Source organism: Bacillus sp. AFS098217 (assembly GCF_002551815.1).
Lineage (GTDB): Bacteria > Bacillota > Bacilli > Bacillales > Bacillaceae_G > Bacillus_A.
The window spans coordinates 1-101,270 of record NZ_NVPR01000029.1 but is presented as its reverse complement, the minus strand read 5'-3'; the positions used below and the strand labels follow the sequence as shown (position 1 = coordinate 101,270).

The following is a 101,270-nucleotide window of genomic DNA, read 5'->3' as shown; positions in this document are numbered from 1 at the left end:
ACTTTTTATTCTGCATCGCAAGGATCTAGATGTCGAAAAATGAAAATGGATTTATATAATTCATATTAGCGACCAACTCTCTTTATCTACCTGAATTCCAAAAAGTTACAACTGCATATTGGCTATTTTGTTCATTTTTGTTAAATAATTATCTATTTCTCAATTTCGGCACACCTTTTATTGCATACATTCATATAATTTGCATTAAGGAAACATTTGTGTTCAAATAAAAATATCTAAATGTATTGAAATAACTAGTAAGAATACATACAATAATTGCAGCAAGCTAAGAAACTAAAGGGGAATACTACTATGAATAAAGATATAGCAAACGATGCGCAAGTCCCTCCTCAAAGTACAACGGTTCAATCTGCCCACCTCGCTTTAAGTGGTGAAACAAAAGGACTAAAAAGATTATTACCCTTTTTAGGACCTGCTTTTATTGCTTCCGTTGCTTATATTGATCCTGGGAACTTTGCTACAAATATTGCAGCTGGATCACAATACGGTTATTTATTACTTTGGGTGATTCTCGCTTCCAATTTAATGGCTGTTTTAATTCAGTCTCTATCAGCGAAATTAGGGATTGCTACTGGTAAAAACCTTCCCGAAGTCGCTCGCGAGCATTTTCCAAAACCCGTTTCAATTGGTTTATGGATACAAGGTGAACTCGTTATAATGGCTACTGATTTGGCTGAATTTATCGGAGCCGCTTTAGGGCTATATTTACTTTTCGGCATTCCAATGTTGCCCGCTGCTTTAATTACGGCAGTTGGATCATTCATTATACTTGAATTTCAGCGCAGAGGCTTCCGTCCATTAGAAGCTATTATTACAGGGATGATTTTTATTGTTGTTATAGCATTTGGTGTACAAGTATTTTATGCAAAACCAGAGCTAAGCCCTCTTCTTGCAGGACTATTTATTCCTAAATTCCAAGGTATAGATAGCATTTTACTTGCCGCTGGAATTTTAGGTGCAACTGTAATGCCACATGCGATTTATTTACATTCTGCTTTGACGCAGCGCCGCGTGGTAGGAACAACAGAGGAACAACGCAAAAAAATCTTCCGCTTTGAATTCATTGATATCATTATAGCAATGGTGATTGCTGGAGCAATTAATGCAAGTATGTTAATTGTAGCCGCTGCCTTGTTCTTCAAAAACGGATTACATGTTGAAGATTTAGATGTTGCCTTTAGAGAATTTGGCACTTTAGTTGGTCCTGTATCTGCCAGCCTTTTCGGAGTTGGGTTGTTAGCTGCTGGTTTATCTAGTTCTTCTGTCGGAACAATGTCTGGTGATATTATCATGCAAGGTTTTATTCGAATGCATATACCTTTATACTTACGACGATTCGTTACAATGATTCCCCCCCTTGTTATTATCGCTTTAGGGGTGAATCCAACTTATGCTCTTGTCATGAGTCAAGTTGTATTATCATTTGGTATCGCTTTTGCATTAGTACCACTTATTATGTTTACAAGTAGTGAAAAAATTATGGGCTCACTAGCTAATCACCCTATTACAAACGTAATTGCCTGGTTAATTGCTGCGCTAGTTATCGCTTTAAATATTTTCTTACTGTATCAAACATTTGTTGGTTAATGAAAATTCCCCTCTGCTTGAAATGCAGAGGGGAATTTTCATTATAAAGGTGAAATCACATCTCCTACCGGTACCTCATTTCCATTCTCCATACGAACGCCACCTGTTGGCATAGCTGCTCCATCAATATCCCGAAAATATAATGGCAAACCTTCCGAAAGAAACATGCTCGTCTCGGATGGATTTTGCCGCTGATGATGAATATGCAAGTGTGGCTCACTGGAACTTCCTGAATTTCCAACTTGGGCAAGGCTTTCTCCTTCTGTTACATGTTTTCCTGCCTTCACTCGTACCGATCCTTTCTTCAAATGTGCAAGAATAAGATATGTTCCTGTTTCATCTAAGCGTAAGTATATGTGATTGCCAGCCATAGAATCAAAGTCATCCGTTCCTGGTTTCAAGTCAGGTTCATCATTATTGATGGATACAACCGTTCCAGAAGCCGGAGCAACTACCTCCACTCCATATATACCGTAGTCTTCTAGCCTTGAGCTTTTGATCCCAGCCGGAGGAACAAGAAGATCATATGCCCAGCGTTCATTGGGCACCATGGCGTGAGCATAGTTTGTTTCGATTCGATCGCCTCCCCATCCGACTAACGCGGCTTGATTCAACGGAAGACGAACCATTGCTTTCGGGGTTGCCGAATGAACATCTGCTGGATAAGCAATTTGCCCTATCCCGGCAAACCAACATGCTGGCCAAGCTCCAACTATGGATAAAACAAAAATAAAAATAATTGTTTTATGTAAACGTCTTCTAGAAAATAAATTTCGTGTAATTGCAATAACCGAAATGGTTAGGATAATGATCGAAAAAACACTAAAAACTTGTACTCCCCACCAAGCGATGATTGATATAATGCCCCTAGCGAAATAAATTGAACCCCAACTTATAAACAAAACGATAAATAAAATTGTAAGTATTATTTTCTCCCACATGCTGTATCCTCCGTTTCTATATCTTCATTCGTTATGATACAAAACAAATTTTAAGACATATGAAAGAAATACTTACGACTTTCTTACAATTCTTCTTTATATTCTGGTAAAAGGATCGCGAATGTTGTTTCTTCATTGCTACTACATACCGTTATATCCCCTTTATGAAGCTGAGCAATACTTTTAGCAATAGCCAGCCCCATTCCTTTTCCACCAGTATGAGCATTCCTTGATTTTTCTCCACGATAAAATTTTTCAAATATATATGGAAGATCTTCTTTTGAGATACATTGTCCATAGTTTTTAATTTTTATTTCGACATTCATTTTTTTCTGTTGAATCTGAATGGTAATTTTCTTTCCGGGTTTTCCATACAAAATACTATTACTAATTACATTTTGCATTAATCTCACTATTAGGCTTATGTCCGCTTCAATTTGCAAATTTTGTTTACACTCAATCTCAAAGTGCAGCTTTGCTTTATCTAATTGTGGTACAAAATCAATCATAATTTGTTCTATTAATGCTTTAACTCCTATTATCTCTTTATGTAACTGAATTTCCTTGTAGTTTATATGACAATATTCCAATAAATCATCTATTTGATCCTTTAACTCATAACTTTTCCGCTTTAATACTGCTACATATTGATTACATTCCTCTACATTTGAATGAAGCTTACTTTCTACTAAATCAACATAGCCTATTAAAGATGTTACAGGTGTTCGTAAATCATGGGAGATATTATGAATCATTTCATTTTTCATTTCTTGTGATCGTTTTTCTTTCTCAATCGATTCCTTTAAACTTTCAGCCATTCCATATTACTCTTATAATTATTTTCAGCACGTTTTTATCTTGTTTTACTTACATTGAACTACCCCCACCTTCACTGCGTTTAGAGGAAGGGGTCTTCTCGGTTAAAATGATCAAAATAAAAATATATGTCAACATACAATAGAACCACTTATACAAAGATCGATTAAAAAACGTCTTGATGTTTTTTAATCGATCTAAGTCATTTTTTAAAATTTGATATTTTCTAATTTTCATATAAACTAATAAATGTCTAAACTAAAAGGAGTGAGAGAATGTTCCCTATATTAGAAACAGAACGGCTAATTTTGAGAGAACTTACAGAATCCGATGCACAAAGTCTATTAAATTGCTTTTCTAATCCAGATGTATTACGTTACTATGGTCAAAGCCCATTAAAAAGTATAGATCAGGTAAAACAAATCATTAAAAATTTTGCAGAAAGTTACAATGAAAAACATGGCGTGAAATGGGGAATTGAATTAAAAGGTAAGAAAGGTACTAGTATTATTGGAACAATTGGTTTTCACGATTGGTCTTCAGAACATAGAAGAGCTAACATAAGTTATGCACTTTTCCCTGAGCAATGGGGAAATGGCTATGCTACTGAAGCAGTTTCTACAGTTATATCATATGGTTTTAATAATCTTAATTTAACACGTATCGGAGCAGTTGTTTTTCTTGAAAATGAATCATCAAATCACTTGTTAACAAAACTAGGATTTAAAAAAGAGGGAGTTCTGAAAAATTATATGTATCAAAATGATGTTCCACATGATACAAATGTTTATTCTTTACTAAAATCTATTTAATAGAAGGCATACACAATTCCTTTCATTAACAATATAATTTTCAAACTTAAATGCAACCTCTCCTATCAAAAGCTTTTCTAGATTTGTTTTAAAATAATTCTAAAATCCATAAAAAAAGAGCTAATGCCGCAAGCAATTCGCTCTTTTTCTATAGATTATTATTTTTTGCTTATAAAAGCATGTTTATACGTAAATATGCCACCAAATTGGTGCTTCTCAATTCCTTTTACATACTCTTTTTGTATATATGCTGAACCAGTGTGATAAAGCGGGACAACTGCAGCATCTTCTAAGACTAATCGCTCGGCCTTTTGTAAGGCCTTCCATCTTTTCTGTTGATCTAGTACAATATCATATTTTGCTTTCTTTATAAGATCATCATAATCAGAGTTTGAGTACCCCATCTTATTATTCGGATTATCTGTCGTAAATAATTCTAAGTAATTTATCGGATCTTTATAATCTGGCCCCCATACTACCATAGAAATATCATATTGCCCTGTTTGTTCTAACTGTAATTTTTGCTTGAATGGTTGCTGTTTGATCTGTAATGTTAAACCTTGTAACTGCTTTTCTAAATCTCCTTTTATATACTCAGCCATACGTTTTGCGTTATCTTGTTCAAATGTCAGGAACTCTATTGTAATATTTTCTTTGCCAAGCTCTTTTTTAGCTTCTTCCCAAAGTTTTTTTGCTTTTTGCAAATCATATACAGCAATACTTCCATTTTCCTTTCGAAAATCTTTCCCGGTTACTTCATTCTTATATCCTGTTGGAATCAGGCCTTCCGCAGGAGTTGCACCATTGTTTATAAAGTGATTTACAAATTCCTTTTTATTCAGTGCTAAAGAAATAGCTTGACGAATTTTTTTATTTGCTAGTGAAACATTGCTTTCATTAAATCGCAGCATGGCTATAGCAGGATCACTTGACACATGGAATTCTTTACTGTTTTTATATTGGTCTACAAATGTAGAATTAATGGGCACACGATCAAGGCTACCGGATTCATATAGATTAACACCTGTCATTGTATCCTTTACAACATAAAAGTTTATTTCATCTAGCTTCACTTTCTCTTTATCCCAATATGTATCATTTTTCTTTAATTGAAATTCTTGTTCATGCTTCCATTTGTCTAACAAAAACGGTCCATTGTATATAAGATGATCTGGCTCTAACCCATAACGATTTCCTTGTTGCTTCACAAATGATTCATGCTGTGGTAAATAAATGGGCAGTGCTAATAATTGCAGGAAATATGGAACAGGCTGCTCTAACTGTACTTCAAGTGTATAATCATCTAATGCTTTTACTCCTAGTTGGTCACTAGCCACTGCACCTTTATTGATTTCTTTTGCATTTTTTATATAAAATAGCATGTACGCATATTGAGATGCTGTTTCAGGAGCCAATGTCCGTTTCCAAGAAAAAGTAAAATCATGTGCTGTTACCGATTCTCCATTTGACCATTTTGCATCTTTACGCAAATGGAATGTATATTTTTTCCCATCCTCACTTCTCTCAAATGACTTCGCCACACCAGGGATGGGATTATCTTGATTATCCAGTACATATAATCCCTCAAATATATTTTGCATCACATGTGATGATGTACCGTCCATCGCTTTCGCTGTATCAAGAGAAGGAATTTCTTCTGATATTGTTACGTTTAACGCTTGTTTTTGACCTTCTTTATCACTTTTATTCGCTTTACTACTACAGGCCGATAAAATCAAAGATATAACAAGTGTACTTACTAATACGCGGTACTTTTTCTGCTTCATGAATTTTTCTCCTTAAATTCAAATAGTATTATGAAACGCTATTTATTATAGCAGAAAGGGGGGGATAAAGTCGTGACATTCTATGGAATATTTATTCATTTCAATTGAACTACCCCCACCTTTACTTCGTTTAGAGGAAGGGGGCTTCTCGATTAAAATGATTAAAAAAAACGCTCCCCCTCTTATAGTTACTAAAAAGGATAGCGTTCTTTATCAGTTTCTCTATTTTAACTACATCTTCAGTCCTCGTTTATAACGACTCGCCTCAAAAATAATTCGTTCTTCATCTAATGTTTTACATTCACCGTTCCACACGATTTGCTTCCCGTTAATCACAACATCAGATACATCTTTTCCACTCGCTGCATACACAAGATGTGATAATACTTCTTCGGCTGGCTGTAAATGTGGCTTATCCGATGGATCAATCGTAATAAAGTCGGCACACTTTCCTACCTCAATGGAACCCGTTTGTTTCATTCCAATGACTTCTGCTGCTCCTTTTGTCGCGAGCGGAAGAGCTGTTTCAACAGGTAATGCAGTTGCATCTTTATGGATACCTTTTTGTAGTAACGTTGCAACGCGTAGCTCTTCAAACATATCTAAGTTATTGTTAGATGCAACACTGTCTGTGGCAATACCGACTTTGATTCCCGCTTCTAACATTGCCTTAACATCCGCTATACCAGATCCCAATTTCAAATTACTATTAGGATTATGAGCAACACGAACATCATGTTCCGCTAAGAAGGCGCGTTCATTTTCATTTAACACAACGCCATGAGCAATAACAGTCGGTCTCTTAAATAAACCACAGCTCGCTACATACGCTACTGGACGTTTGCCATATTGCGTTTCAATATCACGTACTTCACGCTCTGTTTCTGAAAGATGAATGTGAACCATTGTATGGTTCTCTACTGCGATTCTCGCGCACTCTTCTAACATTTCTGTAGAGCATGCATATGGGCTATGAGGAGCAACCATCGTTGTTAGCATGCCACTTTCACTGTAATATCGTTTTACATATTTCTCTGCATCTTGAATTGCTTTTTTTTCGTCCTCTTTCGTTCCAAAGCTGAATAAAGTTCTTGAAACCGCTGCGCGCATTCCACTATTACGAACCGCTTCCATAATCGCATCCTGATCGATACCAATTGGATTAAACATATCAGAAAATGTTGTCGTTCCACTTTTCACCATTTCTAATAAACCAAGCTCTGTACTAGCAACCGCCAGTTCTGAAGTAAATTGACTTTCAAGCGGCCAAATTTTCGTTTCAAGCCATGGCTGTAATAGCATATCATCGCCAATGCCACGCAACAAACTCATCACAACATGTGTATGTGTATTCACAAGACCTGGCAATAGCCACTTTCCTTTCAAATTTATAACTTCATCCACTTGATCTTGATTAGAAAATTCACCATTGCCCACTTCTATAATCTTATCATCTTCTACAATGATATATCCGTTTTCAATCACTTCATTCTTTTCATTTAGCGTTACAATCGTAGCGCTTACATAAGCTGTTTTCAAAAGTATTTCCCCTCTCGACTCTATGAAGTATATTTCTTCCTAATAAGTTACTACCACTATAGTAACTTATTAGATGTAAAGAGTCAAAAGATAATTATATAAATACAAGTTGAAAAAACGACATAAAAACCCTTTTCTTTTCAGGTGGACGAGAGCATCTAGCCATGCATCGCAGCGACTTATATGCTAAAAAATTAAAATGGATTTATATAGATTCTACTGTGAAAATATATACGTTTTGTTTTAAAGCACTATATTGCCTTTCATTCGTGTCTGCAAATGCTTCTTCTCTACTAGAAGGAATATCCATATAGATTATCTCAGTCAAAAATTGTGATGCTGTAAAATCATATCGCTTACCGTTTATCATATTGTAAAAGTGCCAAGCCTCATTAACTTGCGTCTTCTTTATTTCCCCACCAAATAAATCATATATAACAAGTGCTGTTACACCACATTGTCCTTTTGCTGGATTTTCTTTCGTCCACTTTGAGCTTGTTTCAAGTGACCAAGATTTCGTTAAAATCTTATGTATCTGTTCAATTTCTAAATTATCCATCTTAGCATCCCCTATATATCAAACGTTTTATACATCATACTGTAAAAGTGGTAAAGTCCGATTGTTAAAAACAGTCGAAGGTGTCTCCCCAATTAACTTTGCTCCCATTTTCATATAATACCCTTTTGCATTTGGATCACTATCTATTGTAAAACGCTTAATCCCTAATTGAGCCGCTTTTTCTACAACGCCTTCCCATAAAACTTTTCCATAACCTTTCCCCTTATAATTCGGATGTAAGTATAGAAAATCAAGAGCATCCTCTTCTTTGCGTAGAAATGAGAAAAAACCAATTGTTACTCCTTCATTTTCTAAAACGAATACGTAGTTGTTTTTCATATACGCTTCTGTAATTGTTAAATCTTCCTTGCATGCTTGAATAAATTCTTCGCTGTAATCCCAAGTTGCTTTTGAACTGAGTGCTAGTTCACTGAGTTCATTTGTTTCTTTTAATAAGGCTTCTCTAATTATCATCAACTATCCCCTCTCAAACTTGTATTTACATTTAAACTACTCATTTATAATAATTAGCCAAAATCCCAGCACCTCCTGTAGAAATCAAAAAATTATGATCCCCTTCATTTGAATAAAATTCTTTTAATTGAAATTAGTCTTCTCAATTACCGGTTATGAAATAACACTTCTCTAATTTCTAAAAAAGAAACCTCACTTCAACAAAAGTGAGGTTTCTTCTTATTCAGTATGTTCATTTAACCAAAAGATCAAATCTTGGAATACTTCATCCCTATTCACTTCATGGAACATTTCATGCCTTCCATTTTCATATAAACGAAGTGTTACATCTTTCACACCGCACTTTTTATACATATCATGTACTTCTTTTACACCTTTTCCCATATCTCCAACTGGATCACGATCTCCGGAAAAAATATGTATTGGCAAGTCTTTTGGTGTTTTCTTATATTCCTCTAATTTATTTACCTCAAGCACCCCATGAAATAATTCACGGTAAAAGCTTGTTGAACAAATAAAACCACATAATGGATCTTCTATATATCTATCAACTTGATTTGTATCTGAAGATAACCAATCAAACTTTGTCCGATTTGGTTTGAAATGCGAGTTGAAATTCCCAAATGATAAAAAGTTTAACATCGGACTTTTCGTTTTTGCCCCGCGGATTTTCATCTCAATCGTTGCCACTTTATGACCAATAATCCCTAAAAAACCTGGGTTTCCACCTGTTCCAGAAATAAGAAATCCATCATATAATTCACCGCGAAGTTGTACAGCACGTCTTGATAAGAATGAACCCATACTATGCCCTAATAAAAAAAGTGGACAAGTATGCTCTTGTCTTATAAATTCTGACACAAAAATCACATCAGAAACAGCCTGATTCCAACCAATATCTGGATCAAAATGCCCATAGTCTTCTTCCCTTTTTACTGTTTTTCCATGTCCCTTATGATCATGAGCATAAACACCATATCCCGCTTGCAATAAGGTATGAACACATTCTGTATAAGCACCCGTGTGTTCTGCCATGCCATGTGCAATCTGTACAATCCCCCGAGGCTCACCTTCTGGCAGCCACTTACGTAAATAAAATTCCGATCCATCCAGCGCCGTAACGAAGCTTTCCTGTATATCCATTTTGATAGCCCCCAAACTCCTTATATATACCATTACAAAATGAATGAGTATTCATTATTCTTACTATGTATTATATGCAATTGTTTCCATTATGACAAACACTGCATTTTCGATTTATCCTGCTATTCGCAGGCAGTAATACTCCCACCTCAAAATCCCTTGAAAACAAAGAAGCTATGTGGGAAATAAACTGCCGTTAAAGCCCGATTGGTGAGGACTAATAATTAGTGAGGGATGAAGACCTCCACTGATTAAAGTTTCACTTTATCAAACGATTCCCTTGACGAATAAAATAAACAATTATATAGTTACTTACATAAAGTAATTATTATTCATTTTAGGAGGTTTCATATATGATGCCATCATTATTTTTAGCACATGGTTCACCAATGCTTGCCATTCAAGATACAGATTATACACGTTTTTTAAAAACACTTGGCGAAACATATAAACCAAAAGCAATTGTCATTTTTACAGCACACTGGGAAAGTGAAATATTAACTATTTCATCTTTAGATGATGAATATGAAACAATTTATGATTTTGGCGGATTCCCTCCCGAACTATATGAAATAAAATATAAAGCAAAAGGTTCTTCAGCCATTGCAGCAATACTAGAAACAAAATTTAAGAATAACGAAATTTCAGTTCGCAAAGATGCAACTAGAGGATTAGATCACGGTTCATGGACACTATTACACCGTATGTATCCAAAAGCTGATATACCTGTCGTTCAAATCTCAGTACATCCTTTCCTTCCTGTAAAAGAGCAATATGAAATTGGAAAAGCGATTCAGGGCATTGGACAAGAAGATATTTTAGTAATCGGTAGCGGTGTTACTGTGCATAATTTACGCGCATTAAAGTGGAATCAAACAACACCAGAAAAATGGGCTGTCGAATTTGATGACTGGATTATAAATCATATGCAAAACAACGATAAAGATTCGTTGTTTAATTGGGAAACTGCCCCTCACGCACAATTAGCCGTTCCAAGAGCAGAGCATTTTGTCCCTCTTTTCATCGCTATGGGAAGTGGTAATACTGAGGGTAAAGTCATTCATCGTAGCTATGAGCTTGGAACATTAAGTTATCTTTGCTTTCAGTTTTAATTGATTTTAACCAAAAAGGATGAAGCGCCATTCGCTTCATCCTTTTTGGTTTATGCTTATTCAATATTTACACTCTATATAATTCACCTCATTAACTAACTTCCAAATGCTCTTTTTCTATCATCTCTGCGCTTTTATTATTAAAATATACCCAAATACAAGCTATAAATAAAAGCGATGCTGTGGAAAAGAATACATATTGAAATCCGGCATGTGCGGCAATCTGTCCACCGAGTACTGGACCGATCATATTCCCTAAAAATTGAAAAGATTGATTGTATCCGAAAATGCGTCCAGTTACATGATTTGGTGTATGTTTTTTTAATAGAGTTTGTACGGAAGGTAATAATCCAGCTTGTGCGATTCCTAATAAAAAACGAAGAATTAATAATTGCCATACAGAGGTCACAAATGCTTGTGGGATAAAAATAATTCCTGCAACAAACAATGCTACAATTAAAGTTTTTTGAGGACCAATGCGATCCGATAACCGCCCCAGTCTAGGAGCTGCTAAGATGACCGCTAAACCTGTCGCTGACATTACGGCACCTGCAATCGTTTCAATATGAGGTGTATGTGCGCCTGCTAAATGCTTTACATACAATGTAATAATAGGCTGAATTGACATATTCGCAAGTTGAATCATAAACGTTGCGACAAATAAGCTCATAATAAAATGTTTTGCTGGAACCATCGTCCATACTTTCTTCGGTTGTGCTTTTTTCTTCTGAACAGAATGATTCGATTCATGTAAGAAGAAAAAGACGATTATAAATGAAAGAAATAAAAAAGCTCCTGTCACTAAAAATACATGACGCATTCCAATTAGCTCAGACAAATATCCTCCGAGCATTGGCCCAAGCAGTGAGCCACTGACCCCTCCAGTTGATATTGTCGAAATTGCCCAACCAGAATGTTCTTTTGGTGTTTCTGCTGCAATAAATGTCATCGCTGTAGAAAGAAAACCAGCTACCGCTCCCATTAGAAAACGAAGCGCGACTAGTTGATACACATTCGTGACAAATCCCATAAGCGTCATGATAATCGCCATGCCGAGACTAGCTCGAATGAGCATCAACTTCCGTCCATGTATATCACCAAGTCTCCCCCATAAAGGTGACACAATCGCACCCATTAGAAAGGTTACACCGAATGCAATTCCTGACCACTGTGCGATATTAGACGTACCCGTTACTCCTAAATCCTCAATATAAAAGGATAAGAAAGGAATCACTAAACTCATACCAGCTGCAGTGGTAAAACAACCAAGCCAACAAATCATTAAATTTCTTTTCCAGCTGGCCATTTTCACACCTTCTTTCTTAGATACCCATTCTACACCTTTTTATTTAAAAAGTTTAGCAATACGATTTAGGAACTATACTTCATTTACATCCTTTACTATATATACATCAATTCAAAAAACGACATAAACCCCTCTTTTTAGGTGGGAGAGAACATCTGGCCATGCATAGAAGCGGTTAGGGCCTTTTTCTGCCACATGCGAAGTAAAAACAGAAAGAGCANNGTTACTTTTTATCCTACATAGCAGGGATGTAGATGTCGAAAAATGAAAATGGATTTATATATGTGCAAGTGATCTTTGGCAGTAAAAGCATCAGATATAAATGATATTCCTCTAAAAAAAATTTAAACAAAAATAAAAATTGCTAACAAAGATATACACCTTTACTAGCAATTTAAAATCGCTCATCCTTTTATTTATATATACATCAATTCAAAAAACCGACATAAAACCCCTCTTTTTAGGTGGGAGAGAGCATCTATTCATGCATAGAANNGTGTAGGTTACTTTTTATTCTGCATCGCAGGGATGTAGATGTCGAAAAATGAAAATGGATTTATCTAGAATGTACTACATCTTCTACCATGAAAGACTGAAGTGTAAGTAGCATTTGTAATAACTCATCAATTGCTTGATCCATACGTTCACCGTGAGATATCCCTTTTGACATATACGACAAAAACTCTTCCGTACGATATACCCCATTTAGTATAGCTTCTTGTATTTGAATATCTTTTGGAATACTGGATTCTACTTGTTCATGACATAAACTAATTGCAAGTAAATACGCAATCGGAGGCAACACATGGTCTCCAAATTCAAAAATAAATGAAGTTTTCAAAAGTGGATTTAAATAGGAGTATTTTTCATTTTTAAATTGGATCCCTTCAAAAAAAGGATGTTGATCATACTCTTCTCGGATTCTTAAAAAATCTGCTACTGAAACTTCTCCATAATCCTGTATACATTTTATTAAACTCGTTTCAAATAAATGAACCCCATATGTAGATAAGACAACTTGATGTATTCTTTTTACATACTGACTTGCAATTTCCCGCTTTATCTCTAAACTTATATCCTCATTTTGGAACATTGCTTGCACACAGATTATTTCAAAATAATATGCCATAATTTCGTTTACTAATTGCGTACTATCATCAAAGAACGTATGGCTATAACTTTGATTAAAATACGCATGTCCTAATTCATGACATAATATAAATAAACTATCTACGTCATCATGATAGTTAAACAGAATTCTACTCTCTTTAGTATTTGGAAAATAATATGTTTTATTCACTTCAATTTCATTGTACACTTGCACAAAATCATATTGAAACATCTTTTCAATATGATTGATCCAACGATCTTGTCCGTATTTCTCCAAGCTTGTTAATATGATTTCTTTCGCCTCATCAATTAAAATTGTGCTTCGTTCCTCTTCATTATACGCTAAAAAGTCCGCACTAATTTCCCCCGATGAATTTGGAAATATAAGTGATAGACTTTTCGTAATAAGAGCATGAAATCTCTTCTGCAATTTCTCTTCAAACGTATGTAACGTTCCTTCCCTCACTCCAAAAACTTCCATATAGTAATCAGATGTTTCCAAAGATAAATAGCTTTTCTTACTGTTTGTAAAAAATTGAAGGATTTCATCTCCGTTGCTTTGCAATACCTCATAGACACTTCTCTGCATTGATTTCTTCTCTTCATAATCCTTTGCATCACGCATCATTTCAAAGATTTCAGAAATAGCATATGTCTCACCTTGATAGACAATTTTCATGTTTCGAATTATCTGTAAGTACCGCTCATACTCCTCTTCGTTCCCATCCTGTTCTTCTATATCATGCATAAGTTTAACAAATTCGTTATACTCCTCTTCCAATTGTAAAATAGACAACTGATCCATATGTAGTAAAATATCAAAAACTTGATGCATAGATAAAATATCAATTTCAATTACTTTTGGAAGAATAGTTCCTTTTACATACGCAATATTAGAAATCTCTTCTATTTTCCGCTTCAATTTTTCTTGATGAAGAGGCATAATTTTTTGCAAGGATTGGGTAAATGGCTCCCAAGGTATTGATTCATGATTTGCTGAAGTACGGAATTTAATAAAATCAAAACTATATCCATTTTGTTGCATATGCTCATCATTTATTATATCTCCAAATATAATCCGGCTAATAATAAGTGAAACAGCTAAACTTTGAATAATTGTTCCTCTATTTTCGCGAATTACATATTCTGTATAATAATTTTGGAAACTATCCTCAAGTATTAGAGCACCATTATTACTATTACTTACATGCAATACTTTTACAAAATCATTATGATACCCCATCAAAAAATACTTGATTTTTTCTTCATCACAATAGTCCATTATATCTTTTTGCAATTGTAGTGAAGAGTCATCAAAACATCCAAAAATATAGCTGATCTCATTTAAATTTAATTGCAATAAATCCTTAAGTGTTTCTATTTTCATATCAAATACTTGAATTTTGATATACGGATCCATCTTACCCAGTTTCTCTTGGATTACATGTATTTTTTTCTTGTTAATATCTTCTGTTTGAAATATCGTTTGTGCTCTAATATTTTTAGGATGAACTGTATCAAAATCGATTACAATAATCTCTCCAACACCAAGTTTTGATAACGTCATGCATAATGTTGCACCAATCGTACCGGCTCCGATAACAACTGCCTTTATCTTCTTCATCTTCTGAACGATTGTATCTGCATGTAAAGTAGAATCATGTGTACTGAAATAGTTGAAATTTCTACGATTAAACAACTGTTCTTCCTTATCTTCATCACAACGTTTTTCATATAAAAGTCGATTCTCATTTATAAATTGAATAATGTTTTGTAATTCTTCATCATCCATTCCATTCTTATTCTTCCATTCATGTATATCTTCCCGAATATCACCTATAGGATTTTCTAAAATCTTTAACAATGACCATAGTTTTTCAAATTCATTCACTTCAATAATCCGTTCTTCTCCATCGTAATAGACAATTTCATTTTTATTCGGATACCCTCTAAAATTTAAACTTGTTTTTAATCTCATATTCTTTCTCTCCATTCCATTGAAAAAGAAGGTGTTTGCACACCTTCTTCTTTTCAAAACTAGCATAATAATAAACAAACACATTGATTCTCTCGTTGCGTAGCTTTTTTAATTTTGACTGTTAGTTTCATTTGAAGACCCCCTTTTTCAACATATTGGTAATACAAGGATATATTAACAATTATCCCCTTTTAACTTCAACTCAATTTCATATATTCAGAATTTTCAGAGGTTGATAAAACGTTTTCTAATTCCTGCCACATTTCCTATTCGACATTTTATTTCCTAGCCACAATCCATTGGAGCAATAGAGATCTATATTTTATCAAGTAAAATATTACACTGGAAAAATATAATATTTCCTAACCATTTTATCTACTAACTTTTCAAAAAATAAAAATTTAATCAGTGGGTTTCCTCCATCCCACTGATTACTCCTCCAGCAATACCTATCATGTTATTTCAATCGGTATTAATTGAGCATGACAACTTCTCTCATAAAACTCAATCGGGCCTGCTTGACCAATAATTGCATATTCATAACCAATTTGCTTCATATCAGACAAGCATCGATGTACTAGTTCTCTCCCCACACCTTTTACACGATTATTTTTAGCTGTTCCCATCGGTCCAAATAGTCCCTTCTTTTCTCTTACAACATCATAACAAGCAAAACCAATAACCTTTTCATTTTGCTTTGCAATGTAAATTGGTGGTTCTTTATATTCTCGAAAACCTTTATTCACCGCTTCAATCCATCTTTCACCGAATTCATAGATAACAAATTGGAGAAGTTCTTCTACATCAGATTGAGTTGCTCGGCTAACATTACAAATTGAATGATTCATAGTTGTTGCTATTTCACAATTTTTCAAGTTCACGGTCATATCTCTCGGTACTGAAACAATTTGTAAAATTCCTTGTTGAATATCTTCATCTATTACATTTTGAATCTCCTCATTTTGCTGAAGAATAACACTTAAAATATGTCCTTCATTTACATACACTTGATTAAACCGTTCCATCTTACGCTTAGCTAGCTGAAAGATTTCCATTGTTTTATAAGAAACTTTGTATCCTTCTATTTCCATATATCTTTTATCTTTAAAATATGTATGTTGTAAGTGCGATAACCTTGTTAAAAAATCTATACCAACATAGCGAAACAAATACATATGTAACTCAGCACAAACTCCAGTTCCTTCCTTGCAAGCTCCTATAAATAAATCTAAAGGTTGAATGATGTATTCGTTACATTCAGCCTCCTTACTTGCAATTTGAAAGATTCTATTTACACGCTTTGTGAATTGAAACTCTCCCATGTATTATTCTCCCTTCTACACTAACTTTTTAAATAGAAACGTCGCTCCTGTATCATCAGATTCTATACGCCATTCGATATCCATTTCTTTCGCCATAACAGCGATGATGGATAATCCAATTCCCGCGCCCTTATTTGACGAATGAGCATTTTGAAAACCTGACCCATGGTCAACGACTGCAATCGTTCCTTCTTCATGGTTCATATATACTCCTATAAAATTCCCATCACTCGCATGTCGAACTACATTTTGAATTACATTATCTATGATTCTTTGAAACCAATTTTCATCAATATTCCAAAATAACTGCTGTTCTGGAATCATAATATCAACTTCAAAACCTTGCTCATCTAATATGTCATACCATGATGCAACAAGTTTTCTCATTAAACGTGTCATATCCGTTCGTTCTGGGTGATACGGATATTTTTTTGCTGTTATTAACGAATAGGATAGTAAGTTCTCAATTAATTCGGCTAGGTAATTAATTTTTTCATCCATTAGCGTAATTGTTTTGTATCCCTTTTCCGAGATAACCTCTTCTTTCAAAGAGTCCATTTGTGCACGCATTGTCGTTAATGGTGTTCGCAAATCATGAGATAGATCAGCAATTAATTTTCTACGAAATTGTTCCTCTTCCTTCTCCTTCATCCGACTTTGCTGTAAAGCTCCTACCATTCGATTAAATGACTCTTCTAACAAACCAATCTCATCTTGTTTTGATATTTGAACTGGTGATGGAAGAGAATGATCCTGGGGTAGTTCCATTGCCTTTTGTAACTTTAACAATCGTTTTCTAATCTTTAGAAAGAATACAATAGAAGAAACAATAAATATTGCAAAAAAAGAAATAATCACAGCTTCAAATACAACTTCAAATTTTTCTCGAACTTGATGCATTGGTGGTTTAAAATACTTTCTTGGAATTTGAAATACCATGAATGCTCCTCGCTCATTTTCTCCTATATAAGAAACGATCGTATATGGATCACCGTCAAAGCTTTTTTTCATAAACCCCACTGAATCACTAGCAGACCATTGTTTCGGAATATGCTGCTGTTCTGGAATTTGAAAACTCGTTTCACCACGACTATTTACCCAAAATAACGAGCTTTCTGGATACTTCTCGTGAAAACTTTGAAAAACTTGTTGAATTTCTGCTGGATTTTCTTCATGTAAAATCCTCGCTTTACTTTGCCATTCTTCTTCAATTTTTCCACTTGAATAATATACACCTAGCCCTCTGATCCACTCCACGTAATTCATAAAGAGCATCGAAGTCAAAGGAACAATTAATGGTAACAAAATCATCGCTATAAATATGATAAGTAAATACTTTCTCAATAACGAAGTTTTTTTCATCATGCCTTACACCGATAACCAATTCCACGTATTGTTTCTATTATTTTAGGGCTACTTGGATTTCTCTCTATTTTTTCACGTAAATGGCGGATATGAACCATTAATGATTTATCCCCTTCTATGTAGGCTTCATTCCATACTGCCTCAAAAATTTGTTCCTTTGTTAATGTACGATTCATATTCTTCATCAAATAGAAAAAGATTTGATGCTGTTTTCCTGATAGAACAATTTCATCATCTGTGTCTGCATCAACAATCCGGTAATCTTTCATAAATACTTTTAGATGTTTCACATGTTGCACTTCTGCCCCATCTTTGTTGTACCGCCTTAATAAAACTTCAATACGTGCCATTAACTCTTTGGGATGGAATGGCTTTGTTATATAATCATCAGCAAATGTTAATCCATATATTTTATCTTCTAGTGTTGTTCTTGCAGTCAGCATAATGATTGGAATATCTGGATATTCACTTTTAAAACGTTGGGCTAATGTAAAGCCATCAAGCCCGGGTAACATAACATCTAAAACAATTACATCGGCTGTTTCACACGCTTCATTAGTACCTTTCTCTGAAGTAAACCATGAAACTTCATACTCTTGTTTCTCCAGTTCTCTTTTTACCCATTCCCCAATCTCAAGATCATCCTCAACATATAAAATGTGTGTCATTTTTTCACCTTCATATATAAATTTAACCGTTCTCTTCCATCATAAGGAATACAACACAATTTGAAAACTAGCATACTCCAAAATTAGGTAATAATGTATAAATTTAAACAAATCTTAAACTCTTCTAACCTTATCATTAACCTTTATTTCCTATACTTGATTTGAGGTGATAGGAATATGAATTATATTGTAGAAACGGCAGGGTTAACAAAAAAATATCGAAATGATTATGTGGTACATAACGTAGATTTAAAAATTCCAAAAGGAGAGATTTACGGATTCCTCGGACCTAACGGAGCTGGTAAAACAACTAGCATTCGCATGTTATTAGGTCTTATTAAACCGTCGCAAGGGAATGTCACAATATTTCAACAAGATTTAGCAAAAGAACGTTTATCCATATTATCTAAAATTGGAGCTCTTGTTGAAAATCCATCTTATTATGCTCACTTAAATGCTATTGAAAATTTAGAAGTCTATCGTATATTACGTAATGTTCCGAAAGAAAAGATTGCAGAGGTTTTGCAAATCGTTGGTCTACAACATGCTGCAAAACAGAAAGTAAAAGAATATTCATTAGGAATGAAACAACGGTTAGGAATTGCAATTGCCTTACTTGGTGATCCACAGCTATTAATTTTAGATGAGCCGACAAATGGACTTGATCCAGAGGGGATTCATGAAATTCGCACTTTAATTAAACAATTAGCGAAAGAAAGAGGTATTACCATTCTTATATCTAGTCACTTATTAAGTGAAATTGATCAAATGGCAACTTATGTTGGAATCATCGCAAAAGGAAAGCTTATTTTTCAAGATAAAATAGAAATATTACGCCATCATGCTCAGCATTCTATTTCACTTATGACTGACAAACCAGATGCTGCTTGGAAAATCATTCTTGCTAAAGGGATTCCTTCCGTGCAAGAGAAGCAACGAATTATTCTATCAAATGTATCAAACGAAACTGTTGGAGAGATTGTAAAAACACTTGTAACACATAACATTTCTATATTTAGAATTGAAGAAAATAAAAAATCACTCGAAGAGATATTCTTACAGCTTGTAAAGGAGGAGGAGACACATGTACAAACGCCTCTTTCAATCTGAGCTTTTAAAAATAAAGAGGACATGGATTTGGTTTTTAATTTTTTTAGGACCAGTAGGTGTCATTTCGCTTCAAGCATGTAATTTTTTTCTTCGTTATGATTGGTTGACAGAGAAATATGCAAAAGACTTATGGGGCGGCCTTATTTCTGAGACACAACCGCTTGCTCTAGTAACCCTTATATTAGGTACTACCATTATTACTTCTTTAATCGCTCATATAGAGCATCATTCTAGTTCATGGAAACACCTTCTATCCTTACCTATTAAGAAGAGACATATTTTTTTAGTAAAATTTATATTGGTGTTTTGCCTGCTCACTGTATCTTGTTCTTTATTATTGATTGGTACAGTTGGGTTAGGTTTAGCATTACAATTCGATACTGCAATCCCATGGTTTTCTATATTTAAAATGAGTTTCTATCCTTATTGGTCAGCACTACCAATTGTAGCTTTACAATTATGGGTCGCTGTCACATTTCAAAACCAAAGTATCACATTTACAATCGGACTGTTAGGAACTATTTTCACAATGTTCTCAGCAGCTCTTCCAAATTGGTTCATATGGCGATGGCCAAGTTTACGGATTGACTGTGGACCTCCACTTTTATGTGTAGCAATGGGTCTAATCGTTAGTATATGTATGCTGTTTGTCGAAACAGCAGATTTTACTAGAAGGGATGTGCACAAATAATGATTTGGCTTAGAACAATGCAAGCTGAATTTTATAAAATGAAAAAAACAAAAATATGGATATTATTATTTTTGAGTCCTATTTTAGCTGGAGGAATCGCCTATGCAAGTGGTTCAAGCTACCCTGAATATAAACATTGGGAATTAGTTTATAATATTATGATAACGATACACGGCATGCTACTTTTACCATTGTTAACAGGCATTTTCACTGCATTTATTTGCCGATATGAACATTCAAACGGGGGATGGAAACAACTGTTGGTACAACCGATAACAAGGTATCACACCTATATAATGAAATTTTTATTTGTTCTCTTATTTGTAGGTACAATGCAAGTTCTCTTCATTATAAGCTATGTTAGTGTTGGACAACTTTTGCATTTATCCGGTCCGTTTCCGCTCATTCCTACAATTAAAAGTGTTACGGGGGGCTGGATTGCTACTCTACCTTTAATCGCCTTACAATTATGGGCGTCAACTATCTGGTCCAGCTTTGCGGCACCGATTGCTTTAAATGTTATAGCTTCCATACCCGCTCTAATGATTGCAAATTCCGAAAGGTTTGGTCCTTTTTATCCATGGGCTCAACCATTTCTCGCCATGCTTTCTAAAGAAGATTCACAACTATTTTATATTTCTTTTCACACACTAATATTTGTCGTAATTGGTAGCTTTGTTATTTTATTTATAGGTGGTTTTGTTCATTTTATGAAAAAAGCATATTAATTCCTTATATACAATATAAATAGCCCAGAACTGTTCAAAAAAAAGTTCTGGGTTATCAAAACTAGACATACGAGTTGTATCCATATATAGTAGAAACAATTACTCCAACTACCAATATCCCTGGCAATAAATTTGCTACTTTAATTTTAATAAAACCAAGTAGGTTTAATCCAATCGCAAGAATCATAATGCCACCTGTCGCAGTCATCTCAGTTATAAATTGATTCATCAATTTCTCCGGTACAAAATTATCGATTTGCGTCGCAAATATAGCAATTACACCTTCATATAAGATAACTGGTACTGCTGAAAACAATACTCCAATCCCAAGCGTTGTTGTTAAAATAAGAGAAATAAACCCATCAATAATCGCTTTTGTAAAGAGTACATCATGATTTCCACGAATACCACTATCTAATGCTCCTAGTATCCCCATCGCTCCAATTGCGAAGATTAACGTCGCTGTTACAAACCCTACAGATATACTTCCTTCTCCTTTGGAACCAACTTTATTTTCTAACCAATCTCCTAGACTTTTTAATTTCTCTTCTAATTGTAGCCATTCCCCTATTACCGCTCCTATTACAAGACTTAAAATGACAACAAGAAAGTTCTCACTCTTCAATCCCATTTGTAATCCCAGTACTGTAACAGCTAGACCAATCGTATGCATAACCGTTCCCTTCATACTTTCCGGAATGCTACTCAACACTTTACCCAATAACGTACCTATAATGATACATACTCCATTTACAACTGCTCCTAATATAACCATTCCATATTCTCCATCCTCATTGACTGCAAGACTTTGAGTATTACAATAAAGCCCCAGTAGCTTATTCATTAGGAAATTTCCTGTTCCCAAACTATGTAAAAAGAAAAAGTGTCAAAACCGGTATACTAGCTCTTACATTTAAAGGAAAGGATGTCCAAATGTCATTCAATCCTTATATCATCCGTAACGATCAAATTTCTCTTGTTACCCCTGAAGAAAAGAAAACAGCCTTACAATATTTACAGACTGTTTCAGGTGACATAGAAATTGATGAAAATGGAAAAACAATTGACAAACGCAAATAGATAGAAAGAGAGCTTATCATTTTTTAGCTCTCTTTCTTGTTTGTATATTAAATTAGCAAATCAAACAAAACAGGGTTTTTATTTAACTCTACAAATTGAATATGATTCTCTTGAAAGCGAGTAATTAACGGCTCATAATCTTCTTTATGTTTTAACTCCACGCCAACAAGCGCAGGACCATTTTCCTTATTGTGTTTCTTAATATACTCAAAGCGGGTAATATCGTCCTCTGGCCCTAAGCCTTTATCTAGAAACTCTCGCAATGCCCCTGAGCGCTGCGGAAATTCAATGATAAAATAATGTTTTAATCCTTCGTAAATGAGCGAGCGTTCTTTCATTTCTTGCATTCTATCAATATCATTATTCCCACCACTTAACGTACAAACAACGCTTTTCCCTTTTATTTCATCTTTATAAAAGTCGAGCGCCGCAATGGAAAGAGCACCAGCTGGTTCCGCAACGATTGCATTTTTCTTATATAATTCTAAAATTGTTGTACAAATTTTCCCCTCCGGAACTAATACAATATCATCGAGTACATCTTTACAAGTTTCAAAGGTTAATTTCCCTACCTTCTTGACCGCTGCTCCATCCACAAAACTATCAATGCTCTCTAGCGTCACATTTTTGTTTTGTAAAAAAGCTTCTTTCATCGATGCTGCTCCCTTTGGTTCCACACCGATTACTTTTGTAGTAGGACTCACACCTTTTACATATGTACCGATACCAGAGGCTAGACCGCCACCGCCGATTGCTGTGAACACGTAATCAACGGGTTGCTCCATATCATGTAAAATTTCAACTGCAACCGTCCCTTGACCGGCAATCACATATGGATCATCAAATGGATGCACAAACGTCATACGATTTTCTTCACAATAGCGCTGTGCTTCCTGAAAAGAACTATCAAATGTATCACCGACTAATACAATTTCCGCATAATCACCGCCAAAGAACTGGACTTGTGATACTTTCTGCTTTGGTGTTGTTGTTGGCATGAAAATTTTTGACGGAATCTTCAATAAATTACATGTGTACGCAACACCTTGCGCGTGGTTACCAGCACTCGCACATACGACACCGTTTTGTAATTGTTCTTTCGATAAACTTTGAATTAAATTGTAAGCACCACGAATTTTAAATGAACGAATGACTTGCAAGTCTTCTCTTTTCACATACACGTCGCATTCATACTTCTCAGATAAAACTGAATCTCGCTGAAGCGGTGTTTTATTGACGATATCCTTCATATGATTATGAGCCATAAGGATATCTTCAATTTTCACTCTCTCCTTTACATTTTGCACCATTTCGTATCATTCCTTATCTCTTTTTTTTATATCATTTCAATCAAAATTTTGCATTTTCAATACTGCGCCTGTATTTGCTGATGTCACCATTTGTGCGTAGCGCCCAAGCCATCCCGTTTTTACTTTTAATTCTGGTCTTTTCCACTCTGTCCGGCGTTTTTCTAACTCTTCTTCACTTACTCTCACTTCAAGTAAACGCTCATCTACATCAATACATACGATATCTCCTTGCTCAAGAAGTGCAATTTCCCCGCCGGCAGCCGCTTCTGGTGAGATATGTCCTACAGAAATACCACGTGATGCCCCTGAGAAACGTCCATCTGTTAAGAGAGCAACATCTGCCCCTAACCCCATACCAGCAATTGCTGATGTTGGAGCTAACATTTCTGGCATACCAGGACCACCTCTTGGCCCTTCATAACGAATAACAACAACATCTCCTTTTTTTACTTTTCCAAGCATAATTCCTGCAAGTGCTTCGTCCTGTGAATTAAAAATAACACACGGGCCCTCAAATCGTTTTACTTCTGTTGCACCACTTTTAATAACAGCACCATCTTTTGCAAGGTTTCCTTTTAATATACGCAGGCCACCTTCTTCACTATGAGGATTTTCAAGAGAGTGAATTACTTCTTTATCTTGAATATTTGCATGAGCGATATTTTCTCTTAATGTCTGACCGGTAGCAGTAATTCGATCGAGATGAAGTACGCCCTCTTTTCTACTTAATTCTTTTAAAATAGCACTAATGCCACCCGCGCGATCAATATCTTCCATATGCCAATTTGAAGCTGGACTTACTTTGCATAGGTGAGGGACACGTCTCGAAACTGCATCAATACGGCTCATATCATAATCAAGTCCCGCTTCTTGTGCGATTGCTAGCGTATGTAATACCGTATTCGTTGATCCTCCCATCGCCATATCAAGCGCAAATGCATCATCAATCGCTTCTTCTGTCACGATGTCGCGTGGTTTAATATCACGTTCAATTAATACTTTTAATTTTTCAGCTGCTTGTTTAATTAATTCCTCACGCCTTGGATCTGTCGCTAAAATACTTCCATTCCCAGGAAGCGCAAGTCCCAATACTTCACATAAGCAGTTCATCGAATTTGCAGTGAACATACCTGAACAAGAACCACAAGATGGGCAGCCATGATCTTCAATATCTTTTAATTCTTCTTCTGAAATTTTCCCAGATTGATAAGCTCCTACTCCTTCAAAAACAGAGCTTAAATCGACTACATCACCTTTAGATGTTTTCCCAGCCGCCATTGGTCCACCTGAAACAAACACGGTTGGAATGTTAACACGCAATGCTGCCATCATCATACCAGGTGTAATTTTGTCACAGTTCGGAATACAAATCATCCCATCAAACCAGTGCGCATTTACTACTGTTTCAACCGAATCAGCAATAATCTCACGGCTTGGGAGTGAATAACGCATACCAATATGCCCCATTGCAATCCCATCATCTACTCCAATTGTATTGAATTCAAACGGAACCATTCCTGCAGCGCGCACCGCTTCTTTTACAAGGCGGCCAAATTCATTTAAGTGTTTATGTCCTGGAATAATTTCAATAAAAGAATTACAAATTGCTACAAACGGCTTGTCAAAATCCTCATCTTTCAAACCTGTTGCTTTTAATAAACTACGATGTGGTGCTTTATCAAAGCCCTTTTTAATCATGTCACTTCTCATTTTTTTAAGTCCCTCCTACACATTTTTCTTTACAAACTGCATGGTGTTCCTCTATTTTGCTAACCATCTGCTCCTTAAGCTAAACTCTCTGCTAGGCCCGGAACGCGTACGCCTCGCTCTCTAGTTAACTTTTTAAATTCTTCCGTTAACTGCTTGGTCACTTCTCCTGGCTTTCCATTCCCGATTTCTCTGGAATCAACTTTTACAACTGGAATTAATTCAGCAGCAGTTCCTGTTAAAAACACTTCGTCTGCTACATATACATCATGACGAGTAAATGGTCTTTCTTCACATGAGATACCTAATCGTTCACACAGTTCAATCACACTATTTCGTGTGATACCTTCTAATGCTCCTAAATAGACAGGAGGTGTTAACACTTTTCCATCTTTCACAACAAAAACGTTATCTCCTGATCCTTCACAAACATATCCTTGTTGATTTAACATAAGTGCTTCTAGTACACCAGCTTGTGCTGCTTCAATCTTTACTAATACATTGTTTAAATAATTCATTGACTTAATGCGTGGATCAAGCGCATCCGGCATATTCCGGCGAGATGCAACAGATACAACGCTAAGGCCGTTATCATAAAATTCTTGTGGAAACAACTTTAACTGTTCTGCGATAATAATGACACTCGGCTTTTCACAACCTCTTGGATCGAGTCCTAAATTCCCTTTTCCTCTTGAAACAATTAACCTGATATATGCATCGGCATATTCATTTTTTTGTAGTGTCTGTAAAACTGCTTCTTCCATTTCTTCTACTGTCATTGGAATAGTGAGTAAAATTGATTTCGCGGATTCATATAAACGCTTCAAATGCTCTTTTAAACAAAATACATTTCCGCCGTAACTACGAATCCCCTCAAATACGCCGTCTCCATATAAAAATCCGTGATCATATACTGAAACAACCGCTTTTTCCTTCTCTACTAATTCCCCATTCATATAGATATACTGGTTTCCCATCTTACATCGCTCCTTTTTATGCAATCCATTTCTATATCGATTGCTGAGAAGAATACATTTAGACAGAAGATTCTGTATATTAAACCTAAAAATATACTCACCTCAACAATCGATTTTCTACAAACGTGTAGCAACCTAGTACTGAGACGAGGGAATCGTGGTACCACTCAGCTTCCTTATACTTCTCACAAAATATAAGCTCTGTAAGTCCAAATTAGACTTCTGTTCTTCTACCGGGAACAACTCCGTTACTCCCTACTTGTTTCCTTTCGTGAGTAATGCTCCGAGGTGATTTTCAATCGATATAATTGTTACTACCCTCACAGCCACGGGGCAGCTCTCTGAAACAATTTATATCGTTTACTCTCCTCTTCTTCACATTCTTCTATTCTATTTTCTAAAATAAAAACTCTCGCTTCAGCAATCAATTACTACACCATAGTAGCTTTGATTGCTGAGGCGAGAGTTTCGCGTTACCACTCAGCTTCCTTATACTTCTCACGAAATATAAGCTCTGTAGGTCCTATCAGACCCCCGTCCATTTACCGGAGACGATACCGCCGCCCTCTACTCAGTTTCCCTTTCGCAAGCGATGCTCCGAGGTGATCTTCAATGATTCGATCGTTACCACCCTTCCAGCCACGGGGCAGCTCTCTAAAACTTTCATAATCATCTACTTTCCTCTTCTTTGCATATACAGTTTATTAAAGTCAGAAAATTCTTAATTGATTTTAAGTTATTACACGTATTATAGGACTTTGTTCTTTTCATTGTCAATATATTTTCGGAAATTTATATTTTAAATTATAATCAAAACATTTAGATCTAGATATTTTTATCAAAACAAAACGGAATAAAAAAACATATATTTTCAAATCCTTTTTATTGCGTAACAAAACAATTTGTATAATACTAGATACAACATATCCATTCAGGAGGATTATAGTAATGGCAGAAAAAACATATGAACTTGCAACCTTTGCTGGTGGCTGCTTTTGGTGCATGGTAAAACCATTTGATGAACTTCCTGGTATTCAAAAAGTGGTTTCAGGCTATGCTGGTGGTCATATCGAAAATCCAACATACGAACAAGTAAAATCTGGAACATCTGGACACCTAGAAGTCGTTCAAATTACATTCGATCCTTCTGTTTTCCCTTATCAAAAATTATTAGATTTATATTGGCCGCAAATTGATCCAACTGATGATGGCGGGCAATTTTTTGACCGTGGTCCGTCCTATCGTGCTGCAATTTTTTATCATAATGAAACACAAAAAGAACTAGCTGAACACTCGAAGCAAGCGCTAGCAGAAAACGGCATGTTTAAAGACCCAATTGTAACAGAAATTCGTTCAGCTGCTCCTTTTTATGAAGCGGAAGAATATCATCAACATTTCTACAAAAAAAATCCAGAGAAATATGCCAGGGAACGTAAAGAATCTGGTCGTGAAGACTTTATCAAGGGAAATTGGCAGAAAAAATAATAAATGGACGTTTTTTAAGACCGATGAAAAGTTGTTTCATCGGTCTTTTTATATTTCAATATACTAATTGTTCTCTTACTTATTCACTTCATTTTTCATCTGTAAAGCAATTAAGCTAGCAAAATCATGCACAAGCGTCGCTGCTAAAAGAGAAGTAATTTGGGTCTGGTCATATGGCGGTAATACTTCTACTAAGTCGAAACCAATATAATTAAATCCACTTAATGAACGCACCATATTTAGTGTCTCGCGACTGTTAAACCCCCCCACTTCTAACGTACCTGTACCAGGTGCACAAGATGGATCTACAAAATCAATATCAAACGTTAAGAAACATGGTGTATCGCCAATCGTTGCTCGCATTTGCTCGAGAACGCTTTCAAAACCACGATCACATAATTCAGCTGTTGTAATGACGTTATACCCTAAATCATTACTAGCTTCTATATCACCAGGATGATTTAATGTTCCCCGGATACCAATTTGGAATACTTTTTCAGGTTGTAGTAATCCTTCTTCATGTGCACGAATAAATGGGGAACCATGCCAATATTTCTCTTCATAATATGTATCCCATGTGTCTGTGTGGGAGTCGAAGTGAATCATTGCGACAGGTCCATGAACTTTCGCTGCTGCACGAAGACTTGCCAATGTAACTGAATGATCCCCTCCAAGACCTATCGGGATAATTCCTTGTTGCATTAATCCAAAAACAGTTTCTTCAATTAGATCATAGCTACGATGAATATTGTGCGGAATCACAGACACATCACCAATATCAATTGCATTTGTATCATCAAACGGATAAACATGGTGGATCGGATGATATGGGAACAAAGTCATAGATGCTTGACGAATTGCTTGCGGAGCAAAACGCGCACCAACGCGAAAAGAAGCAGCCGTATCAAACGGCATTCCTAGAATTGCAATCTTTGCTTGCTCATTACTTGATGGTAATCTCATAAATGAACCCGTCGTACAAAACTCAGGTTTTACATCTGGCGTTAGTGGATATTTCATACGTCATTTCCCCTTTATCAGCATAATTTTCATATTCAAAAAACTTTCCTGAATCTTTTTTATTAAAATGCAAAAATCATACCATATAAAAAATGATCCTTTCCCTACTGTTCATCTTTTTTCATCTATGCAAATTTGAATAACCCATGCCTTACAGCATAAAAAGGGTGATAAAAGCTCACCCTTTTCTATACTTATTTTTTACTATAAGTTATTTTCTCAATCTCTCAATAAAATCATATAACTTATCCAGTGAAGTCATATTCTGATTACATGCTACACTATCTTGGCAAATATAGTTTCCTTTTTTAACAAAAGTACCTGGTACATCTCCTTTTATTTCGACTAGAAACATACCTACTTCTTCATGACCATGGCACAATGCACAAATGCCTTTTTTGTTTATACTTTGGAATGTGCCTTGTAAACCAACAAACTTATTTTTATTCTTTGCTATAATAAACTTTCTACTTGTGCCTTTATCAATCCAGCCTAGATAAGACATCTCTTTCATATTTATTCCTTCCGTTTCAGGAAACTTCAATTTTTTAGCTTTAGGAAATAATTTTTTTAACGTTTGCGGCGTAACTTCCTGAAACGGAATGACATATGGATTTAACTTGAATAAAAAAGCTTCTGCGTTCTCTCTATTCTCAACCGTCAAAATCGTATCTATTAATTCTTTTTGTTCATCAGTAAGATTTTCAAAAACATGTAACACTTTTTCTATCGCAAGAGACTTTAAAGCAGCAATAACGCCTCTATCATTTGCTGTTGCATGCCCATTCACTAGAATATGAGCTTGTGATTTTATAAAATTATATTGATCACTTCTAATAAAAGCTTCCATTTTTATCACTCCATACCAAATTGTTGATCTCTTCTCATTGTATACAATGTACTTACTTTATAAAATGTCGAAAACAATTACTAAACAAACTATACACAAAAAGCACTGATTATTTCTTATCGAATAATCAGTGCTTTGCATTATTATTTTGAATACACGATTTTTTTTATCGTTTCTGTAGAAAGAAAGTATTCCTCTGCTAATTGATGAATTGAAGTTCCATTTTTAAAAGCATGTTTAATATCTCTATTCCGCGCGTCAAGTTGCTTTCTTCCTCCAGATTGTGTACCCCATTTATAATGTGCATTTTCCTGTTTTGGAATATAGATCGTTTCCCCTTGCACATACTTTTGAATTTCTATAATTAATTTTTCCGGTAAAACAGTCGCTGCTTTTACGTATTTCATTTCTGCTCGCCCCTTATTTTTTTATGGTTCATTTCAATAAGGTGCAAAGCCAAATATAAAAGAAATGATACGAGCTCATTTTGGCGATTGTATATTACTTGTCTACCTCACGCAAAGTATCGCCGTTTCCATACTTGGCTTTGCATGAGACGCTGCAGTGTCTGGCAACTGTATTGTAATTGCCATATCAACACCTCCCAATATACCGTTTGCTTCTTATTATATGACAACTTTTTCTTTCTTGCATCCTAATGCTCTTTAACAAGAAACAATTCATTGATTTTGATAAAATACATACAAATTAAAACTAAAGATAATGTGAGGTCGCTTCATGATGAAAAGAATCATTACATCAATTACAATACACGAATTGCAGAAAAGATAATTCTAAAACAAAAAAGGCTCCAGCATACGCTATAAACGATATGTTAGAGCCTTTTTGTTTTAAATAACCCCAATTACATTTAAAAATACAATAACAATCGCAATTGGTGCTATATAGCGAAGTAAGAATAACCATAATACAAATAATTTATATCCTTTGCTTTTACTTACTCCCAGTTCTTTCATTAATACATCTTTCTTCATCTTCAGTGGAACGAAGATCGCAACTAGTAATACACCAAGCGGCATAAGAACGTTACTTACTGTAAAGTCTGCTAAATCAAAAACTGTTTTCCCAAAGAGCTTCACATCGCTTAATACACCATATGATAGCGCTGATGGAATCCCAACAACAAAGATTAACAGTCCAACAATCAATGCCATTTTTTCGCGTTTTCCTTTACCTTTTGTTGTTAAAGAAGCAACGCTAATTTCAAGCATAGAGATTGCTGATGTTACAGTCGCAAAGAAGAATAGTAATAAGAAAACAATAAAGAATAATTTTCCGAATGCCATTTTACTAAAAATAGCTGGTAATACAATAAATAGTAGTCCTGGTCCTTGAGACGGCTCCATGCCAAACGCAAATACAACCGGGAAAATTGCCAGTCCAGCAAGCAATGTAATAACAAGTGTTAAACCAACAATTGAAAATGCTGAACGTGGTAAACTTTCTTCTTTCGGTAAGTACGAGCTGTATGTCACCATTACTGCTACACCGACAGATAACGAGAAGAACGATTGTCCCATCGCATATAAAATAATTTCAGACGTTACATGTGAGAAATCAGGCTGTAAGAAGAAGCGTACCCCTTCTCCCGCTCCATCTAATGTAAGAGCACGAACAATTAATACAAAGAATAAAACAAATAGTGCTGGCATAAAGTATTTATTTACTTTTTCAACACCGTTTTGTACACCTTTACTTACAATAAAAATAGTAATAAGAATAAATAATAGCTGTGCTCCGACTGCTAAATATGGATTGGAAATGATTTCACCAAATGTTGCTTCGTACGTACCATTCCCTTCCCATAGTCTACCTGTAATTGCATTCCATAAATATAATAAAATCCAACCTCCCACAACACTGTAGAAAGAAAGTAATATGAAACATGTTACAATCCCTAACTTACCAACCCACGGCCATAATGTATGAGGAGCGATATCTCTATACGCATCAACAGCCTCTTTTTGTGTGCTTCTTCCTATCACAAATTCTGCTAATAATAAAGGTAAACCAATCAGTAAAGTAAAACCGATGAAAATAAGGAAGAACGCACCGCCTCCTCCAATACCAGCCATGTATGGAAACTTCCAAATTGCGCCAAGACCAATTGCTGAACCTGCTGCAGCTAAAACGAAGCCTAATTTCGATGTCCATTGCTGTGAATTCATTTTTCTATCTCCTCTCTTTTTTTATTTTTTCTTTTTATTACATTTCAACCTTACTCGTATTGTTCTATCCACCTCCTTTCGAAAATAAAAAATCGCCCCTACAAAATCGTAGGGACGATAAAAATATCGCGGTACCACCCTAGTTGTGAAGAATACTAAGAAGCCAACGAAATACAAATAGTCCCTACAGAAAACGTAGGGACGACAAAATATCGCGGTACCACCCTAGTTATGAAGCTACAACGAGAATAATCCCAAAATAAAAAACGCCCCTACGTAAAAACGTAGGGACGATATATATCGCGGTACCACCCTAGTTGTGAAAAAATTCTTCACCACTTTATTTGATAACGGCATACACTACCGTCTTTCATTTCCTCACAATGTAAGATTTATGAAAGATGCTCCAGGACGAACTTCATGAATAACCTATATACTGATTCACACCAACCATCAGCTCTCTGAGATAGGGAGATTTTCACTACTTTACCCTTTCATTGCTCAAATATTATTTTTTAAATTAATTACTACCATTTTTATCACACATTAAAAATAGTGTCAATTATTTTTTGAATTTTCATGTATTATATCTCTAGTTTTCGCCACTAAAATTCAAAATATGACTTTTCTATGAATAGTATTACATTACTTATGGTTTATACTTTATTAAATACACCGACAGGTTTATAGTAGTATAGGATGATTGTAATGCAGCACGAGTAGGAGGAAAAACGTTGTCTACTTCAAAAGTTTTAAAAGGGACTGCTTTACTAAGCGGTGCCACAATGATTTCGCGTATTTTAGGTTTTATATACTTTTTCCCTTTTCAATTATTAGTTGGGGAACAAGGGGTTGCTTTATATGCGTATGCATATTCTTGGTATGGTATCTTACTTAGCTTTTCAACGGCTGGTATTCCAATTGCCGTATCTAAATTTGTTGCGAAATATAATGCATTAGGTGACTACAGCACAAGTAAAAAACTGTATAACTCCAGTGTAAAACTAATGATGATCATGGGGTTCGCTGGATTTTTAATTTTATTTATCGGGGCACCTTACGTATCACAATTTATTATTCGGTCGAAAACACCTGATCCACAATTTATCGCTGACGTCACACTGACAATGCGAGCATTAAGCTTCGCGCTCATCATTGTACCGGCGATGAGTGTCACACGTGGATACTTCCAAGGTTTCCAACATATGAAACCAAGTGCTGTTTCTCAAGTTGTGGAACAAATTGCCCGTGTTGTTTTCATTTTAGTTGGTAGTTTTATCGTTTCAAAGTTACTAGGTGGTTCTGTAGCTTCTTCCGTTGCAGTCGCTACATTTGGCGCTGTCATTGGAGCGATTGCCAGCGTTTCGATTTTAATCATGTATTGGAAGAAGTATGATCATTTAAAACCACCTGAAGGTGAACTGAAGTCAAGGTCATCAAATATTCCTTTAAAAAATCTCTATATGGAATTACTTCGTTACGCGATTCCAATTGTATTTGTAGGGATTGCCATTCCACTGTATACATTAGTGGATCAATATACAGTTGCAGATGCACTAAGGGCAATTGGAACACCACTTGAAACTGCGAATGCGATTTTCGCTTATATAACGAACTATGCTCAAAAATTAATCATGATTCCTGCTTCACTCGCAACTGGATTTTCACTTACCATTATTCCAGCGATAACAAAATCATTTACAAGCGGGAAACTAGAAGAATTACAAGAACAAATCACAAAGATTTTCCAAGTGCTACTATTCTTTACCATACCTGCTGCATTCGGGCTTGCTAGCATCGCGTATGATGCATTCCGCATGGTATATATGAGTCCTGATACAGCTTTAGGTGGATCGCAATATTTAATTTCTTATGCGCCATCAGCAGTACTAAGTGCAATTTTCACTGTTTCAGCAGCTATCCTACAAGGTATTGATTATCAACGAAAAACAATGATCGCCTTCTCAGTTGGTATTCTCGTAAAAATCGTTGTAAATACACCACTTCTACACTTATTAGGTGGACATGGTGCAGTGCTTGGAACAATTCTTGGATATCTTGTTTCTGATATCATTATGTTATATTGCATCGTTAAATTTGCGAAATTTAAAATTGCAGAAACAGCTAAAACAGTATTTCTTATTACAATTTACTCCGCAGCAATGTCTGCTGTCGTAATAGGATTAAAAGCGATGATTGGATGGTTAATTCCTGGACAACCTTATATCGAATCCTTACTCATCGTTATCATATGCGGTGCAGTTGGAGGTTTTGTCTACCTTATTTTCGTATTAACAAGCGGACTTGCGTCACATATTATTGGTGATCGTATTAACCGTTTACCTGTACTAAAAAAATTCGTAAATTAACATAAAAAAGGTGTAGCTTACAAATAGCTACACCTTTTTCTAGTCTAAAAAAATTATTCAAACAATTCCATACTTAAATAACGTTCTCCTGAGGTGCAATACATAACACTTTCTTACCAGTATCTAATCGTTTGGCTATCATAGTACATCCCCTATTCTATAGTGGTTTTCGATCGCTTGGCAGTAACCATGACGTAAGTCCAATTAATGGTAAACAACTACACAATACCATAATAAATTGCAAACTATAAACATCTGCTAGTTTTCCAAGAACAACAGCACCTAATGCTCCCAGACCAAATGCAAGACCAACAATTAAACCTGATACCATTCCAACTTTTCCTGGGACAAGTTCTTGTGCATACACAACAATAACACTAAAACTACTAGAACTAATAAAACCGATACAGATAAATAACGGTACGACCCACGTAAGAGAAACATGTGGTAATAAAAGCGCAAGTGGTGCAGAGCCAAGCATTGAAAATACGATAATATTTTTCTTACCAAATCGGTCTGCTAACGGTCCACCAAAGAATGTTCCAAGTACTCCAGCAATCATAAAGGCAAATACGAAGTACTGTGCATTTTTAATAGACAAACCGTAATGTTCAATTAAATAAAACTGATAGAAATTCCCAATACCAGCTCCATACCAAGAACGTACAAAGGTCAAGAACACAAGAAGGACAATTACAAATTTAATATGCGTACTAACAATCGCATTTTCAGCCTCAAGTGCAGCTCTTTTCTTTCTGCGCACAGCGCCATTGATTAATTCATTTTTGTACCAGCTTGAAACGAAAATTAACAATGCAATACCAACTGCCGCAAATCCTGTGAAACCAAGTGCTCCTATTTGACCAAGCGGAACAAAAATTAGCGCTGTAAAAATTGGTGCAAGGGAGTTCCCTGTATTTCCTCCTACTTGGTAAATAGACTGCGCTAAACCACGCTTTGCACCCGCTGCCATATAAGCAACACGTGCTCCTTCAGGATGAAAGACCGCTGATCCTAACCCAATAAATAAAACAGAAATAATAACAATAATAAAGTTTGGTGCAAACGCAAGTCCAATCATCCCAAGCATACTAGAAAACATACCGAGCGGTAATAAAAATGGTGATGGCTTCTTATCTGAATACATTCCAAATACCGGCTGCATAATCGATGACGTCATATTTAATGCAAACGCAATCCATCCTACCTGCATATAAGACAAATTCATCGTTTTTTCCAAAATAGGAAACAGAGCCGGTACAACAGCTTGCATGGAATCATTTAAAAAATGACCGAAACTAATCGCAAATAAAATACGATAAATCGTAGGTGAGGCTACTGTATTTTCTTTTGAAACTGCCTGCATATTTCACTCTCTCCTTTCCTAAAAACAGAAAATACAACTTATTAAAAGTACACTTACTTTAATAATTTCTGATTTTTGAAATATTCCCTATTCTATAATGGTTTTATCTCTTTTTCCAGTAACACAACTTCGATTTTGTATAAATCATTTACCTCATTATATTCATATAATAATTATCAACTTTAATTATAGTGATTTTCTTTTTCTTCTTTTATACTTAGACAGAAATGAAGAGAAAGCATAACAACTATGAAGAAAAGACAAAAGGAATTGTTGCACTCTCACTCACATTATCAGTATTCTTATCTGCATGTGGGCAAAAACAAGAGACAACATCTAGCTTAGAAAAGAAAAAAGTACATCACTCCATTAATCGTAATGTACTTTTTATTTTCTAATAAAATTTAATTATAATTCTCTTTTTTCTTTTAAAAGTTTTTGAAATTCTATTTCTAATTCTTCAGACGGTTCGATACTTAAGCGACTTAGCACTTCCGATATTTTTGTTTCAAGTAAAAGAAGCTTATCTTCTTTCATATCTCGCGTCTTTTCCACTTGATTGAGTTTATATTGCTGATACGTTCCATCAAATAACTTAATCTCTTGATCATGAATTGCTAAAATTCGTGTAGCAATATTTTCAATAAACCGGCGATCATGTGAGACAAAAATTACACTTCCTTCATACTCTTTTAGAAGAGACTCTAATGCTTCAACAGCGTCCATATCGAGAAAGTTCGTCGGTTCATCTAACACTAAAGTATTAATATCACTTAAAAATAACTTTGTCAGTGCTACTTTCACTCGTTCCCCGCCACTTAAAACCCCTACAGGCTTATAAACATCATCTCTGAAAAAATGCATTCTCGCAAGAACCGTTCGAATCAGTGTTTCATCCTGTTTTGAAGAGGACTGGACATTTTCGATAATTGATTTCTCCGTATCTAATATGTTTAAGTTTTGACTAAAATAGCCGATTTTCACAGCTGGTGAAAACTTAATACCATATTCTTGGTTCATGATTTTTTTTACAAATGTCGTTTTCCCACTCCCATTTGAACCGATAATCGCTAATTTATCACCGCCTCGAATGTGAAAACTTGTTTTGCTCCAAAGCACACGTTCCCCAACTTTACCTGTTACACCATCTACACGAAGAATAATCCGGTTTTTAAACGTTTCTGCATTCGGCAAATTCATCTTAATTGGTGAGAGCTCTTTTACTTTTTCTACCTTTTCAAGCTTTTCTAATCTCGTTTCAATGGCTGTTGCTGTTTTTTGTAGCTTCTTTTGCTTTTTGGCAAAGTATGGCTTTGCTCCTGTAATTCTCGCTTCGGATTTACTTACCTTTTTTGGTGTCTTTGTTGCTCTTTCAGCTTTTTTCTCTTTTAATTTTAATGCTTCTTCTAGCTGCTTTTTCTTTTTTTCATATATTTCATAAGCTAATTGTTCCTGTTGCCTCTCTACTTCTTTTTGTTTTACATAATCGCTATAGTTACCTGTATACTCTTTTATTTCCCCTTCATTCAACTCCCATATGGTCGTACAAAGAGTATCTAAAAATGCCCGGTCATGTGAAATAACAATAAATGCCCCCTGCCACTTCCTTAGTTTCTTCTCCAACCATTCGATATGCTCTGTATCAAGATTTGTTGTCGGTTCGTCTGCTAGTAAAAGTTCCGGGTCTTTCACAAGAGCTTTTTGAATATATTCTTGCGTCACTTCACCACCACTTTTTGTTGTATCTGTTCGTTTAAGTTGCGGTAAAAGTTCACACCTAGTATGTTGAATCACTTTCCCTTCTTCTGGGGAAATCTTTTCAGCTAAAATTTGAAGTAACGTCGTTTTCCCACTTCCATTTCTACCAACTAATCCAATTCGAGCATTTTTATGGATTTGCAATTGATCCACATCTAGTAATAAACGATCCTGTACATAGTACTTTATATGATTGGCTTCTAATAAAAACATAGTAACATCTCCTTTTATCAAATGTAGGAGACAAAAAAATGCCCCCTATATCCATTCAGAATAGGAGGCATAAATCATATATAGGTGTACACCAAAAGAGACTATCCCTTTTAGATCCAACTATAAAAAGCCAATCCTATTCTGAAAAACGAAAATTGAAGGCATCACAAATAACAGCGTGATCATCTGTTAAAAATAACCTTCAATTGTTTGCTTTCGTAAATAGGATTAGTACTTCATGTAATTGGGTCACCCTTCCGTTCTTTTCATTTCATTCATGCTATTTTTAGTATAACTAAAAATTCCAAATAAAATCAATGTCTTTTCATTTCAAATGACAAAACGCTTATACTTCTCAAAATCACTCGTCTTACATTCGAGTGAAATTTTCGTACCTTCATTTTCATAACTTGTAGATACAACATGTGCATGATCATTGAAATAAGAAACAACTTGCCCTTGATCATAAGGAATTAACATCTCACACTTTGTATACTCTTTGTAAATGTGTGAACGAATCATTTCTACAAGTTCTTCTATCCCAACGTGTTGCTTTGCAGATAGGTACACACGATTATCCTGAACTTTCGGGATTTCAACATCCATCATATCTGATTTGTTATACGCATAAATCGTCGGGATATTTTCAACACCAATTTGTTTTAGTGTTTGATTTGTAATCTCAATCAATTGTTCATAATTTGGATTTGCATAATCCACAACATGAATGAGTAAATCTGCCTCAGCCACTTCTTCTAATGTAGAACGGAATGCTTTCACAAGATGGTGCGGTAATTTACTTACAAAACCAACTGTATCTGTTAATAAGAATGATTTATTATCAGGAAGCTGAATATTTCGCACCGATGTTTCTAGTGTCGCAAATAACATATCTTTTTCAAATACTTGTTTTTCTACGGATCCGTTAAAGATCTCGAGCATCGTATTCATCATCGTTGACTTACCCGCATTTGTATACCCTACTAATGAAACAACCGGAATTTCATTTTTCTTACGCTGTTTACGCTGCGTTTGGCGCTGCGCAACAAGGGCTTCTAATTCTTTATTTAACACTGCAATTTGCTCTTCAATCTTACGACGATCTAGCTCTAATTTCTTCTCACCGACACCTTTATTTTTCGTACCAACACCACCGCTCTGTCTTCCTAACGATTCACGAAGACCGATTAAACGTGGCATCATATATTGTAAATGTGCTACTTCAACTTGTAACTGCGCTTCTTTCGTCTTAGCACGCTGCGCGAAAATATCTAGAATTAAAATGGTACGATCAATGACTTTACAATCTAAGTCGGCTTCCAAATTTCGGATTTGCGAAGGTGATAACTCATCATTAAAAATAACCATATTCGCATCTGCTTCCTTCACAAAAGCGGAAACTTCGTCAATTTTCCCTGTTCCAATATAATGTGATGGATTTACGCGATGTAAATTTTGCGTAACTTGCCCTAGAACTTCCACATCACATGCTTCCGCAAGATTTGCTAACTCCTCCATCGAATATTCAAAATCACTTTCATTATTTAAATTAACACCAACTAATATCGCTTTTTGTACTAGTTCTTCCATATATTTATTCCTCCATTTCGATTACGTAAAATAAAAAACACAGGTCACTGCCTGTGTTTTTCGTAAACGGATGAGAGTACACCAAAGAAATAGGAGAAAGCGACGCTTCCGTCCTATTACAAGGTCAATAAGTCCCCAATGGTATACGTATCAAACAAGTATACACCTATACCATCTCATTCTATTTATAAAGGCAAAACAAAAAGAGGGCGTATTCGTCCCTCCCTCTTTTCACATATAAGTTCAATAAAGGGTTCCTTTAAAATAGGCAGACCAATCCCGTTTACTCTGTACACAGACAGAGCCTTTGAGCGCTATTCAATTATCGGCACAAAGTATTGAGACGTAATCTGATTAAGATCAAAGGAGACCCCTCCGTTCATTAAAAGTTACATAAATTTTAGCATAATTATGTAGTTTTCACAACAATAACCTTCACTTTTGGGCATAAAGAAAATCATTATTTTTCTAGCGTATTCTTCATTTTTTGCACATACATCTTATTATAAATTTAACGCCCCACATCGTGCACGTGTTCGATCTCTTCTTGCATTTCTTCTTTCATTTCATGATAGTATGCTGGCAGTTCTATTTCATGTTCTAAGAAATAGTCCTCAATTAATGAAATTATCACTTTCAATGTTTTCACACGCGCATATAATTTATCGTTACTAGCAATAATATTCCATCTTGCATTTGGTTTATCTGTTTCTTCAAACATTTCTTCCATTGCCCGGGCATATTCATCCCACTTTTCACGATTGCGCCAATCTTCATCTGTAATTTTCCATCTCTTAAGAGGATTTTTCTCTCGATCTTTAAATCGTGCTAACTGTTCATCTTTACTAATATGATAGAAGAACTTTGCTACTATGTAATGATCATCTGTTAATAGTTTTTCAAAATCATTGATTTCATCATATGCTCTAGTCCACTCTTCTTTTGTAGCGAAACCTTCTACACGTTCAACCAATACACGACCGTACCAAGAGCGATCGAAAATAGTGATTTGACCATATTGTGGAATTTTCCGCCAGAACCTTTGCATATAATGATAACGTTTTTCATGGGGAGCAGGTGCACCAATTGGATTTACTTGAAATCCACGCGGATCAAGATGCTCGGTAATTCGTTTAATTGCTCCTCCCTTTCCTGCTGCATCCCAACCTTCCATAGCCATAATAACGGCTATTTTTTCTTTTTTTAAAATCTGCTGTAGTGCCAATAAGCGCCTTTGATATTTTTCAAGCTTCTTATTGTACTTAGATTTTGATTCAATTCTTTTCGTTAAATCTATTTGAGCAAGACGATCTTTTTTCATGTAAATAATCCCCCTTTTTACTTAATCAACACTATTTTAACATAATTTTCAGTATTTTGCGCATATATCTTTCTTCAAAAAACACCAATATACATATTACAACAAAGAAAATCTATATTTTCTCTATTCATCATTTTTTGCGCATATGTCTTATTAGAAACATACTCAAAACAATTATAAGTAAAGATGCCCCTATACTAGAAACCATAACCACGCTATTTATGTTTGAACGATGAAATTACAGACTATTGACATTTTTATAACCTAGTACTAATATCAAGTTATAAATCCAAAAGACGGGAGATGTTGGAATGAACTCCACAGCTCGTATTACAGCAATTGGAACTTATGTTCCAGAACAAAAGTTGTCAAATGATGATTTAGAAAAACTGGTTGATACTAGCGATGAATGGATTGTACAAAGAACGGGAATGAAGGAAAGAAGAATTGCCGGTGAACAAGAATTCGCATCACATTTAGCTTTCAAAGCCATTAAAAATTTAACTGACACATATAAGAAAACTTTAGAAGACGTTGATTGTATCATCGTATCCACAACTACTCCTGACTATGTGTTTCCAAGTGTAGCATGTCAAATCCAAAATCATTTTCACATTCCTCATACACTTGCTTTTGATTTAAACGCTACCTGCGCTGGCTTTACTTATGGATTACATGTGGCTAATAATTTAATTACTGCCGGATCTCATCATAAAGTTTTAGTCGTAGCTACAGAAACATTATCAAAAGTAACTGACTATACAGACCGCACCACCTGTATTTTATTTGGTGACGGAGCTGGAGCCTTTTTATTGGAAAGAGATGAGGAAAAACCAAGTTTTATCGCTTCTCACATGGGAACAAACGGGGAAGGCGGTATCCATCTATATAGAACAAACCTTTCTACTATCATGGATGAAAAACCTCTACAAACAAACGGAAAAATGGTACAAAACGGAAGAGAAGTTTATAAATGGGCTGTACGTACTGTACCACTAGGTATGAAAAACTTATTGCATGCAGCAAACCTACAAATGGATGATATAAATTGGTTTGTACCACACAGTGCTAATTTACGAATGATTGAATCTATATGTGATAAATCCGGATTTACATTAGATAAAACTTTAACTAGTGTGGAATTCATGGGAAATACCTCATCTGTTTCTATTCCATTAGCCTTAGATTTAGCTAGAAAAAAAGGAAAATTAAACAATGGCGATACGATTTTACTATATGGATTTGGCGGAGGACTTACACATTTAGGACTAATTATAAAGTGGGATTTACATTAGGAACTTTAGAATATACAGCTTAAAAATACAGGAGGTTGCCCAAAAGTAGCTGAATAACTACTTTTGGGCAACCTCTTTCAATACATCATTTTTTAGCTCTTCTATTTGACGTTATCGGTCATGAGGAGAGCACAATTCTCGTTATTTTAAATGGTTTGCGACTATTAAAAGTAGATAATTAGATGGCTTCCTATTTGGAACCCATCTTTTTGTACTTGCGGGTACCACCACATGCCCATCAAGCTAAGATTTTGAGACACCCCAAAACGAAATTTTTACCTTCTACAGTTATTTATGAGAATTCAGCTCATTTTTTTCGTTTTGGGAAACAATCAATTTCTTAAGTTAATGGCGATGGGGCGGGACCCCTTCTACTAAATATCTTTTGATTTTTGTAGGCTCTCTAATAAGGAAATCCCTATATTTTCATCATCATTTCTACCTAATTGATAATTGGCCAAAACTACGGAAGCAACTTTCTTTTCTTTATCTATCCCTAAAAACGAGCTAAAGCATCCTGTTCCACCACCATGCAAAATAACATTATTGTTTTTCTTTAAAAGCATCCATCCAAGACCCATATCATACTTCTTTGTTCCATTTCCATGTTTTTTATGACAAAGAGACAAATATGGTTTATCTTCGTAAATATTTATTTTGGCATATTTAAGTAAATCATCAGCAGTTGAACTTATTGCACCCGCGGGTGATATAAGATTTTCTTTGTTCCATTTCCAGTTGCCGCAATCATTATTTTTTCTGTTATAACCATGTAAATTATTATTTGATGTGCCTAAATATGTTTCGCTTAGCCCGAGCTCATTATAAAGAAAGTCGTTCATAATGTCCCAATATCCCCTGCCTGATACAATTCCCAATCCATACCCAATAAGTGATATACCAAAATTTGAATATTCACATGAATAATCAACTTCTTTCAATTTATTTCTTTCAATTAGCATTTTCATTTTGTTAAAGTCCATATTTAAAGGATTATTCCTATTAAAATCATCACCGCCAGTAATCAAATTTAAAATTAGGTTGAAATATTCCCGTTTATTTAATGGCAGTCTTTCTGAAAATCCAGAAGAGTGAGTAGCAAGACGGAGCAACGTTGGATAATACCCGTTTTCCTTAAGTTCTTCTATATATTTATGTATTGAATCGTTTATTGACATCTTGTTCTCAAATATGTATTTTGATAGCAAAGATACAGTAAAAGTCTTTGTAATAGATCCAATTTCATAATGATATTTTTTTGATGAATTAAGTTCACCGTTTTCCTTATAAATTTTTATTACAGAATTATCGTCTATTAAATAGCCAATAGTTAATCGTAAATGTTTTTTTCCTCTACATGTCTTTTTAATTAATCGTAATGTTTTATCACTGATTTCAAACATAATAATTGCTCTCCCTTATCTTTCATTTTGAAAACATTTCAAAAGATTGATATATATTCTTCAAGGTAAAATTACCAACCCGATTTATTTTTCATATTTTATTTCCCCTATTAATTGTTTGAATTCTTCGTCTCTCAAGTTCCTTCATTACTCTCAATTGTAATTAACTGTTTTGCACTCTGTTTTGTGATACCTAATTTTCTAGCAATATTATTCAAAGTCATTTCATCTTCAGGTAAATGAGCAATCTTTTTAAAAATAATCGAACTTTGTTTTAAAAGATCAATCTTTCTTATAAAACTACAGTATATTGCCCCATATTAATAACACTTGAATGTTACAGGGAAAGTATTCAAGTTTTCAGTCTACAACTATTTTTTAATAGTCTAGAACATTTTTTAATGGAACATTTCACAAAAAGAAAAATCTCACGTGAAATTAAATTTATATAAGCTTAGCTTGATGGGCATGGGGTACCAACACATCGCCATCAAATTAAGGTGAATTCGTGTTCCACCATAATATTGTATAAGAATTTAACGTAGTTTTTTCTTTTGTTGTCTCATACCGTTCATAGGAGACTTATCCTGCGTGTTTCGGATTTTGAATCATACGAGATACAACTGAAAATAGTATCAAAGGCATTACCAATTGAGTCCCTCTCAAGCTTCCTATGTTGTCTGTTAACAAGTACATATGTTTCATGACAAAAGTAATCTTATTTATACTCACCTATCTTCTTTCTTTTGCATAAAATTTAATCACACATCATATTTTTATACTAGGCTAAAAAAGTTGGTTTAGGTAAAATTTAAAAGTGTAACACCATATTTTTGCCACAAAGAAAAAATAAAACCCTATTTTAGGTTTTTAAAAATAAAAAAATACTACACCATCTTTCATTTCACCTTCAGTGAACAAAATGAAAACAAGTTAAAAGGGGAGGATACGTTATGGATGAATTAGAAACAGCCAAAAGGCAAGATGCGGTTGCTGTATCACATCAAGAAGGTTGGCGGCAACACAACAACGATCCTAGCTTACGAGAAGTGTATAAAAGTATGAAGGTACCGAAGAAGGGAAATTCCCTTCGAAAGCTCCTTGCATTTATGGGACCAGGTTATCTTGTTGCAGTAGGATACATGGATCCTGGAAACTGGGCTACATCGATAGCTGGAGGATCTGCTTATAACTATACGTTACTATCCGTCATTTTGATTTCTAACTTTATGGCTATTATTTTGCAGGCACTATCTGCAAAGTTAGGGATTGTAACAGGAAGAGACTTAGCACAAGCATGTCGGGATCATTACAGTAAGCCTGTGTCATTTGTTTTATGGATACTATGTGAATTAGCTATTGCAGCTTGTGATTTAGCGGAAGTGATAGGTTCCGCTATCGCGTTAAACCTTTTATTTCATATTCCTCTTGTATGGGGCGTATGCATTACTTCATTTGATATCTTATTAGTACTTTTATTACAAAATAAAGGATTTCGTTATATTGAAGCCATTGTCATTAGTTTAATTGCAACCATTTCCGTTTGTTTTGGTGTGGAACTCTTTATGTCGCAGCCACAACTGAGTGAGATTGCAAAAGGATTTGTTCCAAGTAAAGAGATTATTCAAAATCCTGAAATGCTATTTATTGCACTTGGAATTTTAGGAGCTACGGTTATGCCACATAATTTGTATTTACATTCTTCTATTGTGCAAACGAGAAATTATGAAGAAACGCCCAAAGGAAAACGAGAAGCGATTAAGTTTTCAGTGATTGACTCCACGATCGCATTAATGTTGGCTTTATTTATTAATGCAGCAATTTTAATATTAGCAGCGTCTGCTTTTCATACAACAGGGCATACCGACGTAGCAGAAATCCAAGATGCCTATCAATTGTTAAATCCGATTCTTGGAAGTGGGGTTGCGAGCGTATTATTTGCCGTTGCTTTATTAGCCTCAGGACAAAATTCTACGTTAACAGGAACGTTAGCTGGGCAAATTGTAATGGAAGGTTTTTTAAATATTCGCTTACGACCATGGATTCGTCGCTTAATTACGCGTTTAATCGCAATTATACCTGCGGTCATTGTAACACTAATATATGGAGAAAAAGGAACCACGGATCTTTTAGTATTAAGCCAAGTTATCCTATCTCTTCAACTTTCATTTGCAGTTATTCCACTTGTTATGTTTACTAGTGACAAAAAGAAAATGGGTGAATTCACAAACTCACTTTGGACCAAAATGATCGCTTGGTTCATTGCTATTATTATCGCTATTTTAAATGCCTATCTACTCTTTACTACATTTTCAGGATGAAAATATTCTAAATATAAAGTATTTGTATTACTTCCATTAATCTAGACTATAAAAATAGAAGAATTCCCTTCAACCTTTATGTTTGAAGGGAATTCTTCTATTCTCACTCTTCTTTATTAGAATGAAACAAAAAAACTAATCAACATAATAGAAAACCTCCTGTTTCACCAGAAGGTTTTCTATCTTTCTTCTTTTTTAAAAGTTCTATATATATCCATTTTAATTTTCCAGCATATAAATCGCGGCTATGAAGAACAAAAAGTGACCTGCACTCGTTTTCTCTCTTTAGTTTCACTTGGCATGGGGCAGAAAAAGGATCTGACCGCTTCTATGCATGGCCGGATTCTCTCTCCCACCTAAAAAGAAAGGCTTTATGGCAATTTTTCAATTTGTACTTATATATATCAACTTGTTACATAAATCCGGTTATCGGGCTTTTTCTTTAAAACAATATATTTATTTTGCCTTTAATTGTTTCAATAAGTCTTTAATTTCCGTTAATTCACTCTCTATATGGTGCAACCGACTTTGCATGTCATCAATTTCTTGCTCTGCTTTATAATTAATCGCAAAGTCAATAACAGATTCATGTTTATCACGCGCAGCTTGACGGTTTTGACTCATCATAATAACAGGTGCTTGAAATGCCGCTATAAAAGATAAGCATAAGTTCAATAAAATGAATGGCGGAGCATCAAAGTGTGCTCCTTTTGTGATAGACAGGCTATTCCACATAATCCAGAAACCAAGAAAACATGCAAACCAGGTGATGAATCGCCAGCTACCTCCAAACTGCGCAATTTTATCAGCTAGTCGGTCTGCCCACTTTGTTCGTTGTGTATATGCACTATCAAGTTGGTGAAGGATTTCTGACTCGTAACGATCTACAAGTCGGTCAATACGTGATAAGCTTTCTTGGTTTAAATCAATATCAAAACCTTGAATTTTCGTAGCTTCTTTTTTTTGTCCTTTAATTTGATTCCAGATTTTTTGTACCATTGTACAAACCTCCTCACTTATAGAGGAAGCCATCTTTCCAAAATTCACATAAAGCGGTAACCATTTCTACAAAGTAATCCGCTTCGAATATTCAGTTGTATGACTGCCTCTGATGTCGATTCTATATCCGACTCTCCTATACTCGGATTACCCATAAAACAGTTCCACCTCACCTTTTTTTGAAATTCTTTCTCATTATATGTTATCTTCTCTCTTCTGACTATGTAATTATTGAAAACTATACTTTCATTATCTTACATTTCATATAGAGAAAATGCATTTAAACAACGGTTTATAAATTTATCCTAAATTATATATTTCCATCATGCTTTACGTTCTCTTGTTGTTTAATAAATGAAACATACGTTGATGGTGATCTGTTATTAGTCTATTTAACGTTTCTACATGATTGTGGTTTAGATGTTTCCCTAATCTCCAAGGTACTTTTTCTTTATATTGTTGATTTTTTGTAAAGTCTTCGCTCATTATTTACTCTCCTTTATACTTAAAATGGACAAATATTTACAAGGCATTCATATCATTCCTTTTTATAAGTTATTACATTCTCATTCGAGATATGATTTGAACTATAGTTTGAATGCCAGTTGAAATAAGAGGTGCATTTATATTTCTTGCATCTATTTTGATACTATTTTCTTTATAAAAATTTGATAAATAATTTTTATAAATCGGCTTCATTAGCACATGTTCAGCACGTAAACGTTGAATCAATTCGGTTGCATTCATATTTTTATTTGTCTCTGTATAGTCGAAAGTGTTCTTATAATAACGTACTACTTTACATTCAAACAGAAACACTGGCATAGTAGGTCACCCAAAAACACATACTGATTATTTTTCATAAAAAAACAAAAGAGATTCCTGTTGGAGTCTCTTTTGTTATAATTGCTAATTTACATATCCCTCAAAATAATATGTATCATGATACATTACGTCTATCTTTTTTCAAGCGAAAATATAGAAGAACCAAACACGCAATAATCAGTGATAGAATCAAAAGAACAAACCCATAACGGTGAACATAATGTCCTACCTGACGCCATTTTTCTCCTAACTCAAATCCTAGCTTGATAAAAGTAAAACTCCATAATAATGCTCCTGAATACGCATAAAAGCAAAATGTCGAAAATCGATAACCAGAAATCCCAGCTAAATAAGCAGTAACATGTCGAACTCCTGGAATAAAATAACCAATAAACAATAAGGCAGGACCAATTTTTTGAAACAAAGTCCGTGTCCGATTTATTTTATTTTCTGTAATATGTATTTTTGGACCAAATTTCTTTAAGAACGGAATTCCAAGTTTTACTCCTAAAAAGTAACTAATCGTAATACCAATTGACGAACCAATGCACGCAGTTAATAATGCAAGGAGAAAATTCATTTCCCCTTTATGTACATAGTATCCTACAAACGTTAATATTGTTTCATCAGGTATTGGTAACCCGATAATCCCACCAACTAAAGCAACAATAATTCCGAAATACCCAAAATGCGAAATGAGATAATGTAATTGTTGTTCTATTTGTAATCACCATCCAGCCATACCAATTGCGAATTAATATCTCAATCATTGAGACACCTTTGTAAACAAAAAATTATACATCTCCTAGTATTATCCCAACAAATCCCATTAAAATTCCAGGCGTATATCTCTAAATATAAAGTGAAACTTTAATCAGCGGGGGTTTTCTTCATCCCCCACTGATTATTAGCCCTCACCAATCGGGCTTTTGCGGGATAAACCGAGGATAAATGTGCATCTTTTCACAAGAAAAACAGCTCCTGCATTTCTCCTTCTATAAAAATGTTATTGGTATGAACAATTTTACTACATTCTATTTCAAAGTGGTATTCTAAGTGGAGAGAACTAATATAACACTTTAATACATTTTCCGAAATATGGTATACAGCTTTTCTTTCATTAATCCAATCACAATGATTACTTATTTACTTCACTACACCTCACTTGTTTCCCTCTTTCTTCTCCTACTTACTCGAAACTTCCCTTCATAAAACACCAAACTAACCAAGCCACAAATCAAAATTATTGGTGCACTCACTCTATATAAATCTGTAAAACTCATCGCCATCTTGTTTTCTGCATAGTGACTAACATCACTTGAGAATGCAAGAATCTCTTCCCCTACTTTCTTTTCTTTTTCTTCAATTTCTTTTGTTACTTGTCTTGTAATTTCTTCTCTTTTTACTTCTCTATATTCTATTGGAACGCTGCTTAAAGCTTCATTCACTTTTTCATGAATTAACTTATCTTTTTGTTCCTTGCTCAGACCAAAATTATCTTCACTTTGTTTCTTTTCCGCATTTGATTCAAAGTTTTTATTTTGTATATTTTCTTTTATTATTTGTAATATTTTAGCTTGCTCATCCTGGTCTACATGGATATTACGAACTTTTTCTTCAGCATAGTGATACACTTTCTCTTTATTTATCGATAGATTATGAGTTAAAGTTGACACAAATATAGCTACAGCTAATACAATCCCTACTTGTCTTAGCATCGATACGACGCTTTGAGAAGCAGTTAGTAATTCTCCTTCAAATGAAGAAGCACTTAAAATTGTAATAGGCCCTACAACTAAACCATACCCAACACCTAATATCATACAAGGAACAATGATATCTTTACTCGCCGAATCTATCCCTATCAGTTGTAACCAATAATACGCTACACTCATCACGATAAAGCCCGATAAAATAATAAAGGTTTTCCCAAACTTCTTAATCAGCATTCCAGATAACGGAGAAACAACAAATATCATCGCTGAAATAGGTGTAACTAAAAAAGCGGCTTCAATTTCTGTTCGATGCTGCATTTTTGTAAGAAAAGTTGGAAGTAATACAGTTACTCCAATTAAGAACAGATTACTTAATATAACAACAATAGAAGCTCCAACAAAGGTCCGATCTTTAAAGAGTTGTAAATTCACCATCGGCGCTGCAACTTTTCTTTCTACTAAAATAAATAATAGGAAGGAAATAATACTGGTCATATAGCAAACCCATGCTAAACCGCTTAGCCATCCCCATGTATTCCCCTTTACTAATACGAGGGTGAAAAAGAAAATCGCTGAACTACTTAGCACTAACCCTATCCAATCAATTTTGGATACAACACGTTCTTCATTTTTTATTTGTAGCATAATAAAGCATAAAACAATCCCAACGACACAAATCGGAATATTGACGAAGAATACCCATCTCCATCCTAAATTTTGTGTAATAAGCCCCCCTATTACAGGGCCAATCGCAGCTGATAGGCCTTGTGTTATCCCTAAAATGCTAAGTGCAATATGTCTCTTAGCTAATGGAACTGCTGATACTCCAATTACCATACTCGTCGGAAATAAAATCGCAGCACCTATACTTTGTATAAATCGAGAAAATATTAAAAAATCTCCTGTATTCGCAAATGTACAAAGTACTGAGCCGCCTCCAAAAACGATTAAACCAATGATATACATTTTCGCCTTACCAAAAATATCTGCAATACGTCCTAATGGAATCGCAAGTACCGCAATCGTCATTGTATACACATTTAATATCCATGACATTTTTTCTAATGATGTATTTATACTAGCTTGTATGGCCGGTAAAGCAATGTTCATAATGGTCGTATCAATCATACAAAGAAAGATACCTAAACACATTAAAAATACTATCCTGATACCCTTTGATTGCTCCATATCAATCTCCCCCTTTTATTTACCTTGAACGTTTCTTTTTACTCTGCATCAGTCTCTTCTTTATGTGTAAGCTGAGCTAATTTCTCCTTTAATGTTTCTACTTGTGCGGTATAGGATGCGATCCCCACATCTAACGAAATCTCTTCTGCAAATGTTATACCCGCTTTCCACTTCTCATATTTCAAGCGAAGATCGGCGATATACGTTTCTTTTCTTTCAATTTCTTCTTCAATCCACTTTTTCATCGTATTTGTATCGCTATAGTCCCCAAAATACATGCGCATTAGAAAGTCAGAGCGTAGAACATCCTTCTCTACATCAGTCTTCATATATTGATAAAACTCTTCTCTTCCTTCGTCCGTTATGAAGTACATTTTTTTATTTGGCTTTCCTTCTTGCATTACAACCTTTTTTTTTATTTTTCCTTCTTTCTCTAATTGTCTTAACGTTGGATAGATCATCCCAAAACTCCCATCAAAAAAATAAGTAAATACATCTTCAAAGACAATTTTTATATCATAACCAGACAACTCTTTTTCCATTAGTAACCCTAAAACAACATCTCTTCCTTTCAATATAAACACCTCACACGATTTATATAATCAATAATCATANNTATGATTATTGATTATATAACTTATTTACTTATTTGTAAAATGTAACCAACAAATAGCACACGCATTTATAAAAAAAGCTAATCCTCCTACAAAACAAGAAAGATTAGCTTTATAACTTATATATTTCTGCCCCTGTCTCAATCTTGAAGCATTTTCGCATAAAAAAAGGCTCCAGAACTGGAGCACACAAGTAACAAATAAAAACACAAATACAAATACAAATACAAATAACACTCTTAATTATAATATACAGATATTAAACTTAAATATCAACAAATATGTAAAATTGCATATAATTTTCCTTTATAATGTTAAATTAATTCATAAAAAATTCTATTGTTTTCTGCCAAGAATCTGATTGGCCATAAGAATTCCCTTGTAATGTACCACCACAAGTAAAAACTCCTAAACCCATCTTTACGTTCAATGTTTCACTTAAAGGTACAACATACGGTATTGGTAATGAGTGACCTAAATCTTTATACTCTAAAAGATTGTAGTCATATTTATAATTGTGTTTTACCAAAGTATCCATCACTTCAACACATGCATCATAAGTATTCCACACGTTATCTTCCTGGCCTGCAATTAATAGTAAGTCTGCATGTGCATTCTCTATTTTTATTCGTGCATCTTCTTTATTTTTTGCTATTTCTACACTCTTTTTATATGTAGTAGTAAATCCAAAAGGTGTATTCTTTTCTAAGCAACTACGCTGATGCTCATAAAAAATGTCATTATCAACTGGTATAAATGGCAATGATTTTCCTTCATATGACCATGATGAAACGTTTTTTCCACTCATAAGGCCATCTAACGCTTGGAAACAATACGCATGAGGTGCAGAAACTGCTACTTTAGAAATGACGTTGTATCTTGAAGCAAGAAGTAACGCCAACTCTCCGCCTTTAGATGTACCATGTACATATATTTCACTAGCATGTGTTAATGGATTTTTTTTAAGCCAAAAAAGCACCTTTTCAAAATATTCAAGAGGAATTTCTTCAAGCTTTTTAGGTAATCCCTCTTCATTAAAGTATCCAACGGTTAAAACATTAAAACCTCTAGATGCCAATGGTCCTGACAGAAGAGCAAGACCACTTCGTTCACCATCAGATCCACCCAATACTATAATCGTTTTATTATTTGAGTTGTCAGAGTAAAACAACTCTCCCATAAATTCATCAGTAATCTGTTGTCTTTTCACTTCAGGTAACTTGAACATACGCTCTAGTCTTACACATTCTCGGTCTTGTCCGGATTCACATACTATATCAATAAATATACTATTTTCTATTGATATATTAAGAGCCATATTCCCTCCCTCACTACTAATCTTTTGTAAAGATGCAATAAGCCCCATACTATCTATATAGTCATAAGTTCCAGAATCAGGTTTATGTTTTGATAAATCAACATTACCGTTTGAATCTGCAGTAAACCAAGCGAATGATTCATACTTTTCACCTATTGCCCACGGAAAATGCATGGATGCAGTTACTTTTAGCTTTTCTCCTGGCGTCAACTCTGTAACAGAAATATTAATCCTTTCATCAATAAGCGCAACTTTTGGTTTTATCTGTAATTTCATATCACAAGACCTCCATAATAGTATAAAAATTTTGAGTAGCAATAATGTTATATATTTTAATCTCGACCATTTAAAAATGCTTTCTTCGTAAAACAAAACGATCCAGAGCTCGAGTTTGTGCCTCTTGGAACCCTTCTAGATCTTCAAATTTATAATTTACATCTTCCTCAAAACCAACCTGTTCTTCTTCGTCGCTATTACCATATATTCTTTTTAATAAACTCCATAATGTTTCTAATTCTTCCGTTGTGAAATCATTGAAAATATCCGCCATCAAGCATACTGCTTTCTCACCACATTCTAGCATCACCTTTTTTCCTGATTCTGTGATTGTAACGTTAATAGCACGTTTATCTCGTTTGCTTGGCATCGTAACAAGATATCCTTTATTCTCCAAATTGACTATCAGTTTTTTTGCACTTTGTTTGCTGGTCTCTATCTTTCTTGCAATATTAATGAGTGTTGTTTCATCCTCTGGCAAGTGGGCTATTGCAAGCATAATCATGTACTGTCGTGATGTTAATTTCTCAAAGTAGTTATCACCTTGTATTTGCAGCTTATTAGTAACGGAAAAAAAAGTAGCGTAAGTCTGCTGCATTAAATATAACTCTCTAAGCACTTTAGAATATTCCATAAATATATCCTCTCCTTATTTTGTCACCATGTTGACTATGATTACATTAACAATCTCCGGTATTTTTGTCAACATGGTGACTATAATTTCAATTGGAATTTTGAAATAATTAATAAACATTTGTTATTCTAGTAGTAATCTTACTTGAAACATAAAAAAGCGTTCTCTCATATAGAAGAAACCCTTCAGATTTTTTGAAGGGTTTCTTCGTTCACATAGTCTTTGTTAACATAAATAAATATAATTCTTTTTCCTACTCAGTAAACTTTTTCATAAATAAGGCTGTCCACAGTCCAGAGACACCAAATACTTTATTCGATTGTTTTATCTCTTTCATTCTACGTATTTCTACTTCAGAAAAATCTCTAAAGATGACTCTAAGTTTTTCATCTGTAAAACCTAATCCACCTTTAAGACTTTGTAGTTTGTATACTTCCCAATCCGTTATGTCTGCCCCACCTAATTCTCCGCCTTGAACAAAACAAGTGATTGCAAAATAACCGCCTGGTTTTAAAGCCTTTTTCACCAAATTTATATAACTCATTCTTCTGTGTGGAGCAATATGATGAAAGCATCCTGAATCATACACAATATCGTATGTACCCTCTTCAATTTGCAAATCAAAGATATTACTACAAATAAAATTTATATTTACATTTTTTTCTTTTGCTCGTTCTGTTGCCCATTGAATTGATTCCTGTGATAAATCTACTGCATCAACTAAGCATCCTTTTTCAGCAAAGTAAATCGCATTCCTTCCCGGACCACATCCAAGTTCAAGAACTTTTCCTGAATTAAGTAGCTTTTTCTCGAAATAATTAACTAAGTTCTCATCTGGTTTATTGGTAAAAAAGGGAATTCCTTTTTCACGATTAAAATAAAAATCATCCCAAAATTGAGTTGGTTCACGCAATAATGAGTCTAGCATATTCATTAAATCTTCATAACTACTAATTGTTTCTTTCACAATAACCCCTTCTTTCCAATTAAATCTTACATTCTAATTGTACTAATAATTAGAATGATTCGTGTCTCATCAGAGTTAAAAATGCTTTAAATTTAAATAATTCAAAATTATCTAGTATGCCTATTTATGCTAGTTCAACATGCATAAAGGTACCTATTTTTCCTTTTATATTGCTTTAAAAGTATTTACCTTACTCTTTCTCAAAATCCAACCAAACAATTGGAAATACCCTCAGAATTAGAATTTGATTTCATTTTTTCAGAATTATCGTTACAATTGTTGCGATAATATTACAAATGGATTAGCTACGCATTCCCATTAAATAAAAATATTTCTTTGGTAATTTACATAAATTCCATTACCAGTAGTAAGAAATAAGCACATTCCTTATTGAAATAGCACCAATTTGTGGCTTCTTTTTATTTCAACTTTTTATATATCTTACTTACTAATTTTTTGTTTCCGATTATTTTTGTCACAACAACAGTGTACGATGCATAGTATAAAACAAATACTGTATGACATATAGTAATAAAAATGAGGTGGGTGAATGAGTAATTTATTGAATTCATTAACGACAGAGCTTAGGAGAGGAACGTTGACATTAGCGGTTTTAAGTCAATTACGAACCCCCCAGTATGGATATTCACTTGTTCAGTTATTGGAGGGATCAGGTATTGCCATAGATCAAAGTACCTTATATCCATTGCTTCGCCGATTAGAGAAACAGGAGTTGGTGTCAAGTAATTGGGATACATCTGAGAGTAGACCCCGTAAGTACTATGTTTTAAGTGAATATGGGTTAGAGATATTTTTGCAGTTAAAAAAGGAATGGATAAATAATTCGAAAGAGCTTTATAACTTATTGAAGGGGGAGGAAGATGATGAATCTAATTGAGATTTATATTCAGGAAGTTACTCGGAGGCTGCCTGAAAAAAATCGTGAAGATATTACACTTGAGTTACGGTCAACCATAGAGGATATGCTGCCTGATGATTACAGTGAAGAAGATGTAAAGGCGGTTCTTGAAAAATTAGGGAGTCCAGTCATATTGGCTAGTGGTTATCGAGATCGGCCAATGCACTTAATTGGTCCACGCTATTTTGATGTATATGTGACGCTACTAAAAATGATTTTACCGATTGCCGCTGTCATTTCATTAATCTCGGTGATTGCCGTATATTTTATTGGATATAGTGGAGAACAAGCGGTTATAAATATTGTTTTGAATCTTATAGGTAAAGGAATAGGGAGCATCATTGAAGTAGGGATCCACGTATTCTTTTGGCTAACACTTGTGTTTGCTATTTTAGAAAGAACAGATAAAGAAAGAGATGAGCAGCCATTAACAGCAAGCTTTAAAAAATGGACTCCTGATGATTTGAAAAATACCCCTCATGTCCCTAAGAAAAAAGCGATTTTAAAAGGCGAAGTATTTGGAAGTTTAATGTGGACTGCAATTTGGTCAACCCTTTATTTTTATGCGAATCATCTTGTAGGTGTATATGAACACGGCAGAGACGGACTTAAATTCGTGACCTCAACTTTTAATCAGGAAGTTTTACTTGGATATTGGCCAATCGTTCTTGTTGTAATTGGTTGCGAAATAGCATTAGCCCTTTATAAATTAATAAAGGGACAATGGACAATAGGAATAGCAATTTGTAATACTGCACTCCTGCTTATCACAACCATTGTATTCATTGTTATAGTAATAAATCCAAATGTGATGACCCAAGATTTTATTACGTATATGGCTGATTTATTTACCATAACAGCTAATCAATTTGAAAGATGGATAGTTGGCGGTGGAATTTTCATCTTTATTTTATCTGCAGCAATCGGTATATTTGATGGCTTCCGCAAAGCTAGTATTCGTTAATCCGTATTTACTTATTAAATTAACGGGTGCTTTTCTTGAATAAGCAACAATAGTTAATTCATTTCATTAAGTCTATTAAAATACCAAAAATCCNNGGATTTTTGGTATTTTAATAATTATAGTTTATTTTGAAAATACTACACTACATTTAAAAATCAGGCCGATACTAAAAGAACTATTGTCGTTTTTTCTACTGCAAAATACTCATCCCAGTTATTCAACATATAGTTATCAAAATCTTTTTCACAAATAACCAATGCATATTCCCCTAAAAATGGCACATACTAACAACAAATTTCCAACGAATGGGAGATATATATGAAACAAAAAATAATTTTCTTATTCACTCTTATCTGTTTAGCACTCCCTCTACAAGCTAGTGCCTATACATTCCAAGAGCTTCCCATTGCTTCAAAGTCTAAACAGTGGTATATCGAAATCGATAAATCTCACAGCACAAATCCAAATGCTTTACAACCGAAACAAGGCGTCTTTGATACATACAGTTTGTTTGTAAAAAATATTGGTAAAGATGTATCGAACGTGTCCGTTGAGGTACTTCATAATAATCCAGCATCGCAAGCGACATTTAAACCTTCCAGTAACTCAGATATGAATATTTCAAAAAGCCATACAAGTTTTGAACACATGATTTTCCCTCTATACGCTAATGCCAATACATTTGAAGTCGTCATTACTTGGGAAGAGAAAGAATTTAGTTATAACGGGCATCCAGAGAATGAAGGAAAAAAAATGAAGCAAACATTTGTATTCCATGAAATGTAGAAAAGGTGTTTTCCCACACGGAAAACACCTTTTCTTCGTTTTATAACATTACATGTTTAAATTGCTCTTTAATGTCCAATATTTTTCTGGATTGTCTTTCACAGAGAACTCTACCCATCCATTTGGATCTTCACGATAAACAGTTACTGTTGATCCACTCTCTAATTGTCCAACTTCGTTTTGTGTAACGTTCGGTACACTCTTAATTTGCAAGTCGTACGGATATGGTACCTGATAATACTTTCCTGCCGATTGAACAGTTACTTCTTTATTCCCTAGATCGTTATATGGAATTTCATTTCCTAACGCTTCAACATCTAATGTATTAGGGTTTTTTGGTAATCTATTTGCATTTCGATAATCATTTCTGTTAAACGGTTTAATTCGCTCCATAAGACCAGCAATTTTTCCAGCCCATTCTGGATCAGATGCGTACTTCACATTCATCCCAACTAATGTTGGTCCATTAAAATACATTCCATCTTTCTCTAAATAGCGTTCTCTTACATAGTTGGCATTATATGAGATACTATCACGATATGTTGGCAAATATTTCGCATGATAGAACGGATCTCGATCATATGCTCGTAATCCAAATAAATTATGTTTACGATACGAGATTTCTGATCTTCCATATCCAGACTCTAAAATTGCATGTGCTGCCAAGTAAAGAGCATTTACACCATGTTCATTTTGAGCTGCAATGAAGTCTTGTCCATGACCAATTAGCGGGCTATCAGAACGAGATTTCTTAATAAAATTATCAATCTCTTGCGCTGTAACATTAGAAACCAATGTTAAATCTAAATTTAAATAAGATTGTTGAGCATTAAATAAAAATTGTGCATATTCTTCACGTGTTACAATTCCAGACGGGTTAAATGTACCTGTCCCATTTCCATCTGCCATACCATTAGACTGGAGAGCACTAATCGCATCTTGTGCCCATGACCATGCTTTTGGATCTACGTCATTAAATGTATGGTTAGCCTTTACTTTTAAATGATAAGCTTTCTGTAAAATTACTGCCATTTCAGCACGAGTTAACGAATCCTTCGGTCTAAAGTTTCCCTTTTCATCCCCTGTAAAGATTCCCATCTCTGTTAAAGCTAGAATCTCATTTGGAAACATCGTTGTACTCGCACTAACATCATGATATGGGTTTTTATATCCTTCTTTAGCTTCTATCTTAAGTGCTCGATAAACAAGTGCAGCTACTTGTTCACGTGTTACCTTATCCCCTAGCCCAAATTTACCGTTGTCATATCCTGCAATAACCTTTTTATTTGTTAAATCAGTGATTGCTTCATATGCCCAATGGCCTTTGGGCACATCTGGAAATTCATTTTCAGCCGCAAACGAAGTGGATGGAACCATTACAACTTGCAATGCAATTGTCATTGCTAAAACATTAGAAATTACTTTTTTCATCGTATTTTTAACACGTTATGTACTTGCTCGTCCCGTGTTAACTTGCCTCCTTTTTTTTATAAAATTTTAACATTTCACCTATTAAACTAACACACTCTCAAATGAAGTAAAACTTTCATTCCCTCTAATAAACTGGTGATTTCTTATTAAGAGAAATGATTACAATCTACAAATAACGAGATAAATTAGTCAACGATAAAAGTATACGTTATAAAAATAAACTAATCTAGTCCTAGATTTATTTAAAATCAATATAAAACGATATATTTTTCTATTTTGATTAAAAACTATATAACTCTCAAACGAAAAGCACATCCTATTAAAAGCTGATGTGCTCAAATATAAAACAATTATTTTGCTAGTCGGTATTTAGATACGTCATAATTTTTCCATTCATAATAATCTAAAATCCCTGCATAAATTGCTTCCGCTGCAATTTGTCTTCCGGATTCAGTAGCTAGCTTTTCATAATCTGCGCTATTATCTAAAAAGGCAAGTTCAGTTAACACTGCTGGCATTTCATTTTCTCTAGTTACATAAAGATCTTTTTCTTGCACCTTGCGATCCCTTGTATGAAGTGCTTCAACTAAACGCTTTTGTATTTTTTCTGCTAACATACGACTTTCTTTTTCACGCTCAGTTAATTCACCTGTTTTTGATTCTTTATAATAAAATGTTTCTGTTCCATATCCATTGTGTTCCTGAGAAGCATTCGCATGAATACTAACAAAAATATCTCCGTCGTGTTCTTTTGCAAATTTCACACGATTTTCAAGATCGCTTTTTTGGTCATCCCCTAGTCGGATATCTGTATCACGTGTTAATAAAGCATTGAATGGCGTATTTTTCTCTAATAATTGTTGTAATCGTTTAGACGTATCTAACACAATATTACTCTCAGATAGCCCTTGAGTATCTTTCCCCGGATCTTTGCCACCATGACCAGGATCAATAATAATTACTTTTCCTTCTAAAGGATCTTGAACCTGAAATGAATCAGCTTTTGCAATAAATTGCGCTGCTTCTGCTCTCGTTACAGTTTTTGTTGGTTCCCAAGTCGTACTTGTAGTACCTTTAGAGATTCCTAGAGCAACTAGAATATTAGCTTTCTCTTTCCCCCAGTGATCGTTTAAGTCTGCGAATTTTGTTTCTACTGTTCCACTTACTTTTGTATCAAATTGGTATGCTCCTACAAGCATAGATGCGATTGAAGCACGATCAATTTTACCATCCGGGTCAAAGGTACCGTCTCCTTTACCTTTGATTACACCCGCTTTTTCTACAGCTGCAATATATTTTGTAGCCCAATGATTTTGAGCATCTTTATAAGTTGGTTTCGCCCCATCTTCAATCTTTAAGTTTAAGATTTTTGCCATCATTGTAGCTGCTTCCCCACGAGTTACTTCTCTGTCAGGAGTGAATGTACCGTCAGGGTTACCTGCGATAGCACCTTTTCCTACTAAGTAGTTCACAGACTCTTTAGACCAATGGTTTTCTACGTCTGGGAATGTTTTTGTTTGAGCAAAACTACTAGATGAGTAAGATAATAAACTAGCTGCTAGAATACCTGCTGCGATGATTCTATATTTCATAGAATATGTTCCCCTCTCAAGGATAATATTTTTAATAAAATAAGTATAATTTCGAAATTTTTTACAGTCAATTAAAATATGGATTTTTTTGTATTAATTTTGTATTTTTTAGTATAAAATCTTTCTTGAGCATAACCTTATTTCTAGAAAATTCACACAAATTTCTCCTTGAAAAATACAGTTTATTATATTATTTTACAAAAGAACAAAGGGGGATTAATCATTATGTCGACAAAACGGAAAAAAATAGAACATCGAATGTACACTATGTGCATGATTCAAAATGATGACAAAGTCTTGTTAATAAAGCGTCCTGATCATTTAGGATTTCCAGGATATTTAGCCCCTGGCGGAAAGGTAGAATTTCCAGAAAGTATTGTTCAAGCTGCAGCTAGAGAAGTAAAAGAGAAATAAACAGACTTTAATTTTCGAAATTTTAATAAAGTACTTGATTCCTGAAAAATTTGAATTATTATGAAATAAATATTACTAACAACTTCATAAATCAAACACTCTCGCCTAAAACGTGAGATAGAGGTTGCAGCACTTATAAGTATTCTAAAGGAGACACAGAGATGTCGATGAGTTTAGAAAAAAGGAAGTGTTGCCGAAATTGATAAATTTCTCTGTATTTATCAATTTCGGCTGTTTTCGAATAGAAACAGAACTGTCATATGTACAGACGTGTATGTATGAAGAGCTATCTACAAAAAAGAGATATCATGCTTATTATGATATTCCTTTTTTGGCGTTTTTTTTATTAGCTCCTTTTTCTGTTTCCCTTTTCCTGTAACAGCACCATCCTCATCTATTTGAGATGGTGTTTTTTTATTTTTCTTTCCGGTAACTACAGGGATATTGGGGGATTTATACATTACTCTCCTATATATGTTTACACCTTTCCTGATTTATTAACAAAAATGGATGAAAGAAGGAATTTGTAATGGAAACGATTGTTCAAAAATTTGGTGGTACTTCTGTCGGAAGTATACAGCGCATTCAACATGTAGCAGATTTAATTATAAAGGAATATGAGCGAGGTCATAGCGTTGTTTCTGTCGTTTCTGCAATGGGCAAAAATACAGATGAACTCGTTGCACTCGCTAGCGCTATTACTGACAATCCAAGTAGACGTGAAATGGATATGCTTTTAACAACTGGCGAACAAGTAACGATTTCCCTCTTAACAATTGCGCTGCAAACAAAAGGGTACAACGCTATTTCACTAACTGGTTGGCAAGCTGGTATTACAACAGAATCTGTACATAGTAGTGCACGGATTACTGATATTAACACAGAACGTATCCAATCCCATTTACAAGAAGGAACAATTGTCATTGTGGCTGGTTTCCAAGGCTTAAGTGAAGAAAAAGAAATTACAACCCTAGGTCGCGGTGGTTCTGATACTACTGCTGTTGCATTAGCAGCTGCGCTGAAAGCAAAAAAATGTGATATTTACACAGATGTAACAGGCGTTTATACAACTGATCCACGCGTTGTAAATGACGCTTATAAATTAGATGAAATTTCTTATGATGAAATGTTAGAACTCGCAAATTTAGGTGCTGGTGTCTTACACCCACGTGCTGTTGAATTTGCAAAAAATCATAACGTATTGTTAGAAGTTCGCTCAAGTATGAAACAAGAAAATGGGACAATTGTAAGGGGAGAATGTAACATGGAACAACAATCGGTGGTAAAAGGTATTGCATTTGAAGATAATATTACACGCGTCACAATTAAAGGACTCGAACAAGGATCGCTCTCAACTGTTTTCTCTACATTAGCTACTGCTCATATTAATGTTGACATTATTATTCAAAGTATTACAAATGAAGGAACTGTACATCTATCCTTCTCTATTCACTCCAATGATTTAAGAGAAACATTAGAAGTATTAGAACAAAATCAAGAAGCACTTCACTATGAATCTGTAGAATACGAAAATCATCTAGCAAAAGTATCTATCGTAGGGTCTGGCATGGTATCTAATCCAGGTGTCGCTGCTAATATGTTCTCTACATTAAAAGAAGGAAATATTCATATTAAAATGGTAAGTACATCTGAAATTAAAGTATCTGTTGTAATCGACCGCTTACACTTAGTAGATGGTGTAGAAGCACTTCACCAATCATTTATGGCTAAAATTGAACCTATGGTACAAATGAATTAATTTCATTACAAAAATAAGAGCAAAGAACATCTTCTTTGCTCTTATTTTTTCTCCAGCAAAATACAATTATGTTACACTATTACATGTGAAATATTTTCCAAATCACTTCTAAACGATACGAAAAACATGTAAAGGCGGATACATAATGAGAACAGAAAAGATCCTTTTAATAGATGATGAACAAGGCATATTAGATATGTTGGTACTTACCTTAAAGAAAGAAAACTTCATTCATATAACAACCGCTATAAACGGTACAGAGACGTTAAACTTAATTAAAAATCATTCATTCGATATCATTTTACTTGATGTTATGCTACCAGACATAGATGGTTTCGAACTATGTAGACAAATTCGAAACTATACAAATACTCCTATTTTATTTGTAACAGCACGATCCAGTGATTTAGATAAATTAACAGGCCTCGGAATTGGCGGGGATGATTACATAACAAAGCCTTTTAACCCTTTAGAAGTAGCTGCTCGAATTAACGTACAATTACGTAGACAACGTATGCTGCTAGATAACCAACAAGTAGAAAATTCAAATCTACATTTCCAGTCCTTTTCTCTCTATCCAAGCGAAGGACGTATGACTGTACACGAAAAACCTGTTCATTGTACAGCAAAAGAACTAGAATTACTTACTTTCTTATGTACACATCCAAATCGAATTTTTACAGCTGAGCAGCTATATGAGCAAGTATGGGGACTCTCTTCTATGGGTGATGATAAAACAGTAGTTATGCACATTTCTAAATTACGCAAGAAAATAGAAGTCGATCCACGGTCCCCTCAATATATCATTAATTTAAGAGGAATCGGCTACAAATTTATCCCGCATACTAAGGAGCTGTCCAAATGAAAATCGGTTTCCGACTAGGCTTTCATTTCATTCTTAGTTTAGTTATCGGCACTTTTTTTATGGGGATTGTAATGGCAGTCTTAATAGAAATTATATTGCCCCTTATTGGAATAAATACAGACAACAAGGACACAGAAGCTCTTATCGTTTTCAGTCTGTTTATATGCACTCTTATTTTAGGTGCTATTATATATGGATGGCATATAGGGAAACCTTTATTTCGAATGATTTCATGGATTAACCATCTAGCAGAAGGTTCTTATGCGGCGCCAGAAAGTACGAAACAAATGTACAATAAAAAAACTGGAAAATTAAAAGGTCCTTATCACTTATATAAAGACGTCTTCCTAAATATAGAACATTTAACAAACAGATTACGAGAAATAGAGAATGAACGAGAGCAATTAGAAAAAATGAAACGAGAATGGATGGCAGGAATCTCTCACGATTTAAAAACACCGCTCACTTATATTACAGGATACAGTGCACTTATGTTATCACCCGATCATAAGTGGAGTCAGGAAGAAAAAGAGAAGTTCTTGCAAGAGATTCAGCAAAAAGGGGACCATATGAAAGAATTAATTGAAGACTTAAATCTCTCCTTTCGTCTTCAAGATTCACAGATCCCATTAAGAACAGAAGAAATAAACATTGTTGAATTTACAAGAAGAATAATAGCTGATATAACAAACGATCCACGGTCTGAACATTATCATTTTAGCTTTCAGTCAGACGAAACAAAAATAATGATTCCTATTGATACAAAATTACTCCACCGTTCTTTACAAAACTTATTTATAAACGCTGTTTTACATAACCATGAAGGAACAAAAATTCATACCACTATCTCATTAGAGAACGATATACATATTATAATAGAAGATACTGGCACCGGTATGGATGAAATGACGGTTCAAAATTTATTTAAACAGTACTACCGAGGGACAACTACAAATGTTTCAAGCGAAGGCACCGGCCTAGGAATGGCAATCGCTCATAAAATTATAACAGCGCATGGCGGAACAATTCATGTAGACAGTGAAGTAGAGAAAGGGACAACGATCCATATTACACTTCCAACTCTATAGTACTTATTGCCGACAAAAATACAGTTTGATTCAAGTAACGATTACTATTGTTCTATTTAACAGCACAAACATAAACAAAATTTATTCCTACGCGAAAAAACCAATCTCTCTTTTTTATACGCGAGAAATTGGTTTTTTCTTGTTTTTTACAAATCAAACCATTCTGAAAATCTTAATTCGTTACATATATTCAGCTTCCGAAAAAAACACCGATAAGGGAATAGATAATAATTGTTGAAAATAAAATCGTCATATGGAAAAGAGAAAAAATAAACAATGCTTTTGCCCATTTCTCTGAATCCATTTTTTTATAACCAAAAATACTTAAAATAAGCCATAAAATACTTAAAAGAAGCGCTACCAACATAAGTCCAACACTTAAAGAGCCTAAAAGAACACTGATTCCAATTAAAATGATTAAATAAATATTCGTTTGTATATATGTTCTTTTCACACCTTTGACTACTGGAAGCATCGGAACCTTCGCAGCTTTATACTCATTATGTTTGCGAATAGCTATGGCATAGAAATGAGGCATTTGCCAAATAACCATTATGATAAAAAGACCAATAATAGCCGGATGCGTTATATCTGGGTAAATAGCAGCCCAGCCGATGAGTGGTGGCATTGCCCCTGAAATACTTCCTATTTCTGTATTGTAAATTGTTCTTCTTTTGCTCCACATTGTATACGGTACAATATACAAAAATAAGCCTAAAAATCCTAACAATGCTGCTAAATACGTAGTTAATGATAGCGCTATTAACCCAAAGATAGTCATTAAGATTCCAAGGTATAATACAACCTTAGGACTTATTTCCCCAGTCACAGTTGGTCTATTTTTTGTTCTCTCCATAATCGAATCAATATCACGATCATATAAGTTATTAAACGCCCCTGCCGCACCTATTACTAAAATCGAACCAATAAAAGCAAATATAATTTCCGGAATCTTCTCAAGCGGGCTAATTTGGTATTTATATAAAGCCAATGTCAATCCTGCAAACATTGGAATTAGGTTCGACTTGATAATCCCGCTCTTAACAGTTTGCGCCAAAATGTTTGATACTTTCTGTTTCGAAGTTACTAACTCTTCTTTCCTTTGCATGATACCCCTTCTCCCTTTTACTAGACTCTCTTACTATATCTTACTACAATCAAAAATTTCATTACTATATATACATCAATTAAAAAAACGACATACCCCCCCTCTTTTAGGTGGGAGAGAGCATCTGCCATACATAGAAGCGGTCAGGACCTTTTTCTGCCACATGCGAAGTAACAACAGAAAGAGCAAACGAGTGTAGGTTACTTTTTATTCTGCATAGCAGAGGTTTAGATGTCGAAAAATTAAAATAGATTTATATAATGGTCACTTTCTGACGAGATATCGTCTATAATTTATATACCAATAAGAATTTACATACTATACGGTATATTAATACTATATAACTTGTCAAGAAAAGGAGGAGTACGATGAACCGACGAAGATTAACCCAAGAGGAGAGGAAGAAAGAAACACGACAATTACTCTTGGAATCAGCTTTTGAAACTTTTGCCAAATTAGGATTTCATGGAGCTTCTGTTGATAAGATTGCAGAACATGCTGGATTTAGTAAAGGAGCTGTTTATGCTCATTTTCATACGAAAGAAGATCTCTTCTTAGCCATAGTAGAACAACAAATGAATTTATATGTGCGGAACATCCGTCAAGTAATAGGACAGCAGCAGTCATTATCACATTTTATTGAAACGATGGATGAGTATTTTGATTCAGTTAGACAGCAAACTCACACATGGAGTATGCTTAGCATGGAATTTCTTCTATATGCAATGCGTGAAGAATCCGTACGCCATAAATGGTCTAACATGGTAACTGAAGCGGTAAAACAAATTTCTAAATCAATTGAGAGTTTACTATTGAAGGAGAATTACAAATCTACTTTATCTACCGAAGAAATAGCGTGGACCATGCTGTCGTTAGAAAATGGCATGTCCATATTTTATCACATTAGTCAAAATCACATACCCCTTGATTTATATGGAAAAGCACTACAAACCATGCTCCTATCCTCCCACCAGGAAGATCAGAAAATTCTCTAATCCAAACCAATTTAAAATATACAAATCAAAAACTATTTACACAACAAAACACACTCCAAACAGATCTATTTGGAATGTGTTTTGTTACTAATTTTTTCTTGGTCGTGCTTGTGAGGTACTTATAATCAAATCTTATAAACTACAATTATGGTAAAGAACCTTTATCCACCAGGCTTTAATATAATACTTCCTGTCATGGACTGTACTGTTAATTTCGTGTCATCCTCTTTTCCATTTCCTATATGTCCCTTTACTTTATGGTCGTTTCCTTTTTCGGATGAAAGTGAAAATTCAGTTTTTATTTGACCTGCACGTGTTGATAAATCAACTTCTAGGCTTTTTGGGTCTTTCTGAAAGTGTATATTTATATTAGAGGATTCAGTTTTTATTTTATTTTCATTTTTCAATTCTGAAACAGTCGATACATTCACCTCACCCGTATTATTTTGAATATCAAAGTTCCCTTCTACTCCCCGTAACGTAATTCCCCCTGACTTAGAAACACCTTTTATTTTTTCTCCTTTATAGTCCTTTATTGTTATATCACTTGAATCACTATAAAAATCCAATTGTTTTGATGCTATATTTTCTCCTACTACCTCTCCTGATTCTGTTTTGACATCTATTTTTTTATATGTTTTTTCAGGAAGATATATATGTACAGTAGCTGTTTTTAAATTCACAATAGACGAAGAATTCTCTGTTATAATTTCTAACTTCTCTCCATCTTCTTTTATTTTGGCATCTTTTACCTCTCCTGTATCAACTATAATACTCTTTTCAGATGTCGAATGTAATTTAATATCTTGTCCTATTGTTTTCACATGAATTTCATTTATATTTTTAGCAGCAAACTTTTTGGAGACTGTTGCTTCATTTTTGTTTGCATCACAAGCTACTAAATTCAAAGTCATGACACTTATAAATGAAAACAAATACATTTTCTCTTTTATATTCTTCATTCCATCACTCCTCTTGGCCACTCACTTGAATATTAACCATACTCTCCCTGTTTGTTGCGCTTGTCCGATTAATGCGATACATAGTAGTAAAACAGATAACATACTATACAAACTTGCGTGTGATGTTGATATCCCTAAGAAATCTAAATATGGAAGATGATTTACTGGACCTAAATACCATAAGAGTATATACAGTACTTCAAATAACTTACGTGTCCTACTCCATACACCAAGTGCCAATGCGAGTGTTGAGATGAATACTATGCCACTAAGCCAAGAAAGCAAAAATGAAATATCTTCAATTAATATAAATTGAATGATAAGACCACTGGAGATGATACCCCCTACTATAATCCCTGAAATCCACGTCGCAAAAAATTTATACAAAGGAGAACAACTTGAATAAATAATTTGATTTGTCCTATAAAACCGTTCTCTAGTTGCCATTTGTGACCAAATTGCAATTGGCCAAATTATAATAATAGGTAGCCATCCTTTTGATATATCTACCGGACATATCAATCCAAATGCTATAAGCCCAATCGCAATTACATACCACCAAATCGTAAACCCTTTTAACATAATCGATAGCTCCGCTTTAATTAAACGAAACATACTAATGCTCTTTGTTTTCGTTATAGAAGTGAATGTAAAAGAGTTATGATTTTGTTCATTCACAGCGATCATTTTCTTATTCTCCTCAAACCCTCTTACCTTTTCCTTTACTTTAGTAAATGTGCGAAATCTATTAAACACAAGGGACGTTAGCCAAAGTAGTAACAGCGCCATTCCAATCCAAACCAAACTTGTTACAAGTATTTCGGCATTCCAGGTCAATCCATCCCAATGAAATGTTTTAATCTTTCCCTCTACCGGGTTATACCCGAATCCTCCACCATTTGTTCCTCTTAAAAATTCATATTCTCTCATTGCATCATGTATCATATCAGAACGAATGATTCCTAAACCAAATACATCTAAATAACGATTTGGCATTTCAAACGACATAATCGCTAATAACACCCACAAGAAAAAGAACACAATATTACCTACTACACCTTTTAAACCAGGAAACACATCAAAAAAAGTTGTGAATGCCGCTAGAAGCAATAACGAAGGAAATACAATATAAAAGAGTGGATATAAATAACCACCTAATTGAAACGAAAGGTCTTCCCCACGTATAAATTGCATCACCATAAAAGCAATAATAAATACCATCTCAATGGCCACTAAAACGATAAAATTAGAAATTGTTTTACTAAAAATATATTGAAATTTACTTATAGGTGAAGCTGCAATCAATTGCCCGACTCCTAACTGTTGATCGTCTGAAATTTGACTTCTTAGCATATAAAAACCAAGCAACCAAATAAATAAAGTAGAAGTCATTGCTCCCATACCACCAAGCCAATTTGAATTATATATTCCTCTAACTCCACCAAGATAAATTATTTCATACCCTGCTGAAGCTGCTGGCACACAAGCATACCCAAAAAAAATCGTTAATCCAATTACAATTAAAAATGGATAACTTCTCACTTGCCTAATTAAATTGTTTTTAATGAAATAAAATAGATTATATACATTGTTCAATTTTATGCGCTCCTTTCGAAGAAACATAATAAAGATACGCATCTTCAAGAGAGGCTGCGATCATATGCGCTTTAGCACTAGGAGCATTGCTGGAAACGATGCGTGCATGAATTCCATCACTCCGGTGAATCGCGCTGCTTACTATGTATTTCTTTTGAACATTATGTAACTCAGAAGCTGGTATAACCCATTCCCATACTTTCCCCTCCACATACTTTAATAGTTGTTCAGGACGCATATGGGCTAATACATTCCCTTTTGATAATAAAGCTATATCACTCGCAATCGATTCAATATCCGTTACAATATGTGTCGATAAAATAACGATTCTATTAGAAGAAAGACTAGATAATAAATTTCTAAACCGAATTCGTTCTTCAGGGTCCAATCCTACTGTCGGCTCATCTACAATCAATAATTTCGGATCATTTAATAGCGCCTGTGCAATTCCAACTCTTTGCCGCATTCCACCTGAATAGCCGCCTAATAGTCGTTTCCGGTCATTCATTAAGTTCAGCGCTTCAAGCAATTCATTGATACGCTTTTTTGAAGAGCTCATTGATAAACCTTTCATCGCTGCTATATACTCTAAAAACTCGACTGCGTTCATATTTGGATATACACCAAAGTCTTGCGGTAAATACCCGAGTTGTGAACGTAACAGCTTCGGTTTCTTTTGAATATTTTCCCCATCCCATATCACACTACCATTCGTCGGTTGTTCAATTGTTGCTAAAATTCTCATAAGTGTAGACTTCCCCGCACCATTCGGGCCTAAGAGTCCTAATACTCCTGGTTTTAAATGTAAACTACAATCATTTAACGCTACTTTCTCTCCGTATTTTTTTGTGACATGGTCAATTATTAATTCCATCACGTTACCTCCTCACCTTATGAAACAAGTGTCATTTTTTAACACTTACGTTTTCTTATTTTCATTGTAGGTGGCGAAAGTAAAATCTAAGTAAAATCTAGAGAAAATTAGTTTAAAATATAAAACTAGTAAACATAATCTCTAAAGCTCAATTTATACATGCTCATAAAAAAAGATTCCGAAACAGATTATATGTAAATCCGTTTCGGAATCTTTTCTGAAAAGAGGCAACGCAATCGAATTTTGCTAGCCCCATCTTCTATCCTCTAAATAAAAAACATCCGAAAATATCATGTACCTCTTTTCCCTCTGCCTTCAACAGAAAAAGATGATATCTCTTGATATTTCGGATGTTTTTTGAAGAGCTTCACACTTCAAAATTAGTGAAAAGGTAAAGCTATATAAATCCATTTTAATTTTTCGACATCTAAATCCCTGCTAAGCAGAAGAAAAAGTAACCTACACTCGTTTACTCGTTCTGTTGTTACTTCGCATGTGGCAGAAAAAGGCTCTGACCGCTTCTATGCATGGCCGGATGCTCTCTCCCACCTAAAAAGATGGGTTTTATGTCGGTTTTTAATCGATGTATATATAATTTAAATCATTGTTTTGGTAGACTTATAAATCGTCAATCCCCGTTCAAAAAGTAGTTCCATTCATTCCTCATTAAAATAAGTGAATGTTTTCCTTCTTACAAGCTTCACGCATGTCATCAGGCCATACGGACGATTGAACTTCACCGATATGCGCTTTACGTAAGAAGTACATGCACATTCTTGATTGCCCAATACCACCACCAAGTGTTAATGGAAGTACTTCTTCTAAAATTCCCTTATGGAAATCGTAATCACGTTTGAAATCTTCACCCGTCTTTGTTAATTGCTCATCAAGTGATTTGCTATCAACACGAATTCCCATTGATGATAATTCAAATGAAGATTGCAGTACTGGATGCCAGAATAAGATGTCTCCGTTTAATTTCCAATCATCGTAGTCAGCTGCGCGTCCATCATGTTTTTCACCAGAGCGAAGTGCATCACCAATTCCGATAATAAAGACTGCACCATGCTCTTTCGCAATCGCATGCTCACGGTCTTTCGGCGTTAACTCTGGGTATTTATCTTCTAACTCTTGAGATGTGATAAATGCGATATTTTCTGGTAAATACTTACCAAGGAACGGATATTTTTCAAACAAATAATCTTCCAAATCTTTGAATATTCCATAAATTGTTCGTACTGTTTCTTGTAAGTAATCTACTGTACGCCATTCTTTTTGAATAATTTTTTCCCAATCCCATTGGTCAACATAAATTGAATGTGTTGCATCAAGTTCCTCATCGCGGCGAATCGCGTTCATGTTTGTATATAAACCTTCACCAGCTTCGTAACCATATTCATGGAGTGCGAATCGTTTCCATTTCGCTAGTGAATGAACAATTTCTAATTCTTCTCCTGAATGAAGCATATCAAATTCAATTGGACGTTCTACACCATTTAAATGATCGTTTAAACCTGATTTTTTTGTTACGAATAATGGTGCAGATACGCGGAATAATCCAAAACGTTTTGCTAATTGATCCTCAAAAAATGTTTTAACTTCCTTAATTGCGATTTGTGTCTCTCTTACTGTCATTAATGATTGATACATGTTGATTTCCTCCTAAAATGTTTGGATGTAGTGGAAAGAAGCCAACAAAAAAAGCCCTTCTTTCCCAAAAAAACTGGGACGAAAGGCTTTGGTTCCGCGGTACCACCCAAATTAGCAACAGAGGTTGCTCACTTATTCAGTACGGAGATTAGAGAAATCTCGATACTGTTCTTCTTGTAACGGCGAAGTTCCCGGCTAAGTCTACTTTCCCTAAAGGATTTCGGTTAGCGACTCCAGGAGGTTCTTCATAACAGGCTTCGTATCAGGCTCACACCACCCCTGACTCGCTTTGACTACTTCCTACTACTACTCGTCCTTTCATAGTCGTTTTGTTGTCACATCTCTGAAACATTTTATTAATGATTATTCTATACAAAAAAACGAGAAAGTCAACAAAAAGTTTAAAATTATTTTTCAATTCTTTATTTTACAGCTTTATTGATTGTTTGTATTAATGAAAAACCCTTATCAAATCTACCGCCTCTTTTGTTGTTTTAATTTTAAAAATGATTTACTCACTGTAACCATCATGTATATGACAAGTAGTGTAATTGTCCGAAAAACCGAATCCATTGTATTTCTCATCATTCTCATTTCCTTTGCGATTCTTTTCATATGTAATAACGTTCTACAATTCGAATGAATCTATACAAATTTCGATAATGATCTCATAATGCATCAAATTATTGCCGATTTTATGATATACTATACCATTCAGTTGTTTGTTCTTATCAGTAACTGTTAGGAACAAACATAGTCATAAATCGAGATTATATTTCAAAGGCATTGACTACTATCAAAGTAGATTTTCTATAATAACGGAGTGATCATATGAGTAAAACGAAAGCAAAACCTAAGAAGGGTGTAGGCCAAGGTACAGGAAGTAAAGGCTGGAACCGCTGGCAATCTAGTGCTAAGAAAAAGCAAAACGCGAAACCATATAAAAGTAAAGGCACAAAAAAATAATTAAGGAACACATGTGATTTATTTACTTTACACGAAAAAGAATATAATTATTACAAAAAAGCTATGCTTTCACATTTATGAGAGCATAGCTTTTTATGTTCATGATATTAAATCATAAGAATATCCCGGATTTCTTCCTCGGTAATTGATGATAATTTTTCTTGTCCAGATTCGATAACCTCTGCAATTAAATTTTTCTTGCTCTCTTGCAGTTCATGCATTTTTTCTTCGATTGTACCCTGTGCTACTAACTTAATGACTTGTACAGTATTCTTTTGCCCCATCCGATACGCCCGGTCTGCTGCCTGCTGTTCGGCCGCAGGGTTCCACCATAAATCGTACAATATAACAGTATCCGCTCCCGTTAAATTAAGTCCAGTACCTCCAGCCTTTAAAGAAATAAGGAATAAATCGCCTTCCCCTTCGTTAAACCGATTGCATAACTCTACACGTTTAAGCGCTGGAGTGTTCCCATCTAAATAGAAAAAAGATACAGCTTGTCGGTTCAATTCACGTCCAATAATGGAAAGCATCTTTGTGAATTGTGAAAATATAAGAATCCTCTTCCCTGTACTTCTACATTCCTCTACAATTTCTAGTAGCTGTTCAAATTTAGCTGAACTTCCCTTATAATCATCAACAAACAAACCTGGATGACAACAAATTTGTCGTAGTCTCGTTAAACCAGATAAAATCCTAATTTTATTTTTACGCAACGTATCTTTATCCAAATGTTTTAAAGTTTCTTCTCTTAACTTTGCTAAATAAGCTGCATAAAGCTTCTTCTGATCCGGCAATAGCTCCGATGATTGTAAGTGCTCTATTTTCTCTGGTAACTCATTTAATACATCTTCTTTTAATCTTCTTAATACGAAAGGTTTTACGCGCTTTGCTATGTCTTCACGCCTTAAATCACCGAACTCCTTTCTTCCCGGTAGTAATTCCGGGAAGACGACGTAAAAAATAGACCATAGTTCTTCTAATGAATTTTCTACAGGTGTTCCTGTTAACCCGAAACGGTACTCGGCCTGAATGGTTTTCACTGCTCTTGCAGTTTGCGTCGTATGGTTTTTAAACGCTTGTGCTTCATCAAGAAATAACGTATGAAATGGCTGTGCATATAGTCTTATATCTCTTCGTAATAAAGGATATGACGTAATCACGACATCAAATTTTGTAATATCTTTTAAAAGCTTACGGCGCTCCGTTTGGTTCCCATCTGCAATAACAGCTCTAATATGTGGCGCGAATTTTTTTAACTCAATTAGCCAGTTATAAACGAGCGAAGACGGAGAGACAACTAATATAGGTAGTTTCTTCTCTCGAATTTCAGGTAAAACAGAATCTATAAAAGCAATGCTTTGCAACGTTTTTCCGAGTCCCATATCATCTGCTAAAATGCCCCCAAAACGATAATAAGCAAGTGTTTTCATCCACTGGAATCCGTATGTTTGATACTCTCTCATTTCTGCATTTAAAGTATTTGGCACAGCAAACTTTAATTTTTTCGGGTTTTGAATATTTTCTACTAACTCTTGAACAGACTCATCTAAACTTAAAACATTGCCTTCTTGTAGTGAATTCATCCATTTCACACTACGAATAAGTGGAACATTTACTTCTTCCCCTTTTAAAAATTCTTTTCGAATACCTGATTCTTTTACAAATTGATTAATTTCATTAAACTCTTTACTCTCCAGTGATAATAGAGCACCACTTGCTAAACGATAATATTTCCGTTTCTCCTCAAGAGCAACTAACACACTTTTAATTTCTGCTTCTGGAATACCTTTTATATCAAAACGGAATGATAACCAATCAATTCTCTCTTTTCTTCTAACCCTTATAAGAGGAGTCGTATTTCCTTTATGTATTCGTAATTTGATCGCCGTTGTCGCATAAATATCAAGTAAACCTTTTAACATTGGAACTACATGATATAAAAAGTTATATTCTGCTTCCTCATTATGCATAAAATATCCGCCTTCTGTTTTAGCAAAGGCACTTTCATTCATAATTTGTAATATTTCTTGTTCTTTTTTCTCATCCCGATGAAGGACAGAAGGTTGCCCATCCTCTTCTAACGGATTAATGACAACATTTCCATATTGAAATTCTAGACCTGCCAATAAACGATTCTTAACTCGATCTAAAAATAATTTCGCTTTCAGAGGTGTTTTTTCAATTCGCTCTGATATGACTTCATCCATTCGAACATTTCCAAGTTTCATTAAACCTGGTACTACCTTTTCTACAAAGTGCTTCATTTTCTCATTTGAAATATGAAATTGATTACTTTGTGCATTACGCATCATTCTTTTTAATTCAACAAGTCGATTACAATCATCCTCATTCAAGCGATATAAGCGCCCTCCAGAAAGAGCATACGCATATGTATCCATTACGTAAACTTGATATAAACCGCTGATCTGAAGGATATATCCTCCATTTGCACCTTTACTGAACTCAAACTCTATCGGTAATAACTTTTTTGAAACTTGTATGCCATGAAATGACTTCCCATCATACGCAAACGTTACAAATCGAGTAGCAGAAAGCAATGAAAGCATGTAGTCCCATGAAGCAGGTGGAATTAAAATCATACTTTCATCTTGCTCAGAACTTATTTGCAACGATTCTACATACATTTTTTCGTTACGATAAATTTGAATCAATTGTTGAATGACCGTATCTGTTTCTTGTTGAAAACTGTGGGCCTCTGGCATATAAGTAAAATCATTTGAACATATGAAAGACTCTCTTTGTTCCACTTTATTAAGAAACTCTCTAATCTTATATATAGGGTATAACTTCTCTAGTTTTACCTGAATTCCAAATAAAGCTCCCCCATTTCTTGAAACAACTGGCATACAAATAAATTCGACATCAAGCATCTTACGTGTATCAAACCGATGTTGCTTACTTTTCGGACGCAGTGGCTTTTCACCAAATAAATCCAACATCCCGTTCGCGAATTGAACATTTCTAGACATACTATTTGTGGAATCGCTAGAATCTAGTGAGCGTCCAGTTTGCTGAAAATTATTGACATATAATAATACAGCGGCAATATGTTGGCAGTATGAATGAAAAGAAGCCAGTGAAGGGCAACTACATTTGCCAACAATATCACCATTATCAGCGTTTTCTATTATGACGTGAAAATCTTCGTTCCCTTCCACTGTTGCCTCGCAAATATTTCTCTCAATGTCATAATTCGTAATATTAACTTTGTTTGTCCTATAATAAGCCTTGCCCTTTTTGTAAGAGGTTTCTCCGCATAACTGTTTAATTATTGTTTTATTTAATGTAAAACTCATTATTTTGACCCTTCCCTAAAACTAAAGATTCACATTCCTAAAGTGATTAAAAACTTTCTCTTATACAACATTTTACATGTTATACGCCTAAATATAAAATAACATAAAAAATACACTACTCATTTGAGAGTAATGTACTTATAAACAGGACGTATATAGCTTTACATATAAAGTGAAACTTTAATCAGTGGGGTTTTCTTCATCCCCTACTGATTATTAGCCCTCACCAATCGGGCTTTACGGGCAGTTTATCTCCCACCTTACTTCTTTAGAAAAGCGGAAGCGGCTCGCTCAGAATCGCAGGACGTTGGAGCCTCCGACAGAGAGGCGCTTTTTGCCTCGTCCGAGGGGGCGAAACGACCGGAGATTCTAGCCGCTAGAGCTGGACAATGCTTTCTCCCAATTTTGAGGTGGGAGTATTACTGCCCGTTAATGCGGGATAAATTATTGTTTTAAAGAAATTCTCACTCTGAAATTCCTCTTCATTTACAAAATAAGAAAACCTTTTTTATATTGATTCTATTTCCATTAACCTCTTCGCCTCAAAATATAATACTTGTATAAACTTCTTCGTATTAATTCTCGTATGCCCAGAAGTTGCTAGTTCTTCCTTCGTCATTTCTGTCATACGTTTCCGAACAACAGTAAAATCAAAAAACTTCGGAGCATAGCTTTCAAACTTGGGATTCGAAAAGTCTGTTAAGCCAAGGGAAGCTAGATGATTTAAAGATTGATAAATCGCTCTGCGTACCCTTTGTTCTGAGGCTTTTCTTTCTTTATCAATTTCCACTTCTGAGGCCGCTTCTCCTAATTTTTTGACTGTAATATAGTGAAAAATATCTTTCAATGCTGGAAATCCGTATTCAAATGTTTTTTCTTTTTCTTGCCCAAATAAATATTCCAGCATACTAAGGAAATCTTTACTTCCATTCTCTCCAGCAATGCCAAGTTCTGATAATAAATAACGCCCTGAATCCGTTATTTTTTTCTCTTCTTGCACTGGTTCATTTCGAACTTGCGGTTGTTCCCATTGAAAGACGTTATTCAATGATTTTTGAATATCTTGTATGGAGCGTTCCAATCGGATGCGTTCCATCACTTTTCTTACAACTGATACAACTTCAATTTTGTTTAATGGTTTTGTAATATAGTATTCTACCCCAAGCGAATACGCTTCTCCAATTAGCTGTTTCGATTCTACTTGAGAAATCATAATTATTTTTCCTGTAAACGCTGGCAGGATATGACGAACCGTTTCAATCCCATCTCGAATCGGCATTAATAAATCAATAAATAAAATATCTATCTTTTTATAATTTAGCTGATCCGCTTCGATGAAAGCGCCATCTTCCGCTTCTCCCACTACTTCTCCAAGATCACCATCTTCAATGATTTGTGAAAGCATAGAGCGGAATACTTCATCATCATCTACGATATAATAAAACACCTTATTCCCCCTCCCGTACTAAACTTGACTCTGGTAAACAGACAATAAACTTACATCCTCCGCTGTTTTCACTACCTTGGAGCTTCACTTCTCCTCCAAGTTCTGTAGCCATCTCTTTTATATAGGAAAGTCCAATGCCTGTCGATGCTGCCCCTGTTTGATCATATTTCGACGTAAATCCCGGTTTAAATACTAACTCTTTATATTTTGGTAAAATACCAGGTCCATCATCGATTACTTCAAATATCACATTTGTGTCCCTTTTATATGCCTTTATTATAATTGTACCGGTACTCTCGATTGCTTCAACAGCATTTGCAACTAAATTGTTTAAAAGCGACAATACAGTATAAACATGATATTCGGCATGCTCACCTTCTATACTTTTAGAAAATGTTATCTTTTTTCCTAATAGCTGTGCGTACTTCTCGTTTATCCTAACAATCATTTCTGTCAACTCATGACCTTCTATATACTCAGAAAGATTTTTATCTAATAAAAGTTTTGATAATCCCGCAAAAATTCTTTGATTATCTTTTTTTATTTCGTGTACTTCCCCAGCAATTTTTAGCGCTTTTTTACTATGCATTTCTATGCTACTTGCATCATCACTCGCTTGTAAATTTCGGTATAATTGATACGCTTCTTGTGTAATTAACTCTGCATTTTGAAGTGTCTTTTTTAAATGAACCGATTCTACATATAAATTAGAAAGATGCATCAACATTTTTTCATTTTCTTTCCGAATTTGTAATTCTTTTAATTTCGTTTCATACAAGTTCATCATATTCAAAAATCCAAGAGCAAAAAAGCTTCGAAAAATAGCGATAATGATGAGCTTATTTACCTCAGAAAAAGTTATTGTCGTACCGAGTACTAAAACATGATAAAAAGCAAGTTCTGACATGCTTGCTATCATCTCAATTGTAATCCCAAGACACCCGATTATAAATGGTTTCTGATGAAATTTATTTACTCTACATAATGAAAACAAACTTCCATAAACAAAATAATAGAAGAAAACTGGATAACGCAAATAAAAAGACTCCGTTACATGAAAAGACCCTTGTAACATCCAATCAAGACAAACTCGAAACCCTACTACAGATAACCCAACAAGTATACCGGCTACTGCAGCTGGTATTTTCCGTAAAAACAATAGCAAAAAGAAAAAAATTGGCGTCCCAAAACTAACACGGAATGTATCATTAAACGGATGAAAATTTAGCTCTCCAGCAATCGGAACAACCACCATCAAAATAATTAAAAGGGACATATCTTTCTTCCATAATTGATTCCAACTCAAAGATGCCACTTCCTATTTATGAAATATGTTTGTTCAAAAATTGAACAAGGAAAGCCCGCTTATCATATAAACGGGCTTTCTTTCTATATTCTTACCTTTTCGACTGCTCTAATTTGACGATACACAGGCTGCCACATTGCTTTTTTCACAGCTTCCTTGATATCGTTATCATCAAGTTTCTCACGAGCTACACCTTCAGCAACTGCAACTTTCGCTACTTCAATTGCAACTGCCTCAGAAATGTTACGCAATTCTTCGACTTCTGGAAGAATTGGTGCTCCTGGCTTGCTTGTATCTACCTTGCTTGCGACTGCCTCTGCCGCTGCTGCAAACATACCATCTGTCATTACGCTCGCACGAACAACAATTGTTCCAAGACCAAGGCCTGGGAAGATAAGCGCATTATTTGATTGCCCGATTACATATGTTACACCATTATATGTAACTGGTTCAAATGGACTTCCTGTTGCCACTAGCGCTCGTCCTTCTGTCCAATGGATTAAATCTACTGGTTTTGCTTCTGCAAGCGGTGTTGGGTTAGACATTGGTAAAATAATAGGTCTATCTACATGAGAAGCCATTTCCTTTACAATCTCCTCTGTAAATGCACCTGCTACTGTTGATGTACCAATTAAAATTGTTGGCCTTACATGTTTCACAACTTCTGCAAGTCCAATCACTTCGCCTTGTTTCCATTGATTCACTTCAGATTCCTTACGTGCATATGGACGTTGGAAATCAAGAAGATCTTCCATATTATCTGTAAGTAAACCGTTACGATCAATACACCAAAAACGCTCGTTTGCTTCTTTCTCCGATAATCCTGCGCGAATCATCGCATCTCGCACTTGATCGGTAATTCCGATTCCAGCCGTACCAGAACCAAAGATAACAACACGGTGTTCACAAAGCGGGACACCTGAAGCTTCCACGGCTGATAATACTGCAGCAAGTGAAACTGCACCTGTACCTTGAATATCATCATTAAACGTACATATGTCATGACGGTATTTATCTAAAATTTTGCGTGCATTGCGTGAACTAAAGTCTTCCCAATGTAAAAGTGCTTTCGGGAACTTATTGCCTACCGCTTGTACAAATGTATCAATAAATTCATCGTAAGCTTCACCAGTTACACGCGGATGACGGTTTCCAATATAAAACGGATTATTTAATAAATCCTCTCGGTTCGTTCCTACATCTAAAATAACAGGTAATACACGACTAGGATCGATTCCAACTGCTGCCGTATAAACAGCTAACTTTCCGATAGCGATATTAATACCACCAACACCCCAGTCACCAATTCCTAGTATTCCTTCTCCATCTGTTACAACGACTAAATCAATATTTTCAGCTGTTGCACCAATATTAGAAAATGCTTCTTCAATACCAGAAGGATCATTAATTGATAAATAAACTCCGCGCGGCTTACGATATTCATGACTATATCTTTGAATTGCCACACCAACAGTTGGCGTATACACAATTGGAAGCATCTCTCGTAAATGATCTGTTAATAAGCGATAAAACAACACTTCATTTCGATCATGTAACGCTGTTAAATATACGTTTTTTAATAAATCATCCGGCTGCGAACAAAATTGTTCATATGCACGGCGTGCTTGTTCATCTAATGTTAATACCGCTGGCGGTAATAACCCTTTTAATCCTAGTTCTTCTCTTTCTTCTTTCGTGAAAGCGACACCTTTATTTAAAAGCGGTGTTGCTAATACTTCTCCTCCTCTTAATGTTGTTTCTAATGTTCCATTAGAGGAAACCGTAAATTTACTCATAACATCCCTACCCTTATTTATATATAACATTTCTATATTGTAAACAAAAAAGAGGGGAATGTCCCCCCTTTTTTTTAATTTTTCTTTAGAAGAGCTGCTCCCGCAATTCCTGGATGTGTCATTTCATATGGATCTAAAATTAAATCTAATTCTTCTTGTGATAAAACGCCATTTTTCACGCAAAGCTCCCTTACAGACTGCCCAGTTGCGATTGCTTCTTTTGCAACGCGAGCCGCTGCTTCATAACCAATATGAGGGTTCACAGCTGTAATAATCCCTACGCTTTTCTCAACATATTCTTTCAAACGTCCTTCATTTGCTTCAATTCCTTTTAGACAATTATCTGTAAAGGCACGGAAACCGTTATTCATAATGCTAATTGATTGAAGTAAGTTAAAGACAAGTACTGGTTCCATAACGTTTAGTTCTAATTGACCAGCTTCTGAAGCAAGACAAATCGTATGGTCGTTACCGATTACTTGGAATGCGATTTGGTTAATTACTTCCGGCATAACAGGGTTTACTTTTCCTGGCATAATAGATGATCCTGGTTGACGCGCTGGTAGCATAATTTCTGCAAGTCCAACACGTGGGCCTGATGCCATTAAACGAAGATCATTTGCAATTTTAGACATATTCATCATACATACTTTCAGCGCAGCTGATACTTCCGTATATGCATCTGTATTTTGCGTTGCATCTACTAAATCTTCCGCCCCAACAAGAGGTAACTCACTAATCGCAGCTAAATGTTTCACTACTGCTTCAATGTACTCTGGATCTGCATTTAATCCTGTACCAACTGCTGTTGCTCCCATATTTACTTCATATAAATGTTGACGAGATTGCTGAATTCGTTTTATATCACGTTCAATAACGCGAGCATAGGCTTTAAATTCTTGTCCAAGACGAATTGGCACAGCGTCTTGTAAATGTGTACGTCCCATTTTAATAACATGATCAAATTGTCCTGCTTTTAATTCAAATACGTCATGCATATATCCCATCGTTTGTAATAATTCTTCCAACGCATTTAATGTTGCAATATGGATTGCTGTTGGGAATGCATCATTTGTTGACTGCGCCATATTCACATGGCTATTTGGACTAATATAATGATAGTCTCCCTTTTCCATCTCTAATAATTCAAGAGCACGATTGGCAATGACTTCATTTGCATTCATGTTCATAGAAGTTCCTGCACCGCCCTGAATTGGGTCAACAATAAAATGATCATGCCATTTTCCTTCAAGAATTTCTTGCGCCGCTTCTGCAATAGCACCGCCCTTTTTCAATTCCAATCGTCCTACATCCGTGTTCGCAAGTGCAGCCGCTTTTTTAACAATCGCAAGTGCCTTAATTAAACCTTCATGGATTTTATATCCTGTAATCGGAAAGTTCTCTACAGCACGCATTGTTTGAACTCCATAATAAGCATGCATCGGTACTTCTTTTTCACCTAAAAAGTCTTTTTCAATTCGCATATTTTTTGTAGTTTCAGTTAATGTTGCCATCAATACTCACTCCTCATCTATTTCTTATGCTGCTTCTGTTTGTTTGACTGTTTCTACATATTGTTTTGCTTTCTCATGATCGAATTCGCCTTCCCACTTCGACATAACAATGGCTGCTAATGCATTTCCTAATACATTGACAGCTGAGCGAATCATATCCAAAATACGGTCAATACCAGCAATTAACGCGATTCCTTCGAGCGGTAATCCCATTGAGCCTAATGTTGCAAGTACAACAACAAATGATGCACCAGGAACTCCTGCCATACCTTTTGATGTCAGCATGAGAACGAATAATAGCGTAATCTGCTCCGTCAATGACATGTGTACACCATACATTTGTGCAACGAATAATGCTGCTAACGCTTGGTAAATCGCTGAACCAGTTAAATTAAATGTATAACCTGTCGGAATAACAAAAGAGGCAACAGCCTTCGGACAACCGAACTCTTCCATTTTCCTCATAATATTAGGTAAAACAGCTTCTGAACTTGCTGTTGTAAATGAAAGAATAAGCTCTTCTTTTAAAATTTTCATTAATGTAAAAATGTTTACTCCTACCATTCGCGCATTAATACCTAATACAACAATAACGAATAGTATAACAGTTACATACACAGCTAGCACTAATTTTCCTAAAGGAAGAAGTGTTCCTACGCCAAACTTTGCAACTGTAACAGCAATTAATGCAAATACACCGAATGGAGCAAATTTCATAACTTGGTTTGTGACCCAAAACATTGCCTCAAGTACACCTTCAAAAAAGTTAAACACAGGCTTTCCTTTTTCACCAATCGCCGCAACTCCTAAACCAAATAAAACTGAGAAGAAAATAATTGGTAATAGATCGCCTTGTGCAATTGATTCAAATACGTTCTTTGGTACAATGTGAACAATTGTTTCTGCAAAACCTTTTTTCTGTGTTGCATCAGCCGTTTGCTTATATGCTGAAATATCACTTTGCTGCAAGTTATTCATATCCACGCCTGTACCTGGCTGGAACACGTTAGCTGCAAGTAATCCCATCAAAATCGCAATCGTTGTGATAATTTCAAAGTAAAGAATTGTCTTACCGCCTAATTTCCCTAGCTTCTTCATATCACCTACGCCAGCTACTGCAACAATCAGCGCTGAAATAACAATCGGTACTACAATCATTTTAATTAAATGAATAAATATATCCCCAATTGGTGTGATATAAGAAATTGCCGTTTTATTGCCATAGAAGATTGCCCCTACTACAATCCCTAAAACAAGTGCGACAAATATTTGTGTTGCCAATCCGAATTTTTTCATGTACTTTCATCCCCTTCATGCGAACGCTTTCAATTTGTATTTATAAGAGCTTACTCACACATAATATAGGGAAACCTACAAAATCAGACAAAAACCTACAAGTTTGTCACAAAAAATCCTAATTTTTTTCTTGAAATATTCATTGACACTATTTCATAAAAAAGAAATAAAATAACCTTGATGAAACGTCGGATTATTTTGTATAATCTAAAAGATATATTTATTTGAAATGAATTAAAATGAAAAGGAGTGGATGTTATGAAAAATTACGTGAAGGAGTTCATTATATCTATTTCTTTTCTATTTCTTTTTTTAGTAAGGAACAAGGGCACCCGCCTTTGTTCCTTTTTTATTGCCATCTATATAGGGGGATTTTCATGAAACCATACAAACGTATTTTAATTAAATTAAGCGGAGGCGCGCTTGCTGATCAAGACGGAAATAGCTTTGACTCCAAACGTTTAGAGCATATCGCGACTGAAATTTTATCCATTGTTGATTTAGGTATCGAAGTCTCAATTGTCATTGGCGGAGGGAACATTTTCAGAGGAAACTTAGCCGAAGAATGGGGGATTGACCGTGTTGAAGCAGACAATATCGGGACTTTAGGCACAATTATTAATAGTCTCATGCTTCGGGGTGTACTAACAAGTAAAACAGATACAGAAGTACGCGTTATGACATCTATCCCCTTTACAGCAGTCGCAGAGCCTTATATTCGCTTACGAGCTGTACATCATTTAGAAAAAGGATATATCGTCATTTTTGGCGGTGGAAATGGGCAACCTTTCGTTACAACGGATTATCCAAGTGTACAACGAGCAATCGAAATGAATAGCGATGCCATTTTAGTCGCAAAACAAGGAGTAGACGGCGTCTTCACAAGTGATCCAAAACGAAATAAATCTGCAAAAATGTATCGAAAACTCAATTATAATGATGTCGTTCAGCACAATATACAAGTAATGGACCAATCTGCCTTATTACTTGCTCGCGACTATCAATTACCAGTACATGTCTTTAATTTTGATGAACCGGGAGTTATGAAGAAAATATGTTTAGGTGAAAATGTTGGAACATTAATAAATGATGATGTTACTAAGCTTGTACATGAAAATTAAATATTTCTTATTAATAAAAGGGGTGTGCATTACATCCCTTTTCTCCCATATCGTTTCAATATGCATATCACGTTCTACTTCTTATCCTTAGCACCCTGCTCAAAAATATACAAAATACTAAATACTCCAATGAACAGAATAGGTGCTATAATTAACAACTACACATAGTTTTTAACTAGTACTCCCTGCTCTACTAACGTATTAAATGCATACTGTACAATACCATATATATAAAGACCGTAATGAATTTAAATATATTCCTCATCATTAAACACCACACCACATTTCACAGGCACCTCTCCATATTAAAATATTGTGTTTCATACCAAAACAATATCAAGAAGAAAAAGGCAAGTAAACCTAAAAATACAAAATACTATCATCTCCTTTTCACATTCATAAAAAAAGGATACGACATCCTACCGTATCCCTTTCCTATCGCCACCCACTTCTTATAAGTAAAAACTAAACAACCTTACTACTTTCTCCTTACAACGCTCAAAAAAAGATAATGATTCAAAAAAGGCTGTTGTCATTTCTTTTGAATCATGAAAATCTTGTACTAATGCGTCATTCACTTCTTTAATAATGGAACCACCATGTATATACAAATCCATTTCATCATTTATATGAAAGCTTCGCGAAGTAAAGTTTGTTGTACCAATAATGGTTGTTTCATTATCAATAAGTATTAACTTCCCATGGAACATCCCCTTTTTATAACCATATACTGTAATCCCATTCTCGACAGATTGACGAATATACGGATACGCCGCTTCTTTAATAAGAGGTACATCTGGTTTATAAGACCAAAGTATTTTTACAGATACACCACGCTTTCGAGCCTGAATTAATGCATCCATGAGTTTTTGATCTCGCGGTATAAAATACGGTGTAGCAATCACAATAGAATGTTTGGCCTGATTTATGAGAGAAATATATTTCGCAATAACCCCATGACCATTATAACTAAACATAGTATGTAACGTGTTTCCTTTAACTGCTCGCTGAACTGTCTGCTTCATTTCTTCTGAAGTGTCCCGTTTCCAATCTAATGCAAATTGCTCTTCTAAATCCGTTACTCCCTCTCCCTGTACTCGTACATGATAATCTCTCCAGTATCCGAAACGCTTGTCTTTTCCTAAGTACTCATCACCTATGTTGAAACCTCCAGTATAACCCACTTTTCCATCTATTGTTGTAATGCGGCGATGATTCCGGTGATGAAGCGAATAAAAAAAGAATGGAAATTCCGGTTTTCTACTATACGTAAAATGAACGCCACTTGCCTGCAATTCATCTTTTAACTTTCTTTCAAAAGATAGATCGTTAATCCAATCAATTGATAAATATACTTCTACCCCTTCTTTCGCCTTTTCCTTTAATAAATTTAAAAACGTATGGCTGCTTTTATCATCCGAAATAATATAGAAATAAGTGAATATAGAATTTTTCGCTCCTTTTATATCAGAAAAGAGCTGACGATATAGTGATTCCCCCTCTACATATAATTGAAAATCACTATAATGAGGAGCATATTCCTTCAAGCGATTTTTCTCAGCTTCTATTTTTCTTCCCAGTGTTACGTCAATATGCATCCAAATCACAAGGAGAATCACTATGCTAATGATAATAGCAGTAACACGTAGTATTTTTTTCACCATCTCAGTTTCCTTCCACTCAAAGTCATCTATTTTATGTAGTCTTCAACAAAATCTGATTTTAATGCTTATTTCATTCACTTTCCTTACATACAGCTTTATGTTCAGCCATTGTTATGAGAAAAATATCCATATAAAGAGGTGGAGACTATGAAAACCAATAAAAGAAAACGACCCATCGTCTTTGTTCCGGGACTTTTTAGTTCTATGAGCAATGTTATTATTCCGGGTACAGGTAATTGGAGCTTCGGATTAGCTACATTTGTATATGGGCCTTTCATCATGATGTTAGAAAATATGGGATACGAAAGAAACGATTCAATATTTACAAGTGATCCCCTCACATTCCAAAATAATATGGGCAGATGGTAAAGTTGTAGGAGATATTCTTACAAAATTAGGTGATGGAAATACCATTACGAATAGCGTTTTCCTTTTAGATGGTGAGAAATATATAGTGCATGGCTCTCATAATGAAGTTTTATATAAAAGCAATCCATATTACAAAGGATACTTTAATTTACTAACACATAAAAAAGGATGCGGCATCATACCGCATCCTTTCTATTAAATAAAATTCCTCGCATCATTATTCCGCCCAAACTTATAAATCGCAATTAAGAAGAATGCTATTGCAAAGGCGAATAAGATTAAAATATTTAAATACAACTCTGAAAACGGAATTCCTTGCTGCAATTTCGAAATCGTGTCCATTAGCCAGCGTTGCGGTAAAAAATCAGCTATTTTTTGTACTGTTTTCGGCATGATATCATATGGAAAATAACATCCCGCTAATAAACATGTCGGTACAATAACGACATTTTGCATCGCATTTGAAGCAGTTGAATTTTTCGCAAAAGATACAATTACTAAAGACAAACCAATTGCGATTAAAGCAAATATCATGAGTACACCAATCATCACTGTGAAAGGCATATTTATATTCGTATGAAAAACATTCGTCATAAATAATACTGCAATTACAATTTGCACTGTTAATATAATCATATTCACCGCGACATTAGATAATATAAATTTCTTTCCATCTATTGGTGTCGATAATAATCTAAAATACGTTCTGTTCTCTTTTTCTTTTAAAATAAATCCTGATAAGTTCGCCGCTGAAAATAGCATAAACATGATAAGATAACCAATCGTTTGATTTGTCATATCCTTATTTTTCGAAGTATCTTCAAGTGTCTCAGACTTTACTTTAAATGAACTTTTTTGATACCCTGCATACATATTATTAAACGTACTTTGATCCGCACCTGCCACTTTACTAATCGCAGCGATGTTATCAACATAGTTATATAAATATGATTTTATAAACCCCGTTACTTGATCGCCTTTAATCGATGAAATCTCAATATGGCTCGGTTTCCCTTCTAGAACACTTTCCGAAAAACCGGACTCTAATGTAATAACACCATCAAGTTTTTTTGAAGTGAGTTTATCTTCTACTTCAGACTCCTTAACTTTACTTACATTTACATGATTTAATCCTTCTAAAAATTTCACTGTATCATTTGCTATAGGCTGATTTTCTTTATTTATAACCCCGATATTTAACGTTCCTTGCCCTACATTTCCATATATCGAAAAGGAGATGAGCGTTCCTATTATCGGCAAGCTAATAATGATTAGTAACCCTTTTTTATTTTTCAGAAGTACAGATAACGTTTTTTGTATGAGCCATAAAATATCTTTCATACTATAGCCCCTCCCGTCTACGTAATGCAATAATCGCAATTAATAAAAAGAGTGCTGAAATTCCGAGGTTTAAAGATATTACCGGTAGCGCCGCCCCTATGTCATTTGCATAAATAATTTTCATAATGGCTGTGTTGGCCCACGTTAATGGCGATAAATTCGTAACAACATTTTCTTCCACTACGAAATAAGCACCGCCAAAAATAGAAGCTAATTGCACAACAACCATAATAATCGCTCTAGATGCCTCACCTGTTTTTGTAATATATCCGATTCCTAAACCGAAGCTAATTGCTAGAAATACTTCTGTTAGTAAAATAATAAATATGATTCCAAGATGGTCGCCCCAATTCGCTTGAAAAACAAATTTACTAAATAAAACGATGAGTAATAGACAAAGTGCATTTGCTACAAGACTACCCAGCACTTTCCCAATGAAAATTTCAGCCTTACTTATAGGTGCTGCAATTAAACGATCCCCTGTTTTACGTATTCGTTCTCCTCGAATTAAAAAACTCGCCCCCATTGCAGCATACAGTGCAATCATTGTCGTCATTACAACCGCAAAGTAATCCATAGAACCTGGTTTTTTAGCAGCTTGTAAAGATGTTTCTTTAATATAATCATTATGATTTCCGTTTGAAATAACTAAGCTAACCTTACTTGGATCTATTTTTGCAACTTCAACTGCTACATTGTACTTATCAACAAATGTCGTAAGCATTCCTTCAACAATACTTCCTTCAATACTACTTCTGTCGCTTCCATAAAATTTCGCACCATCTTTATTCAATTCTACATATGCAGCATATTTATTTTGCTTCACTTCTTCTTTCTCATCTATACCTTCGGAAGCTTTTTTAAAATGGATTCCCGATTTATCGACCTCTTTAGTAAATTCTTCAAATGATTGAGAAAACATGCTACTCGCTTCATCTTTATAAAGCACTTGTATATCTTTAATCGAATGACTATCGCTATTAAATGCGTTACTTAACGCTGTTCCTAATACAAGCATAAGCACAATCGGAAATGCTAACATAAAAACTAAAGTTCTTACGTCCCTGAAATCTCTTTTAATGTGCATAACTGCAATATTGAAGATGTTCAATCGATGAACCTCCCTTTTCTATTCTTAAAATCACTTTATTTATCTCGTAAGTTTCTTCCGGTCAATGTAAGGAATACCGTTTCTAAATTCGGAGCCTGCTCCTCTAACGAGCGAATTTCAATGTCATGATTAATAAAGTGTTGAATAATTTTATTTAAATTATTTTATCCTGCATCAGAATTTACTTTAATTACGTTCTCTTCAATTTGAACAGCTTTCACACCGTTTATCTCTTTTAATTTTTCAACGTCTAGATTTTCTACTGACTTCACTTCAATCCAAATGTCTTTCGTATCTGTAATAATCGCTTTTAACTGTTCTTTCGTTCCTTCTGCAATTACTTTACCGTGATCTACAATTGCTATTTTCGTACAAATCTCTTCTACTTCTTCCATGTAGTGACTCGTATAAATAATGGTGCTTCCCATTTCATTTAATTTCCGGACAGACTGAAGGATATAATTTCTTGACTGCGGATCAATTCCAACTGTCGGTTCATCCATAATAATTAACTTCGGTCTATGAGCGATTGCACAAGCGATATTCAGCCTTCTTTTCATCCCGCCAGAAAAGTTTTTCGGGTAGCTTTTATGTTTATCACTAAGCCCCACAAATTGAAGTGCTTCCTCTACTCTCGCTTTTAGTTCAGCTCCTCTTAGTCCGTACAATCCAGCAAAGAATTTCACATTTTCATAGGCGGTTAGCTCTTCATATATTGCTATATCTTGTGGAACAATACCGATGTTCATTTTCGCAAATCGATTATTTTTCTTTATATTTTTTCCTAGTATGCTGATTTCACCTTCATTACTTCTTAACAGCCCAGCAATCATATTTATCGTTGTACTCTTACCAGCACCATTCGATCCTAAAAATCCAAATATTTCTCCTTCTTTAATAGATAAAGACATATTATCTACCGCGATGAAATCACCAAATTTTTTCGTTAAATTTTTAATTTCCAATGTATTCATTATTTCACCCCTATTTCGGTTTCTCTGCTGTTATTATAAACAAAAAGAATGAACCTGCTCAGTGCAGAAGTTCATTCTTTTCACATGAGATTATTCACTTTTTTCATATGAGATGATTCATCCCCGTCCCATTCCCTTATATCGGCAACAACATTGTTATTGAAAAACCACTTGTCCCATCTACAATAATTTTACCGTTTACAGACGCTGTTCTCTCCTCCATCCCCATAATACCGAGACCTTTTTTAACGAGAGTTTCACCTTTTCCATTATCCTTCACTTGTACTTTCACCATTTTATTAAGTACATGAATATCTATTGAGATGGCTGTCGCATCAGCGTATTTCATCGCATTTGTTAACGCCTCCGTAACATTTTCACCGATAATTTTCCACTGGATTGGAGAAATCATATCTAAATTCCCTTTATATACGAAAGGAATGTTTACATCATGCTTACTGGAAAATTCCTCTATGAATAATTTCATACGATGAATGCCAATTTGCTCTGTTGGTGGCTTCATATTTTTTAATGTAATCCGAATGCTTTCAATGCCGTCTTTCGAAATATGAATTGCATTTTGTAATAACTCAGCAGATTTCACTTTATCTATTTCCATTAATCTCTTCGCTGCTTCCATTTGAATAAGTGCACCCGTCATCGAGTGACCAATTTTATCATGAATTTCTTGAGATAATCGATTTCTCTCCTCTAACTTAAATGTGTATTCTGATTGCCTTATGTAATCTTTATTTTCATTTAAATTTTTCGTAAGTCTTTGTATGTCTTTTCTCATTTTATCATTTTGCATTTCGAGTTTTAATAATCGTGCTATATAGCGGTGGGCCATCGTTAAGGAAAAAAAACAAAATGTACTAATAAGTCCATACGTCATTTGAATACCTTCACCTATAAAAATAATAGGAAGGATCATAATGAAAAAGATTAACCATTTCTTTTCTATATAATAATTTGCAATTTCATATAAGTTCAAAGGTAAAAACAAAATAAAAAACGGATGAATCTTCCACGTAAACAGTATGATTACGCCAACTGACACGCAGATTAAAACCTTATTGTACGTATCTTTTTTTAATATAGAAATCATCACATTTATAGAAAGATATATAAGCAAAGTAAGTATAATCCACGGTAAGTTCGTAACATTTAAATGAATATAGCTGAACACAATATATAAAAAAACAATAAATTTACTTAAAGTTAACCAAAATTCCATATCATTAATCTACTTTCCCTGTTAAATAGTAAATCGCGATTTGCGTACGATGCTCAAGACCCGTTTTCCCTAGAATAGACGTAATATAATTTGCAATTGTTCCTTCTGATATGAAGAGCTGCTTTGAAATTTCTTTATTAGAGAAACCTTTTGCAATTAATGCTATAATACTAAGTTCCCTCTCTGTGAAAAGAGTCTTATCTATTTTTGACTCCTCTTCTTTATTTTCCAGCAAGTTACACTTAATTTTATCAAGCACTACGTCTTGCATAACAGTTTGCCCGTTATATACTCCTTTTATCGCATCACGAATGCGCTCCGGGTCGTTATTTTTCAGTAAATAACCTTTCGCTCCTTTCTTTACTGCCTCCAAAATATACTCATCATCATCAAATGTCGTTAAAATAAGCGGCTTCGCTTTTGTCTCCTCACAAATTAACTTTGTCGCCTCTACGCCATTCATATTTGGCATACGGACATCTAAAAGCGCAATATCTACATCATGTTTTTTGCAATAATCTAGAGCCTCTTTCCCATCATTTACTGTTTCTAACACTTCAAATTCTTCGTATGTACTTAAAATAATCTTCATGCCTTCTCTAATAAAAGAGTTATCATCAGCTATTAATATTTTTATTTTCATGCTTGTTAGTACGGAAATTCCCCTACTAACATTCACATCCTTTCTCCATGTAACATCTCCCTATTGCTCATTATATACTTCCCGAAACTATTTTTTTACACGTTTTTGAAGTAGTTTCCTCTCTTAAAATATATTATTATGTTTTTTACATATATGTAGGGTCACTAATCATGTCTTACGTCTATATAATTGAAGTAGAAATTTCTTCGGATACTAAAAAACCTTCCACATGGATTTCATATCATATGGAAGGTTCTTTCCTATATAAGTGCTTTAATTCCTTCTAAAACCAATCCAATTATAAAGCCACAAACAGCACCATTCACACGGATCCATTGCAAATCTTTACCGAGGTTATTTTCAATCATTTCGATCAATGTTTGATCGTCTAGCTTATCAAGATTTTCTTGTACAAGCTTTCCGATTTTAGAATGATTATTTTCAACAAGGTTTACAATTTGCTTTTGCAACCAATCTTCTATTTTTTGAACTGTTACTGGGTCTTCTTTCACTTTGTTCATTTGCTTTGTTAAAAATGGATGAAGATATTGATCTGCAAACTCTTCTTTTTTAATAAAAGCCACTGCTCTTTCCTGTGCTTGTCCTAGCAATTCTTTTATTTTGTCAGCAGCATTCCAATTTGTAATCCAGCTTTCTTTCCAATTCTCCAATTCCTGTAATACCGATTCATTCCCCTTCACATTAATAAGTTCTTGGCGAATTTTCATTAATATAAGTTGTCTTGTACTATTATCTGGATTTTGCAAACTACTAATATTACTAATCACAAACTTCTGCAAAATGTTTCCGATTTTCTCTTCATCTACAATATTCATGAAAGATTTAAGAGTAAACTGCAAAAATCCATCCACTTTTATATTTTCCATTGCTTTCATACCTAAACTTCCAAGCTGATAACGAGCTTCATCTTGAGCTGTCCATTCTTTCGCTTTTACCAACATGTAATCAAGCGTTTTTTCATCATATTCTTGTACAACTAATTGATTAATAAGGATTTCCAATATGTTTCCTGTATTAATCGTATGCAAATATGTTTTTAATTCTTTTTCAATTACAGTAGCTAGCTTTTCGGTATCAATTTGAAGAATCGCCTTTTCAGCAATTGTAACAATCCCTTTCTTCACGCTATCGGATTGCAACTCTCTCTCAGCAACCTGTAATACCATTTGTGCTAACTGCATTTCTTTCACTTTATTTGTGATACTTTCCTTCGTCAACCACTCATTCTCTAATGTAGAAATGAGTCCTTTTGTAACCCGTTTCCGGTTTTTAGGTAATAAAGCTGTATGCGGAATGGGAATACCCATCGGATGACGAAATAAAGCTGTAACCGCAAACCAATCGGCAAGTCCACCAACTAATCCAGCCTCAAATCCACCTTGTATAATCTCCCCTGCTACCGCTCCTTGAAAAGGGATTGTTGCTGCAAAACCTACCCCCATAACCCCAAGTGAAATACCCGCTAAATATTTTGACTGTAATGACATTGTATACACACCCTCTTGTTATGTAAAATGAAGCTTCTTAATTGTATTTAATTCATATTAGTAACCTTGTATATCTTGAAAAAGCTTATATCTATACTATAAAGAACCTCGTTAAAAATAACAAAGAATTTTAGTATTCGCTAGAACGAATAAGTGAATATGTAGCAAGTTATATAAATCCTTTTTAATTTTTCGATATCTAAATCCCTGCTATGCATAATAAAATATAGCCTACACTCGTTTGCTCTTTCTGTNNTGGCAGAAAAAGGCCCTAACCGCTTCTATGCATGGCCAGATGCTCTCTCCCACCTAAAATATGTTGGTTTTTAATTGATGTATATATACCGATTTCCATCTACTCCTTCTCAAAGGTTAGTAATCGTGTTTAAATTAAAAAGATGAGGCTTCATGCCTCATCTTACATTACTTCTCTTCTTCTAGCGCTAAATTTAATCCCTTTTGATAATATTGCATCATCACTTCTTTAGGAACCATGCTACCACCAGTTCCCCAAACGATGTGTGTACCTTTATTCATTTTTTCCGTTACATTATACTTCTGTAAATATTCTTTTCCCTCTTTACATAATTTCATTGGTCCGATCATACCTGCTAGTGCAGAAGGTTCTAAATAAATCTTCTCTGCATCAGCAAGTTCCTTTAACAGCTTATACAACTGCTCGTCGCTAACTGTGTAATTCCCACTTAAAAAAGGTTCCATCGTTTTCCCTACAAATCCAGACGGTCTCCCTACAGCAAGTCCATCCGCGTCTGTCACATTATCAATACCAATATCTTGGACAGCAATTTTATCATGAAGCCCAGTCATTAGGCCAAGTAACATACATGGAGAATGAGTAGGCTCTGCAAAGAAGCAATGGACATTGTCTTTATATAATAGCTTTAAACCAAATGCTACTCCTCCAGGCCCACCACCTACCCCGCATGGAAGGTAAACGAATAAAGGATGATCTTCATCTACTGTGATCTCTAACTCTTCTAGTTGTTTTTGTAAACGAGATGCTGCCACAGAGTATCCTAAAAACAAATCATGAGAATTTTCATCATCGACAAAATAGCAGCTAGGATCTGCATTTGCTTGCAAACGCCCTTCTTCTACCGCTTTACTATAATCCGCTTCATATTCAATCACGGTTACATTTTTACTTCTTAGCAAATCCTTTTTCCATTGTTTCGCATCAGCTGACATATGAACAGTCACATTAAAGCCTAACTTTGCACTCATGATGCCTATACTAAGTCCTAAATTTCCAGTTGATCCTACCGCAATGGAATACTCTGCGAAAAAGCTTCGAAAACGATCACTATCTAAAATTGAATAATCATCTTGCACCGTTAACATTTGATGCTGAATAGCTAATTTTTCCGCATGTTTCAGAACTTCATAAATTCCTCCTCTTGCTTTAATCGATCCCGATATTGGAAGGTGGCTATCACATTTTAATAATAATTCTCCTAATATAGGTTGCTCATAATTCTGTTCTAAAGAACGTTTCATAGAAGGCACTCTCACTAAAGGAGATTCTATAATACCATTTGTTCCTTTTGTTTCAGGGAAAACCTTAGCGATATATGGCGCAAAACGTTTCAATCTCTCCTCGGCATCCTTTACATCCTCTTGAGTAAGGGGAGAACTTTTCATTCCTGTTTCAAATTTTTCGATATTAGGATTAATCCAAAATACTTCTTCCATCGAAATAAGATTATTTAATAACGGGTATTTATCTTTCCATGTTTGTATATTTTCATTTTCAATCCCCTTCATTGGTCCAATCCTCCTCATTTTCTTGTAGCAAGTTTCATAATAAATTATAATTAAATAAATTTTAATACAGTTTAACACACAATTATCTTTATGTTAATTTTAATTTAATTTATTTAAATCAAATTAAATATTTTTTATTAAGGAGTATGAGTTATGGAAAATATAGACATCGGAAAGAAGATTGAAAAATATAAAAAAATTAAGGGATTAAATAGTAGAGAGTTAGCAAAATTAGCTGAAATTACTCCTTCAATGTTAAGTCAAATTGAGAGAGGGTCAGCTAATCCTTCTATTCAAACACTGAAGGTCTTAGCTAAAGCTCTGGATGTTCCAACTTTTAGTTTTTTACTTGAAGAAACAAAAACGGATGATTTGATAGTCAGATCTAGTAAACGAAAAAAAATGATTATTGATAATTTGTCTTATGAGTTATTGTCACCTGATTTTACAGGGAATTTGGCAACAGCGATTATGAATCTGCCTCCGAATACTTCTTCGTCAGAAAATCCTCTAGAACATAAAGGAGAAGAAGTAGCATTTATTTTAGAAGGAAAGATTAAGGTGTATTTGGATGAAGAAGAATATGTATTAGAAGCTGGTGATAGTGTGAAAATACCAGCATATTTGAAACATAAATGGGAAAATAATTTTGATCAAAATGCAGTCGTCTTATTTTCTGTTACCCCACCTGTATTTTAATGTAGATACATGTAAGATGTTACCCAACAATCGGGTTTGTTTGGTGAATAAGAAGTAAAAGGGGAATACATATTATCTATACTAATATGTATTCCCCTTTATTTTTTATGATTTAGATCTTGATATTATAATTTTATCAGACTTTATTTTAAATCAACCAGAGGAATATGTACCTCTGGTTTTACTTCGCTATCTCGCTATTCACGAATGATACTATTAAACTTCAACAAAAGCAAAGATATTCTTATTGTAAATCGATAACAAATTTGCTTAATTTTGCTATAAAAAAATAAGAGCCTTGCTAAATAAAATGTAATAAGGCTTTTTAAAGTTGTTTAATACCAGATTGTTCTATACAATTTCATTCATAAAAAAGATAATAAAGTTGTTTAATTCTTACCGAGCGAACGCCCCAGTTAGTTAATAAGTAGGAAACTCTACAACGGATATAAGTAAATCAAAATCATAAAATGGTGAATGCACATTAAAGACCTAAATTTTCAATTATTAGATACCAATTTCACTTCACCTATAATTAAATTACTATCTAACCATTCTTCTAACATCTTATTAAAGAGCTTTGGATCTGCTAAAGGTATCCCATGACCAATCTTAGGAATGATAACTCCTTGACAATTGGGATTGTTAGCCATAATCTCCTTCATTGAATCCTTCATTATTTTTTTCTCTTTTTCACCAACAGTAACTAATATATTGTGTGGGTATTTCCTGAATGTTTTAGGTATTTTAAATGAAGAATTTTCATTCATAACCCTTAAAAAAGCGTCTTTGTTTATTTGTAGACTTTCTTGATAATAAAGATTAAAATACTCCTCGCATTATTTTTCTTTTAACATTGAATACTTTCGATAAGCTTTATAGAAACTGCTACCCAAAAAAACAACCAGAAGTGCGGGAAACAACTTCAAAAGGACAAATGGAGTTTCAAATAAAAATGCTTTCCAAAATAATGAACCTTTCATACTCCAAAGACCTTCATGATATAATCCCGAATCCTTGTAAGGCATATAAGATGAAGCCAAACACAGCATACCCAACATAAATGAATAACCCATTAATCTTTTATAATAATTACCCTTTGATTGGCGGTCCGAGAAGATTTCATTTTGCTTATCATCTTCTTTTTGCCAATAAACCCCACCAAGCCAGGAGCCATTTATATAAATCCAACCGAGGTCTTCATATATCCCTTTGTAATCTTCGAACTTTTTCTTTGATAAATAATCTTGATAATCCAGTCGCATCACATATCTCTTGTCGGTTTTTTCGAAAGTGTATATTCCTAATCCACTAATATTTGTACAACGATATCCTTTTTGTAATTGCTCGTTCAGCCATTGCTCCTCTTTTTCAATATCAAAAAACATCTTAAATTTCTTCATTCGATTCACTTCCTTCGTACAGGGATAAAATATGCAATAACCTGTTTTGTTCCATTTTCAAAATGGCGCTTCCTTCTGCAGTTATCATATAAACTTTTCTCCGACCTGACTCTCCAACAGCTTCGATCCAACCATGCTTATTCAAGTTTTCAATCGCACCGTATAATGTACCAGCTGCTAAAATAACAGTACCGTTACTTATCTTTTCTATCTTCTGCATTACGGCATAGCCATGGAGTGGCTCACGCATAGCTAATAAAATATAATGCATGGTTTCAGACAACGGTAATAATTTATGTTTCATATCCTCACCCTCTATTCAGTTCGACTATGTAGTTCAACTGAATAGTCAACAACATTTTCAAAGTTAGTCAAAGGAACTTAAAGTAAAAAGCTTGATAACAAGGGAAAAATCAATCTAAAAAGTCGCTTTCCTTACGTAAGGGAAAGCGACTTTTTGTGTAGTCTTATTCAATTAAATGGCCCGATTGTTGAACAAGAAAAAACCTGCATTTCAAGCAGTTTTTTTGATCGTACTTTTTTACAAACAGTACATCTTTTTTATAAACGGTACGACTTTCTTATAACCAGGACAACTTCATTCCAAACCAACATTTGTAAATTCTTTTTACTATTGTTTTGATTCATCAATTTTAAATTGTGAAATCAATCCTTCTAATTCTTCAATTTTGTTCCTTATTTGCATGGATTGATTCGTTATTTCTGTAATGGATGATGCTTGTGTTTGAATTGCTTGTACGGTTTGATCCGTATCTTTTGCTACCCTTGTAGACGTTTCTGATACTACTGATAATGAAGCGTTAATTTCTTCCGTTCCAGCAGACATTTCTTCTGTCGTAGCTGATACTTCTTGGATTTGTCTTGTTATCTTATGAATATCTTTCATGATTGTTGAAAAGGCTTCGTCTGCTTCATTAGCAGCATTTCTTCCTTGTTCCGCTTCTTCTTGACCTTTTCTCATAATTTGAACAGTATCTTTTGTATCTTGTTGAATTGATTTAATTAAATCATTAATTTCATGTGCGGATTGCTTGGATTGTTCAGCTAAATCTCGCACTTCAGCTGCAACAACTGCAAAACCTTTTCCATTTTCCCCTGCACGTGCTGCTTCAATTGCAGCATTTAAAGCAAGCAAGTTTGTTTGTTCCGCAATATTCGTAATAGCGTTTAAAGCTTTATCTATATCTTGCGTACGCATCACAAGACGTTCTATCATTGTAGATGTTTCTTCCACAGCTTTATGTACATTATTCATTTGAGTAATGGATTGCTTGATTACTTCACTTCCACTATCCACACGATCAGTTGTAATAACAGACACTTCAGCAACAGTTGATGCAGATTCAGCCACTGTTTGAACTCCATTTGCTACGTCATTCATTGCTGTTGAGCTTTCTTGAATACTCGTAACTTGCCCTACTATTTGTTTGTTCACTTCATGAATCGTTTGAACAGCTTCGTTAGAGATTTGAGATGCCTGTTTTGTATTTTGCAACATACAATCAGTCGAGGAAGTAACCTCATGTGTTGTTACCTTTATTTTCTCAATTAGTTGTTGCAAATTGTCTAACATATGATTAAAAGAAGTAACAATATTTCCTAATTCATCATTTGCTTCATAAGAAGTACGTATTACTAAATTCCCATCTGCTACTTCTTTCATATCATGCTGTAATAACGTAATTGGACGGTGAATAGATGTTTTAATGATATATCCAATAAACATAATAACCGCAGTCACTATAACTGAAATAATAATAAAGATTAGTACCATATTCTTCATGTTGCTAACATTATCTTTTTGTAATTGTTCTGCATGGTTAACATTATAATTAATGAGTGCTTGAATACTATCACTTGACTTTTGTATAGCGGGCTCAACTTCTTTTAAATAATAAGCATAAGCATCTTCGTTTTTATTTTGCATCGCTAAATTTTGTGCTTCATTTATTGTCGTTCTGAACTCTTGATAATTTTTCTGAAAATCTGCATATAATTGTTTTTCTTCTTGTGAAGTAATCTTAGACTCATATTTTTTTAATAGTTGCTGATTCTCATTCTTTAATTGATCCATTCTACTTACTAATTCTTTGTTTCTTTTATCATCAGTTGTAAGCATAAGTTCCATAAGATTTTTAGCACCATAATGAAAATTAGATTCTACAGTCTCTATCCAGTAAATTGGCAGCAATCTTTCTTCATACATACTTGTAGAAGCTTCGCCTGTCTTCTTTAAGCTGATACCCCCTATAATTGATAAGAGAATACATGCAATACTAGCTATGATCATTAAGATGTTCAACTTTGTTCCAATTTTTTTATTTTTTAATAACAAAATTAAGTCACACTCCTTTGTAAATTTAGATATAACGTTATATAGTATATATTATAAAATGACAAAAAACGACAGGGAAATACGTTTTTTCAAATAAATGTATTTTTCTTCAGGCACTTATAGTTAATAAAATTGGAGATTGAGAAGAATCGTGAGTTATATCTTTGAATATGGCTCTGGTGTGAAGGTTTTGAAATATTTGAATGTAAATAACCATTTGACATATTTACTGCACCAAATAACGTAACACTTGCATGGCGTCCATATGTAGGAATTTATTTTTATTCACCACGAAGAAACCAGGAAGTATGTAGGGCTTGATAGTCACGTATATGTGTTTCATCTTCATAGAACAGTATCATATCTTCCGATAAGTTTTTTTTATCCAGTTCAGTTCTCGTAAGAACTTTTGTTGTTTCAGAGGATCTGCTTTTTTCAAACGATAAATGGGTCTTGTGTAAGTAAAGCCCCAACGGTGTAGCATGTCGCAAATTCCACCTCTAGACATAGAAACATGGTAACGCTCCTCTAAAAAGTATTGAAGGACACGCGTATCCCAATGTGTTTCAGGTCCAATCCCTTCTTGATTCGGTGTACTTTCTATAAAATTCTGGTGTTGGTTTAGCAATACTTCCCTTGAAATACCTAAGTCATATTAACAAGTTTTTTTAATGAGTTGCACTAACTCAAAAATAGAAGTCAGTCTCAATAAAGAGATCTGACTTCTATTTGGGTAACCACGATTATCATAGAACTTTTACTTTAACAGTTTGTCTTCCCCAATTCATAGCCTTACTTTTTGAACCTACTAAAACATCAATACGATTACCTTTTATTGCACTACCGGTATCACCAGCGATTGCTTCACCATAATTTTCTACCCATACTTTTGATCCTAATGGAATTACTTTCGGATCAACTGCGATCATTCTCATATTCGGATTTTTCGTTAAATCATGCCCCATCGCACTTAATACGCGTCCACCATATGTACCATTTTCACTTGGATCAGCAGTATACGCTGTCGCTACAACCGTTAATTCACGTTTACCCGACTGTGTGTTATTTTTAGATGCTTCTTGTGCTTTCGCTTTCGCTTTTGCTGCTTCTTGTGCTTTCGTTGCTTCCTGCGCTTTTACTGCTTCTTGTGCTTTCACTGCTTCCTGCACTTTTGCTGTTTCTTGTGCTTTCGCTTCCTCTTTCGCTTTTGCTGCTTCCTGTGCTTTTGCTTCCTCTTTCGCTTTTGCTGCTTCCTGCACTTTTGCTGTTTCTTGTGCTTTCGCTGCTTCCTGCACTTTTGCTGTTTCTTGTGCTTTCGCTTCCTCTTTCGCTTTTGCTGCTTCCTGTACTTTTGCTTCCTCTTTCACTTTTGCTGCTTCCTGTGCTTTTGCTTCCTCTTTCGCTTTTGCTGCTTCCTGTACTTTTGCTGTTTCCTTCACTTGCATTGCTTTTTTCGTTTTTGCTACTTCTTGCGTTTTCGATTCAACTTTCTTTTCAATTGGTGCTGTACTTGATAAGAAAGAAACATTTACATAAGCTGTTTTTCCTTTATACTCAAATTGTAGCCATCCATCTTTCACTTGATGCGTTGATTCAATTACATCGTCCTTTTTTAGTCTGCCAAGAACTTCTGATTCTGTATTTGCTTCAGAACGTACATTTAACAAGTTTGCTGTTACATGATAAAGATCTTTTGTAAACTCCGAACTTACAAATACTTCTTTGCCATTTAACTCAATTTTGGACCAGCTTTCTTCAGTATGTATGACATTTAACTTTTGTCCATCTTTTACTTTATCTACAACTTTTGATTCCGTTGTTGGCTTTTCACGTACGTTGAGTACATCCGCTGTTACGATAGTTTCCGCGGTAACAGATGTTGTAAAAGCTCCCAATCCAAGAACTGTTGCTGCGCCAATTATTTTTTTCATAATAGCCTCCATTGCGTTTTTTTGACTTCTATTATATCAAATTCTTCCATAATATTAGGAGATTTCACAGAATAACAAAACATTTGTAACAGTATATTAATATAAATTAATATACTGTTGTTAATAGATGCTCCTTTTACTCCAAGATTATCAAATTCTCATTTATCAGCAAATAAAAAAACGTCATTTTGAAAAAAGATTGATCAAAATGGTGTCTTCTTTATGGTTATCTATTAAATTTTTATAATAAAGTTTGATCATTTTTTATGGTTTTTTCAACTAAAGTCCTCATCTCTTTAAATACGTTTATTTACAAGTTTCCTGTAATACCCTTATTAAATTAATGTTGAGTAACTATTTCTCCATTAATTCTTTTTTAGTAACTGAATATATATTATGGGTTTTGTTAAAAACAAATGATTCTTTCTCCTTAGTGAAGCTACTTTTTTCAGGCACACGAATTGATGGTGTTGCATTGAAATAAAATTTGATTAAAAGTATCGCGCAAACCCATATTTTACAATAAATAAAAAGAAGCCATTTTGAAAAAAGAACAATCAAAATGGCTTCTTTTCTTCTTGAATGAACATTCCGTTTTATAAAAAAGCATTCCTGTATTAA

The 101,270-nt window shown here is 34.6% G+C and carries 80 protein-coding genes, 9 pseudogenes, 1 riboswitch and 4 other annotated features; of the genes and pseudogenes, 26 read left to right on the top strand and 63 right to left on the bottom strand.

Annotated features, from left to right (window positions below):
* The first annotated feature begins 312 nt into the window (after positions 1–312).
* The gene (locus tag COO03_RS07430; protein WP_097896411.1) at positions 313–1,608 is read left to right on the top strand and encodes an Nramp family divalent metal transporter; all 1,296 of its coding nucleotides are present in this window, start codon (positions 313–315) and stop codon (positions 1,606–1,608) included.
* A gap of 41 nt (positions 1,609–1,649) precedes the next feature.
* Here COO03_RS07430 and COO03_RS07425 read toward each other — a convergent pair whose 3' ends face one another.
* Positions 1,650–2,549 (bottom strand): M23 family metallopeptidase, encoded by a 900-nt coding sequence (locus COO03_RS07425; protein ID WP_097896410.1) that lies wholly within the window; start codon positions 2,547–2,549, stop codon positions 1,650–1,652.
* A gap of 83 nt (positions 2,550–2,632) precedes the next feature.
* Positions 2,633–3,370, bottom strand: a pseudogene (locus tag COO03_RS07420) (sensor histidine kinase); the annotation flags it as partial.
* Between the two features lie 270 nt (positions 3,371–3,640).
* Between COO03_RS07420 and COO03_RS07415 the strand changes: the two are divergent.
* Positions 3,641–4,177, top strand: a complete 537-nt coding sequence (locus COO03_RS07415) for a GNAT family N-acetyltransferase (RefSeq protein ID WP_097896408.1) — start codon at positions 3,641–3,643, stop codon at positions 4,175–4,177.
* A gap of 158 nt (positions 4,178–4,335) precedes the next feature.
* On the opposite strand, the gene COO03_RS07410 is transcribed toward COO03_RS07415, so the two are convergent.
* From COO03_RS07410 to COO03_RS07390, 5 genes are all read right to left on the bottom strand, one after another.
* Complete coding sequence (locus tag COO03_RS07410) at positions 4,336–5,964, bottom strand: peptide ABC transporter substrate-binding protein (protein WP_097896407.1); 1,629 nt, start codon at positions 5,962–5,964, stop codon at positions 4,336–4,338.
* Between the two features lie 231 nt (positions 5,965–6,195).
* Positions 6,196–7,503 (bottom strand): bifunctional S-methyl-5'-thioadenosine deaminase/S-adenosylhomocysteine deaminase, encoded by a 1,308-nt coding sequence (locus COO03_RS07405; protein WP_097896405.1) that lies wholly within the window; start codon positions 7,501–7,503, stop codon positions 6,196–6,198.
* Positions 7,504–7,708: 205 nt separating this feature from the next.
* A complete protein-coding gene (locus tag COO03_RS07400; RefSeq protein WP_097896403.1) occupies positions 7,709–8,062 on the bottom strand; it encodes a YunG family protein in 354 nt (117 codons plus the stop codon).
* Between the two features lie 27 nt (positions 8,063–8,089).
* A complete protein-coding gene (locus tag COO03_RS07395) occupies positions 8,090–8,536 on the bottom strand; it encodes a GNAT family N-acetyltransferase (protein ID WP_097896401.1) in 447 nt (148 codons plus the stop codon).
* Positions 8,537–8,755: 219 nt separating this feature from the next.
* Complete coding sequence (locus tag COO03_RS07390; RefSeq protein ID WP_097896399.1) at positions 8,756–9,679, bottom strand: alpha/beta fold hydrolase; 924 nt, start codon at positions 9,677–9,679, stop codon at positions 8,756–8,758.
* 353 nt (positions 9,680–10,032) lie between these two features.
* Between COO03_RS07390 and COO03_RS07385 the strand changes: the two genes are divergently transcribed.
* Positions 10,033–10,791, top strand: a complete 759-nt coding sequence (locus COO03_RS07385; RefSeq protein ID WP_097896398.1) for a DODA-type extradiol aromatic ring-opening family dioxygenase — start codon at positions 10,033–10,035, stop codon at positions 10,789–10,791.
* A gap of 91 nt (positions 10,792–10,882) precedes the next feature.
* On the opposite strand, the gene COO03_RS07380 is transcribed toward COO03_RS07385, so the two are convergent.
* From COO03_RS07380 to COO03_RS07360, 5 genes are all read right to left on the bottom strand, one after another.
* Entirely contained in the window at positions 10,883–12,097 is a 1,215-nt protein-coding gene (locus tag COO03_RS07380; RefSeq protein ID WP_097896396.1) for a multidrug efflux MFS transporter, read from the bottom strand.
* Positions 12,098–12,653: 556 nt separating this feature from the next.
* A complete protein-coding gene (locus tag COO03_RS07375; RefSeq protein WP_097896394.1) occupies positions 12,654–15,185 on the bottom strand; it encodes a ThiF family adenylyltransferase in 2,532 nt (843 codons plus the stop codon).
* A 452-nt stretch (positions 15,186–15,637) separates the two neighbouring features.
* Complete coding sequence (locus COO03_RS07370) at positions 15,638–16,507, bottom strand: GNAT family N-acetyltransferase (RefSeq protein WP_097896392.1); 870 nt, start codon at positions 16,505–16,507, stop codon at positions 15,638–15,640.
* A gap of 15 nt (positions 16,508–16,522) precedes the next feature.
* Positions 16,523–17,872 carry a HAMP domain-containing sensor histidine kinase gene (locus COO03_RS07365; protein ID WP_097896391.1) on the bottom strand — a complete coding sequence of 450 codons (1,350 nt, stop codon included), beginning with the start codon at positions 17,870–17,872 and terminating at the stop codon, positions 16,523–16,525.
* Complete coding sequence (locus COO03_RS07360; RefSeq protein ID WP_097896389.1) at positions 17,869–18,540, bottom strand: response regulator transcription factor; 672 nt, start codon at positions 18,538–18,540, stop codon at positions 17,869–17,871. Before COO03_RS07360 ends, COO03_RS07365 begins: the two co-directional genes overlap by 4 nt.
* 177 nt (positions 18,541–18,717) lie before the next feature.
* On the opposite strand from COO03_RS07360, the gene COO03_RS07355 reads away from it, so the two are divergent.
* From COO03_RS07355 to COO03_RS07345, 3 genes are read left to right on the top strand one after another with little or no spacing between them, the layout of a single operon-like run.
* Positions 18,718–19,650 carry an ABC transporter ATP-binding protein gene (locus COO03_RS07355; RefSeq protein ID WP_097896387.1) on the top strand — a complete coding sequence of 311 codons (933 nt, stop codon included), beginning with the start codon at positions 18,718–18,720 and terminating at the stop codon, positions 19,648–19,650.
* The gene (locus COO03_RS07350; RefSeq protein ID WP_097896385.1) at positions 19,625–20,341 is read left to right on the top strand and encodes an ABC transporter permease; all 717 of its coding nucleotides are present in this window, start codon (positions 19,625–19,627) and stop codon (positions 20,339–20,341) included. Before COO03_RS07355 ends, COO03_RS07350 begins: the two co-directional genes overlap by 26 nt.
* A complete protein-coding gene (locus COO03_RS07345) occupies positions 20,341–21,069 on the top strand; it encodes an ABC transporter permease (RefSeq protein ID WP_097896383.1) in 729 nt (242 codons plus the stop codon). Before COO03_RS07350 ends, COO03_RS07345 begins: the two co-directional genes overlap by 1 nt.
* A gap of 61 nt (positions 21,070–21,130) precedes the next feature.
* On the opposite strand, the gene COO03_RS07340 is transcribed toward COO03_RS07345, so the two are convergent.
* A complete protein-coding gene (locus COO03_RS07340) occupies positions 21,131–21,844 on the bottom strand; it encodes a DUF554 domain-containing protein (protein ID WP_097896420.1) in 714 nt (237 codons plus the stop codon).
* A gap of 23 nt (positions 21,845–21,867) precedes the next feature.
* On the opposite strand from COO03_RS07340, the pseudogene COO03_RS07335 reads away from it, so the two are divergent.
* Positions 21,868–22,149, top strand: a pseudogene (locus COO03_RS07335) (CapA family protein); the annotation flags it as partial.
* Between the two features lie 47 nt (positions 22,150–22,196).
* On the opposite strand, the gene ilvA reads toward COO03_RS07335, so the two are convergent.
* From ilvA to ilvE, 3 genes are all read right to left on the bottom strand, one after another.
* Positions 22,197–23,459, bottom strand: a complete 1,263-nt coding sequence (ilvA, locus tag COO03_RS07330) for a threonine ammonia-lyase IlvA (protein WP_097896381.1) — start codon at positions 23,457–23,459, stop codon at positions 22,197–22,199.
* Between the two features lie 36 nt (positions 23,460–23,495).
* Positions 23,496–25,169 (bottom strand): dihydroxy-acid dehydratase, encoded by a 1,674-nt coding sequence (gene ilvD / locus COO03_RS07325; protein ID WP_097896379.1) that lies wholly within the window; start codon positions 25,167–25,169, stop codon positions 23,496–23,498.
* 74 nt (positions 25,170–25,243) lie between these two features.
* The gene (ilvE, locus tag COO03_RS07320; protein WP_097896377.1) at positions 25,244–26,143 is read right to left on the bottom strand and encodes a branched-chain-amino-acid transaminase; all 900 of its coding nucleotides are present in this window, start codon (positions 26,141–26,143) and stop codon (positions 25,244–25,246) included.
* 139 nt (positions 26,144–26,282) lie between these two features.
* Positions 26,283–26,528, bottom strand: a binding site (T-box leader).
* A gap of 67 nt (positions 26,529–26,595) precedes the next feature.
* Positions 26,596–26,841: a binding site (T-box leader), on the bottom strand.
* Between the two features lie 250 nt (positions 26,842–27,091).
* Between ilvE and msrA the strand changes: the two genes are divergently transcribed.
* Entirely contained in the window at positions 27,092–27,628 is a 537-nt protein-coding gene (msrA, locus tag COO03_RS07315; RefSeq protein WP_097896375.1) for a peptide-methionine (S)-S-oxide reductase MsrA, read from the top strand.
* A 75-nt stretch (positions 27,629–27,703) separates the two neighbouring features.
* Here the strand turns inward: msrA and speB are convergent, their stop codons facing one another.
* The 4 genes from speB to COO03_RS07295 form a co-directional block, all read right to left on the bottom strand.
* On the bottom strand, positions 27,704–28,648 hold the full coding sequence (gene speB / locus COO03_RS07310) for an agmatinase (protein WP_097896373.1): 945 nt from the start codon (positions 28,646–28,648) through the stop codon (positions 27,704–27,706).
* Positions 28,649–28,859: 211 nt separating this feature from the next.
* Positions 28,860–29,498 carry a FusB/FusC family EF-G-binding protein gene (locus tag COO03_RS07305; protein ID WP_097896372.1) on the bottom strand — a complete coding sequence of 213 codons (639 nt, stop codon included), beginning with the start codon at positions 29,496–29,498 and terminating at the stop codon, positions 28,860–28,862.
* A 143-nt stretch (positions 29,499–29,641) separates the two neighbouring features.
* Entirely contained in the window at positions 29,642–29,905 is a 264-nt protein-coding gene (locus tag COO03_RS07300; RefSeq protein ID WP_097896370.1) for a CD3324 family protein, read from the bottom strand.
* Between the two features lie 444 nt (positions 29,906–30,349).
* Positions 30,350–31,687 carry a sodium-dependent transporter gene (locus tag COO03_RS07295; RefSeq protein WP_097896368.1) on the bottom strand — a complete coding sequence of 446 codons (1,338 nt, stop codon included), beginning with the start codon at positions 31,685–31,687 and terminating at the stop codon, positions 30,350–30,352.
* A 283-nt stretch (positions 31,688–31,970) separates the two neighbouring features.
* Positions 31,971–32,194, bottom strand: a binding site (T-box leader).
* A gap of 227 nt (positions 32,195–32,421) precedes the next feature.
* Here COO03_RS07295 and COO03_RS07290 point away from each other — a divergent pair.
* Positions 32,422–34,056 carry a putative polysaccharide biosynthesis protein gene (locus COO03_RS07290; protein WP_097896366.1) on the top strand — a complete coding sequence of 545 codons (1,635 nt, stop codon included), beginning with the start codon at positions 32,422–32,424 and terminating at the stop codon, positions 34,054–34,056.
* A gap of 157 nt (positions 34,057–34,213) precedes the next feature.
* Here the strand turns inward: COO03_RS07290 and COO03_RS07285 are convergent, their stop codons facing one another.
* Positions 34,214–35,422 (bottom strand): MFS transporter, encoded by a 1,209-nt coding sequence (locus COO03_RS07285; protein WP_097896365.1) that lies wholly within the window; start codon positions 35,420–35,422, stop codon positions 34,214–34,216.
* A gap of 227 nt (positions 35,423–35,649) precedes the next feature.
* Between COO03_RS07285 and COO03_RS27505 the strand changes: the two are divergent.
* Positions 35,650–35,778, top strand: a pseudogene (locus tag COO03_RS27505) (ABC transporter substrate-binding protein); the annotation flags it as partial.
* Between the two features lie 52 nt (positions 35,779–35,830).
* Here the strand turns inward: COO03_RS27505 and COO03_RS07275 are convergent.
* The 3 genes from COO03_RS07275 to COO03_RS07265 all read right to left on the bottom strand — a co-directional run bounded on the left by COO03_RS07275 (position 35,831) and on the right by COO03_RS07265 (position 40,304).
* Positions 35,831–37,393, bottom strand: a complete 1,563-nt coding sequence (locus COO03_RS07275) for a Vga family ABC-F type ribosomal protection protein (RefSeq protein WP_097896363.1) — start codon at positions 37,391–37,393, stop codon at positions 35,831–35,833.
* A 330-nt stretch (positions 37,394–37,723) separates the two neighbouring features.
* Positions 37,724–38,983 (bottom strand): GTPase HflX, encoded by a 1,260-nt coding sequence (gene hflX, locus COO03_RS07270; RefSeq protein WP_097896361.1) that lies wholly within the window; start codon positions 38,981–38,983, stop codon positions 37,724–37,726.
* 511 nt (positions 38,984–39,494) lie between these two features.
* Positions 39,495–40,304, bottom strand: coding sequence for a polyphosphate kinase 2 family protein (locus COO03_RS07265; protein ID WP_097896360.1), 810 nt, complete (start codon positions 40,302–40,304; stop codon positions 39,495–39,497).
* A 311-nt stretch (positions 40,305–40,615) separates the two neighbouring features.
* Here COO03_RS07265 and COO03_RS07260 point away from each other — a divergent pair, with 311 nt between their 5' ends.
* On the top strand, positions 40,616–41,599 hold the full coding sequence (locus COO03_RS07260) for a ketoacyl-ACP synthase III (RefSeq protein WP_097896358.1): 984 nt from the start codon (positions 40,616–40,618) through the stop codon (positions 41,597–41,599).
* A gap of 92 nt (positions 41,600–41,691) precedes the next feature.
* Positions 41,692–41,781, top strand: a pseudogene (locus COO03_RS28115) (hypothetical protein); the annotation flags it as partial.
* A 192-nt stretch (positions 41,782–41,973) separates the two neighbouring features.
* Here COO03_RS28115 and COO03_RS07255 read toward each other — a convergent pair.
* On the bottom strand, positions 41,974–43,002 hold the full coding sequence (locus COO03_RS07255; RefSeq protein ID WP_097896356.1) for a serine hydrolase domain-containing protein: 1,029 nt from the start codon (positions 43,000–43,002) through the stop codon (positions 41,974–41,976).
* A 953-nt stretch (positions 43,003–43,955) separates the two neighbouring features.
* Here COO03_RS07255 and COO03_RS07245 point away from each other — a divergent pair.
* The gene (locus COO03_RS07245; protein ID WP_097896354.1) at positions 43,956–45,323 is read left to right on the top strand and encodes an Nramp family divalent metal transporter; all 1,368 of its coding nucleotides are present in this window, start codon (positions 43,956–43,958) and stop codon (positions 45,321–45,323) included.
* A 456-nt stretch (positions 45,324–45,779) separates the two neighbouring features.
* Here COO03_RS07245 and COO03_RS07235 read toward each other — a convergent pair whose 3' ends face one another.
* The 10 genes from COO03_RS07235 to COO03_RS07200 form a co-directional block, all read right to left on the bottom strand.
* A complete protein-coding gene (locus COO03_RS07235; RefSeq protein WP_097896353.1) occupies positions 45,780–46,322 on the bottom strand; it encodes a DUF1003 domain-containing protein in 543 nt (180 codons plus the stop codon).
* Positions 46,323–46,652: 330 nt separating this feature from the next.
* Positions 46,653–46,808 (bottom strand): hypothetical protein, encoded by a 156-nt coding sequence (locus COO03_RS26930; RefSeq protein ID WP_154724643.1) that lies wholly within the window; start codon positions 46,806–46,808, stop codon positions 46,653–46,655.
* 72 nt (positions 46,809–46,880) lie between these two features.
* On the bottom strand, positions 46,881–47,147 hold the full coding sequence (locus COO03_RS07230) for a hypothetical protein (RefSeq protein ID WP_230322512.1): 267 nt from the start codon (positions 47,145–47,147) through the stop codon (positions 46,881–46,883).
* Positions 47,148–47,262: 115 nt separating this feature from the next.
* Positions 47,263–47,820: a DedA family protein gene (locus COO03_RS07225; RefSeq protein ID WP_230322515.1), complete on the bottom strand. Its 558-nt coding sequence runs from the start codon at positions 47,818–47,820 to the stop codon at positions 47,263–47,265.
* A complete protein-coding gene (locus COO03_RS27495; protein ID WP_230322511.1) occupies positions 47,774–47,917 on the bottom strand; it encodes a hypothetical protein in 144 nt (47 codons plus the stop codon). Before COO03_RS27495 ends, COO03_RS07225 begins: the two co-directional genes overlap by 47 nt.
* 384 nt (positions 47,918–48,301) lie before the next feature.
* Complete coding sequence (locus COO03_RS07220) at positions 48,302–50,050, bottom strand: MFS transporter (protein WP_097896350.1); 1,749 nt, start codon at positions 50,048–50,050, stop codon at positions 48,302–48,304.
* Positions 50,051–50,088: 38 nt separating this feature from the next.
* Positions 50,089–50,625 (bottom strand): PadR family transcriptional regulator, encoded by a 537-nt coding sequence (locus COO03_RS07215; protein WP_097896348.1) that lies wholly within the window; start codon positions 50,623–50,625, stop codon positions 50,089–50,091.
* Between the two features lie 358 nt (positions 50,626–50,983).
* Positions 50,984–52,258 (bottom strand): acyl-CoA thioesterase/bile acid-CoA:amino acid N-acyltransferase family protein, encoded by a 1,275-nt coding sequence (locus tag COO03_RS07210; RefSeq protein WP_097896346.1) that lies wholly within the window; start codon positions 52,256–52,258, stop codon positions 50,984–50,986.
* Between the two features lie 70 nt (positions 52,259–52,328).
* Entirely contained in the window at positions 52,329–52,892 is a 564-nt protein-coding gene (locus tag COO03_RS07205; protein ID WP_097896344.1) for a MarR family winged helix-turn-helix transcriptional regulator, read from the bottom strand.
* Positions 52,893–53,145: 253 nt separating this feature from the next.
* On the bottom strand, positions 53,146–53,859 hold the full coding sequence (locus COO03_RS07200; RefSeq protein WP_097896342.1) for a class I SAM-dependent methyltransferase: 714 nt from the start codon (positions 53,857–53,859) through the stop codon (positions 53,146–53,148).
* A gap of 550 nt (positions 53,860–54,409) precedes the next feature.
* On the opposite strand from COO03_RS07200, the gene COO03_RS07195 reads away from it, so the two are divergent.
* The 3 genes from COO03_RS07195 to COO03_RS07185 all read left to right on the top strand — a co-directional run bounded on the left by COO03_RS07195 (position 54,410) and on the right by COO03_RS07185 (position 56,528).
* A complete protein-coding gene (locus tag COO03_RS07195) occupies positions 54,410–54,757 on the top strand; it encodes a PadR family transcriptional regulator (protein ID WP_097896340.1) in 348 nt (115 codons plus the stop codon).
* The gene (locus COO03_RS07190) at positions 54,744–55,742 is read left to right on the top strand and encodes an HAAS signaling domain-containing protein (protein WP_097896417.1); all 999 of its coding nucleotides are present in this window, start codon (positions 54,744–54,746) and stop codon (positions 55,740–55,742) included. The genes COO03_RS07195 and COO03_RS07190 overlap by 14 nt, the downstream gene beginning before the upstream one ends.
* A 318-nt stretch (positions 55,743–56,060) precedes the next feature.
* The gene (locus COO03_RS07185) at positions 56,061–56,528 is read left to right on the top strand and encodes a hypothetical protein (RefSeq protein WP_097896339.1); all 468 of its coding nucleotides are present in this window, start codon (positions 56,061–56,063) and stop codon (positions 56,526–56,528) included.
* Positions 56,529–56,576: 48 nt separating this feature from the next.
* Here the strand turns inward: COO03_RS07185 and COO03_RS07180 are convergent, their stop codons facing one another.
* The gene (locus COO03_RS07180) at positions 56,577–57,959 is read right to left on the bottom strand and encodes an S-layer homology domain-containing protein (RefSeq protein WP_097896337.1); all 1,383 of its coding nucleotides are present in this window, start codon (positions 57,957–57,959) and stop codon (positions 56,577–56,579) included.
* Positions 57,960–58,309: 350 nt separating this feature from the next.
* Positions 58,310–59,551, bottom strand: coding sequence for an N-acetylmuramoyl-L-alanine amidase (locus tag COO03_RS07175; RefSeq protein WP_097896336.1), 1,242 nt, complete (start codon positions 59,549–59,551; stop codon positions 58,310–58,312).
* A gap of 225 nt (positions 59,552–59,776) precedes the next feature.
* Between COO03_RS07175 and COO03_RS07170 the strand changes: the two are divergent.
* The 4 genes and pseudogenes from COO03_RS07170 to COO03_RS07150 all read left to right on the top strand — a co-directional run.
* Positions 59,777–59,962: pseudogene (locus COO03_RS07170) on the top strand (NUDIX domain-containing protein); the annotation flags it as partial.
* A gap of 113 nt (positions 59,963–60,075) precedes the next feature.
* A riboswitch (Lysine riboswitch) is annotated at positions 60,076–60,262 on the top strand.
* Between the two features lie 232 nt (positions 60,263–60,494).
* Positions 60,495–61,724 carry an aspartate kinase gene (locus tag COO03_RS07160; protein ID WP_097896334.1) on the top strand — a complete coding sequence of 410 codons (1,230 nt, stop codon included), beginning with the start codon at positions 60,495–60,497 and terminating at the stop codon, positions 61,722–61,724.
* 145 nt (positions 61,725–61,869) lie between these two features.
* Entirely contained in the window at positions 61,870–62,589 is a 720-nt protein-coding gene (locus COO03_RS07155; protein WP_097896333.1) for a response regulator transcription factor, read from the top strand.
* Positions 62,586–63,677, top strand: a complete 1,092-nt coding sequence (locus tag COO03_RS07150; RefSeq protein WP_097896331.1) for a sensor histidine kinase — start codon at positions 62,586–62,588, stop codon at positions 63,675–63,677. Before COO03_RS07155 ends, COO03_RS07150 begins: the two co-directional genes overlap by 4 nt.
* Positions 63,678–63,867: 190 nt before the next feature.
* Here the strand turns inward: COO03_RS07150 and cyoE are convergent, their stop codons facing one another.
* Positions 63,868–64,785: a heme o synthase gene (cyoE, locus tag COO03_RS07145; protein ID WP_097896329.1), complete on the bottom strand. Its 918-nt coding sequence runs from the start codon at positions 64,783–64,785 to the stop codon at positions 63,868–63,870.
* 368 nt (positions 64,786–65,153) lie between these two features.
* Between cyoE and COO03_RS07140 the strand changes: the two genes are divergently transcribed.
* On the top strand, positions 65,154–65,780 hold the full coding sequence (locus tag COO03_RS07140) for a TetR/AcrR family transcriptional regulator (RefSeq protein WP_097896327.1): 627 nt from the start codon (positions 65,154–65,156) through the stop codon (positions 65,778–65,780).
* Between the two features lie 161 nt (positions 65,781–65,941).
* Here the strand turns inward: COO03_RS07140 and COO03_RS07135 are convergent, their stop codons facing one another.
* The 4 genes from COO03_RS07135 to asnA form a co-directional block, all read right to left on the bottom strand.
* Complete coding sequence (locus tag COO03_RS07135) at positions 65,942–66,742, bottom strand: DUF4097 family beta strand repeat-containing protein (RefSeq protein WP_097896325.1); 801 nt, start codon at positions 66,740–66,742, stop codon at positions 65,942–65,944.
* Between the two features lie 21 nt (positions 66,743–66,763).
* The gene (locus tag COO03_RS07130; protein ID WP_097896323.1) at positions 66,764–68,338 is read right to left on the bottom strand and encodes a hypothetical protein; all 1,575 of its coding nucleotides are present in this window, start codon (positions 68,336–68,338) and stop codon (positions 66,764–66,766) included.
* Positions 68,322–69,212 carry an ABC transporter ATP-binding protein gene (locus COO03_RS07125; RefSeq protein ID WP_097896321.1) on the bottom strand — a complete coding sequence of 297 codons (891 nt, stop codon included), beginning with the start codon at positions 69,210–69,212 and terminating at the stop codon, positions 68,322–68,324. The genes COO03_RS07130 and COO03_RS07125 overlap by 17 nt, the downstream gene beginning before the upstream one ends.
* A gap of 666 nt (positions 69,213–69,878) precedes the next feature.
* The gene (gene asnA / locus COO03_RS07120) at positions 69,879–70,862 is read right to left on the bottom strand and encodes an aspartate--ammonia ligase (protein ID WP_097896319.1); all 984 of its coding nucleotides are present in this window, start codon (positions 70,860–70,862) and stop codon (positions 69,879–69,881) included.
* A gap of 71 nt (positions 70,863–70,933) precedes the next feature.
* Positions 70,934–71,193 (bottom strand) — a binding site (T-box leader).
* A gap of 500 nt (positions 71,194–71,693) precedes the next feature.
* On the opposite strand from asnA, the gene COO03_RS07110 reads away from it, so the two are divergent.
* Complete coding sequence (locus COO03_RS07110) at positions 71,694–71,828, top strand: DUF3934 domain-containing protein (protein WP_097896317.1); 135 nt, start codon at positions 71,694–71,696, stop codon at positions 71,826–71,828.
* Positions 71,829–71,935: 107 nt separating this feature from the next.
* Here COO03_RS07110 and COO03_RS07105 read toward each other — a convergent pair whose 3' ends face one another.
* The 6 genes from COO03_RS07105 to COO03_RS07080 form a co-directional block, all read right to left on the bottom strand.
* Positions 71,936–75,148 (bottom strand): DEAD/DEAH box helicase, encoded by a 3,213-nt coding sequence (locus COO03_RS07105; protein WP_097896315.1) that lies wholly within the window; start codon positions 75,146–75,148, stop codon positions 71,936–71,938.
* 508 nt (positions 75,149–75,656) lie between these two features.
* Complete coding sequence (locus COO03_RS07100; protein ID WP_097896313.1) at positions 75,657–76,595, bottom strand: response regulator; 939 nt, start codon at positions 76,593–76,595, stop codon at positions 75,657–75,659.
* 1 nt (position 76,596) lies between these two features.
* A complete protein-coding gene (locus COO03_RS07095) occupies positions 76,597–77,910 on the bottom strand; it encodes a sensor histidine kinase (protein ID WP_097896311.1) in 1,314 nt (437 codons plus the stop codon).
* Between the two features lie 74 nt (positions 77,911–77,984).
* A complete protein-coding gene (malS, locus tag COO03_RS07090; protein ID WP_097896413.1) occupies positions 77,985–79,718 on the bottom strand; it encodes an oxaloacetate-decarboxylating malate dehydrogenase in 1,734 nt (577 codons plus the stop codon).
* A gap of 53 nt (positions 79,719–79,771) precedes the next feature.
* Positions 79,772–81,211 (bottom strand): aspartate ammonia-lyase, encoded by a 1,440-nt coding sequence (gene aspA, locus COO03_RS07085; RefSeq protein ID WP_097896309.1) that lies wholly within the window; start codon positions 81,209–81,211, stop codon positions 79,772–79,774.
* 24 nt (positions 81,212–81,235) lie between these two features.
* Complete coding sequence (locus COO03_RS07080) at positions 81,236–82,507, bottom strand: cation:dicarboxylate symporter family transporter (RefSeq protein WP_097896307.1); 1,272 nt, start codon at positions 82,505–82,507, stop codon at positions 81,236–81,238.
* A 377-nt stretch (positions 82,508–82,884) separates the two neighbouring features.
* Between COO03_RS07080 and pyrH the strand changes: the two genes are divergently transcribed.
* The gene (gene pyrH / locus COO03_RS07075) at positions 82,885–83,628 is read left to right on the top strand and encodes a UMP kinase (RefSeq protein WP_097896306.1); all 744 of its coding nucleotides are present in this window, start codon (positions 82,885–82,887) and stop codon (positions 83,626–83,628) included.
* Positions 83,629–84,080: 452 nt separating this feature from the next.
* On the opposite strand, the gene cls is transcribed toward pyrH, so the two are convergent.
* Positions 84,081–85,292: a cardiolipin synthase gene (gene cls, locus COO03_RS07070; protein ID WP_097896304.1), complete on the bottom strand. Its 1,212-nt coding sequence runs from the start codon at positions 85,290–85,292 to the stop codon at positions 84,081–84,083.
* 147 nt (positions 85,293–85,439) lie between these two features.
* Here cls and COO03_RS28110 point away from each other — a divergent pair, with 147 nt between their 5' ends.
* Together COO03_RS28110 and COO03_RS28105 are read left to right on the top strand one after the other, a co-directional pair.
* Positions 85,440–85,661, top strand: coding sequence for a hypothetical protein (locus COO03_RS28110; protein ID WP_373605239.1), 222 nt, complete (start codon positions 85,440–85,442; stop codon positions 85,659–85,661).
* Positions 85,591–85,808, top strand: a pseudogene (locus tag COO03_RS28105) (acetyltransferase); the annotation flags it as partial. The gene COO03_RS28110 and the pseudogene COO03_RS28105, both read left to right, overlap by 71 nt.
* A 48-nt stretch (positions 85,809–85,856) precedes the next feature.
* On the opposite strand, the gene COO03_RS07060 reads toward COO03_RS28105, so the two are convergent.
* The 7 genes and pseudogenes from COO03_RS07060 to COO03_RS07025 all read right to left on the bottom strand — a co-directional run bounded on the left by COO03_RS07060 (position 85,857) and on the right by COO03_RS07025 (position 94,260).
* The gene (locus tag COO03_RS07060; RefSeq protein ID WP_097896303.1) at positions 85,857–87,002 is read right to left on the bottom strand and encodes an ABC transporter permease; all 1,146 of its coding nucleotides are present in this window, start codon (positions 87,000–87,002) and stop codon (positions 85,857–85,859) included.
* A 1-nt stretch (position 87,003) separates the two neighbouring features.
* Positions 87,004–88,113: an ABC transporter permease gene (locus COO03_RS07055; RefSeq protein WP_097896301.1), complete on the bottom strand. Its 1,110-nt coding sequence runs from the start codon at positions 88,111–88,113 to the stop codon at positions 87,004–87,006.
* A 35-nt stretch (positions 88,114–88,148) separates the two neighbouring features.
* Positions 88,149–89,087: pseudogene (locus tag COO03_RS07050) on the bottom strand (ATP-binding cassette domain-containing protein).
* 136 nt (positions 89,088–89,223) lie between these two features.
* Complete coding sequence (locus COO03_RS07045) at positions 89,224–90,324, bottom strand: sensor histidine kinase (protein WP_097896300.1); 1,101 nt, start codon at positions 90,322–90,324, stop codon at positions 89,224–89,226.
* Positions 90,325–90,328: 4 nt separating this feature from the next.
* A complete protein-coding gene (locus COO03_RS07040; protein WP_097896298.1) occupies positions 90,329–90,967 on the bottom strand; it encodes a response regulator transcription factor in 639 nt (212 codons plus the stop codon).
* A gap of 260 nt (positions 90,968–91,227) precedes the next feature.
* Positions 91,228–92,475: a DUF445 domain-containing protein gene (locus tag COO03_RS07030; RefSeq protein ID WP_097896297.1), complete on the bottom strand. Its 1,248-nt coding sequence runs from the start codon at positions 92,473–92,475 to the stop codon at positions 91,228–91,230.
* A gap of 423 nt (positions 92,476–92,898) precedes the next feature.
* Positions 92,899–94,260, bottom strand: a complete 1,362-nt coding sequence (locus tag COO03_RS07025; protein WP_097896295.1) for a D-serine ammonia-lyase — start codon at positions 94,258–94,260, stop codon at positions 92,899–92,901.
* Between the two features lie 153 nt (positions 94,261–94,413).
* Here COO03_RS07025 and COO03_RS07020 point away from each other — a divergent pair, with 153 nt between their 5' ends.
* Positions 94,414–94,959 (top strand): helix-turn-helix domain-containing protein, encoded by a 546-nt coding sequence (locus COO03_RS07020; protein WP_097896293.1) that lies wholly within the window; start codon positions 94,414–94,416, stop codon positions 94,957–94,959.
* Positions 94,960–95,459: 500 nt separating this feature from the next.
* Here the strand turns inward: COO03_RS07020 and cesH are convergent.
* The 7 genes and pseudogenes from cesH to COO03_RS27310 form a co-directional block, all read right to left on the bottom strand.
* Positions 95,460–95,795 (bottom strand): annotated as a pseudogene (cesH, locus tag COO03_RS07015) (cereulide biosynthesis alpha/beta hydrolase CesH); the annotation flags it as partial.
* Between the two features lie 3 nt (positions 95,796–95,798).
* The gene (locus tag COO03_RS07010; RefSeq protein WP_097896291.1) at positions 95,799–96,362 is read right to left on the bottom strand and encodes a DUF2812 domain-containing protein; all 564 of its coding nucleotides are present in this window, start codon (positions 96,360–96,362) and stop codon (positions 95,799–95,801) included.
* Positions 96,349–96,666, bottom strand: coding sequence for a PadR family transcriptional regulator (locus COO03_RS07005; protein WP_097896289.1), 318 nt, complete (start codon positions 96,664–96,666; stop codon positions 96,349–96,351). Before COO03_RS07005 ends, COO03_RS07010 begins: the two co-directional genes overlap by 14 nt.
* A 327-nt stretch (positions 96,667–96,993) precedes the next feature.
* Positions 96,994–98,721, bottom strand: a complete 1,728-nt coding sequence (locus COO03_RS07000) for a methyl-accepting chemotaxis protein (RefSeq protein WP_097896288.1) — start codon at positions 98,719–98,721, stop codon at positions 96,994–96,996.
* Between the two features lie 355 nt (positions 98,722–99,076).
* A complete protein-coding gene (locus tag COO03_RS27490; protein WP_230322566.1) occupies positions 99,077–99,226 on the bottom strand; it encodes a helix-turn-helix domain-containing protein in 150 nt (49 codons plus the stop codon).
* 238 nt (positions 99,227–99,464) lie between these two features.
* The gene (locus COO03_RS06990) at positions 99,465–100,649 is read right to left on the bottom strand and encodes a 3D domain-containing protein (protein ID WP_097896286.1); all 1,185 of its coding nucleotides are present in this window, start codon (positions 100,647–100,649) and stop codon (positions 99,465–99,467) included.
* A gap of 354 nt (positions 100,650–101,003) precedes the next feature.
* Positions 101,004–101,270, bottom strand: a pseudogene (locus tag COO03_RS27310) (hypothetical protein); the annotation flags it as partial.

Bases quoted from the DNA above. Each gene is read 5' to 3' on its own strand.
- COO03_RS07430 (WP_097896411.1), top strand. From the start codon at position 313: ATGAATAAAGATATAGCAAACGATGCGCAAGTCCCTCCTCAAAGTACA.
- COO03_RS07425 (WP_097896410.1), bottom strand. From the start codon at position 2,549: ATGTGGGAGAAAATAATACTTACAATTTTATTTATCGTTTTGTTTATA.
- COO03_RS07415 (WP_097896408.1), top strand. From the start codon at position 3,641: ATGTTCCCTATATTAGAAACAGAACGGCTAATTTTGAGAGAACTTACA.
- COO03_RS07410 (WP_097896407.1), bottom strand. From the start codon at position 5,964: ATGAAGCAGAAAAAGTACCGCGTATTAGTAAGTACACTTGTTATATCT.
- COO03_RS07400 (WP_097896403.1), bottom strand. From the start codon at position 8,062: ATGGATAATTTAGAAATTGAACAGATACATAAGATTTTAACGAAATCT.
- COO03_RS07395 (WP_097896401.1), bottom strand. From the start codon at position 8,536: ATGATAATTAGAGAAGCCTTATTAAAAGAAACAAATGAACTCAGTGAA.
- COO03_RS07390 (WP_097896399.1), bottom strand. From the start codon at position 9,679: ATGGATATACAGGAAAGCTTCGTTACGGCGCTGGATGGATCGGAATTT.
- COO03_RS07385 (WP_097896398.1), top strand. From the start codon at position 10,033: ATGATGCCATCATTATTTTTAGCACATGGTTCACCAATGCTTGCCATT.
- COO03_RS07380 (WP_097896396.1), bottom strand. From the start codon at position 12,097: ATGGCCAGCTGGAAAAGAAATTTAATGATTTGTTGGCTTGGTTGTTTT.
- COO03_RS07375 (WP_097896394.1), bottom strand. From the start codon at position 15,185: ATGAGATTAAAAACAAGTTTAAATTTTAGAGGGTATCCGAATAAAAAT.
- COO03_RS07370 (WP_097896392.1), bottom strand. From the start codon at position 16,507: ATGGGAGAGTTTCAATTCACAAAGCGTGTAAATAGAATCTTTCAAATT.
- COO03_RS07365 (WP_097896391.1), bottom strand. From the start codon at position 17,872: ATGATGAAAAAAACTTCGTTATTGAGAAAGTATTTACTTATCATATTT.
- COO03_RS07360 (WP_097896389.1), bottom strand. From the start codon at position 18,540: ATGACACACATTTTATATGTTGAGGATGATCTTGAGATTGGGGAATGG.
- COO03_RS07355 (WP_097896387.1), top strand. From the start codon at position 18,718: ATGAATTATATTGTAGAAACGGCAGGGTTAACAAAAAAATATCGAAAT.
- COO03_RS07350 (WP_097896385.1), top strand. From the start codon at position 19,625: ATGTACAAACGCCTCTTTCAATCTGAGCTTTTAAAAATAAAGAGGACA.
- COO03_RS07345 (WP_097896383.1), top strand. From the start codon at position 20,341: ATGATTTGGCTTAGAACAATGCAAGCTGAATTTTATAAAATGAAAAAA.
- COO03_RS07340 (WP_097896420.1), bottom strand. From the start codon at position 21,844: ATGGTTATATTAGGAGCAGTTGTAAATGGAGTATGTATCATTATAGGT.
- ilvA (WP_097896381.1), bottom strand. From the start codon at position 23,459: ATGGTGCAAAATGTAAAGGAGAGAGTGAAAATTGAAGATATCCTTATG.
- ilvD (WP_097896379.1), bottom strand. From the start codon at position 25,169: ATGAGAAGTGACATGATTAAAAAGGGCTTTGATAAAGCACCACATCGT.
- ilvE (WP_097896377.1), bottom strand. From the start codon at position 26,143: ATGGGAAACCAGTATATCTATATGAATGGGGAATTAGTAGAGAAGGAA.
- msrA (WP_097896375.1), top strand. From the start codon at position 27,092: ATGGCAGAAAAAACATATGAACTTGCAACCTTTGCTGGTGGCTGCTTT.
- speB (WP_097896373.1), bottom strand. From the start codon at position 28,648: ATGAAATATCCACTAACGCCAGATGTAAAACCTGAGTTTTGTACGACG.
- COO03_RS07305 (WP_097896372.1), bottom strand. From the start codon at position 29,498: ATGGAAGCTTTTATTAGAAGTGATCAATATAATTTTATAAAATCACAA.
- COO03_RS07300 (WP_097896370.1), bottom strand. From the start codon at position 29,905: ATGAAATACGTAAAAGCAGCGACTGTTTTACCGGAAAAATTAATTATA.
- COO03_RS07295 (WP_097896368.1), bottom strand. From the start codon at position 31,687: ATGAATTCACAGCAATGGACATCGAAATTAGGCTTCGTTTTAGCTGCA.
- COO03_RS07285 (WP_097896365.1), bottom strand. From the start codon at position 35,422: ATGCAGGCAGTTTCAAAAGAAAATACAGTAGCCTCACCTACGATTTAT.
- COO03_RS07275 (WP_097896363.1), bottom strand. From the start codon at position 37,393: ATGTTTTTATTAGAAGCCAATCATATAAAGTACTATGTACAGGATCGT.
- hflX (WP_097896361.1), bottom strand. From the start codon at position 38,983: ATGGAAGAACTAGTACAAAAAGCGATATTAGTTGGTGTTAATTTAAAT.
- COO03_RS07265 (WP_097896360.1), bottom strand. From the start codon at position 40,304: ATGAAAAAAGATCGTCTTGCTCAAATAGATTTAACGAAAAGAATTGAA.
- COO03_RS07260 (WP_097896358.1), top strand. From the start codon at position 40,616: ATGAACTCCACAGCTCGTATTACAGCAATTGGAACTTATGTTCCAGAA.
- COO03_RS07255 (WP_097896356.1), bottom strand. From the start codon at position 43,002: ATGTTTGAAATCAGTGATAAAACATTACGATTAATTAAAAAGACATGT.
- COO03_RS07245 (WP_097896354.1), top strand. From the start codon at position 43,956: ATGGATGAATTAGAAACAGCCAAAAGGCAAGATGCGGTTGCTGTATCA.
- COO03_RS07235 (WP_097896353.1), bottom strand. From the start codon at position 46,322: ATGGTACAAAAAATCTGGAATCAAATTAAAGGACAAAAAAAAGAAGCT.
- COO03_RS26930 (WP_154724643.1), bottom strand. From the start codon at position 46,808: ATGAGCGAAGACTTTACAAAAAATCAACAATATAAAGAAAAAGTACCT.
- COO03_RS07230 (WP_230322512.1), bottom strand. From the start codon at position 47,147: ATGCCAGTGTTTCTGTTTGAATGTAAAGTAGTACGTTATTATAAGAAC.
- COO03_RS27495 (WP_230322511.1), bottom strand. From the start codon at position 47,917: ATGATTGAGATATTAATTCGCAATTGGTATGGCTGGATGGTGATTACA.
- COO03_RS07220 (WP_097896350.1), bottom strand. From the start codon at position 50,050: ATGGAGCAATCAAAGGGTATCAGGATAGTATTTTTAATGTGTTTAGGT.
- COO03_RS07210 (WP_097896346.1), bottom strand. From the start codon at position 52,258: ATGAAATTACAGATAAAACCAAAAGTTGCGCTTATTGATGAAAGGATT.
- COO03_RS07205 (WP_097896344.1), bottom strand. From the start codon at position 52,892: ATGGAATATTCTAAAGTGCTTAGAGAGTTATATTTAATGCAGCAGACT.
- COO03_RS07195 (WP_097896340.1), top strand. From the start codon at position 54,410: ATGAGTAATTTATTGAATTCATTAACGACAGAGCTTAGGAGAGGAACG.
- COO03_RS07190 (WP_097896417.1), top strand. From the start codon at position 54,744: ATGAATCTAATTGAGATTTATATTCAGGAAGTTACTCGGAGGCTGCCT.
- COO03_RS07185 (WP_097896339.1), top strand. From the start codon at position 56,061: ATGAAACAAAAAATAATTTTCTTATTCACTCTTATCTGTTTAGCACTC.
- COO03_RS07180 (WP_097896337.1), bottom strand. From the start codon at position 57,959: ATGAAAAAAGTAATTTCTAATGTTTTAGCAATGACAATTGCATTGCAA.
- COO03_RS07175 (WP_097896336.1), bottom strand. From the start codon at position 59,551: ATGAAATATAGAATCATCGCAGCAGGTATTCTAGCAGCTAGTTTATTA.
- COO03_RS07160 (WP_097896334.1), top strand. From the start codon at position 60,495: ATGGAAACGATTGTTCAAAAATTTGGTGGTACTTCTGTCGGAAGTATA.
- COO03_RS07155 (WP_097896333.1), top strand. From the start codon at position 61,870: ATGAGAACAGAAAAGATCCTTTTAATAGATGATGAACAAGGCATATTA.
- COO03_RS07150 (WP_097896331.1), top strand. From the start codon at position 62,586: ATGAAAATCGGTTTCCGACTAGGCTTTCATTTCATTCTTAGTTTAGTT.
- cyoE (WP_097896329.1), bottom strand. From the start codon at position 64,785: ATGCAAAGGAAAGAAGAGTTAGTAACTTCGAAACAGAAAGTATCAAAC.
- COO03_RS07140 (WP_097896327.1), top strand. From the start codon at position 65,154: ATGAACCGACGAAGATTAACCCAAGAGGAGAGGAAGAAAGAAACACGA.
- COO03_RS07135 (WP_097896325.1), bottom strand. From the start codon at position 66,742: ATGAAGAATATAAAAGAGAAAATGTATTTGTTTTCATTTATAAGTGTC.
- COO03_RS07125 (WP_097896321.1), bottom strand. From the start codon at position 69,212: ATGGAATTAATAATTGACCATGTCACAAAAAAATACGGAGAGAAAGTA.
- asnA (WP_097896319.1), bottom strand. From the start codon at position 70,862: ATGTATCAATCATTAATGACAGTAAGAGAGACACAAATCGCAATTAAG.
- COO03_RS07110 (WP_097896317.1), top strand. From the start codon at position 71,694: ATGAGTAAAACGAAAGCAAAACCTAAGAAGGGTGTAGGCCAAGGTACA.
- COO03_RS07105 (WP_097896315.1), bottom strand. From the start codon at position 75,148: ATGAGTTTTACATTAAATAAAACAATAATTAAACAGTTATGCGGAGAA.
- aspA (WP_097896309.1), bottom strand. From the start codon at position 81,211: ATGGCAACATTAACTGAAACTACAAAAAATATGCGAATTGAAAAAGAC.
- COO03_RS07080 (WP_097896307.1), bottom strand. From the start codon at position 82,507: ATGAAAAAATTCGGATTGGCAACACAAATATTTGTCGCACTTGTTTTA.
- pyrH (WP_097896306.1), top strand. From the start codon at position 82,885: ATGAAACCATACAAACGTATTTTAATTAAATTAAGCGGAGGCGCGCTT.
- cls (WP_097896304.1), bottom strand. From the start codon at position 85,292: ATGGTGAAAAAAATACTACGTGTTACTGCTATTATCATTAGCATAGTG.
- COO03_RS28110 (WP_373605239.1), top strand. From the start codon at position 85,440: ATGAAAACCAATAAAAGAAAACGACCCATCGTCTTTGTTCCGGGACTT.
- COO03_RS07060 (WP_097896303.1), bottom strand. From the start codon at position 87,002: ATGAAAGATATTTTATGGCTCATACAAAAAACGTTATCTGTACTTCTG.
- COO03_RS07045 (WP_097896300.1), bottom strand. From the start codon at position 90,324: ATGGAATTTTGGTTAACTTTAAGTAAATTTATTGTTTTTTTATATATT.
- COO03_RS07040 (WP_097896298.1), bottom strand. From the start codon at position 90,967: ATGAAAATAAAAATATTAATAGCTGATGATAACTCTTTTATTAGAGAA.
- COO03_RS07030 (WP_097896297.1), bottom strand. From the start codon at position 92,475: ATGTCATTACAGTCAAAATATTTAGCGGGTATTTCACTTGGGGTTATG.
- COO03_RS07025 (WP_097896295.1), bottom strand. From the start codon at position 94,260: ATGAAGGGGATTGAAAATGAAAATATACAAACATGGAAAGATAAATAC.
- COO03_RS07020 (WP_097896293.1), top strand. From the start codon at position 94,414: ATGGAAAATATAGACATCGGAAAGAAGATTGAAAAATATAAAAAAATT.
- COO03_RS07010 (WP_097896291.1), bottom strand. From the start codon at position 96,362: ATGAAGAAATTTAAGATGTTTTTTGATATTGAAAAAGAGGAGCAATGG.
- COO03_RS07005 (WP_097896289.1), bottom strand. From the start codon at position 96,666: ATGAAACATAAATTATTACCGTTGTCTGAAACCATGCATTATATTTTA.
- COO03_RS27490 (WP_230322566.1), bottom strand. From the start codon at position 99,226: ATGTCTAGAGGTGGAATTTGCGACATGCTACACCGTTGGGGCTTTACT.
- COO03_RS06990 (WP_097896286.1), bottom strand. From the start codon at position 100,649: ATGAAAAAAATAATTGGCGCAGCAACAGTTCTTGGATTGGGAGCTTTT.